An 82,739-nucleotide genomic window follows, 5' to 3' on the forward strand; every position below is an offset into this window, starting at 1 on the left:
GCTAAAACAGCGATCTACTTGTCCCGTCAGTACATCGCTTGATGTGCTGGGGGACAAATGGACTTTGCTCATTCTCCGGGATATGGTGTTTGGGGGGAAGTCTACTTACGGGCAATTTTTGCAATCAGCGGAAAAAATAGCAACGAATATTCTGGCCGACCGGCTGGCGATCTTGGAGTCGCACGGCCTCTTAACCAAAGCTGTAGCCTCCGATAAGAAATCGAAATTCACCTACCGCCTAACAGAGAAAGGCATTGATACCGTCCCCATTCTTGCAACACTCATTGTATGGGGAACCAAACATTGCCCGACCATCGTCGACCCTGCCTTGCTGGAAGAACTTCAGACTGGGCAAGATGCGGCCATTGAAAAGTACCAACGGCTCGCCCGCGAAAAGGCTCTTGCCTAAACAACAGCCGTTCGTCCTTACGCACGCAAAGCAATAGAATTGAAAGCGGTGCCATTTCAAACCCGTTTTCCTGAGGTTTTAAAATAGCCTAAGGATAACGCTTTCTTGAGATGACTGGATTAGGATTGAATTTCTAATTCGACACCTTCGCAGGCTGTAATTAATAGGGGAGTAGCTACGACACTCGTGAACCTACTACTGATCACTAGGTCTGTTTGCTGGTCATGCCCTGCTGCTGATTTTTTTGTTGCCCTACGGCCGGAACGCTTACGGGTATAGGCATGACTTGCAGCCTGTCATCTTCGTATCGTTCAGCTAGTAAGGTAAGCTCTTTCAACTCCTGATTTTCAATAGTGGTAAGCATGTGGAATCCCCCGCCTGGGTAGCTTTCTGAAGATAGCTCTCGATGAGAGCCATGACCTTTTCGTATTGAGCCTGGTTTCTCACTTTATCAATCAGGGTCATAAACGTTAAACAGTCGAATAGTTAATTTGATCATAGTCAGCGTACGTACCTACAAACCGGATGTAAAGGGTACGTATATCAAAATGGATCATGGCTACCAGCCGAAAACGATTACCCTTGCTATTAAATACATACCGATCATTGCCCACGGCATCTACGCTGTTAAAGGTTTGCCGCATCTCAGAAAAGTTCTTCCATCTGCCTGCTTGGTTGAGGGGTTCCAATGCACTGAGGTGACGCCAGGAGAAGTCAAGCACAATCGTTTTAGAAACAACACCCATAAAATTTCATCTTTTTAAAAATTCGAAAGATGAAACTTTCATGAGTCTATTAATTAATAACTGCACGACATTTCGCAGAAGAACATAGAGTCTCTATAAATTTTCCTTAGTATAAAAACGAGCCTCTACATTTTATAAACTTTCCATATATCATAAGTAAATTTTATGCAATACGAAAATAATAGCAAAACCCTATACAAGTAAGTCATATAACGTTTTATAAACGTACGTTCTTAGAATGTCACTTTTAGTCATTTCACCTATCTTTACCTGTAGAACATCCCGTTTTTATCCAATTTCCTGTTTTGTCACTTTGTCATGCTCCAGCCTTACGTTACCTACTTCCGGGTTTCCACCCAACGCCAGGGCCGGTCGGGTCTGGGAGTCGAAGCCCAGCAAGCGGCCGTTGATGCGTTCCTAAAAAATAGGGGAGAAGAGATCCGGCGGTTTACCGATATTGAGTCGGGTCGAAAGAATGATCGTCCCCAGCTTCATGCGGCCATCGCCTATTGCAAGGCTCACGGGGCCGTCCTGCTCATTGCCAAGCTTGATCGACTTACCCGTAATGTTTCTTTCGTGTTTACCCTTCGGGATGCGGGTGTGGAGTTTGTTTGCGTGGATATGCCCGAGGCCAATACGCTGACCATTGGCATGATGGCTACCATGGCACAGTACGAACGGGAGCTCATTGCCGAGCGGACCCGGCTCGCCCTGGCTGAGAAAAAAAAGCGAGGGGAAAGGTTGGGAAATCCTATGAACCTAACGCAGGAAAGTAGACGTAAAGGGCGAAGCATTCAGCAGGCTAATGCCCGGACGAATGAAAATAACCGCAAAGCCGGACTCTTAGCTGAGTCGCTTCGCAAGGGGGGGCACAGCTGGGCTGAGATCACCCGTATCTTTAATGCCAATGGCTTCTTAACTCGCCGAGGAAAAGCATTTTCCATCAAGCAGGTTCAACGGGTGGTTAAGCTATTAGAAAGTTGAGCGAGAAATCCGTTGAATTTTACTTTCTATAGGGAAACCTATCGCATGTCTTTGAATTCAAGTGGGAGTTAAATTTTTTAATTAAAATTTAAATAATTATTTTAATTTCATATATTATCAACTGTATATAAAGTAATGTAATAGGATTCATCTCGATCTATAAGATCAATAATTACATTTATTTCAGGAAATAATTTCGCAACATTTAACTTCCAGGCACTTTGCAATATTCCACCAAATTCTTTTATTTTTTCTTCACTTTCGTCTTCTGAGTTTATATGAAAAAAATCCTTTATTTCATATAAATTACACATCTTTTCCGTTAAAGAAACATTGCCATTAAATTCTTCGTACCATTCATCTAGGTTTTTAGATGAATATAAAAAATCTATTATTATACAGCCTTTATTTATTATAAAATCAGGAAAAAAAAGTTTTGAAAATGCTAATGCACTATTTAAATCATATTTATAATTTAAATATGACAAGATGGACCAATTTTCATTTACACTACTAAAAGCAGAGTAATCTTCTAAAAGGTCCTTATTTAAATTTATAAGACTTCTCATTGATTTAAAAATTTTAATATAAAAAATATATTAAATAAATATTGTCGAAAAATATTCGATATAGCTACTTAGGAATTTCGTCTTTATTAGCCTTGCGTACATTATAGCCATTTTTGAATTCTTTTCAATTTTTAGGGTCATTATTTACTTTAGGCTCTTTTACATTAGGCCCTGGTATATTACCATGATCTTTTCCGGACCTCTATATTTTTTTACAGGATTACCATTGTTATCATAAGTTGTATATTTATCTACTTTGCCATTAGGATTTCTTGATTGAATTTCACTTGAATTAGGTATTCCTTGTTGATTTGGTTTGTTTCTAGACTTAGAATAGGCACGTCCTTTATCATCCCTTAAATTGTATGCAGCATTTAGTGAAGCGTTGGCACTATATCCCATAAGTCCTAGACCTGCTGCCGCTGCCGGTAATGCAACTGGTGTGGCTACCCCAAGCGAAACAGCTTCTACTAATCCTGATGTGCCACCTATACCAGCTTCTAATAGACCTGCCACTGCAGAAATTTGGTGCCCTAGGCGTCTCCCATCGTTAAATGCATTCTTATTTCCCGGATTTGCCCTAAAAAGAGGAGTACCATTAATCAAGGGTCGTTTGTAAAATGTTATAAGTAACCAGGTTAGTATTTTAGAATGAATCAGTAAGCTTTATAAGAGCATGGTTTAATTCATCTTGCTCACATCGGTATTCCTCAATCTTACCTAAAATAGTATATGGAGAAATGTTAAACCCATCCTCGATGTCATTATACCAAATTACTTTTCTACCAATTAAGCCTACTACCCAGAACCCACATCCTTCTTTCCCGTATTCTGATTCTTCCCATTTTTGAGGCATAAGTCTCATCAGATTCCACCATTTTCTTAAATCTACTGACATATTCTTCTCTCCAGCTTCTATGTGATTGAGAAGTTCCTCCAAAGTAATAGGAGTCCAGGCTTCAGTAGTTAAGTTATCCATAGTGTTGTATAAGTGCTTATATGTTGAATCAAAATTTTATTTCTATTTAGTTTTAGGTATTCTCAGTCGACCTATATAGTAATTAGTTCTTAGGTTTAAACCTAGCGTTTGAGGTGCGTACTTAGCACCAATTCGCGTAAAGATCAAGCTTACGTGCGTATCATGCATCGCTTCCAGTGCTACACTTAACCGAGGCGTGGGATGATGAAGAACACCTGTTTGAAGCTTTTGCTGACTCAGCAAAGGTAGCTTAATTTCTGACGCCAGGAGTGTCAAATTTGGCGTAGGCGTCCAAAGAAATTAAAGCTTAAGTCTTGGCCTCCCTGCCTTACAGAAAAAATGAAAATCCCTCGGTGTCCATTGATGACCCTATAGAAGCTATTTCAGAATAAATTTCGAATGAATTTTTCATAAGGTGACGGCATTTCCCGCCAGTGAAACGTATCGGTGAAAGCAGCTACAATAAGAAAGGAAGTAATCAGCCCTAGAATCGAGATTCCAAAAGACATCGTGGTTGATTTTGTTTTCAGATAATGAATCGCTGAAACGTGGAGACTAATGGAAGCAACCGCTAAAAAATAATAGGGTATGAAGATGAAAGTCGCGGGATAGTAATTGAGGCCAGCGGCTGCGAAATAGAAATTAGTATCTAAATGATCAATGTATCGTCCAGAAAGGACAGCACCTACGTGAGCCAATAAGAAGAATGACAGATACAGTCCTGAATAGACTTGAATTTTTTCAGCAGCCGTTTTTGCATTTCTTCGGTAGATCAACCGAATGCCGGAACCTACCTGAAAGAAAACCACCAGTAACAGTAGCATTTCAACGACCGGGTGCCGATATACGAGGCGAAATTGTTCCATGACGGATATATGCTTCTCTGGCCCATCCAGTGCGAAGAGATGATTGAGCAAATGAAAAGCAATGAAAACGCATAAGGTAATCCCAGAGGTGTAATGCAGTGACTTAATCACTGCTCTTGAATGATTTAAACGGAACATAGAAAAGGCATTGAATTTGATAGGTAATCACAGATTCAGTAGCTTCTAAAGGCTACCAAACCTGTGATTGGAAAGCGGAAAGAATTCAGTCTGTTATGCCCAGCGGATGGAGACAGTTCATGAACGGAATTTCCCTAAACGGGCGTTTCATTCTGAAACCCATGCGGATTGGAAATTGTAGTAGTGATAGACATCGTCCTACCGTTGGCTACGAGCGTCTTGGTACGCCAGTCTTCTGGGAGCTAAAAACGAGAATAGAACTTAGTTTTTTGCCCAATCATCGAACCGGATTATGCCCGCGTAGAAGTCACCTTCCGGGACTAGACCTGATTTAGGCATCGTAAAAAACATATATTGGTTGTCATCGTTGACTGCCACCACTTTAGCCTCTCCTTTAATGGCTAAGTATTTGGTTACAAAATCATTCATGGGTGCCCGATCAGGTCCTGCGATTTCAACTGTACCATTTTTAGGAGCTTCCAAGGAGAGTTGAGTTATCAATGTGGCCACGTCTTCTGCGGCGATGGGTTGGTAATCAAGCGTGGAAACATGAACCTGATCGCCTTGAGATTGCACGGCGATGAGTGTAGTAATATGTTCATGAAATTGCGTCGCACGAATGATAGTAAAGGGGATGCCTGATTCCTTGATAATGTCCTCCTGATTTTTCTTAGCCTGCAGATAGCCAATGTGAGGTGCCCGGTCTGTGCCTACTATCGATAACACCAAATGGTGTTTGACACCAGCTGTTTTTTCCGCGGCTGCCAGGTTGCGGCCTGCCGTTTGAAAGAAATGAAGGGCCGTATCTGCTTCCGGAGAAGCGGAATTAGAAAGGTCAATGACTACTTCAGCCTTTTCCAATGCCTGAGAAAGCCCTTCGCCCGTAATCGCATCAATGCCGGTGGAAGGAGAAGCGGCAATTACGGTATGGCCAAGTTGACGAAGTTTACTAGCGACATTTGATCCAATCAGTCCAGTACCACCAATGATTACAATTTTCATGATTTTAAATAGTTATGTTGAAATATCGTATGAATGGTACTATACCTGCTATTTCAATGCCATGATAATAACCATTTAATTAACAGTTATTTATAAAAATAAGTCTTTCTTCATTTTCACTATATACAGTGAAAACACGAAGCCTATCATCCTATTCAGGGAAAAGTATGTTTTCCTGGTACTGGTTAGCTAGTTAATGGCCAAAGTAGTCGGCCTTCGTAATGCGGAGCTTTTTCATTTTTGAATGAACGGTATTGCCGGGTATACCGAGAATTTCAGCCGCTCCGCCAATGCCTGAGATTTTTCCCTGGCAGCGGCGTAAAACCTGGATGATGTACGTCCGTTCGACTTCTTCGAGCGAAAGGTCCGATCCTAAGGCCGGGGTTTCCGCCGTATTCTCGCTTATACTGGGCAGGAAAAACTGGCGTATCAGATGATCGGGGTTAAGTAATACACTTCGTTCCATAAGGTGTTCCAGCTCCCGCACGTTTCCCGGCCATAAATACGCTTGCAATTGCCGCAATGCATTTTCCGAAAGTTTAATGGGTTTCTTGCCCACATTTTTACTGTACTTAGAAAGAAAAAAATCGGCAAGGCTCTTCATGTCTTCGACCCGATCACGCAGAGCTGGAAGGTGAATAGGAAATACATTTAACCGGTAATATAAATCCGAGCGAAACCGGCCTGCTTTTACTTCGGCTTCCAGATTGCGGTTGGTGGCTGCAATGACCCGTACGTTGAGTTTAATCGTCGCTTTACCACCCACCCGTTCCATTTCTTTTTCCTGTAAAACGCGGAGTAACTTGACCTGGGTCTCCAGCGGCATTTCGCCGATTTCATCCAGGAAAATGGTACTGTTATGGGCTAATTCGAACTTCCCAATCCGTCGCTCGACGGCACCCGTGAAGGCTCCACGCTCATGGCCAAACAGCTCACTTTCAACTAGGTTTGGGGGTAGGGCAGCACAATTGACTTTAATCATCAATTTACCTTTACGACTTGATGCGTTGTGAATAGCTTTAGCAATCAGTTCTTTACCCGTGCCGGTTTCACCTAGCAACAGCACCGTCGTATTACTTGGAGCTACCAGGGAAATAAGCCGGTACACTTCCTGCATGGCCTGCCCACTTCCGACGATTTCGTCGAAATTTGTCCGTAATTGCTCTTTGAGGTAATCGTTTTCATCTTCTAGCTGTTTCTTCAAATGCAGAATCTGCTCGCCCGCTAGTACATTGGAAACTGCGGTGGAAATCTGTGCACAAATGGCCTCTAGAAGCGGTCCGTTGATTTGTTCACCAAGCATCCACAGCATGCCTAAGTCTTGTTCACCAAGCCGTAATGCTGCCGCATATACATTCTTATACTTACGTTGTTCGCGTTGTATGGATAGTTTAAGGCATTTTGCTTCGACATGCTCGTCGATCTCAAGCAACAGCGGCTGGGTGCTTTCAAACACTTGCTTAACGTGCGTTTCGCTGACCTTAAGGGAATAAAAATCAATCCGCTCCTGCATTTCCTGTTCGTCAAAAAACTGCTTATCAAACAGGAAGGGCCGGAGGGTAACTTGATCCTCAGCTAAGAGGTAAAGGACGGCGATCCGGGTATTAAACAGGCTTTGCAAGGTTTGAGAGGTAACATAATCCAAATCTGCTTTGGTTTTAACGCCGGTAAGCTCATTGGAGAAAGCAAGCATTAAGGCTTGTTCAGCCTGCCTGCGTAGAATGTCCTCATTAGCCATGATGTTACCCATGGCAATGGCGACCTGTGAGCAAAGACCCTGCAAAATGGGAATGTTAATTTCATCGATACTGAGCCATAGTAAGCCAATATTGGTATTCCCATTGCGTAGAGCCAGGCCTACCATGGTTTTAAATCCCATGTTTTTCCAAAGATCCAGGTACGAAAGCGAATATCCCCTGTCAAGTTCGCGTTCAACCGTAAAGAGCAGGGGAATAAAACTGTCGAGAACACGGTTTTGAAGTCCATCGTTGATGGGATATTTCTCGGCAAGAACCCGTTCTAATAAGGCTTTATCAAAGGTGGAAGACCCGGTATCGTGTAAGTACGCCGACATCGTGATTCCGTCTGGATTGATTTTGCGGATGACGTATCCTCCGTCAGGATTTAGCTTTCGTAATGCTGTTTTGACGACTACAGCCAGCTCTTCCTGCGTGCGGACAGCCGTGATTGCGTTGCTAAAATCCAGTAAGAACGATTTTTCACTTTCCTTTTTGAGTATTTCTTCATTCTTGATAATGTTGGCAACGGCACTCGATAACTGCGGGCTAATTCGCTCAATGACTGCTTGAAAGTCCTTGGAAAACGGTTGGTCGCAATCCGTATAAATATGGATGAAGCCTATCGGCCGGTCCTCAATCCGCAGCGTAGTCATGAGTACATGCCGGATGCCTTTCTCAAAGTTCACCCGCAAGAATGCCGGACTCTGCGGGGCCTGCATGACTTCGTCCAGACGAAAATCAACCGGCTCCTTCGCCGCAAGCACCGTTTGAATAAAGGGTTCGCTAAGGGTAAAGCGGGAGCCGACCATAGTTGCGTATGCAGGATGGTCTTTAATGGCTGAAGCCTGATGATCGAGCAGGAAAGGTATATAGGTTTCATCCTTTCGATCAATCAGCGTGATGATGGTGTGCGTAAAATAGAATAATGACTTAATCCGCTTGGAAAATAGTACAATAAGGTCATTCTTATCCCGTATCCGCGTGATATCGTTTCCCAGATCCAGCAGGAGTTGCCGCTCTGTTTCCAGGATAGACTGATCTTCTAGGTGCGTTGTTAAGCCGGAAAGTCGCTTCATTGGATAATAAGACGATTACGTGGTTGACCCATATCGACGGATGTGCGATTTGAGTTGATTGGTCCACCTTTTGCACGCAAGTGTAGAATAATTCGATGGTTAAGCTACCCTTGCTTTGCATCCAGAAAACAAACGCAAGTAAAGTATGAAAAAGCAAAGTATCGAACCCATGAAGACCACCCGGTCGAGCAGTGCCGAAAAATACCCGCTCGCTACCACCCCAGAAGGTATTGTCCCGGCTCTCTTATCTCTCTTTAATGCAACGGATGTGGAAGTTATGTTGGGTTTCTATGAACCAGATGCCGTACTGGTAAACGCTGCTGATGTGCCGTGAGCCAGGCGTGAGCGGATTAGAGCGGATCTCTATCAGATGATCAAACCTTGACGAAGGTCAAAATCGAATGGCGACTAGATAATGGTTTGTCTTATTACCAGCATTGTTCTGGTATCATGTCTAAGCGAATATTTTGATAGGGTTGGAAGAATTGTCGAACACTGGGACGTTACTACAAGTAAACACTGAGCAATCTCAAATTAAAAATGGTCTGTTTTAGCCTGCACTAATAGGATCAAAGTGATTAAAATATAAATGCTACACTTTGCTATCCTAAATCAGGTAGCTAGTTATGCTCTTGGGTTATCCTTCTAAAAGTTAATATAAGTAAGTTGAATAAACACTGGCTTTTGGATCAGATACTGCTTATACGTTAAAGATTTCTTTTATTAAAAATCATATATTCTTAGGCAACCTTGAATGATCTGAAAAGTAAAATAAGCATTAAGATCGTGGAAGACAATCACGTAATTGCCTGGATTTAGGTCCCGATATCGAATCGGGCAAGAAGAATGACCGCCTCCAGCTTCAAGCCGCCATTACTTCTTAAAAAACACATGGGGCGACTTTGCTCATTACGAAACTGGATCGGCTGACTCGGAATGTCGCCTTTGTCTTTACCCTTCGCCATTCCGGAGTAAACTTCCTCTGCTGTGATATGCTGGAAGCTAATTCGCTAACGATTGGCATCTTGGCTACAAGGTCTCAATACGAGCGAGATCTAATCGCGGATCGAAACCAGGAAAGTCCTCGCTGAGAAAAAGAAACGGGGGTTTACTCTGGGTACTCCCGCTAAGGTAACGGAGCAGGCTAAACGCAAAGGAACGCTGCATAGTCAGCTCAATGCCCAAGCTTTCGCCAAGAAACTTCAGGGCTTTGGCTACAGCTGGGCTGAAATTGCCCGTTATCTCAATGCCCATGGTTTTATTACCCGTAATGGCGGAAGCTTTCAAAGGGTGCAGACGCAACGAGTGGTTGAACTGCTTGAGTAGGTATATGAAAATAAAAGTTCTGTAATCAAGTTCAATTTTAGGAAAGTGACCTATTATTGATTTTAACATAGTAACTTATCGCGTTGCAAGGCATATTTGTCCTATGATTATCAGCGATTGTCCTAAAGGATTAGAACTTTACGCTATAAAAGCGGATCGTTCCAAGATAAATCACAGTCTTGTCTCTAAGTTCCGGCTTATGTAATGGACTCCTACTACTAGTAAGCCTGTTGTGATTCTCAATTTAAAAAAGTTATTCTGATGTTTTGGTAAATAGGATGTTTAACTCGCTACCTCGGTTGTATAAATGTCGTACTAACGTTGATAGGTGTAATGACTCTGTATGCTTGATCTCCCTTTAACTACTCTCGATTCAAGCTCTGAAAATCCTGACTGGCTAAACCAAAGTCAGCGTTACAATCACTCGATTATTCAGGTGCTCCGTTATGACAGCCGTCTATTTGCTCTTTCCTGTACTGGAAGAATGCCCCATGAAACCAGGCTATTTGAGCCCGCTACGGTCCTTTTACACGTGGTTCAGGGAGAAATGCAGCTTGACATACATAAGCAAATCCATGTAATCAGGGCGGGAGAATATGGTTTACTTCGAAAATTTACTCCCGCCCGCACGGTGGCAAGCGTTGGCCCATCCGAAGCTTATCCCGTAGTATATGGTTTCATCTTGCAGGATGAATTCATTCATCGATTTGCCAAGCCCTCTTCTAAAGTGGCCTCCGTTTCTTCCCCTTACGTGGATCTGCCAGCGACTGCTCTACTCGATGGATTTATGCAGTCTATCCAAACGTATGTAGACCAAAACCAATCCTTAAGTAGAACATTAATAGATTTGAAAACCCAGGAAGCTTTATTTGCCTTGATTCAAATGGAGCCCAACTTACAGTTTCTCCTCCATGAATATGCGGTTACTCAACGAACGGATTTAAGTGAGTTCATGCACCGGATGTTTCTGTATAACCTGCCTCTGGCTGAATTGGCCCGGCAGTCAGGCCGAAGTTTATCTACCTTCAATCGAGAGTTTCGCTTCTTGTTCGGACAATCCCCTCACCGCTGGCTCATGAAACAGCGTTTGGATCATGCCTACCATTTACTACAGACGGGACAAGTACGGCCAGCCGAGCTGTACTGGCAGGTCGGTTTTGAAGATTTGCCCCATTTTAGCAGAGCCTTTAAGAAACAATTTCACCAGTCTCCCTCGCAGGTCTTTTGTCCTTCCTGACATTTTTAGAAAAGTACATATGACTCGATCAGGCAAATAGCACTGGCGGGATAGAACTTATTTTTGTGCCGTTAATCTAATGGATTTAAATGTATGAAAGTGGTTCGCATCAACGCGTTCGGAGGGCCCGAACAATTAGTACTGACTGAGGTATTGCCCGCCGTTGCTCATCCAGGTCAGGTGGTTGTTAAAGTAGAAGCAAGTGGGGTTGGGCTGGTGGATAGTTTAGTACGACGCGGAATGTACCCAGGCCTAAGACAAGCGGATTTAGTGCCTGGCGGCGAGGTAGCAGGGCAGGTAATATCTTTGGGTGATGGTGTCGATGAAGCCTGGCTGGGGCAACGAGTGTATGCGTTAATACGAATGGGTGGATACGCTCAGGAAGTAGCCGTAGCTACTACAGATCTGATTCCATTACCCGACTCCATAACGGCCGTACAAGCCGTAGGCCTGGGGATCAATGCCCTGGTAGCCACTCTCGCTCTTCACAGGGCTAATCTTCAACCGGGACAACATCTACTGGTGCGTGGAGCTGGAGGTGGGATTGGCGTAATGGCGGTTCAATTAGCCTTGCAGGCCGGAGCTGTGGTAACCGCTGTTACTTCCTCGGAAGTACGCCGAACGCAATTACAAGCGTACGGTCCGATTAACGTACTGGATCGGTCAGAGGCCGTTGCCAGAACTGAATACTATGATGGGATTATTGATCCAGTGGCGGGGCCAGAGACCACTCTTTTCCTAAATAAACTTCGTCCGAATGGACATTACGTGCTGATAGGCATGGCTGCAGGGTTACCGCCCATGGATTGGGGCATGAGCCTATTGCAAATCTATTCCCAGTCTCCATCCGTATCATTTTTGAGTTTAGATTCCTACCCGACTCACGTGTTAGAGGAGGCCTTAACAGATGCCTTTACGCTGGTGATGCAGAATAAGCTTAAAGCCGTGGTACAGCAAACCTATGCATTAGCTGAAGCGGCAGAAGCTCATCGTCAGCTCGACTTAGGAGAGGTGTTTGGCAAACTGGTACTGACCAATCAATAAGCGGCGTTCCACAAAGATTTCTGACTAGCTTGATCAAAGATTCTTGTTACAAGTCCTAAGCTTAATGAATCTTTAATCAAACTAGTCATGTTCAGTTTAGAATCGTTTCTGCCATTGCTGGTGACACTTCGCTAAAAACCAACTATGGCAAAAGTATCGGAATATCAACTATTTTTCGATCGTATAGTGCAGGTCGTTAACGTCTACGAATCCTTTCTCCGCTTCATTGTTAAACGAATAAATACCAATTCAGTCTCAACGTATTACTGACTTGCGGAAGTGTACACCTGCAACGTAATAGACCCGTAATAAAAAGATGCTTACTTGCGACGGGCCAAATGAACGAGACTATTTATCAGAGGCTAACCTGAATGGTTTTGATCTGCAGTAACTGACCTAGCTTTTTGATTTTTGACGCGATATGGCCCACGCCGACCGCACAATGATGAGCAGGTCCGTAGCTATTCCAGTCTGTGACAAACTGCCTGGCACCCATTGGGAATCGATACCGGCTGTTCGTATTACCAATTTCCAGAATAGGACCCGGCACCGATTCACCTTCTGCTACCAGCAAAAACAGTTCCCCCTGCCCATTTTCAACCACGGACAACAATGTAACGGGGCCATTTTTGACGGACATCTCTACGGATAAACCAGAGCCCACTTTACCGTGGTACACCTGTAAGGGGCGTACTTTAGTCTTGCCTTCAGCGATGCCCACGTGGCCCGGTCCGTCATGACCCATCAGTACCACATCATCGGTATAGTCCATTGCGTAGTATTCGGTGAAGGAGCCCCCGGCTCCGAAGGTGTCCAGAATTTTCATGGCCTGAGCGTTTTTGATCTCGTATTCGCCCGCTACCGGCACCCCTCGCCCGGTCAGCAGCGAAGTACCCAAAATGATCGAACTCATCGTATCCGCGTTGGCGGGGTTACCCGTCCCTTTGTGGTAATAAGCTATCGATCCAAGTCCGTATTTGTCCACCAATTGATCCAGGGCTACCGACGTGCGGGCCGCCCGCTCAAGTTCCGTGATTGGACAGTCGGCCTGTATCGCAAACACCTGATTGAATAAGGCAATACGTTGCTGAATGGCTTCAGCCGTTACCTGATGCTTCAGCTCAGAAAGTTCATCAACTTCCAGAATGATCATTTGACCGCCGAAGGTAATGAGCTGGAGGGTTGGGTCTGAATAAATATCCAGCATCCCACTGTAATAATTACCAATCAAGCCCAGTCGATTGTGTGCCATGACTTTAGCCACATAGGCGGCTTCGATCCATTCAGTAATCTGATTCCAGCAGCTCGGGTCATTATGAAGCATGCCCGTGATCTGCTGAAATGAAATACCGGCCCGCCGGAATACGTTGGCAATTTCGGGAACGGGACAGGCCGAACAATACGCCAGCCATTCGCCCGTCATGCGTGCACGGTCTTTGAGCTGATTAAAAGACGTATAATCGATAGCGGCTTCAGGCGAAAGATTGAGCAAAATAACGGGCACTTTTGTGCGTTGAACCACGGGCAAAACGGTAGCCGATAGGGCATACGTGGTTACGTAAATAAAGAGGATATCAACGTCCTGCTGCCGAAACTGATGACCAGCCTGCGTAGCTTTATCAGGCGTATCGATCAACCCTAAATTAATTACCTCAGTGAAGGGACGCTGTAACTGATCGGCTACTACCTGCACGTAACTCAGTAAACGTGACTGCAGTCCGTCGAACTGAGGCCAGTACGTATCGAGCCCTACACCAAATAGCCCTATTTTTAGCGTATCATAGTTGGTAGTCAAGCGATGATGTGGTGAAGAAGCAACGAATGAATGGGTAGTCATAAGTAGTAAGGTAAGGTGACTTGCTCGTCCCAACAAGGGAACGTTCAGCTAAAAAAGTAAGCCCGGTTGATTTGCAGGTCTACTCACCCCTTCGCCAGGCTATTTCGTTTTCTGGATAGTCGTGCGAAAGCGGATCGACTGATTTTGAATGGACGTATTTATAGGTTTTCTCTGTCCACGCCTTACGGCTGGTCCCTCGGTATAGGCCAGGCCGTAGCAACCCTCCGATGTTGTTGAACTTATCTGTAGCGTATACGGCATGCCAGCCTGTACCCGTACATTCGGATGAACTACTCTGTTCTTGGGGGACCAGCTAAGCATAGTTGCCGACAAACTACTCTGGTACAACGGTGTAGCTGCTGTAGCAGAGTCTTCCGATGCATACAAGGTAAGCTGAAGCGGGGCGTTCGGATTGTCTTTCTTATAAGCCGTAATCGACACGCTTGTCAGTAAGCCCGTTTGCGATGCCCGGAACACCTGGCGTTCCGAATGCGTACCCGTTACGGAGCAACGAATTGAGTACAGGGGCTCGGAAGTAGATGACGGTTTAGAAGTGCGGCCTTTACGGATATTCATTACAGGGGTTTTTGAACAGTCAATCGGTTTAATTGACCCGTCCGTATTAAATTCCAACGGCGTCCAGTAATAATTGGCAAGTGCTTCATTACGGGCACCATTGTTCCATAAATCACTTCCGTACAGGAACAGCGAATCACTCGCCAGCTTAATAGTAGACACGAAGGAGGGTTGTCCACCGCAGGAGTTGTCACTGATCCGACGCCCTTCCGACCAGGGCCCAAGGGGGAATTGGGCAGTACGGTAGGCTGTACCAGTCCCCGAGCAATACCCGCAATTGGGGTCGGAATACGTAATGTAATACAGACCCTTTCGCTTAAAAAGACCCGGTGCTTCCGTCTTTTCTTTCGTTACGGCATTGACGTGCCGGCCCGTTCCCGATAAGTAGTCAGCCGTCAGCTGCTCGATGACGATGGCACCCTTAGCCCGCCAGTCGGTGTAGGCCAGATAAGCCGTGCCGTCTTCATCCACGAACGTGTCGTGGTCGCCGTTATTCAGCCCCGCCACAGGCGATGTGCTGTTAATAGCCAGCGTCGGTTCGGCTACTTCGGTAAAAGGGCCAGTGGGAGCCGAACTGGTGAACACCCGAAAGCCAACCCGGTTGTCGTATACATTAATCCACAACACGTATGTCTTGGTCTGCTGGTTGTAAATCACGTGGGGGCGAAAGCACCCGTACGTACTGCCGTTGCAGCGAGATTGCCATACCGGCGTTTGGGCATCGAATAAATACCCCCGGTCCGTCCAGTTCATCAGGTCAGGTGAGGTATATACCTTGAATCCGCAGAACGGTGCCTGCTTGTTCTGCCACTCAAAGCCGCAGTCGTAGCTCGTACCGTACAGGTAATATACCCCGTCGAAATACGCAATCTCACCATCATGAGCGTCAATAGCATCGCCTATAGCGTCGAAGCGGGTCACTTGTTTACCCGTTTCCGTAAAATTTTGAAGAGAAACGGGGGAGCCGGATTGAGCGGTTACACGTTGGCTAGTAAACTGTGCAAACACAAAGAGAAATAAAATTTGGCAGAGTACTCGTCGGGATGATTTCATGTTCCTTAAGCAAACGTACATTTTATAATTCTACTTCATTAGTACCCAGCATTTTGGGTCAATTTACTGTTGATAAGAATCTCAGAAGCTGGGATGGGTAGATAGTACTCATAATCGCTGTACACGTAATCCTGAGCGGTGAAGGAAATGCCCCCTCTAGAAACAGTCGGATTCGCCCTTTCTTTAGCCCCATAGGTATTCATGAACGCGGCTAGTTCCGCCGGGGTCATGGTTCGCTTCAGATCAAACCAGCGATGATTTTCGAAGGCCAGTTCGACACGTCGCTCCTTCAGGACTGACATTTTAAAGGCGGCTTTGTCAAGACCGGACACTTCCTTCAGGCCCGCCCGTGTCCGCACCTGATTCAGGTACCCGTACGCTTCCGGAGTAGGGCCGAATTGCTCGTTCAGGGCTTCAGCCAGCATCAGCAGTACGTCGGCGTACCGAAGCACCGGCCAGTTGTCGTCGGTTCGTCCGCTAATGGTATGAGGATGCGTGTATTTAATAATGTAGGGAATATTGACGACCGTACCGTTTAGGGTGTAACTCGTTTTTAGCGAGGCATCCTTCCGTAGATCGCCGGGTTCATACGCAGCAATCAGGTCGTTGGTCGGTATATTTCGCCCGCCAGGCGGGGTGCTGGCAAAGCCGGTGATCGCGGCAGCCGACGCTCGGGGGGCAAACACATACGCAAAACTGCTCCACTCACCCAGATCGTTGCCGCCCTGGTATTGAACTTCAAAGATGGATTCGGGTCCGTTCTTTTTAGCTGGGTTGAAATTATCCGCGTAAACAGGGTTCAGTGTGTATCCTGTCACCTGCTTCAGGGTTGATACGGCCTCACTGTATTTTTTCTGCGTCAGGTACACTTTACCCAGCAAAGCCAAAGCAGCACCCTTGGTGGCACTGCCCACCTGAGTCGCCGGATAGGTTGCTGGTAAGCTCGCAACCGCATCTGTGAGGTCTATTTCAATCTGCACCCAGACCTGCGCCTGCGGTGAGCGTACCAGATCAAAGGCTTGGTCAGGATTGCCTAACGTCGAGGTGACAAGGACAAGATCGCCAAAGTACTGAACCAGATGAAAATAAAAGTAGGCACGCAGGAACTTCAACTGCCCTTCGATTGGTGCTTTTGCAGTCGCATCGAGCCCACTGATGCTTAATTTCTCGAGCGTATAGTTGATGTTATACAAGGCAGAGTAGTACTGTCTCCAAAGACTGGAAATGTCTGTATTACCGGCATTTACGGTCGAGAATTCGAAGGCTTCCCAACGCACCGCATCCCCCCGATCCAGCGGATTGAGATCGACGGTTGTATTATCAGAAGGCAATTCCCCAAAGACGTAGGCTGAATTTGTGATGGTCTGTAATTGCCCATACACGCCGTTCACAGCCTGGCGAAATTGCGTTTCGTTTTTATAAAAGACCTCGGTACCAATCCGGGTTGGATCTGTTGTAACCAGAAAATCTTCCTTACACGAGAATTGACTCAGGCTCAGCAACAGGGCTATAAAAAAAAGGTTCTTTTTCATGGCGATTAAAAGTTTAGCTTGATGCCAGTAGCAATTGTTCTGGGGACGGGATAGGCCTCGTCATCAATACTCGGCTCGGTTGTACTGCGGGTACTTACGTCGGGATTACTGCCTGGATATTTTGTGAAGAGGAATAAGTTATTGCCGGTAACGAAAATCCGGGCACTACTCAAAATTGATTTGAACTTGGGTAAATTGTAGCCAATGGTAATGGTTTTGACCCAGACATAGCTGGCATCGTAGACGTATCGGTTGCTGCTCTCGCGTGACCATTTAAAGTAACTGGTGCCTCCCTGTGAATGCACATCCGATGGGTTGGGTCCTGGATTCTCGGGGGAACGCCACCGATCCTTTGCCTTCCTCTGCACGTTAAAGACGCCGTCCATATTCATGGTCGATGACTCAATGTTGCGGTAGATATCAAAATCCTGAGCACCCAGAAACAAGATATTAAAGTCGAATTTCTTATAATCACCCGCCAGAGTCCAGGCCCAGGTATAAGCCGGATTGGGATTGCCGATTTCGACCATGTCTTTGGTATCGTAGGTGATGACGCCGTCACCGTTCGTATCGGCAAACCTCATCGCCCCGGGAATGGCACCATCCTGTTTAGGAGCCGCATCAATTTCGGCCTGGGTATTGAAAATGCCTATTTTCTGGTACCCATAGATCATTCCAACCGGGCGTCCTACTTTCTGAACATTATAGCCACTGTAGAATTCGCCGTAATACAGTGCGTCGTTGGTCCCTTTAATGGCCAGAATCTTGTTTCGGTTGAAACTGATGTTGGCGTTAGTCCGAAAATTGAACGAACCAATGGTCGTGCGATATTCAGCTCCTACTTCAAAGCCATGGTTTTCTACTTTACCAATGTTAGCTAAACTAGTAGTAAAGCCAGAAACCGAAGGGATCGAAACTGGCAACAGCATATCATTAGTAATCTTTTTGTAGTACTCGACGTTGAAAATCATCTTGCTGTTGAACAGGGCCAGATCCATGCCTATATCGACCTGGTTCGATTTTTCCCATTTCAAATTCTGATTGGCAAACGAGCTGACATTTTTGCCAGCAGCAAAGGCATTGCCCAGGATATAGTTGTTAGCCCCTAAGAAGGCCAGACTTGGGTAATTGCCAATGGCATTATTGCCCGTTACCCCCCAGCTGGCCCGAAGTTTAAGGTCAGAAAGCCATGCCTTTTTCGGCATAAAGCCTTCTTCGGTCAGCCGCCAGCCGATGGAAGCTGCCGGGAAGTTCCCGTACTTGCTGTTGGCTCCGAAACGCGAGCTGCCTTCTCTGCGGAACGTCGCCGAAATCAGGTATTTATCTTTGTAGGAATAATTAACCCGGCCCAGAAAGGCCAGTAGCGACCATCCGAATTCATAGGAGTTAGCCGACCGAATCGAGGCCGATCCCAAAAACGGCACTAAATCATCGGGAAACGTATTGCCAGTGCCCGTAAAGCCACGTACTCGTTCCTGCTGTGCGGTGTAACCCACCAGTGCGTCAAGGGTATGGTTTATCGGCAACTGTGGTTTAAACGTAAGTAACTGATCGAGTGAATAATTGGTCAGCTCTTCCGTCTGGTCAGTTTCTGTGGCATTTTGGGGTGGTGCCCCCGATGAACCCGAGGCCAGATTCAAACCGATAGTAGAGGGGACGTATTCCTTGAAAGTATTATTGTTTAGCTTGATATTGGCGGACGTTTTGAACTTAAAATACTTTAAAAATGAAAGTTCAATGAACCCATTGGTCAATAGATCAGCAATGTTCCGTCGTCGCTGCACGTTCTCGAGAACGTAGAGTGGGTTAGGAAACCCAAAAACGCCATCTACTCCATTGATGTACGGAACCAGCGAGCCATCGGCATTATAAGGCGTTGCGCGGGGGTCCATCACTAAAGCACTACCAACAATGCCCAACCGCCCAACGGTGTTAGCCAGGGTCTGGCGAGTATAGGAGCCGTTAATGTTTAAACCAAAGTTGAGCCATTTATTGACCTGCCCGCTCAGGTTGGTCCGTAAAGAAAACCGATCATAATTGGTATTCTTGACAACCCCATCTTCTTTGTAATAGCCCCCTGATACTAGGGTTTTGATGGGGCCAGCTCCCGAAGAAATGGCCAGGTTCACATCAGAATACGGTGCGTTATCGTGCATGATCAAATCAAACCAGTTGGTCGAATATTTGGTCTGTTCGGGAAACCGATAGCCGATGGGCACTTCGCTCTGCGAGGGTTCACGCTTCTGAATGATGCGAATCTGATCCATGAAAACATCTTTTTTGAACTGGGCGAACTCAACTCCGTTCATCATCGCCGTTCGTCTTGACCTGGGGACGGTCTGAATGCCGTGGTCGAGGGCCAAATTGACGTTTACTTTTCCGTCTTTGGCCTGTTTGGTGGTAATGAGCACCACGCCGTTAGACCCTCGGGCCCCATAAATAGCCGTAGAAGCGGCATCTTTTAATACCGAGACGCTTTCAATATCGTTGGGATTTAAATTCTGTCCCACTGACGTGCCTACGACAAATCCGTCAACTACGTAGACTGGATCACTGCCGGCCCCTAGTGAGCCAATTCCTCTGACCCGCACCTGGAACTCCCCACCGGGCGTACCACTGGTCTGCTTAACAGCAACGCCCGGTGCCCTGCCCTGCAGAATTTGGTTCGGGTTGTTGGCAGGCTGCTCCCCCAGGTCACGCATATTAATGACTGATACGGCCGAGGTTATATCCTGTTTTCGCTGCGAGCCGTAGCCTACCACCACCACTTCATTCAGGATCTGATTCTCTGGTAATAGAGCAACGGTGAGTGAAGTCTGGTTGCCCACTACAATTTCCTGGCTGATGTAGCCGATGAAACTCAATACGAGCACCGCCGATGAGTTAGGTACGGTGATGCGAAATTGCCCGGTAGCATCAGTAGTGGTACCTTGGGTTGAACCCTTCAAGACCACGCTTACGCCAGTCAATTCGGCTCCTTTTTCATCGGTTATTTTTCCACTGACGACTATATCAGTAGCTGATACACCGGGTTGAGGCAGAGCAAGATCAACCCTTCGGGTTAAAGTTGGGCTACTTGCCAGGTAGGATGTTGTGACGAATCCTGTTGAACTTGATTGACCAAACGAATGGGTCATCATCAGGAATACATTCGTGGTAACGATCAGATAAACTTTACGCATGTTTGGTTAGAGATAAGTAGATGAATCCTTATTACCTATGCTCGATCTCTCGTCAGAGACTGATTCATTGAATAAAAATGGGTATCATAAAAGATAAATATGGACTGGTATTTATTAATAAATTCGGTGAGTCAATAGGCAGTAAAGTTCTATTAATTGAGTTTTTGTAATTTTTAATTGTATATTTTCGTACAAAAATAATACTCTGCCAAGGGGCGTTTCAATAGTAATTTTGATTGATTGTTTAACATTTTTGATATGGCTAGCTACCGGAAATACTTTGATGATGAGCAATTAGAAAGTCTATCGACGCAAACCCCCAGTTGGGGCGTCGATATTCTGACGGTGGGGCATAATGTGCATCAGGCTCAAAAGAATTATCCTGACCCCAATCACCCCAACCAATACTACTTCGACTGGGCGGAGGGCAGAACCCTAAATGAATTTCAACTGGTATACATTGCCAATGGGCAGGGGGTATTTGAGTCTCAACTCATTCCGCCTACATTGGTTGAGGGAGGGATGGCGCTTCTCTTGTATCCCGGCCTATGGCACCGATTCAGGCCCTCGCCAGATACGGGTTGGGAAGAGTTTTGGGTCGGTTACCGGGGGCACTACGCCGAATACCTGATGCGTCAAGAATGCTTCGACCCGCAGCAGCCTCTGATGCACATTAACTTTCGAGCGGAGATGATCAACGTATTCACCAGGCTCATTGATACGCTTAAATACGAAGGAATTGCTTACCAACAGATTGCTACCTGTCAGGTCATTCAACTGTTAGGGTTGGTTTACTCTTCCGCTCTTTTAAAGGATGTAAGTCGCAACCGGAAGGAGCAACTTGTGCATCAGGTGCGGTATCACATCCAGGGTGCTTGGAATCGACCCATTAATTTTGAGTCAATAGCGAAGGAGATGAGTGTCAGCTACGTATGGCTTAGAAAAGTCTTCAAGGAAGTGATGGACGTAGCACCCGGACAATATCAGCTGAATTTGAAGATGGAGAAAGCAAGCCAATTGCTTTTGGAGACGGATTTATCTATTTCGGAAGTGGCGTATCAATGTGGGTTTGAGTCACTCTTTCATTTTTCAAGACTATTTCGTAAAAAAACAAATCTGTCCCCTACTCAATATCGACTTAAAAACTTCTCTCAGCCGTAGTGCAAGGTGTACAGGCCCCAGCACAGTAGTAGTATAATACCTATGACCGCATAGCTCGTTAGGCAGACAGTCAACAATCAGGATTGCTTTTGGGCGAGCGAACTCCGGAATGAACTGGTTCTGAATAAAGGGAAGTATCCACGCTTATAAAAGCAAAGCGTCTGATTAATACTTGGGTGTAGAGGCTACTAAACGTCGGACATTGTACTTTCTAAAGGGTGAGGTTATGTGAGTTAACGAAGATGCGAGCACTTTCTAAATATGATCAGTTTCTTAGAAAAGTCAATAAATGAGTTGGAGTCGAGAGAACAACTTCACTCAACTGAATTTGAATCCTCTTTAATGGCAACCTGCTATAAATTGAGGGACAAGAAACTACAAAATTACTCGATTGAAGAGTTAAGGGTTATGATTGGCCAGAACATTAGTCTAACTTGGTTAATTCCCTTAGCTCTAGACTAGTTGAAAGTCGATATTCTTGCAGAAGGCGACTTTTACGAGGGGGATCTACTGGTAAGTGTATTAAAAACTAGTCCATCCTATTGGTAAAAGACGCTAATTATTTCTCCTATCTTATTCTTATTTGTTTGGCTTCTTGCGTAGGAACAAACGACAGTTTGCACGATGCTTCGGTCTGCCTTTTAATCCCAAAGAGCAGGCTGAAGAACCGTGCAAGCTAAAATGGCGACATAAGAATGGAGTCACTGGGTTCAACTGTATCCGTTAGTAGTCCCTTGTCTAGGGTCGTAGAGCTTCACTAATGGGGTGACCCGTCGTACCACTGGGCGGTAGCATCCGAAGCAGTACCGATAAAGTAGGGGCAATGTCAGACGGACTAGTGCTACGCCAGGTTTCGCCCCGGCGAATACCTCTTCCGTAGAAAATGCAGGGCACTTGTCGGTCATACGTATACGCCGAGCCGTGGGTAGTACCAATTGGTAGTCCAACAAACCAGCCAGGCTGATAAATTAGTTGCAAATCGCCGCTTCGCTGGGGGTGGTAGCTGTTTTTGTACAGGCTCAATTGACTATCCGGAAGGTTAGCCTGAGCCACAGTTCGCAGGTTAATGAGATCAGCTACACCGGATATCTTCGTCAAGCTCTCTTGGAGTACCTGCTGAACGGCTGAAACCGACACGTTTTTCTCTCGCAGCAAGGCATGATTGAAATAGAGCTGATCATTCATCTGGGCCATCTGAATATAGTTTCCTGGGCCAAAGGCATCAAGCAGAGACTGGTTAAGAGTCTGGCTTACTTGACGGGGATCAATCAACCCCGCCGGCAGGTGGTGAGCCTGCCAGTAAGCGGGTACATCCATCACGCCATGATCACCGGTTAAAAACACCGTATAATTATCCGGCCCTACCCAGCTGTCAAGGGACTTTAGTAAGTGGGCTAATTCTTGATCTAGTCTAAGGAAAATATCTTCCTGTTCGACCGAGGTGGGCCCAAAGGAATGACCGACCAAGTCGGGCGTGGAAAAACTGATGGCCAAAAAATCTGTGGTGGTTCCTTTTCCTAAATTCTCTCCTTTCAAAGCAGCTAAAGCCATTTCCTTGGTCAGGGTATTACCCCAGGGGGTGTAGGTTAAGAGTTCAAACACTGCACCGGCGGGACCCGCCATCTCGTAAGGAAAACTAGAGGTAGACTTGCCCGGCAGTTTATATTCATAAGGTTGGTCATCAGCCGTACTCTCTGTGTACTCGGCCACGGGTCGTAGCGTCTTCCAGCCCCGCTGGCTATACGCCGCCGGCAGCTTGCGGGCATTGAAGGCTTCTACCCATGCCGGCAGTTGAGACTGATAAAAAGAGCTGGTCACCCAGGTGCCGGTTCGGCTGTCAAACCAGTAGGCTCCCCGGGCTGCATGGCCCGCCGAGAGAATAGCACTGCGATCCTTCAGGGCAATACCGATTGCTTTGGAGCGAAAATTGGTGGCCAGAGCTAACTGGTCGGCAAGGGTGGTTACTAGCAAGTTACGAGGGGAAAAACGGACGGGTATGGCGTTGGGATGACCTACCAGTCGAGCACTAGAATCTTCTACGCAATACATGCCTTTGGCTTGGCTGGAATCATACCAATCATTGCCCACAATCCCATGAATGGCGGGCACGGAGCCTGAATGAATCGAAGCATGGCCCGCTGCGGTGGCCGTCATTGCATACTCAAACTGAGTATTGTAACAGGTAAAGCCTCCTTTCATGAGTCGTTTGAAACCGCTGGCTCCGTATTTTTTCTCGTAGCGGTAGAGGAAGTCGGCTCGCATCTGATCGACAACAATACCTACTACCAGTTTAGGGGCTAGAGGGGGAGAGGGGTTACGGGCAGGTTGAGCCCAAGCGTTAGCTACGAAACAAAAGCTAAGCAAAAAGATAGGCCGAAAAAGCATACGTGTTTTGAGTTAATATGTAAATAAAAGTTATATATAGTTTTTAGATATATTAAGGGTATGCTGAATCAGTTATCACCAATGCTATTAAGTGAAAAGGAATGACCAGAAACTTCGCCTTATTGAAGGATTATCCGTTAGTGAATAGCCGTTTACGACTAGCAGATTGATGCCCGTACTCTTTTCGACGAACTGGATTTTGGAATAAGCGTGGGTTATGAATGGCTTGAGTAGGGCTAAGACCTTGAAAAGATAGTAGTAGGAGTAAGGGGCATAGCAAGCTAGCACCTAGGCCAATGGGCATCGTGAATCCCCGGCTCGCCAGTAACCAGCCCGTCAAAAAGGTACTTAAAAATACGCCGATCAACAGCGCATTACGGACGGGTTGAATGAGGCCGAAGGCCGTCTTTTCTCGTTTTGTAAACCGGGCCGGATGCTGCCAAAAGCTGGTTCGAATTACAGCCCCTTGACGAACTAAGGTTTGCTGGAGATGGCGAACGGATAGCGACGTAGCTTCTAGTCGAATGAAGTCCAGGGCTTTCTCAAAGGAAAGCCCATGGCTCATATGTTCTTCCATCTGGCAGGCCAAATGATCCACTAATTCGTCGATTAACTGCTCCTGAGTACCTACCTGATGCAGATGCTGACGCAAACAATACGTTTGTTGTGGGGTTAACGAGCTCATAACGCGGAAGGGTCAGGCGTAGGTGGAGTAGCTAGTGAAAGCGGTAGCTGCATCAAACGATTCATCAAGTGGGTAAAGTGGGTAAAGTCCAGTAATTTTTGACGAGCAGTCTGACGACCAGTAGTCGTTAAAGCGTAATATTTACGCAGCCGACCTTCTACTTCTTCGGATTCGTTTTGCACCAATCCTTCTTGTTCGAGTTTGTACAAGAGGGGGTAGAGTGAGCCAAAGGTGAGTACGATTTCACCACTGGTACGTTCCTTAACCGCCTGCGTAATTTCATAGCCGTACATTCGCTCTTTTTCAGCGAGTAAGCCTAATACAATCGTTTTGAGCGTTCCCCGAAGGTATTCTGTATTAGAGGATTCCATCGCTTGTTGAGTTCAATAAAGAAATTACCCAAATATATATAGTTTTTCGATATATGTATAAAAAAGGAAATAACTCCATGAATGTTTTGTATGCTTGTATGTAATTCTTGATCCATCCAATGAAAACTTGGCAGTCGGTTTTGGATGAGTAGTTGACAAGACTTTATCTACGCATCACTTGTGTAAATTATAGGATACGATAAGTTTATGGCGTTTTGCAAATAAACCTTTAGGAGTGGTTACACTTCAAAATGCACCTTCCAATGAAGGGTATACTTTTGATTATGACTCTAGCTAGCTTTGAATCAAATAATTGAGCATATAGCCGTTTGAACACTATAGAAAAGCGATATAAAATATTCCTTCCCATGGCTCCCTGCATATAACTGTTAGTCATACAGGTTCTTTTCTTAAGTTTTGAACCCTCTATCTAAGTAGTAAAATAGATTACTCTGTACGGAAGAAATTCAGCCGCCCCATAGGCAAAGTGCTCTTGACGGGAAGAGTAGCATCTTCAAAGCTTGAGCCAGATGAATATAATAAGCGGCCTCCTCCATAAGTAATATCGACCTCCCAAAGAATAGATACGGGCACCTGAACCCGCAGAATTGCTTTACATCAACCATGTTGATTTTTATCACTTACTGGATACGATTCCGCAGTGGGAGAAATCTAAGCCCTATGCTCTAAGATTATAGTTGCTATAGTCTATATATTAAATAGATTATTACTTTTGCTATTCTAACAATCGAACTATTGGCAGCAATAAATACATACGAGCAAAATCTGCTGACCGCTTTAGCCAAAAGCGATGAGGGGGCTTTTACTGAGATTTACGACACGTATTGGAATTTATTACTCGAAACAGCCTTTCAGAAATTAGGCGATAAGAATCAAGCGATGGATGTCGTGCAGGATATCTTTGTGAAATTATGGGATAATCGCGAAAAACTGGACATTCAAAATCTCAGGGCTTACCTCCAAATGGCCGTTCGTTATCAGGTATACAACTTAATTGCCCTTCAAAAAGTAAACGATACCTATTTTCAATATTTATCGCTGCTTGATTATTCCTCCAGTACGACCGACCATTTTCTATTATATACGGAATTAGAGCACAAATTCAAAGTATTACTAGAACAAATGCCGAAGAAAAGGAAAGAGGTGTTTGACTTACGTCATGTCGAAGGTTTCTCAACCAAGGAAATTGCTGCACAGCTGAATATTACTCAAAAAACTGTTCAAAATCAGCTCATTAAGGCTCTGGATTCTATACGAGAGATCCTGTCTGTTTTACTTATATTACTCGTTAATGGTATCTTCTAACTCTTACCAGGAATAAACAGTCTTAGTTTTTTTTAGCAATAGAGTGGGAGATTTCATGGATTCATTTACTAGTTAGTATATAGACTAAAAGGTTAATGAATCGACAATCCTTTACTGCTCTGATTAAAAGGTATCTGGCGGGTCAATCTACTCCAGAAGAAAACCAATTTCTGGAAAAGTATGATGAGCTATTTAATGATCCTTCCCTCTCCCGACTTCCTTCTCCCATAAACGAAGAACTCGGTAAAGAACTATTCAGTCGCATTCATACTAGGATTCAGGGAGATCATCCGAATAAAATGATCCGGTTGCATCGACGAAGGAATTTTCTTCGGGTTGCCAGTGTGGTTATGGTGATAAGTGCTGGTTGGGTAGCCTATCTCAGCCGTGCTACGCTTTTAGATTCCATAAGCCCGATTGAGTATACGCAACTACGCGTTAAGCCTGGGCAAATCGCTTCCCTTACCCTTGCAGATGGAACCCAGGTTACGCTCAATGCGGGAAGTACGCTGCGTTACCCTAATCGATTCACAGGAACTATTCGCCAGGTTCAACTCGAAGGTGAAGGTCTTTTCAAAGTAGTCAAAAAGCCTGATCAACCCTTTCAGGTACAGACTTCCAAACTGAATGTAAAGGTACTAGGGACTGAGTTCAACGTTCGCTCTTACCCGCAGGAAGCTGAGCAGCAAATATCGGTAACCCGTGGAAAAGTACAGGTAAATGACCTCCAAAAATCGATAAATCAGGGCGTTTTGCTAAGGGCCCGACAAAAAGTAACCTACAGCCTATCTACGGGAGCCCTACAAAAAGGAGCCGTAGAAGGAAGCGACGAAACCGACTGGGTAAATGGGGTTTTGAATTTTAAAAACAGGCCCTTCCGGGAAGTAGCTGCCGCTTTGGAACGTCGCTTCGCCATTGAAATTAAGCTAGATCACAGGCTGGAAAACTGTACCATTTACGTAAAAATTGGTAATGAGCCGGCGGACAGTACGCTGAAAGCCCTTACCAACCTATTAGGGGCAGAACTTCACAAATCCGGTAATCTCTATGCCATTACGGGACCGGGATGTCATTCAGATTAATCTACAACTACCCATGCGAGCACCCCCTGAAAACTTCCCCGCTGAGCGAGCAGGGAAGTAAAAACTAAACGGACGATACCATGAACGGACAGGGCACAGCTGCCTTCACAAACACTCCTTTATTTTAACGAATAACAGTATGAAATCCCTATCGTTTACCCAACGATCTTACGGTTTGGCCTTTCAAATGACCTTGCTTTTACTGATGGTCATTGAAATGGCCAATGCCATTACGTTTACAAATCCTGTACTAGGACAGGGACTTCTGGATCAGAAGATTAGTATTACGGCTCGTAATCAGGCCCTGAATTCCCTTTTGGATCAGCTCTCTTCCCAGACTCAGGTGAAATTTATGTTTTCAGCGGAAGTGATCCGAAAGGCAGATAATGTTTCCCTGCAGGTGAAAAACCAGCCTCTGAAATTCGTCCTTCAAAGTATCCTTGAACCCAATAACCTGCTCTATAAGCTGGAAGGAAATTATGTATTAATTAAAGCCAAACCGCGGCCTTCGGTTCCGGCTTTAACCCCAACGGAAAAAAATCAGGTATTCGTTTCGAAAAGTCCCGAGGTAATTATTCGTGGAACCGTAACCGATGAAAAAGGCGAAGGCTTACCTGGCGTAAATGTGACGGTGAAAAATACGCAAACCGGCGTTAGTACGGATGCCACTGGTAACTTTCAGATCAATGCTTCCGAGCAGGGCATACTCGTTTTTTCTTTTGTTGGCTACAAAACCCAGGAGGTAGCCATCCGCAATCAGTCCAGTATACAGGTTAGCCTGCAGCCCGATCCGAGTGTGCTCGATGAAGTGGTAGTAGTAGGGTATGGCGTTCAAAAGCGGAACAGCCTGACTAATTCAGTGTCGCAAATTACTGGAGAAGAAGTAACCCGCAGGCCCGTTTCTAGTCTACAGCAGTCGTTTCAGGGACTTATGGCGGGAGTGACTGTAAATGATCTAGGAGGATCACCGGGTAAATCCAATGCTACCATTCGGGTACGGGGGATCACTACTTTCAATATCAACAGCAGCAGTACAAGTGGTTTTGACCTGGTTAAAAACGATGCCTTAATTATTGTAGATGGACTTGAGCAACAATTAAGTGATATCAACCCGGACGATATTGAAACGGTTTCTATACTCAAAGACGCGGCTTCAACGGCTATTTATGGTTCCAGAGCTACCAATGGTGTCGTATTAATTACTACCAAAAGAGCTAAAAGCAGTAAGGTACAGGTGGATTATCATGGATATTATGCCATTCAGAAATCCATTAATATTCCTCAAATGATGGGTTTGGAAGATTATATGCGTCTTCAGGTGGCGGCTTATACTAATGCTGGTTCATTACTTCCGGCTCGCTTTAACGAAGAATCTATTCAAGCTTATGTTAATGCAACGGATCGGGAAAAATATCCTTTGGCTAATGACTGGTTTAATATCCTGTTACGGGCCGCTCCTCAGCAAAACCATAGTTTATCGATAGCGGGTGGAAACGATGCTTTACGAACCAGGCTTAGTATCCGTTATCAGGATCAGCAGGGGGTTATTAAAAATTTCGACAATCAGATTGGTGAAATTCGTCTCAATTCTGATTATATGGTTTCGCCTAAAATTCGAATCAGTGCCGATGTCAATTATCGCTATAGTAGCAATCAGAGTCCTACCACGAACGCTAACGCACCACTGAATAACTTTTTTCATGGAACGCTATGGGCCGTTCCCAAGTACGCCGATGGCACCTATGGCTTGAGTTCACAAGGAAATAACCCTTTGATGTTTATTGAAATTGGAGGACAATCCCGACAAAAGACGGATTACCTGGCAGGGTACGTCAAAGGAGACTGGGATATTCTGGAAGGATTAACCTTCTCGACTCAAATTGCTGGAAGAGGACTCTTTACTCAGCAGAAAAACTTTACCAACGCTTATACGAATACCGATAAGCTTACCAACGTTACCCGGACCGTCGCTAATAACAGCCTGACGGAAGTACGTAATAACCTTCGGGAATATACGCTGAATAGTTTACTGACCTACGACAAAAACTTTGGTAATCAAAACATTAAAGCCCTGGTTGGCTATTCTCAGATTGGCAATACGCAAACATTTCTCTCCGCGTATCGCGAGCGTTTCTATAACAATGACATCGGTTCCATTGGGCAGGGAGCCAATGACGGTACTCGTACTAATGATGGCCGAGATGCGGTATATGGACTTCGTTCCTTTTTCGGTCGGTTGAATTACGATTACGATAATAAGTATCTCTTCGAAATAAACGGACGTTACGATGGTTCATCTAAATTCACTGGGGACAAACAGTATAGTTTCTTTCCTTCAATGTCAGGAGGATGGCGGATTTCAAAGGAAAATTTCTGGAATAATTTATCCCAGGTAGTGAATGATTTGAAAGTAAGAGGGTCGTGGGGAATTACGGGTAATCAGTCCGTTGATCTGTATAGTTACTATGCTGCCCTTACGGCTAGTGGGTATAACTTCGGCGGACTGCCCGTGCAGGGTTATCGACAAACGGTACTGGCTAATTTAGATTTGGGTTGGGAGTCTACTACGCAACTGGACTTAGGTCTGGACGCTGCCTTTTTCCAGCGAAGACTGAACATTACCGTTGACTATTATCGTAAACGTACCGACGACATTCTTCTTAATCTGGATATTCCGGCAACCATTGGTCTGACGGCTCCGGCTCAGAATGCGGGATCAGTTGAAAATAAAGGATGGGAGTTTAGTGCCACTTATCGCGGTGCTTCCAAAGCTTCGGGTTTCCGGTATAATCTTGGGGCTAACCTAAGCATTAACGATAATCGGGTAACGGATCTGAAGGGAACGGGCCCTTACATCACAGGTTCAGATATTGACCCCCGGTATATCATTAAAAAGGGGTTACCCATTAATACACTCTGGGGTTATAAAACGGACGGATTGTTTCAAAGTCAGCAGGAAATTACTGACTACAAGGCTACGTACGTAGCCAATACCAAACCTGGTGATGTCAAGTATGTGGATCTTAATGGCGATGGAATCATTAACGCCAATGATATGACCAACCTTGGAAATTCCTTTCCACGCTATACGTTTGGCTTCAATACCGACTTTTCATACCGCAATTTTGAGTTATCCATTCTTTTCCAAGGTGCCGCGAAAGTGGATACTCGCCTAGCTGGAGCTTTGGCAGAAATGGGTAATCAAGAGGGTTTTACGCACGAGATTTACGCAAATAATTACTGGACTCCCGAAAACCCCAACGCTCGCTTTCCTCGCCCGGTCAAGTTTGATTTACGCAACGTAGCCACGTCGGATCGATTGGTACTGGATGCCTCTTATTTACGGTTGAAGAACGTACAACTGGCTTACAATTTACCCGTAAAACTCATAGAAAAAATTTCCCTCAAAAAGGTTCGGGTATACGTTTCGGCGACGAACCTCTTCACGCTTTCCAAGCTGAACGAATGGAATCTTGATCCCGAAACGCCTTCGGGGCGAGCGGTTTATTATCCGCAAACGGCCCTTTATACGACGGGTTTAAACTTACAGTTTTAAACACTACTTTTTGATCTGGCTACAGCAATGATACAAACAGTTTATACAAAACGGATTCTGTTATACATGGCCACTCTTTTGAGTGTAACCTTGTCTTCCTGTGATCGGGATTTATTGGAGACGTTTCCTAATGATCGCCTCTCGGAAAGTTTATTCTGGCACAACGAAAATGACGCCAAACTGGCGGCCAACGCCCTTTATGCTGATTTGGATGGTGTCAACATTATTAGTTGGGATGCCTTGACGGATATTGCCCACACGAATCAGAACTTTGATGTACAGGCTTACATTGAGTTGGGTTCTTACGATGCTACCAGCTCTAAAATCTACACCGAATGGGCCAATGCCTACAAAGGAATTCGAGCAACATCCTACTTTCTGGCAAACGTCGATAAAGTAACTACGGCGAATACCGCACTGATTAATCAACTTAAAGGAGAGGCAAAAGTATTGCGGGCTTATCAATACATTAAACTGGCTGGTTTATTCGGCGATGTTCCCTTAATAACCACTCCCCTTAGTATTGAAGAGGGAAGAAGCCTAACTCGAACGCCCGTTTCACAAATCTGGGATTTTGTGGATCAGGAACTCAGCGAAGCCGCACCGCTATTACCCCTTACTTACGCCGCTGCCGATAAAGGTAGAGTAACCCGTGGAGCTGCTCTGGGACTTTTGGCAAGAGCCAATTTGTGGGCCGGACGTTACCAGAAAGCCGCCAATGCCGCCGATCAGGTCATCAAACTTGGGGTATATGGACTTTATGAATCTTACGAAAAGTTGTTCAGTTATGCCGCTGAAAACAACAGGGAAGTTTTGTTAGATAACCAGTTTATTAAAGATACGTATCCTAATACGGTGTTTCAGACGCTGGCTCCTTACAGTCAGAAAAATGGAGGAAGTAGCTACGTACCCACCAAAGTGCTAGCCGATTTGTACGAGACTTCAACGGGAAAACGTATTACGGATTCACAGAGTGGCTATAATCCGACTCAGCCTTATGTGAATCGGGATAATCGGCTGAAGTATTCCTTGTATTTGGAAGGAGACATTTTACCCAGTGGAGCCGTTTTCAAACCCCAGCCCACTAGTGGAACTTCCGACGCAATAGGAAGTACGTATATTGCTTCCACGACTGGATTTAACATCAAAAAATACATTAATACGGAAGATTATGCGAACCCTGCCAATTCCGGCATTAACATTATTTTGCTTCGGTATGCGGAGGTCTTATTGACTTACGCCGAGGCTAAAATTGAACTCAATCAGCTGGATGCGGAGGTATTAACGGCCATTAACACGGTTCGAAACGGAAGAGGTGACGTAAAACAACCGTCCATTACTAGCACCTCGCAAGCAGAATTGCGGGAAATTGTACGCCGGGAGAGGGCCGTTGAATTGGCCTTTGAAGGACAACGATTGTTTGATATTCGTCGCTGGAAAATTGCTGATAAAGTTGTCCCAGGCCCGGTGTATGGAATAACCTATGTCAGTGCAAACGGCTCATTAACCACTGTTCAGGTAGTGGCCGTAAATAAAGTTTTTGACGTAAATCGGCATTACCTGTGGCCCATTCCGCAAAAAGAAATTGATTTAAATAATTCATTAGTACAAAATCCAGGCTGGTAACATGAATACTATCAAACGATTCGCTTTTATTCCATCGATGGTTTGGGTACTATTAGTAGCTTTCACGGCAATGGGACAGAAATCAGCTTCGAAAAGCCCAAACATCGTTCTCTTTTTTATTGATGACCTAGGGTATGGGGATTTATCCGTTACGGGTGCTTTAGGGTATAAAACGCCCAATCTGGATCAGCTGGCGGCGGAAGGAACCCGCTTTACCAACTTCATGGCCGCTCAGGCCGTGTGTAGTGCGTCGAGAGCCGCCTTGCTTACGGGATGCTACCCGAATCGGGTTGGAATTTCCGGGGCTTTAGGACCCGAATCACTCGTGGGTTTGAATCCCAAAGAAGAAACTATTGCCGAATTACTGAAAGCAAAAGGATACGCCACCGGGATTTTTGGCAAATGGCATTTAGGGAGCAAACAGGAATTTCTGCCTCTGCAACAGGGCTTTGACGAGTATTACGGTGTTCCTTATTCGCACGACATGTGGCCGTTGCATCCCTGGCAGAAACAGGCCCAATATCCCCCTCTTTACTGGATCGAGAATAATACATCCGGTAAAGAAATTAGAAATCTGGATGAGGTGAGTGAACTCACGCCTACGATTACTGAAAAGGCCGTTGGGTTCATTAAGAAAAACAAAAATAAACCTTTCTTTTTATACGTGCCGCATCCTTTGCCACACGTGCCCCTGGCTGCTTCGAAACGATTTAAAGGCAAAAGTGAAAAGGGCATTTTTGGGGATGTCTTGATGGAGTTAGACTGGTCGGTGGGTGAGATATTGAAGGAGCTGAAAAGTCAGGGGCTGGATCAGAATACCTTGGTAGTCTTTACGAGTGATAATGGTCCCTGGCTGAATTACGGCGATCATGCCGGTTCGTCGGGAGGATTCAGAGAAGGAAAAGGCACTTCCTTTGAAGGCGGACAACGCGAGCCAACAATTATGCGTTGGCCTGGAGTTATTCCAGCGGGCCGTATTTCAAATAAATTGCTTTCGACGATTGATATTCTACCCACACTCGCCAAACTAACGGGAGCTAAACTTCCGGTAGAAAAAATTGATGGGATTGAATTCGTTGATTTATTGAAAGGGGATGATACGAAAACACCACGGCAGGAATTTCTTTATTATTACCGAAAAAACAGTTTGGAAGCGGTGCGGAAGGATAACTGGAAATTAATTTTTCCCCATCCCGGCCGGAGTTATGAAGTTTCTTTGCCCGGGAAAGATGGTCAGCCGGGCCCCACTTCCGAGAACCATGAATTTCCGAAAGCCCTTTATGATCTCACGCGTGATCCCGGCGAACGGTATAATGTGCTGGAACAACATCCAGAGATTGTAGCGGAGTTAGAGAAAATTGCTGATCGAGCCAGAGAAGATCTGGGAGATGATCTACAGAAAAAAGAAGGGAAAAATCGACGTTCAGTGGGTGTAGTGGAACGAAAATGATACGCAGTTCTTAGCTTTAATCGATTCAACTATAGTAAAGGCTTGTTCCTGGTAAGGAGCAGGCCTTTGAAAATTAATCGGCTCATATTTTGACTAATTGCTTGGCCAAGTATAAACGTATTTCTAGGAGCACGGGTTAGTATCAGACGCTGCTATCGTACATTTCTGTGAGGTTCATTACAAAAATGATTACTACAATCTGCTGACGACTAATGAGCACTACTGGCAACTGGTCCAGGCTTGATCGCTTAGCAGCACAACCCAAATTTTCCTGATTATCTTGTCGATCATTTCCTGTTACGAAGGTTTTGTTCTCTCACAGATACCACCTAGCAATTATAGAATTGGAGAAGATTGTAGGGGCATCCACTAGCCGTTATACTGTCGAAGAGCCTTGTCACTTCAGGGTGAGGGTACCTACAGCGACACGCTCGTCACGGGCCCAAGAAAAGGGATCAGCAGCGTGGTATCGATTCAATCACCAGCTACCTTCGCTGCCTTCGGCGTTTTCTGTCTACTTTTGGCTGCAACGTATCTCTATCCCTCTTCTAAACCGCTTATGTTAAAACGCTATTGCTTCGTCGCTATTCCGCTGCTGCTAATCCGCTTTGTTTTCTACTTTCAAGACGTTCAGGCCCAGATCGTCGAGTTGCCAACTCGCTGGACCAAAGCGGCCCAATCCGCTCCCATACCACTCTCTGAATACCCCCGACCCCAGTTGCAGCGGAGCCAGTGGCTTTGTCTGAACGGCACCTGGAATTACCAGGGCGGGCCAGCCGTCGCTTCAGCCTTGAATCCGGCTAAAGCAGTGAACTTCTCCCAAACGTCTGAAACGATTCGGGTGCCCTACTGTCCGGAATCGGCTCTATCCGGCATCAAACGAAAGCAGGAAATCAATATGTGGTACCAGCGGACGGTTACGCTTCCGGCCGCCTGGACCGGCAAACAGATTCTTCTTCATTTTGACGCCGTGGATCACCACGCAACCGTATTTGTGAACGGTCAGAAAGCGGGAAGCCACGCCGGTGGATACGATGCCTTTTCTTTCGACATCACCGCTCTGCTCAACAAAGGAGAAAACAGCATCGTTGTAGCCGCCTATGACCCCAACGACGGGCGTACGCCGTCGGGCAAGAATGGGCCACGGGGGGACTATACCTTTACTTCCGGGATTTGGCAGACCGTATGGCTGGAACCCGTCAGCAAAACCTACATCAAAAAGATTCGTCTTCTGCCGGACCTGGCTGGCCAGCGGGTGAAGATTGAGGTAGAGGCCAGTGCGGGAGCAAACGTAACCGCCACCGTTCTCGACGGGAAGAAAACGATGGTTAGTGCTGACGGCAAGACCGGAACGGCATTTTACGTGCCCATTACCAACCCAAAGCCCTGGTCGCCGGATTCGCCTTTTCTTTATGACGTAAAAATTACGCTAAAATCAGCCAGTGGCGACGCGTTGGATGAAGTAACGAGCTATTTCGGGATGCGGGACGTCGCCCTGGGCAAAGTGGATGGGGTCGTCCGGCCGCTGCTCAATGGTCAGTTTGTGATGCAACTGGGTTTACTTGATCAGGGCTATTGGCCCGACGGTATTCTGACCGCACCCACCGAGGAAGCGCTGAAATCGGATTTGGAGTTTACTAAAAAAGCGGGTTACAACCTGATTCGCAAGCACATGAAAACGGAGCCTCAGCGGTTCTATTACTGGGCGGATAAACTAGGATTGCTGGTTTGGCAGGATATGCCTGCGATCTGGTATCCCGATGAAGACACGCTGACTACGCGGGCTGCTTTCCGCAATGAACTGAAAGCAGTCATCGACGATCATTACAATTCCCCGTCGATTATTTGCTGGGTTCCCTTCAACGAAAACTGGGGGGCATTCGACGTAAAAAACATCACCAACTGGGTCAAAACGCTTGACCCTTCCCGATTGGTCAACGGCAATTCGGGCTTTAATAATAACCCTTCCTACCAAAAAGCGTATGGCGACCCTAAAAACGGTGACTTTGTGGATACCCACATTTATGTAGGGCCTTCTAAGGCATCGGTACCGGATAACCAGCGAGCGGCTTCTCTGGGTGAGTTTGGGGGCGTTGGTTTATTCGTGCGTGGACATATGTGGCCCGTTGAAAACAACGCCTATGCCTATGAGCCCACCCCATCGGCCTTGACGGACCGATACATTTTTCTACTGGATCAGGTGGAGCAACTGATGCGATATAAAGGTTTAAGCGTGGCCGTCTATACGCAAACGACGGACGTTGAACACGAAGTAAATGGACTACTGACGTACGATCGCTACGTGGAGAAGATGGACGTAGACCGCATTCGGGCAGTGAATCAGGCCGTCATTGAGGCCGGATCGACGCTGGCCGCTAAAAAAGAATAGTCTGTTCCGCCATCCCCTCGCATCCGCCAGAATTAAGCTGTACTGATCAGAGCAGGCTCAGTCCGAGCCTTTAGCCCCTTGGGATGGATTAGTTAGCCATTTTCTGAGGACTGTTGTGTAAGGTTTGTCAAGGCCATTTCTGAAATGCTCGTTTTATACAATAGTCGCTACATTTCAGCCGTTTACCTCAGCTCAATCTCCACTTGTTATTCACTCCGGCGACCCGGTTACAATTCAACGTCTGATTTTCAGTAGTACAGTTAAATTTATAAGACTATTTTTTAAACGAAGAATGGTCCCTTTTTGCGTAGGATTACTGAACCTTATTAAAAAGTGTAACGATTCATAGTAATGGCGGCTGAGTGAAACGTAGCACTTAGGCAAGAGATATTTTATAATAGTGCTATGCTTTGTCTATTTGTTAAAAGAACCCAATCGTATTGACATAGCCTTTTGCGAAATGAGCCCGCCTACCTTACCGCCCAAAGTAAAGCAGCTTCAAAGTGGGTTTCTGAGAATGTTGGTGACTATATTTCCTTGGCGGTTTTCTCCGCACTGTGTGGCAAGGGAATGGTTATCTTTTGGCGGATCGTGTCTGTCACTAAGTGGACTATGTGGGCACACCATATAATGCAGTCGCTGCCTGCCTGCTGCATTTGTATGGCAATGGTTTAAATGGGCCCCCAGTTGCCCCCTTCCTGAAGCAATCTTATTTCTTCAAAGTCTACCGAAAACAGAAGAAGTTTAGCGGACTGGGCGTTGACAAGCCGTTGATTGAGCGTCGTGTAATAAAGGGAGGTAGCAACCAGCTAAGCCCACCAATGAGTCCTATGGGCTTCCTACGTTGGTTAAATCGTGGTTTCAAGTTGTGTTTTACTTTGAATAACCACCAACGCCAATGCGTATCAAGGGCGAACCCACAGGGTAGTACGAATGAAGGTGCTTCAACTTGCACCCACTCGTTGGACTAGGTAGCTACGTGACCACTTTTTACAGACGCTAGCTAAAGGCTAATTGAATGAATGACGAAACGCTGCGGGCGAGGCATTGGTCTTTCTCTTAAATAACTTGCTGAGCGATTGGGGATGTTCAAAACCCAGTCTATACGCAATTTCACTAACCGACAAATTAGTAGTAGAGAGCATTTGTTTAGCTTGGTTAATGAGCTTATCATGAATATGCTGTTGGGTGTTTTGGCCCGTCAGCGTTTTGAGTAAGCTGCTCAGATAGGTGGGTGATAGATTGAGTTGTTCAGCCATGTAGCCGACTGTTGGCAGCCCCGTTTTCCCTAATTCATCACTGACAAAGTAAGCCTCCAGTACGGCCTCAAATCGGTCAAGAATGGTGTGATTGCTGATCTTTCGGGTAAGAAACTGCCGCTGGTAAAACCGCTCGGCATAGTTAAGTAGCACACCGAGTTGAGCAATGATGATGGGCTGACTGAACTGGTCGATGGGAGCTAGATATTCCTGCTGAATCTGTTGTATAATGCCTTCAATCACTGACTCTTCCTTTTCAGACAAAAAGAGGGCTTCATGAACCGAATAATCAAAATAGGCATATTGCCGAATCGTTTTAGATAGGGGAGTATGCCACAAAAAATCCGCGTGAATCATTAATAACCAGCCCGTATGCTCATGGGTCTCATCAGCTGCAACCGTTAGCACTTGACCGGGTGCTAAAAAGACCATTACCCCATTGTCGAAATCATAGGGCTGTTGACCGTATTTAAGTCGACCACTGAAATTTCTTTTTAGTGCAATCGAATAGAAGTTGTTAACAATGCTTTTGGGTTGATTACCTGCTCGGGGTCTGATGTCTTCAAATCGAACCACGCTAATGAGCGGGTGGCTTGGTTTAGGAAGGCCAGCCAATTGATGATAAGCGAATAGGCTATCCATTCTAAGGAGCGGTTCAGTTGCCATAAAACAATCAGCTCAATAGCTGGGTTTTTCCACGTAAAGCTAGACAATCCCTGTTACAGCTTATATAATAAGTTTAGCCCTTGGTTAAGTGCCGTCGGCTTTCGACCAAGCAGCCTTTCCAAGTCGGGACGGATGATGTCTTCTTGGCCATTGGCAATATCAGTTATAAACCCGGTGATTCGCCGGGCTACGACAGCAGCTAACCCGCGTCCGATAAGTTGCGTCTCAAACGGGGAAAGCTCCGCTGGCGTATACGTTACTGACTTGCCTGATAAGGCAGTCAAAGCAGTCGCTACATCATAAAACGAGTAGGATTTGCTGCCGGTGAGCTGATACGTTACGTTACCTTCTGTGGTACTCGTTAGGGCATTTGCTATCGCTTCGCCCATCTCGCTTCGTAGTGCCAGAGCAACCCTGCCCTGTCCAGCTGGCAGATAGATGCCCCGCTCGAAAACGGCATCCCCTCCTACAAACTGGGGGATCGCATCCATATACAGGCTATTCTGAAACAGGGTATAAGGCAGTCCACTGGCTTTAATGTAATCTTCGGTCTGAAAGTGGCCTTCCATCAATCGGTTGACCAGCGTTGACGGATCTTTCAATGCCCGGCTCGTGTAAGCAATTCGTTGAATACGGGCTTTCTTAGCTGCATCGATGACATGCTGGTGTTGGCGAACTCGGTTTTCTTCGTCTGTACCCGCAATCAACAGGACTGTTTCCATTGCCTGCATGGCACGTTCAAGACTTTGGGGGTCATCGTAGGTACCTATGTGTATAGTCACCCCCTGTTTAATCAGGTTGACGGCTTTCGTTTCATCCCGCACGAAGGCGGCAATCTGGCTGACTGGTACTTTTTGCAGTAACTGATTGATAACTGCGGTGCCCAGTTGGCCGGTAGCTCCGGTTACTAAAATCATAACGCTGTTGTGTTTTGATTAACAAAGGTCGGCCCTAGTCAAAACGCAGACGTATCCGAATTTGTGGTTGTTGTATCTGAATTAACTATTATTGGATGCATTTAAAAGAAAGTAGGGCCCGTACGGTCAACCGATGCTATCGCAAACGTTTTACCCTTTAAGTTTTGGCTGTAGTTATTCTTACCTATAGTCCTACAAGCAATTCTCAACGGCAATACTTTGTATGGGTAACAGGCTTATGAATAATCAAATAGATGGGGCATCCCTGGGCGTGTTCTCGGAAGATGAAAGACAACTGCTGCAAAGCCGTTTGCGGGTAAGGCAGCTTCAAAAAAATGAGCTCCTGCTTAAGGAAGGCACGCGTTGCCAATCGATGTATTTTATCCAGTCGGGTTGCCTGTATGCCTGTACGATGGGAGAGCTGGAAGAAAAAGTTACGGCCCTGCATGGGCCGGGTGAGTGGTGTACGAATTATTCCAGTTTTATCGCTCAGAACCCTTCGCAAACTTCCATTAAGGCCTACGCCGCTACTCAAGTGCTGGAGTTAACGCTCGTCGAGATTCATGCCCTCATTGCTTTATCTCCCGTGTATCTCCAGCTAGGGAAGCTATTGGAAGGAGCTTTACACCGAACGCGATATCTGGATACGACGATGAACCCTACCGAGAAATATCAACAGCTACTCAAAGACCAACCACAGCTCCTGCAGCTCTTTCCTTTAAAGATGATAGCCTCCTATCTTCAGATGACTCCAGAAACGCTAAGCCGGGTCAGGGCTCGTTTCTAGGCGGCTGATTTCTTGATTACAATCAAGGGCTTACCTGGGCTGGATCTGTCATCTTTGCCGGTAACTCTCATGCAGCCCATTCGGTGAATGGATAGGTCTGCCTTCTACCTTTTAAATCTCCTGCCATGCTACTTTTTGTTCACCCTAAGTTACCGATGCGTCATAAGCAACTCACGAAAGAATTCTACCTGAAGACCTTAGGCTTTGAGCAAGTAGGCTCTGATGCCTTTGATGATTACCTGATGGTTCGAAAAGATCAGATTGAGATTCATTTCTTTTTGTTTACGGATCTGGACCCCGCTCAAAACTATGGACAGGTCTATATTAGAACCAACCCCATTGAAACCTTCTATGAATCACTAATCGAGCAACAGGTAAGCATTCATCCGGCGGGGCATTTAGAGCGAAAGCCCTGGGGACCTAAAGAATTTTCCTTATTAGACCCTGACTCCAACTTACTTACGTTCGGTGAATAAGAATCAAATTAATCCATAAGTTTTCAATTAACACATCTGTGACCTTTACAGATGTGTTAATTGAAAACATTCGTCAGTACCTACCTAGAAGGCTTTCAGATCCCACTCTAGTTTTTGGGCCGCAGAGTCTTGATGTCTTGCCACATAATGAGCGGCTGTAAACTTTTCAATATCAGTAGCGACTAAGCTCCAGGCCTGTGAAAGAGCGTTTTTGCTTAGTCTGGACTTTCGGCTTCCATTTCGATGCCTTTGGCACAAAGTTGAATAACACCATTGGTAGGATCAAACGACATATTCTAATTAGCTTCTTTGTTATACAAGTATGGGTTGTTAAGAAACTAAAGCCAGAGCCTCTAATTTGCCCTAAGATTTGGCAGCTTAAAAAAGTAATAATGAAGATTCTTGCTGAGAATGACGAAATATTGGCTTTTCTAGTGGATGAGCATAGCTTGATTAGCTCTACTGTGAATAGTCTTTTGATAAAGGGAGCTAGCAACGGAATAACTATTGAGGTTACGTTTAGCTTGATGTACTCAAGCCAAATAGATAAGCTGGTGCTAGTATTTGAGAATGTCACAGCGTACGCGTTTAATCATGATTCTGATAACGCATTTTACAACGTTGAATCCTATAAGCTTTTAGCAGTCCAACAAGGTTATTATCTATCTCTAGATCCTTATGATGAATGTGAAAAAGTAGATGAGAGAGACAACGACTTTGTAATAGCGTCCAGAGTGAAAGCGTACAGTTTAACTGTTATATAACTTTAATTATGTTAACTATTGCCCTATTAGGTATGAGTAAAGATCAAGAAAGATATTTTAGTAAGTGTTTTATATAAGCATCCGTCACCGTTTCTCGCTCCGACTTAGCATAAATCGAAAGTAGATAGACTGATTCACTTGTGATGCGTACATAGGTAATCAGACGGCCACCCCCGCTTTTGCCTTTACTTTTGATGGCGAAACGAACCTTATGACCGTTCTTAAAGTTCCTCACTGCCTTGGGTAGGCTTTTCCTGTAAGGACTGGCCCAGAGCCCATAAGTCTTCCTTGATGGGAGGGACTTTACCGAGAAGCTTTTTAAATCCTTTCTCGAACTTCGGCGTCAGAATGATTTTTATAGTTCATCTAAGAAACTATCTAAGGTTCTAATGGGCACTAGGAAGATTACAAGGAAACGATCGTTTTTTTGTAATCTTCCAAATGTTACCTTTTTCTCGATTATAATCCTTATACTATGCATTAGGTTTGACCAATTGGTACTGGTAACGATTGTTTTTTAGGTCGGCGAGATGAGAGTTATCAACACCGTATACACTTAGCTGAGTGATTAGTCAACGCATGGAGCAATTAATCTTTATTGACTTTCAAGAACATCCGTTTCGCTAGATAGCCCACAAACATCAATCTGATTCGTAATTAGTCGGTTGTAACCGCTTCGTATTTTTCATTGCATTTGTTTTTCAAAATATAACAATGTTATTCTGCGATACAATGTTATAAAAATGAAACATACACTAATCGACGGTAAGACTATTGCTATTGTTGGGGGAGGACCGGTAGGATTACTGACCGCTAGGCTCTTACAAATGAATGGGGGAAATGTCCACGTTTTCGAGCGGGACCCTGATCCACCGGCTCGCATTAGTGGCGGAACGCTAGATATTCACCACGATACTGGTCAAATTGCCCTTCAGGAAGCAGGTCTCTTAGAGGCTTACTTTGAAAAAGCCCGTCCAGTCATGGAGCGACAGTTTGATAAGCTCGGTAATCTACTTTTTGAACAGGTTCCTACTAACGAAACGCAACGTTTGCGTCCCGAAATTGACCGTAAAGACTTTCGTAAGATTATTCTGGATGTACTACTACCGGGCACCGTGAGCTGGAATAAACAAGTGATGCGAGCAGAAAAAATAGATGGGAGCTACCTGCTTGCTTTTCAAGATGGATTAACGGCCACGGCGGATATACTGATCGGAGCAGAGGGAGGCCGCTCCAAGATTAGGCCACTGGTAACGAATACGCCGCGTGTTTATACGGGTAGCACTATTATCCAGGGCGACATTCCACATCCATCTATGGACTGCCCCGCTATTATGTCCCTGACCCAGGGAGCCAATATGGCAGCTACTGAAGACGGCAAAGTAGTGTTTCTACAATACCGGGCGGATGGCTCTCTCAACTATTACCTCTCGTTTAGACGGCCCGAAGACTGGTTCAATGCGAGCGGAGTATCGCTCAGCGATCGGACTGCAATGGCCGATTTCCTGAGTCGGGAGTTTACCGGCTGGGCTCCAGTCTATCATCAGTTATTTAGGGCCACTACTGAATTTCAAATGCTGCTCATGTACCAATTACCCATCGGATCTCCCTGGGAAACATTTGATCACATTACACTGGTAGGAGATGCCGCTCACGTGATGCCACCCTTTGCCGGAGTCGGAGTCAATATTGGCTTACTGGATGCCTTAAACCTAGCAAACAACTTGACTAAGGGCCACTTTAACAGCGTAACCGCTGCCATTGAAGACTATACCCGAAAAATGTTCGCCTATGCCTCTAAAGCCCAAGCTGATACCCAGCAAGCAGAACTCGATTTCCATGAAGAAGAACACAACGGACATTTTGGGGAGAAAAAGTAGGGCTTTCTGCTATTACTGAATTAGTCCTATTCTTATGACCCGTCATACTATCTTACTCAATGGAACCCGCTCACATAAAGCGAAAAAAAATCGCCCAGGAAACGCTACGCCACCAACTTCTAGATGCCGCCCTTCGCATTGCCAACGAGCAAAGCTGGGAAGCGGTCACCATCCGGCGGATTGCAGAATCGGTAGCCTATACCACCACTATAGTCTACAGCCACTTTGACAGCAAAGAAGCTTTGCTCCAAGCCCTTTCGGACCGGGGTTTTACCCAATTATACGAGCTGTTTGATGCGGCAGGTAGCAAAACAACCGATCCATCTGAGCAATTACTTAGCTTATCGCTAGCGAACTGGGATTTTGCGGTAGCTAATCCAACACTTTACCAACTCATGTTTACCCTCAAGCCACCCTCTCCGCAGACAGTCAGTCAGCCTATGATAGAGCTCAAAACTGTCTTCAGGAACCTGACCGGACAAGCTGACCATGAACTAGATAATCTGATACTTAACTGGATTTGTTTGAGACAGGGCTGTATCAATACGTTATTGGGTTTCACCAGAGGAATGAGTCAACGTCTGTCTGAGGAGGTAGCCAAAGATTTGTATATCAAGTTTATTCATCGGTTCATCGAGAGTATAGCAAGGTGAAAAATACCCTACCGGATTTGGGCTGACCTCCCAAATATTGTACAGACCCTGTTTTTACAAGCCCAAGAGCTGTTTCACTGCTTGTTGAGCATGCAACTGGGTGGTATCAAACACTGGTATTACTACATCGGATTGCTTGATAAGCAACGTGATTTCTGTGCAGCCTAAAATAACGCATTGAGCCCCTTGCTGATAAAGCTTATCAATGATCGCTACATAGGCCTGTCTCGATTTTTCTTGAACGATCCCTTGAACGAGTTCTTCGTAAATGATCCGATGGATGGTATCGATGTCTAAGGGGTCCGGAATGAGCACTTGCAACTTGTATTTGTCTTGGAGTCGCCCTTTGTAGAAGGATTCCGTCATTGTGAACCGGGTTCCCAATAATGCCACTCGGCTCAGACCCGCGGCGAGTATTGCTTCGGCGGTCGGGTCAGCAATGTGCAAGAAAGGGACTGGCGTAGCCGCTTGAAGTTGGTCGGCTACTTTGTGCATGGTGTTGGTACACAGGATTAGTAAATCAGCTCCCCCTTTCTCTAATCGTTGAGCGGCTTCCATCATGAGTTCGCTCAGCGATTGCCAATCGCCCTGATGCTGCAATCGCTCGATTGGGGCAAAATCAACGGAATACAGCAAACAGGAGCAAGAGTGAAGGTTGCCCAAGTGTTCTTTCACCGTTCGGTTGATGATTTGGTAATACAAGGCCGAGGATTCCCAACTCATGCCGCCAATCAATCCTAGTGTTTTCAAAATGGGATCAGGTTAAGTTCGTTTAAAGCGAAGAGCAACCTACAAATTGTTGTCTGTATCTTCACAAAGATGTGTTATCCTATAATCAATCCTGATGTTAAGTTATTCGGATTAATTAGACCTGATTGATTAATAAGCTTGGCCCACTCATTTTTTCATTGCTGAAGATTGATGAGCGGAGGCATACTCACTCGGGGTTTGACCAAAATACTTTTTGAACTCTTTGCTAAAGTACTTGCGGTCATCAAAACCTACGGCGTAGGCTACCTCATAAATGGTTAGGGACTGACTGGTCAGAAGCTGAGCTGCTTTCTTGAGCCGAATCGTTTTTATGAAATCATTAACCGATAAGTCCGTTAAGGCTTTTAATTTTCTGTAAAGGACGGGTGTACTCATGGCTACTGCTGAGGCCAGCATGTTTACGCCAAAATCGGGATGATCCAGATGGTCTTCAATAATGCCAATCAGCCTGTGGAGGAAAACTTCATCCTGCGTGTTAATAGGAATTTGCTGCGGCTCAAGGGTCATCATACGGCTGTATTTTTGCCGCAGGAGTTCCCGGGAGGCAAGCAGGTTACGGATCTTGAGCTGAAGAATTTCAACGCTAAAGGGCTTGGTCACATAATCGTCTACGCCCAGAGCCAGGCCACTGACTTGATGAACCTGACTGGCCCGTGCGGTCAGGAGCATAAGTGGAATATGGCTCGTACGATCGTCCTGCTTTAACTTCTCTGCAAGCATCAGCCCATCCATTTCTGGCATGGTCACATCACTCACAATCACATCGGGAATCTGAGTACTGGCTAGTTGCCATCCTTCCCACCCGTTTCTGGCCGTTAGGATTCGATAGGAGGGGAGTAGGGTTTCCTGGATAAACGTCAGTACTTCAGCGTTATCTTCTATCAGAAGTAAGACCGGTTTACTTAAATCACCGGACAAAGCCGCAGGTGCGATAAAAGGGGTAGGGAAAGGTACCTTATGCGTCTGCCAGGAGTCTACTTCCACGAGTTGTTTTGATGCGGAATGATCCGCGTGTTTGGGTAGAGCAATGGTGAAAGTCGTTAAGCCCGTTCGGGTAGCACTGGGAAGGACACTTTCGACGGTTAAAGTTCCCTGATGGAGTTCAACGATGCTTTTGGACAGCGCCAGGCCAATCCCATAGCCAGTAGTCTGGTGGGTAAGTTCCTGGACTTGAAAGTAATTAGTGAAGAGTTTCTTAATATTTTCGGGAGCAATGCCCTGACCTGTATTCGAAATCTGAATGAGTAGCTGGTTGGATTGCTCGAGGATAGAAATGTCAATGCGTCCCTGTGGGGGCGTGAATTTGAAGGCGTTAGTCAGCAAATTGAACAGCACTTTCTCCATCTGCTGCGGGTCAACGTACAATTCAAAAGCAGGCACCTGAGCCTTAAAAGAAGTTTGAATGGCATGGGATTGGGCCGCATCTTCAAAAGAGTCAAAAATCTCGCCAACAAAAGCTACGATATCCAAATGGGTAACCTTCAGATCCAGCTTTTTTGACTCGATTCTACGAAAATCCATTAGCTCACTGACTAATTTAAGCAGACGGTTCGAGTGATTTTTTACGTGTTGAAGTTGCCGGGAAGCGACGGGGTCTTCTCGCAGAGCATCGATGAGGGTATCAACGGGTCCGAGGATCAACGTCAAATGCGTACGAATCTCGTGGGAGATGTTGGTAAAAAAATTCAGTTTTAACTGGTGAAGTTCCTGGTTTCGCCGGAGCGAAGCCCGCAGCCAGAAAAAACGAATGAGCATGAAAAGTAATCCGCTAAAACTGCAGGCGTACAGCAGATAAGCCCACCCGGTAGCCCACCAGGGGGGAAGTACCCGAATGCGAAGCGAAAGAGGCTCGGGGGTCCAGATGCCATCGTTGTTGGCCGCCTTTATCTGCAGGGTGTACTCCCCCGGGGCGAGGTTGGTGTAGGTGGCCGAGGGAATCCTGACGTAGTTCCAGTTTTTTTCGAATCCCTGCAACTGATACGCATATTGATTTTTGCCCGGTTTGATGTAATTGAGCAGGGCGAAATCCAGTGAAAAAACATTTTGATCGTGCGTAAACGTAAGGCTTTGCGTGGAGCTAATGTCCTGGGTCAAAAGTCCCTGGGCATCTCCAACCTGAACGGGCTGGTTAAATAATTTAAGGGAAGTGAATGTCAGCGGTGGTAAAAACTGATTCAGAACGATGCGGCTGGGGTCAAAACTTACCAGGCCACTATTGGTGCCAAAATACAGTAAACCCTCCGGGCTTTGGTAGTAAGCCCGGGGACTGAATTCATTGCTGGGCAATCCGTCACTGGTCGTGTAGGTCTTAAACGTTTGTTGCGATGGGTTGAAGCGGCACAGGCCGTTTTCCGTACTTAACCATAGGTAGTGCTGGTGATCTTCAAGGATACCCAGTACGTTATCGTTGGGCAGCCCGTCTTTCTCGGTAAAGGTTGTGACGGATTTTTCATCCGGATTCAACCGACAAAGGCCCCCATAGTACGTACCTATCCAAATCTGACCCTGAGCGTCTTCCGATACGCAATTAATGTCGTGGGATTTTAAATTCAGGGTATTTCCTGAAGTAAACCAGGTCATCTTTTTTCCCGTGGAGTCAAGGCGATTGAGTCCCGCACCAGTAGCAATCCACAGGTTTTTTTTAGAATCCAGAAAGAAGCTACGGATGCCCTCTCCACTGATTTTGAGCGGAGTAGAATGCGTATGGATCGTTCGAAAGAGACCGGTGTGGGGATCGAATACGCTAATGCCGTTGCGATCGGTACCCACCCAAATGTTGCCTTTGGCATCTTCGGCTACGTCAATGACGTTATCAGAGGCCAGGGAATGGGGATTACTGGGATCGTGCCTGAAATGCTCGAATCGTTGACTTTGCGGATGATACGCGTTGAGACCACCCAAGTGCGTACACACCCACAGGATGCCTCTTTTGTCCCAGTGAATACTCTTGATTAAATTGGAGCTAATACTGTATGGATCAGAAGGTTGATGTTTAAACGCCTGAAAAGACCCTTTCGTAGTATTGAATGTATTAAGCCCTCCGCCTTCGGTGCCGATCCAGAGCTGAGCCCGGTTGTCGGCAGTAATGTAGCTCACGACATCGTTGCTTAGGCTACTGGCCGAAGGATGATTTTGATGGATTGTAAACGGCGTCAGGGACGAATAAATAATATCAACGCCGCGGTAATACGTGCCGACCCAAATCGACCCGTTCGTGTCTTCAAAAAGCGAATAGATGGAATTCTGACTCAGGCTTTTGCGATTTTCCGGATCATGTCGGTACGTTTGGAGCTGCTGAAGGTCTGGATCATACCTATATAAGCCTTCCAGAGAGGCAATCCAGAGTTTCCCCCTTTTATCCGGCATGATCTTACGAATATTCGGATCAATCTTTGCGGGCAGCAAGGCGGAGAAGTGTCGCTGTCGGTACAGATTTACGCCGCCATACTTGGTGCCAATCCACAGGTTTTGTTCTTTATCCTTGGCCAGACTCGTAATGAAGTCGTCCGTTAAGCCGTCTTTTTTGGTAAACCAGTGGAAAGTCCCGTTTTGTGGGTGAAGCCGAATCAGACCTTTAGACGTGCCCATCCAGACGTAGCCTTCCGGGTCTTCAACCAGGCTTCGTACTTCCAGGGGAGGCAGGGAAGCAACCGCCTTCAGCAAAGCCCGAGAACTGGGTTTGCGGGGATTGGTTAATACACGGACGCCGGCCGAAGTGCCAACCCAAATGCTTCCCTTTGAATCTTCAAAGAGACAATGAATAGCCAGGGTCGCAAGGCCCTGCTGTTTTTCAAGGGGGCTATTCAGGCGATGAAAGACATTGTTTCGGGAATCGTAGTAGTTAAGCCCCTGCGTGGTACCTACCCATAGCTTACCCCGGGAATCGGACAACAGGGAAAGAATGTAATTATCGGAAAGGGTAGTGGAGTCAGCAGGATCGTTTTTAAATACGCTAAAATTCCGGGTGTCATAGCGATTGAGTCCGTACCGGGTGCCCATCCAGATAAAGCCACGGCTATCTTGAGTAATCGCCAGGACCGAGTTCTGGGATAGTCCATTCTCCGAACCCAGATGATTAAAAGCAATGTTCTGGCCCTGGCAGAAGCTCCCCCATAACAGGCCCAGTAAGCCCAGAATTATTCGAAATAAAGAGGGGTTCATGCGTACCTCAGGCGATTAAATGCGACTACTTATACCTTACAAAGACGGTTCTTTCATAAGGTACCCCATAGTAGATCGAATATACCAGAATCGGGCAAATTTTAAAAGGAGGATTCAGCGGGGTTCCATAGATTATTTTATGTGAGTACATATTGGCCAAGTCTTATTCTTGGGCAAAAAACCTCTTTTTCTGCCGATTTAAGATTTCCCCCCCATTCTTTAAGGATTTTCCCCACCCTTGCTGATGCCCTTGCCTGAGCTTTGTCTGGTCAAATCATCAAGCCTCTTCTATTACCTAACACTACTTCAATGATTCATTCAAGGAAACGTAAAGCAGGGCCATGGTCGCTCCAGAATATTCCTTTTTCCCGGGCCTGGCTTCAATGGACGCTTACCTGGGTAGGCGTCCTATGGGTCGTTCTGCCGGGCTTTTCTCAGGCCTTAAGACTACGGGGGAAAATTACTGATGAAAAAGCCGAAGCGATTCCCGGTGTTAGTATCGTCCTCAAGGGTACATCCAAAGGAACCGTATCCGCTAACGATGGTACCTACGAACTACAGTTGAACCAAGCCGGAGGAACTCTGGTCTTTAGTTCCGTGGGCTATAAAACGCAGGAAATAACCTTAAGCAGTCAGACGGAGCTGAACGTGACATTAATGGGAGCGGATCAATCCCTGAACGAAGTAGTCGTGGTGGGTTATGGCACGCAGAAAAAAGTAAACATGACGGGTTCGGTAGCTACCATTTCGGCGGCCAGTATTGAAAACCGTCCCGTTACGAACCTTTCTTCCTCGCTGGCGGGCTTAGCCGCCGGCGTAAGCGTGCAGCAGGGATCAGGCAGACCGGGGTCAGATGGAGCCACCATTCGAATTCGTGGGAATGGAACGCTCAACAATAACAACCCCTTGGTCATCGTGGACGGAATCATCAGTTCGATGGATGCCGTTAACCCCAACGACGTGGAAAGTATGTCGATTTTGAAAGACGCGGCTTCGGCTTCGATCTATGGATCTTTGGCAGCAAACGGGGTGATTTTGATTACGACCAAGAAGGGGAACAAAAACAAAGTGAGCGTTACCTACACGGGTATGCTGTCGATTACCCAGCCCATGAATACGATCAAGTTCGTTACCGATTATCCCCGGCACATGAATCTGATCAATGAAGCCTACCGTAACCTGGGGCAAAACAATCTGTTTGCTCAAACCACCATTGATGCCTGGCAGGCGGCGGCTCAGGATCCCAACGGCGTAACGGCGAATGGCGTAGCGAATGCTCTGGCTTATCCCAATACAGACTGGACCAAAACCATTTTTGAAAATAACGTCTTACAAAACCACAACTTGTCCATCAGCGGAGGCAGTGAAAAGTCGAGTTACCTGCTTTCGGCCAATTATCTGGGTAACCCCGGAACCATGGCCAATACGGGTACGGAACGATACATTTTACGAGCCAATCTGGACAGTAAAATCACAAAATTTCTTACCCTGGGGACTCAGACCTACGCTTCCATCCAATCGTATGGATTAGGGAATACCAGCACGGCCTTTAACTTTTTAAGACAAACGACGCCGGGTGTGGTTCCCTTCTACGACGGCCGCTACGGCTTTGCCCAGGCCCCGGAAGAGTCAGCTACGGCTAATAATATCCTGTCGTATCTGTATGGAACGGGGGGAGCCGACAAACAAAGTCGGTTTAATACCACACTGTACGCCACACTACAGTTGCTGAAGGACTTGTCGTTTGAATCCCGCTTTAACTATCAGACCCGCCTGCGCGAAACCAATACGCATACCAATCCGATTGATCGCTGGGATTTTGCTACGAATACCCTCAAGCAGGCCGCCAGTGCTCCCGATCAGCTTTCCACCAATTACGCCTTTAACAAGGATTACGCGACCACGCTGGATTTGGTGTTACGGTACAACAAGCAGCTGGGGGATCACTCGCTGGGGGCGATTGCGGGCTTTAACCAGTATTACTTTAACTACTACAATCTGGCCGCCAGTAAAATGGGCCTGATTGATTATAACATCACCACGCCAGGATCAGCAAACTTGCCCACTACCACGACGGGAGGTGAATATGATTTTGCTCTGAAATCCTTCTTCGGTCGCCTGAACTACAACTTCAAAGATCGGTATCTGCTCGAAGCCAACGTTCGTTATGATGGTTCGTCCAAGTTTGCTCCCGGCAACCGCTGGGGTGTTTTCCCGTCTTTTTCAGCGGGCTGGCGGTTATCCGAAGAACCGTTCATGAATGGTATCAATAATCATGTACAGAACCTGAAAATCAGGGGTTCCTGGGGGATGCTGGGGAATAATGTTATGAATACCGATCAAAGCCTGGGTAACTATGATTATCAGTCGCTCTACAGCACGAACGCCTATTCGTTCAACGGATTAGCCGTAACCGGACTTTGGAAAGGCAAGATTGCGAACCCCTTACTGAAATGGGAGAGTACCGCCGTGACGGATATCGGCCTGGAAGGTTCTTTCCTGAAAGGAGCCGTCAACTTCGATATTGATCTCTACCGCAAATACACGGATGGCATTCTAACCACCCCGCCCATTCAGCTCATTCTGGGAACGGCCACGGCCCCGACGCAGAATACCGCTGCAGTGCTTAACAAAGGCGTAGAACTATCGCTGGGCTACCGGGGTAAATCCGGAGATTTCCAGTTTGGTCTGACAGGGAACTTTGCGTATAACTATAACCGTGTGGACCAGTACAAGGGCAAACTCGTGGAAGGTTATCAGGATGTCAATGGCGTTCGGACCTATACCTCGAACCTGGGAGATGTATCTTCCGGAGGCGACACCCGCATTCTGGAAGGCCGTCAGATCAATGAATATTACGTTCGTACGGTTTATCAGGGGAATGGGAACTACGTAAAAAGTGCCGATGGAAGCGTAGATATTCAGGCGGGCCCGAAGGATGGCATGATTCGGACACCTGGAGATTTACAGTGGTTGCAGGATATGACGGCGGCGGGGTATGTCTTTCAGCCCGCGGGGGGCGTTGGAAAATCCAGAATTTATTACGGCGATCTGATTTATGCGGATACCAACGGGGATGGCATCTACGGCAATACCTACGATCGGCAGTTTACGGGCACCAACACGACACCCAAGTACAACTTTGGCTTGAGGGGAGATCTTTCCTGGAAAGGCCTTGATTTTTCAATGATCTGGTCGGGAAGTACGGGCTTCCAGTACTACTGGAATGTGCAGGGCTATAATAACTCTACGCTTCAAAATGGCTTTGCCATCCCTTTATCCGTAGCCGACGATCACTATTACTATAACGATGCCGATCCTTCCGATCCGGCCAATAACATTCAGGGTAAAGCCCCGCGTCTAAAAAATACAACGGATGCCCAGAACGCGGCGGTCGCCAGTAATTTCTGGCTGTATAATGCCGGGTATATCAAGCTACGTAACGTTCAGTTCGGGTACAGCCTGCCGCAAAGCCTCACTAAAAAAGTAGCCTTAGAGCGAGCCAGAATCTATGTGTCGGGCGAGAACCTGCTCCTGATCACCCGTTATCCGGGCATGGACCCCGAAGTGGGAGCAAGCGTGGATTACCCCACCATGCGTCAATTTACGCTAGGCCTGAACCTGACCTTTTAAATCAAAGACCTTATGAAAAAGCTATTGATTTTTGCCACCCTTTTGCTGACGGGGTGCCGGGAAAATCTATTGGATACGTCTCCTTATGACTCGGTGAGCTCGGCTACCATGTGGACGACGGACAATTTAACCGATCTGGGCGTTACGGGTGTGTATAATGCCCTGCGTTTGAACATCAATACGAGTGCCGCTTCCGGAAACGAACTGTATCAGTTAGACCGCTTTTCTCCCGGCGGACAGGGCCGGGACGCGGATGCTCTGCTGATGGGGACGATTACCACCTCCAGTGCTCTTTTTAGTGATAACTACCGGCAGCTCTTCGAGGGTGTAAACCGGGCCAATGATGCCATTGTCAACATTCCGGCCAAATCTCCCTCAACGGCGGAAAAAAAGGCCCGTCTGGTAGCAGAATGCAAATTCTTACGGGCGTATTTCTACCTCCGGCTCAACCAGTTATACAAAGGCGTACCGCTTTTTTTAGAACCTATCACGCCCGAAAATGCCCAAAGGGCTCGTTCGACGGAAACCGAAATCTGGAACGCGGTGATTGCCGATTTAACCGATGCCATTAATGAACCTAACTTACCCGCTAAGTACGCCAAAGGCAATGGCTTGTATGGTCACATCACGAAAGGGGCCGCGTATGCCCTACGGGGAAAAGCGTATCTATACCTGCAAAAATGGGCGGAAGCTGCCGCTGATTTTAGCAAGGTAAAAGAAGCGGGTTATGCCTTGTTTTCGGATTATAAAACACTCTTCAAACTGGCCAACGAACAGAGCGATGAGATGATTTTCTCTCTTCAGCACATTGCCGTGAGCGGCTCGGGTTCAACAACGCAGTTCTTTTGCGGTACCCGCTCTTCGTTTGGTTCCTGCTGGAATACCTTTCTGGTCTCGCCTACGGTGGTTGATCTTTACGAAAATGCCGATGGATCACCCTTCAACTGGGATGCCGTTCTGCCGGGTTATAGCGGGATGACGCCTGCCCAGCGGGAAGTATTTTTCCTGCGTAATAATTTGACGACCAACGAAATGACGGCGGCTCGCAACCGGGGAGCGGACATGAGCCAGTACCTGCCAACGGGAAATGAAGAGCGGATTTTAAAAGCCTACGCTAACCGGGATCCAAGGCTTGCGGCCAATGTGATTACCCCTTATGCTACCTATCTGGGCGTGTTCAACAATGCCAATGCCACGGTGACGTCCCGCTGGCCTTACCGGGCCGAGGCGGCAACCAATGGCGATTTACGTACGGATACCCAGCCCTATTTTTATTACTTACACCGCAAGTTTGTCTACGAAGGAACCACCGAAACGCTCAACCGTTCGTATGGCCCCATTGACTTCCCCCTGATTCGCTACGCGGACGTGTTGCTGATGTGGGCCGAAGCCTTAAATGAACAGGGCAATACTACGGGAGCTATTGAACTGGTCAATCAGGTGAGAGGACGGGCAGGCGTAGGGCTGCTCAATGCCTCCGCTGCCACGACGGTTAGTTCCCAGTCGGATTTACGAGAGCGAATTCGCAATGAACGTCGCCGGGAGTTTGTCAATGAGGGCATTAGCTTCTTCGATGAAATGCGGTGGAAGACCTGGAAAGAAACCGTGTTCTACTCAGGAGCGGGGGTGAAACAGGTATGGGGAGCCAATGTACAGACCTACGCCTGGAAGGGCGATTATTTATACAACTGGCCCATTCCACAGACGGAAATTGAAATGAATCCGGCACTGACGCAGAATCCGGGTTGGGTCAATTAACGTTCGCCCGGGAAAATGGAGTCCTTTTCCCGGGCTGCTGCTTATTCCACTTAACCTCTTATTTCTTACCAGTGATCATTCATCCACTGAATAATGGATGAATGATCTTTCTAAAAGTTCGTATATATATATGCGTTATTTATTCCTGCTATGGGTTTTTCTTCCCGCCTTGACTTTTGCTCAGAACAAATCGCCCTATCAAACGCTGGTATGGTCCGATGAATTTAACTACCGGGGCTTACCCGATCCCAAGAAGTGGAATTACGAAGAAGGCTTCGTTCGCAACAAGGAACCTCAATATTACACCAAAGAACGCCTCGAAAACATCCGGGTCGAAAACGGAACCTTACGCATTGAGGCCCGTAAGGAGTCGTATCCGCTTCAAAAAATTGGCTCGGCTCATGCCCAATGGGCTGGTCAAAGCGTGGCAGGCTATACATCGGCCAGCATTATGACGCTGGGCAAACAAACCTGGAAGTATGGACGGTTTGAAATTCGGGCTAAAGTTCCCAAAGGCAAAGGCTCCTGGCCCGCGTTCTGGATGAAGGGGGCCAATAACCCTACCGTCAAGTGGCCGTTTTGCGGAGAAATTGACGTGATGGAATATGCCGGAAAAGATTCTACCCAGGTGTACGGAACGGTGCATTACGCGGATTCGACCGATCAGTATCGCTACGAAGGAAAGAAACCCTCCGTGGGAGCCCCTTACGAAGACTTTCATATTTACGCGGCAGAGTGGTACGAAGACCGCATCGAGTTTTATTATGACGATTTGAAATACTTTGTCTTTGATCTGGCGAAAGCTCAGAAAGGCCCTGAAAATCCTTTTCAGAAAGACTTTTACCTGATGTTAAATCTGGCGTTGGGCCGGCAGGGAACCATGGCCGGTCCGCTGAGCGACGAGATTCTACCCTTAACCTACGTGGTGGATTATGTACGCGTCTACCAATAAAACAATGTATGCGAAAGCTATTTCTTACGCTTTGGGGCTTGGGCTGCTGCCTGAGTCTTTGGGGGCAAAACAAACTACGTTTACAGCAGGGCTGGAATTTTCACTTTGCCTATGATGTACGCCAAAAATTGAATAACCCCGTCATTAATGTACCGCATACCTGGAATGCGGGGGAGGTAGCCGCCGGAAAAATGGATTATACCCGTACGGCGGCTATTTATACGAAAACTCTTCCACTGGATTCGGCCTGGAAAGATAAAAGACTGTTTCTCTATTTTGAGGGGGTAAACTCGGTGGCAGATGTGTTCATCGATCAGCAGTGGGTAGGTAACCATAAAGGTGGCTATACGGCTTTCTGTTTTGAAATTACTTCCTTTATAAAAGCGGGAAAAAATCCGCTTATCACCGTTCAGGTGAGCAATGAATATCGGCTGGATGTGCTGCCCTTAACGGGGGATTTCAACGTATACGGAGGTATTCATCGGCCCGTATGGTTACTTGTTAAAGAAAAAAACTGCATTTCTCCGCTGGACTTCGCTTCTTCGGGCGTTTATGTGACCCAGCAAAACGTGAGTGAGAAAACGGCTGATGTTTTCGTAAAGACCAAACTTTCCTTAACCGACCCGTCGCGGAAAACCGAGGTTCGCACGTCGATCTTGGATGCCCAGGGCCAAACAGTGGCCCAGCGAAAAGATCCCGCGGGAACTGATCAGAAATTTACCCTTGAAAAACCGCACCTCTGGAATGCCCGCCAGGACCCGTATCTCTACCGGGTGAAGACGGAGTTACTTGTTAACGGTCAGGCCATAGAAAGTCAAACGGAACCACTGGGAATTCGCTCAATCCGGGTCGATGCGAACGAAGGTTTTTTTCTGAATGGGAAAAAGTTGGACTTACACGGATTCGGCTATCATGAGGACGTCGCGGGGAAAGGCTCAGCCTATGAGCCGGTAGATTACTTAAAGGACATGGAGCTGGTGATGGAAAGTGGAGCTACGTCCGTGCGACTGACGCATTATCCGCACGGAAAATCCTGGTATGAGCTTAGTGATGAGAAGGGACTGATTCTCTGGTCGGAAATTCCCCTGGTGGGGCCGGGGGGCTATACCGGCATGGGCTATATCAAAAGCAAAGCTTTGGAAGACCACGCCCGGCAAGTCATGCAGGAGCTCATTCGTCAGCATTACAATCACCCATCCATTTGTTTCTGGGGCTTGTTTAATGAACTCAAGCTGGATTACGATGATCCGGTTCCGTTTCTAAAAGAGCTCAACCAGTGGGTTAAAACGGAAGATTCTACCCGAATAACCACTTGTGCCAGCTTCTTGGATCGGGATACTTTTAACGAAGTATCGGATGTGATTGCCTGGAATAAATACTACGGGTGGTATGGCGGTTCTTTCGAACAAATAGGAAGCTGGGCGGATCAGACCCACCGGGCTTATCCGGCTAAACCGATTGCCGTCAGCGAGTACGGAGCCGGAGCGAGTATTCGGCACCATCAGGAAAACCTTCAGCCCGTAGAACCTACCGGACGGTTTCACCCCGAAGAGTGGCAGACGGCCTATCACGAAAAAAACTGGGAAGAACTTTGCAAAAGACCTTTCATCTGGGGAAAATACGTCTGGGTATTGGCAGACTTTGGTTCCTCTATCCGCACTGAGGGCGATCAGGATGCCCTCAACGATAAAGGATTAATTACCTATGATCGGAACGTTCGAAAGGATGCCTTCTACTTTTACAAAGCGAACTGGAATACGACTCCGATGCTCTATCTGGCCGAACGTCGGAACGTGCTACGTCAGCAGTCGGTAACAATGGTTAAAGTATTTACCACCCTAAAGGAAGCGGAGTTATGGGTCAATGGAGTATCGCAGGGCCGACAAAAAGCGGATGACCTGCACCGCATGCGTTGGCCAGGTGTTCAACTGAAGCCCGGAAAAAATACGATTTTAGTGAAGTCAGGATCTCTGGAAGATACCGGGGTGTGGCACGTGGTATCGCCCGTTCCTTTACGCTAAGGTTAACCCCTAATGCCGTAGCTTATGAAAATTTTAACCTCTATTCTTTTACTGCTTTCGCTTTGGGGGTATAGTCAGCCCCCCATTATTCCTTTACCCGCTTCTTACCAACGAGCAAAAGGAACCTTTACGCTTAGTGAGCACACCAGGCTAGTTGTAGAAGATTCTGCATTCCAGCCCGCCGCTCGTTACCTGGAAAAAGAAATGCAAAGGCGATGGGGACTCAAACGATCTCAAAATTCCGCCACAAAAGGCCCGACCCTGGTTATTAAAGCGGGTCTGCCAGCCAAAGAAGGTTCCTATGCATTAGTAATGAACGAAGGTTCTGTGGTCCTGACGGCGTCGAGTCCAGCGGGAGCTTTTTATGGGGTAGTGTCCTTCCTGCAATTAGCGGCGGAAAGCCGGAAGGTCCCCTGCTGGAATCTGAAGGACTCGCCTTTATACGGGTATCGAGGCTTTATGCTGGAAGAATCCCGGCACTTTTTTGGGGTGTCTAAAGTCAAGGCCTTACTCGATGAGATGGCTTATTACAAGCTAAACCGTTTTCACTGGCATTTAACCGATGAACCCGGCTGGCGAATGGAAATTAAAGCCTATCCCCGACTGGCGTTGGTGGGAGGTGTAGGTACGGCAACCGACTCACTAAAACCAGCTCAGTATTACACCCAGCAGCAGATCAAAGAGATCGTAAGCTATGCCGCGGATCGTTACATTACCGTCATTCCCGAAGTAGACATGCCGGGTCATGCGACGGCGGCTAACAGAGCTTACCCGGCTTACAGTGGGGGAGGCTCCCCGGCACACCCGGAGTTTACTTTTAATCCTGGCAAAGAAGAGACGTATACGTATCTGTCTACCATCCTGAAAGAGGTGAGTTCGCTGTTTCCTGCACGCCTGATTCACATCGGGGGCGATGAAGTAAGCTTTGGGAATGAGAAATGGATGAAAGATGCGGCTATTATCCGGCTCATGAAACAGGAAAAATTATCAACTGCTTTAGAAGTAGAGCATTATTTTCTTCGCCGGATGGCCGATACGCTTCGCAGTTGTCAGGTGCAAGTGCTGGGCTGGGATGAAGTCATCGAGGCCGGACTACCCGTCGATCATACGTTGGTCTATTGGTGGCGGCACGATCATCCCGAGCAGTTAGAGGCAGCTTTACGAAAAAAGTACCGCGTGGTGCTTTGCCCCCGACTTCCCTTTTATTTCGACTTTGTTCAGGACAGTACGCACCGGGTGGGGCGGCGGTGGGCAGGAGCTTTTAACCCGCTAAAGGCTGTCTATGAATTCAACGCCGAGCATTATCCGGGGGTAAAGGATCATCCAGGTCAGGTGCTGGGTTTACAGGCCAACGTATGGACAGAAACCATGGCTACTGCGGAACGGCTGGATTTTATGGTTTTCCCCCGCCTGCTGGCTCTTGCGGAAGCCTGTTGGAGTCCCCGCAAAGACTTTAAAGCCTTTCAGCGGCGGCTGAGTGGACATCTGAGCCAATTGAGAAAACAGGATATTCATTACTTCGATCCGATTAACCCTCAGGCAAGCCCCGAATTAGTGCATTAAGATTACCCATGTCAGGAACCCTGATTCGCCGGAGTGATCTTAAAAAGATTTTGGTTAAATTAGTCTGTTCACCAGCCTGCATTCCGCTCTACAAGAGTCGAATGCAGCTTTTTTATGATTTTCTCCCCTTTTACTTCGGATTCTCCTCCCTTCAAAAAAGGCCTGCTCTGTAGTTTTGGTTGAGTGATAAACAATTGCTTTCTAAACTAAAACAATCTATGAAATACCTGTATGTACTCAGTTTTTTGCTGCTGGGTTTCTCCGGCTGGGGCCAGGCCACTGGCGATTTTAAAATCATTATGGACCGCATCTTTGCGGGACTTCAGGCGGGAACCAATGTAACCACGCTGGAGGCTTCTACCGCTAGCTTACTGTCGTCAATCCATGCGGATGGTTCCTGGTCAGACATTGACTATTCTAATGCCAGTACTCCTTCGGGTTGGGCTCCCGGTACGCACTTCACGCGAATGAATACCTTGGCTAAGGCGTATTCTAATACCAGCAGCAGTTATTACGGAAATACCCAGGTCCGTCAGGCTGTCATTCATACCATGCATTACTGGTTGAGCCTGGATCCGGCTCCGGTAAGTTCCAACTGGTTTTATTACGCCATTACCTTACCCAAAGACATTGGCAACGCCTTAATTTATATGCGATACGGTCCACAGCCGGGTCTTGATGCCAGTTTGGAAAGCCAAATGATTACCTGGATGACCAAAGGGGTGAACATTACGACTTCACCGGGCAATACAGGTTCCAACTTGACCGATATTGCTCAGCATTACAGTCTGACGCAAAATGCCACTCCTTTATCGCAGGCCGTTATCGAAACGGGCAAGACCCTGGTGGTAACTTCGGGCGAAGGCATCCAGGCTGATTATTCGTACACGGCTCACGGTCCGCAGTTATACATCTACGGATACGGGCGGGAGTTTGTCTCAGGGGTTTGCAACATCGGCACCTATGTAACCGGGACTTCCTACAATTTTACCGCCCAGCAGATCGCCGTTTTTTCGTCGTATGTACGAAAAGGCTTTATGCAGGTAGCCCGGGGACGGTACAATGACTTTAACGTCTATGGCCGAAGCATTACCCGTCCCAACACGGGAATGGCGGATGCGAATTTGATTGAAAGAGTCAAAGGGATAGATCTATCGACGTATGCTTCGGAATACGATGCTGCCCTGAGTCGTATGCGTGGGCAGGCGGCTCCTTCCTACCTGGTAAATGCTCAGCATCAGCACTATTGGCGAACCGATTACACGCTTCACCAGCGGCCAGGTTATCTTTTTGGACTGCGTAGCGTCTCTTCCCGAACGGCTAAATCCGAAAGTGGGAATAATGAAAACCTCAAAGGGTATTACTTAACCGAGGGCGTCAATTTCATTGGTGTGGAAGGAGATGAGTACTATAATATCTATCCGGTGTGGGATTGGAATAAGTTGCCGGGAATCACAGTTCCTGAAATCACCACCTATCCGGTTCGAACGAGCTGGGGCGTAAATCCCGGCATGACCTCTTTTGTGGGCGGCGTATCCGATGGAACTTACGGGGTGAGTTGCTACCGAATGAACGATTACAGTACCACGGCTCGGAAGGGCTGGTTTTTCTTTGACGACGAAGTGGTTTGTTTGGGAGCGGGCATTTCATCGTCGGCTACTCAGGCCATTAATACCACGCTGAATCAGTGTCTGTTAACGGGCCCCGTCACGGTTTCTGATGGCAATAATGCCGCTGTTGTTCCATCGGGAGATTATACCTATGCTGGTGGAACCGTCCAATGGATTCATCACGATCAGGTTGGGTACTACTTTCCGAGTGCCTCACCACTCCGATTGCGTCAGGCCGCTCAGACGGGTAGCTGGAGCAGCATTAACGCGGGTTACGCTTCCGATGTCATTAGTAAAGACGTATTTAAATTATGGATTCCTCACGGCACCTCTCCCGCGAATACTAGCTACGCCTACGTCGTTTTACCGGGTAAAAACGCTACCGAGATGGCCGCCTATTCAGGAAGTCACCTTTCGATTATCGCTAATACGCCAGCCGTACAAATCGTTGACAATCGGACCCTTGATCTATGGCAGGTCATTTTTTACGAAGCCGAAAGCTTTAGTGCGCAGGGTATTACCCTGAAGGTGGATAAACCCTGTACGCTACTGCTCAAGAACGTAAGTACTGCTGAGGTAGCGATTGTGGCCGCTGATCCCAATCAGACCGCGATGACCTTAAAAGTGGGACTTTCATCGGCGGCTTTACCCGTCATGAAAGAAGTGAAATTTACGCTTCCGCAAGCCAATGGTACCGCTGGGAGTAGTGTGGAAGGCCTAATCAACAGTTCATCGCCCAACTATACGGAACCCGTCGCCGATAGCCCCGTAACCCTGACCACTATTGCTGATACCTACGTACGGGACGGAGCGACCTATCAGCAGTCCAATTACGGCACTGCGTCCACGCTGGCTATTAAAAACGATGCCGAAGGGTATAAAAGGGAAGTCTACCTGAAATTTGATTTAAGCGGTTTTAATGCTCCGTTAGACAGTGCGGTTCTAAAGCTGCGAGTCAATAATGCCAATGCCACGGTACCCAACACCACCTGGGAATTTTACGACGTAGCGGACAATTCCTGGACAGAAACGGGGCTGACGTGGTCAAACCGGCCTCTGCCCGGCGGTAAGATTGGTGAAGTAAAAGGGGCCGTGGCGGGAACGTATGTAACGTTGAAAATTACCAACGCGGTTCGGGCCCGGCTGGCCAAGGACCAAATCCTGACCTTACGTGTTTCTTCTTCCGCCTACGGAAGTACCACCGATGCCCAGTTTACCGCCCGCGAAAGTGCCAATGCCAGTCAGCGACCGCAGCTTACGTTGTATCCCCGCGTAGAAGCGTATGACCAGGAGTTAGCCCGGGTTACTTCGGTAGCGGATGCCTACGTGCAGGGAGGGGCTAGTGCGGCTACTAATTACGGCTCGCAAACGATACTAACCCTTAAAAATGATGCGAGTGATCATATCAAGCGAGAAGTGTTTCTGAAATTTGATCTGGCAAGTTTGCCTTCAACTCCTGGTCAGGTGCTCTTACAACTCTACGTTCCCTACGCTGGCGTCAGTATTGCCCAGACTACCTGGGAATGCTACGAGGTGGCCAACCAAACCTGGACTGAAAGCGGAATCACTTGGAATACCAAGCCTTCGCCTTCCTTGAAACTGGGCGAGATTTTGGGCACATCGGCGGGAAACTTCGTGACGCTGGATGTAACGGAATGGGTTCATAATAAACAAAGACTTAGTGGGGGCGCTAACCCATTGCTGGGTAGTATCAAAATCATTTCTACTTACGCGGGTAGTACAACGGATGCCCAGTTTGCTTCTCGCGAGCAAAGTAATGCCGCCCTTCGGCCCCAGTTGATTGCGAAAGCCGCTGCCCAATCATTACCCGTGGTATTGACTCATTTTGAGGGCAAACGTATAGCCGAGGAATCTATTGAGTTGAATTGGTCGACCGCTCAGGAGAAAAACAATCGTTATTTCCAACTGGAAAGAAGCAGAGATGCTCAGAATTTCGAGAGCGTTTACCAGCTAAGCGGACAGGGTACTATTCAAAAGCGAACGTACTATCAATTCGTAGATGCCGCAAAAGCAGGGACCTTTTATTACCGGCTTCGGCAAACGCATGAGGACGGAAAGCAGACCCTATCGCGAATCATTGCCGTGACTAGCCCCGCCCCAGTCCTTACCCTGGGCCCTAATCCTACCAATGGATGGGTTCGATTGAACCTGAATCAGGAGCCTACCGAAACCGTAACGATCGATTTGTATTCACCTACGGGTCAGCATCTGGGACGGCAGAGCGAGCAAAAGGCAATCGTTGACTTCGACTTATCGAATCTGATGAAGGGGGTCTATCTTCTGAAAGTAAGGTATCGCGATCAAATCCAGACGTTTCGTTTGGTACGTTATTAAACGAACGGAAGCACTGATGCGATTACTCCTTCAATCGATCAAGCCTGGCAGTAGTCAGGCTTGATCGATTGAGGCTTTAACACGTTGCTACTAAAATGCTTTTAGTAAAGACAGTTGAAAAGTAGAACTATGCGTTTATGCGTGTTCAGCATTCATAATAGAATAGAAGCTATTTCACTAGGATGTATAGTTATCCACTATCTATTTGCACTATAGGGACAGACAAGCGCTTGCAAAAATTGATATAATGTACTCTATAGTTAGTTATTATGAAAATAACATCAACATAGATATGTACTATTTTGTAGTGCTTTTTACATTTCCTAAACGCAAAAAAAGGATATAGTTCAGCTCGTTCAGGTACTGGAGGTAGGTTACTCCGTCGTTGCGTAAGACGTGAGAAAGGCTCCAGAGTTTGTTGGCAATGTTTTCCGGGGTCACTTCTTTCTTCGTTTACGACATACGGTTTATCGTCTTCAGTGGGGTTGGGGTAGGAGAGGGTCGTCTTTTCGGGCTTACATTCCTTTGAGAAACGAAGTAGTTTCGTGCCTTCCTGGTGAAGTATACACCCGTTTTAATTTTCCAAAATACGGATTAAGTCTTCATTTACGTAAAACAGTTCCTTGCCATCCTTCGACGGATTTAGGATTCGGGCGGCTACCAGCTCTTTAAAATACTTGGTCAGCGTCGTTCGGGAAGTAATGCCTAGCTGCTCCCCAATCAGAGCGGGTTTAATGTACGGTTGGCTGAAAATTAGCTCGTTTACTTCTTTATTGTACCATTTCATCAGACTTTTCCCGTGAGCCAGGGTAGACTCCATCTGGGCCAGAATCTGATCGATCAACTGACTCGTCAGCTGGGCCGTTTTCTCGATGGCATCCAGTAGAAATAAAATCCACGGTTTCCAGCTTCCCCGCTGGGTGACTACGCCCAGATTATAGTAGTAATCATCTTTATGGACGATGATGTACTTGGATAAATATAGCACGGGCTGGTCCAGTAATCCTGCATTCACCAGATACAGTAAATTAAGAATTCGTCCGGTCCGACCATTTCCGTCCGTAAATGGGTGAATGGCCTCAAACTGGTAATGAGCGATACACATTTTCAGCAACGGATCGGTGGGATAGGTCTTTTCATCGTTGAGATACGCCAGTAGATTATCCATGAGTTTCTCAACGATGCCATTGCCCCGTGGCGGTGTGTAAATGACTTCTCCCGCTCTAAATTCACTTTGTCCGCGTTTAATGATCGTGAGTGATGCCGGAGAGCGTAGCCCCGCTGAAGAGCGTTTAATTTGTCTGAAGATACCGATTACGCCTTCCAGATCGATTCGCCGGGTTTGCTGGATTAGATGATAACCCGTCCATAAAGCCTCCCGGTAGCGGAGTACTTCCTTGGTAGACGCATTGGCTTTTTCTTCCTGGAGGGTATCCGAAACGGCCCGGTAAAGTTCATCTTCCGTGGTAAAGATATTTTCAATAGCCGTTGAAGCCTTGGCCTCCTGAAGAGCAATGGTGTTGATCAGCATCAAAGGATTGGGTAACCGCTGAATACTGCTATTGACCGATGCCAATGCCCGGGAGGCAACTACCAGTTTTTTTAAAATGTCTACGTCATTTTCACTACTGGCATCAGGCGGTAAAAGCGGGAGATCATTATAGGGTTGGTTGCGATCGTAAGCCATCTTTTTTGTTCATTTTTTCTGTTTTTTTGAACAGATGACAAATGTAGCTTAGTTTCTGAACTAATTGGCGCTATATGTTCATTTTTTACATATAAAATGAACATATAGCGCCAAACTCAGATCTAAGTGAACGTCATTTAACTATAGGTTCACTAAATATGCAAAAGTGAACCTATAGTCAAGCTTGATAGAGTTGCTCGTTAATGGTACGCACGATGCCGGAAGCTTATCATCTTAGAGGAAGTAGCGGATGTACCCATCAGTCGGTCAGACTGCTGACTTCCACCTGAGCCGCGGGAGCGGTACTCTCATAGACGGCTTTGCCCGTCGTAGACAAAATCTACACCCGGGCTACCTTACTGACTTTTTCGCTTACACACGTTTGAGATTCAATGGACTCCTCTGTGGCCTGTAATCGGGTCATTAGAAGTAACCTAAATGGGTTAGTATTCCACATTACTACCGCGTGAAGAAGGAGATGACTGACAAATCCGTGAATCGTCCACCTAAAACCTTACTTTGCTACCCTGTTTGATTTACGGGGTCCGATACATTTGCCTATCATTTGGTTACAGGCTACTACGGAAACAAATCAAACAAAAACAATGGAAGAAACCACCGTCGTTATCATCGGAGCTGGTGTATGCGGACTGACGCTGGCCGCATTTTTACAGAAGGCCAAAATACCTTTTGTGGTATTGGAAAGGCGTGATCGTGCCTATATTGAGACGCGGCAACGGGCTGGCGTAGTTGATTCCCGGGCCGTGCGGATGTTTGAAGAATGGGGGTTGGCGGATAAATTACTCAGCGGTCCGGCTGCGTACGCTATTGAGTATCGCCTCAACGGCTTACCACGGGTGTTTAGCGGCATCGGCGACAATGGGGCTCAAAGTCTGTTCTGTACCCAGCAAATGCTGGTTAATAATTTACTACGAGATCTAGTGGATGTAACGGCAGCAGACGTCCGGTTTGAGGTCGTTGACCTCACCATTCGGAACGAAAAAAAGGAACGTCCCCAGGTTTCGTATACGGATCAAAGCGGTCAGCATCAAATTGTTTGTGAGTATATGGCAGGGTGTGATGCCGATCGGGGAGTCAGCCGATCATCGATTCCTGAAGAATTATTGACTAAATATAGTTACGAGTATGGATATGCCTGGTTAGCTGCTCTGGTTGAAGCCCCAGTAACAGGCTATCCCATTATGGCAATCAGTGAACATGGATTTGCCGCTCAACTTCCACGTGGTCCGCAACGGAGCCGGTATTATTTGCAATGTGCTTTAAGTGATCATGCAGCAGATTGGCCGAATGAGCGTATTTGGGATGAAATTAGGCGTAGAGTAGGGGATGATTCCATTGAAAACGTTCCCATACACCATATTGAATTTGTTCCCTTTCGTTCTGTCGTTTACTCCCCTATGCAGTATAATAATCTTTTCCTGGCCGGTGATGCCGCCCACCTTGTTCCTCCCGTAAGTGCCAAAGGAATGAATCTAGGGCTTTACGATGTGGATATACTGGCCCATGCCCTAATCAGTGCGATTAAGGAGCACGATACAACCGCGTTGGAACATTATTCTACTACCTGTTTGCCTCATGTATGGAATTATCAGGATTTCGCCCTATGGATGGCTGACACCATGCATGATGCAGGTGATCCTTCGCAGTACGGAGCATTTCGTCAGATGGTTGCCCGTGCTCGTTTAGATAATCTGTTTCATTCGCCTACCGCAGCTCGCCTGCATATGGAATATCAGGGCGGGACGAACTAAGCCGGTCAACATCATCGTTTTTTTAGGAGCTTTGGCTGCCTATGATTAAAAGAACAAAAATACCAGTTCATCCGATGTATGATTGGTTTTCAGGGGTCTATGTACACACAATGGATGCCCTAAAGCTTCAGCATCCTCTATATGAGATGTCGCAACCACACCGGCATGACTTTTACTATTGTATCGTGCTTGATAAAGGGGAGATGGAGCTAGAAGTCGATTTTGAAAAAGTTCAGTTGAACGATCACCATATTTTTGTTTCTTATCCAGGCCAGATCCATCATATCGTATCCGCCCAGGTAAAGCGTGGTTGGTTTCTGGCATTTGATCCTGCCATACTTGACGTAAACCTGAGAAGCATCCTCGATCAATGTCTAGCCGAAATCATTTTGATACCGGTAGCGTCACAGCAATTTGCACACCTCTATTCTTTGATAGATCATCTCTATTTAATCTATAAGGAACCTGCACCGTTATTTCAAGAGCAAGTCATTCAGGGAATGCTCAGTTCACTCATTTATCGATTCGCTTCCATCTACTTACAGCAGGAAAAGTCGAGGCTACGCACGCATTCTACTCGTAGTATTGAGATGACGAAGATTTTCCGGCAGATGCTTCGAAACAACTTCCGCACCATGAAAAGCACCTCACAGTATGCGGCTGAAATGAACATTTCAGCCAGCCACTTGAATGATACGGTCAAGTCCGTTACCGGCTTCCCGATCACTTACCATATTCAGCAAGAATTAATGCGGGAAGCCCGACGCTTATTATATTACTCTGATCATACCATACTAGCAGTGGCAGATGAGCTGGGTTTCAATGATCTAAAGTATTTTACCCGTTTGTTCAGCAAAATTATCGGGGTCGCCCCGAGCACATTCAAAAAAATGAAGAGCGACCTAAATAAAGTTCGTTTCAAGTCGGTATAAAACGGTAGATTCGGATAGCTATACTAGTTGGGTCAGGCTACCTTACCATTTTCCTCCTTCGCAACAGTCATTCTCGGTAGCTGTGAACGTTTCTTGGCCAGTGCAACTGCTCATCAACATTCGTTTAATAGCTTTGATTAACAGAGGCATCGGTAAAACAAGCGTTTACTTTTCCTTTTTCCAGTCTACATCTTTTTTATTGCGATAGTAACTGGCCATGGAAGTAACCCCCTCTTTGGAATCCTTTTCAAAGCTAAAACTTAATGCAGCTTCCTTAATAAAGAAAAGACCATCGCTTTTGGGGTGCAATTGAACCTTTGGTAAACGAGATTTGGGATTGGTCGCTCGGATGTATAACTTATTTTCTTCCCGGGTGACCACCATTTGGTAGGATTTTTTGTACGTATACGTTCTTACGTACGCTTGTAACTGGGGAATCGTCAACGCATACGGTTTTCGCCCGAACACTTGATCGATGATATCGTTAGTAAGCACGACCCAGTCCATATCCAGCTCAAACCCATTAAATAGAGTTACTACGAAAAGATCCGCCTGGGGCAGATAAACGGCATTGGTTTAAAAGCCATCCGTAGAGCCAGCGTGCTCAATCGTAGGTTGCCCGTCGAGTTTTTTATTGTACCAACCATAGCCATACGGAGCATCCGTTCCGTTGGTAAGCTTGAAGGAAGTCCAGGCTTTTTTTAGTAATGAATCACTGATGAGTTTTCCTGCTAGCAAAGCCTGATGCCAGGTAAGTAGATCTGTTGCCGAAGAAAGCAAACCTCCGGCAGCATACAACGTGTAGATTTCCTGAAGGCTGGCTTTTCCCAGTTTTCTGTCTACTTTGGCGTAAGCCGCAGGCATTGGACTTACTGGACTTTCAGCATTATAATAAGAAGTATGGGTTAGGTTTGCTTTAGCCAGAACATGTTCGTGAAGGTACTGCTCATAGGGTTGCCCCGTAATGACTTCAATGAGGTACCCTAATAAATAGTAATTGGAATTGCTGTATTCAAATTGACTTCCTGGTGCAAAGCTTAGGGGCTCATCTTTAAAATAATCGACCCCCTGAGCGGGCGTATAGGTAGGTCGTTGCTGGGTAGGGTTATCGATTTCAAAGTAATTTTTAATGCCAGAAGTGTGCGTAAGCAGGTGTTCGATGGTAAGAGTGTGGCCTTTGCTGGGAAAATTTTTAAGGTAGGTTTGAATCGAGTCCTGAAGGGAAAGTTTGCCTGCTTCTGCGAGTTGAAGGATGGCAACGGCGGTAAACTGTTTGGTAATGGAGCCGATGCGAAAGATCATATCGGGCTGCATGGGCGTATTCTTTTCCAAATCCGCGTTTCCGAAAGCCTTGTGATAAAGGATATTTCCCTGTCTAGCAATCAATAACACGCCGCCGGGGGCAACGGCAGGCAGACGTTGGGAAAAAAGCGAATCAATCTCAAGGCTAAGGTTGTTATCAAATGTTCTCTGGGCGTAAGAATGAATGCTAAGAAAGAGAAAAAGGAAAGTACAAATCCAGCGAGGGAATGGCATCTTTCTGGTTTATTTAGTGGTATATGTGTCTTTAAGTTAAACTAAAGCGGATCATTGTACCGCCAAGGATAAGTAAATAAGTATATAAGTAACCTCAAGCTTATGGAGTAACAGATACCATCTAACTAAAAAGATGTCCTCTGTAGACTATGAACTGTCAATCTACTGCCATTGATCCATTGTTCTTTAGTTATACAGCTAGTACCAAGGAGGCCAATAGAATCCCTTGCATGAGCCGCTGAATAAATCCGCGAAGAGGTAAGCCCGGAATGGATAACCTTCTTACCCTTGGAGAGTAGCTATAAAAGCCCTGTAAGATTAAAAAAAGCGGACATAAATGATAAAAACGTAAATTCCTCTCTTGTCCGTAACGTCTCAGTGAAAACATGTACCAAGTGCGGAAGGTATAATGAATGCCATAAGAATGCTGGCCTATAGATGCCTTAGGTTCAATTGGTTTTTGTATGGGCTTGGATGTATTCTTTAGGCGTAAGATTCGTTGCTTTTTTAAAGGTGGTGTAAAAGGTAGTTTTGGAGTTGAAGCCAGCTTTAATGGCAACACCCAACAGATCCATATGCTTTAGGTCATCGGATAGGAGCAGGATCTTTGCTTCCTGCGTTCGCAGTTCATTAATAAACTGATAAAAGTTCTTCCCAAATCCATTGTTAAGCACGTAAGATAATTCATGGGTGGTAATGCCTATCTTTAATGCTAATGCCGAAAGGGTTAGGTTGGGATCGAGGTACAGTTTCTCATCCTGGGTCTTTCGCAGAATGATTCCTTTGAGTGCTTCAACCTGAGCAGGCGTAAGTCGTTCATTACTGGCTTTTTTAGCTGCTATCTCGTCTTTTTCTAAGGGAAGATAAGACTCCGTTAGATAAATTGATTTTTGAGTTAGGGTGGCATAAGCCAACGGGATGATCCCTACAAAATAGAGCACAGAGGAAAAAGCAGTGATGTCACTAATCAATACACTTAGCAGGCGAATGACGATCAACACCAACACGGAGGCCAGGAGATAACTAAGCCACTTCAGATCAATTTTGTCGGTAAACGAAGAGAGGAGTTGTATATTTTTTCGGTGACGGCGGAGTAGAGAAAAGCAGCTTATCCAATAATACATCATCTGGCCAAAGAAAAAATACCGGACCGTAAACCGTATCCAAGCTGGCAAGGAAGGTAAATAGGCCGGTTCGCTACTAAGCGTGGGCGTTAAGTAGACGAGAGAAAAGACAAGAAAAAGCAAGAAGGGTACGAAGTGCAGAAGCCAGTTCTTAATAGGCAAAGAAGGAGCTACGTAATGGTTTACGGCCAGATACAAACAGGGAAGCATAGCCCATCTGGGTAATTCTAGTACATGGTACAGACCACTGACATCCCGTTTAAATGCTTCCAGGAAAAGTTGGGTGAATGTGCAGGCAAGGATAAAATAGAAGGCTCCGAGCCATCGGTCGGCTGGCTTGTTTGCCTTCGTTAAACCCATCCAAAACAAGGCTCCTAACAGCCCCAATGCTCCCGCGGAAAAGGCAAAAAAAGTAGCTAAAACAGATAAGTCGGACATGAGATCATTGGCAAGGCTGCTGAATGTGCTAGAGTTCAAAACTTCTGATGGCCTTACCGCCAGATGGGAACGCCAATCCAACCGTGGATGGTCAGTAATACAACCAAGTAAAACAAAAAGATACTATTGAAAAGTAAGGCAAATTTTATCCAGATTTTAGTGAGCTTAGACCATTGATTATATAAACCATAGGCTCCAATAATGACACTAATGGCAAACAAGAGCATACCGGCGAAAATAGAGAAACTGGTCGCATTCAGAAAAGTAAACCGTTCTTTGTGAATCTCATCCGTTGCCCCCAAAAGTCGATACGATAGCCCGAAACAAACGATTCCTACAGCGGGGAAAAGCGGTAATGAAAGCTGCCTCAGGTTTATTTTCTTAACCAGTAAGAGAGGTATACCGATTAGCGTATAGAGTAGGGACAAAAAAGCGGCGATGAGTCCAAGGTAAATAGGAATCTTTTGCATGAGAATCGATGACTCGGATGTTTTCCCGTAAAACCGGTTGCCATACCCTTGAAAAAAGGCACGTCCTTCTTCATCTCGGCCTAACACTGCAGAAGGTACGATATCTCCCCTGAATCGAAATATACCCTTTCCCACGTGAATCAGAGAATCAATGGGACCCTTTCCTGCATCGATGATGAGCTTATCTTGATGAATAGACACGAGTCTAATGCCCGAGAATATTCTCTTGTAAAACTCCCACGTTTCATTTTTGGGATTCATGAATTGATAGTAGCCCAACAGAGGTTCTACAGTTGACGCATCGAGCAGGAGAGCGGGTAGCGTTGGAGCTTGAATGTCTTTCGTTAGAAAACCTTCAATAACCTGAGATACCGGCCATAGATTCGCATTGCAATTCGTAGAAACAGCATAGGCTAAGCCAGCTTCCCGGTTGAAGAATAACCAGGAGCTAAAGCCTTCCCCTTTGCCATTATGCCCCCTGAATGCTACTTTTTTGTTGTTCGGGAATAGTTCGTTACCCAGAGCATAGCCCGTGTGTAAGCCGTTTCGGCTAGCTAAGGTGCTGTGGATTCTTTCCATCTCTAACTGGTCACGCTCAGGCAGTAGCTCAGTAGCACTGTCTGTATGAACCTTTAACAGGTAACGCATAAACTTGGTCATATCCGTAGCCGTTGAAACCAGAGATCCAGCGGCTCCATTGCCGCTAGGTCCGTACAGGGGTAGAGCGGTAAATGCTTTAGTATCGAAGTTATAGCCTATAGCATAGAGTGGCAGTTTTTTACCGTCTCGATCAAAGAGGGTATGATCCATTTTTAAGGGTTGAAGGAGGACCTGGTCTAGGTAGTGATTCCAGGGCATACCCGATACTTTCTCTAGCAGGTAGCCTAATACCATATAACCCGGATTTGAATAGGACATGATCTGACCAGGTTTCCAGCGAGCATGCAAGGAATGCTCTACCGATTGTACGGCCTCAATGCCTTTGAGCGGTAGGCGGCTGGTGTGAACCATCCTGCTTAATTCAATGTCTTCGAATCCAGCCGTGTGCTCTAACAGGTGAACAAGCCTTACAGGGTGCGTAGATTCCCAGGGGTTGGTATAAGGAATTTCGGGGGCAAGTACGCGTAGCCGATCATTCAGATGCAGTTTACCGGCTGCAATCAGTTTTTGAATACCCATGGCCACAAAAAACTTGGTGATGGAAGCCAGGTGAAATTGCGTATGGGCATCAACTCTGCGTTGTTGTTCTACATCGGCATAGCCGAGTCCTGCTGAAAAGAAGAGGCTGTCCCTTTTTACAATGGAAACCATTAAACCCGGCAAATGCTCTTTCTGCATGACTTGCTTGAGTTCTGTCATCAATGGGGCTGTGGATGCATCAGGAAGGCTGGGGGCTTGGGCCTTACTGGTAGTACAGCAGGTCAGCAGCAAAAGCAGCGTAACGAATAAAGTGCGACTTTGGGTCATCGTTTTTTTTGCCAAAGTACACCAGCCCCTTTTTTGGGTAGTTCGGTTCTATCCAAGCGAACTAAAAAGAGGAAAGATTTTATGAAAACCAGCCGTATAAGAGGCAAGTGAGCTCGACACCCCATTCAATTCTAGATTGCTATAATCAATGAACTGCATGACATGAAAATCCAAACCCCGCTCTACTAAGTCTCGAGCATCACTTACTCTAATTATTTATGCACTTTTCAAAAAGACTTCGGGCATAAATGCTTATAACCTAAGGAATATCAAAAGTTAATGAATCTGCAGGTATGCTCATGGATTGGGACTGCTCAAGGCTTTATAAGAGGCTTGTAACGCTTCTTCGGTCTCAGGCAATTGAACTTTTAATCCAAAGGATACGCGAGCTTGTACCTGCTCGACAAAAGGCTTAAAGCGTTGGTTATATTCTGAAAAAGCAATTTGATAATCTTCATTCGCATGCAGCTGTTTAGCTAACAGGGTTGCCCCTTGTATAGCTAAACTCGTACCCATGCCGGTGAAGAAGCTTGGTGCGTAGGCGGCATCGCCTAGTAGAGCTACCCGCCCTATTGTCCAATCCGGCATATGGATTTGACAGGCTTCATCAAAATATAATTCATCAGCACTAAGCATTGACTCTAAAATTTCCGGAAGTTTCCAATTCGTATTCGTACCGAAATGTTCCCTTAAAATCTGCTTCGGTTGTTGGTGATCTCGGTAGTTCCAAGCCAATTTAGGCGATCGGAATAAAAGGATAGCATTGGCACCATTTTTAAATTGATACACTACGGCCTGTTTTCCTACTTCACGATACACAATACCCGTAGACTTGGGTCTACCGGTCTGCACCTGATCTGCTTTAGCAAAGGCAAAGTAGACCCCAAGAAACTTTTTAAATTGATCTTCGGGTCCGAAAGCAAGTTTTCGAACGCTGGAGTGAGTGCCATCAGCTCCAAAAACAAAGTCATAAGACTTGGTCTGCCCTTTTTCGAACGTTACCTCTACCCGATCTTCCTGCTGAGTCAATGAGGATATGCTCGTGCCAAAAATTAGTTCAATCTCATCTTTTGCAATCGCTTCGTAGATAATTTTTAATAAATCCCCACGGTGTATTTCTATATCCCCTAAATACTGCGGCAGTGTATTGATAGCAAAGGTAGCTATGGTTTGATCTTGGGCATTCACGACCTCATCGGTATGAACAAATTCATTCGCTTTAATCTGATCCAATATACCCATGTCCTTGGCGATATTCAAGGCTTCACCACGCACATCAATAGGTGAGCCATTGGTTCTAAGATCCTTACCCAATTCCACGACAGTAACACCATAACCAAATTTATTCAGCCAGTAGGCCAATGTTAATCCAGCAAAGCTGGCACCCGATATCAGCACTTGTTTTTTCATCCGTATGAATTTTTTTACGGTAATACATTTAATTACACCGCAAAAGTATCTGTAGCTTTACGAGTAAAATATTCGAAAAGCAACTAATTTTGATCGAAAAAATGAATAATGCTGGGGGTCAATATTTTGACGACAGTGTGGAGCAGTTTACCAATAAGGTGGGGGTGACCTTTGAAGAGTTCTTGCAGTATTTTCAGGTTAACTTCTTTAAAGGATTTATTTTTTTGCCCGACATGGCCATGCACTTCGGCTCATTTGTCACCAATCAGGACTTCACCCGCGTAACGGGCCAATCTGATATTAAAGACGGTATTGGTTTTATCTTTTACAATATCTTTGAAGATAAAGCACCAGATGGAACGGATAATCCTACATCAACTGAACCCTTGGAGCCGCCTTATGTGCGTATTTTTCCGTATTCGATCAGGCAAACCTTGCATTTCAAAAAAGGGACTCGCGTAACCCATGTTTCCATCAGTATTAGTGCAGAATATCTGAAGGAGTTTCTAAGGGAGGAAGCTGACCATTTCGGGTATCTTTTTGATAGTGCTAATAATTTTTGGATAGAGGAATTGATGACCGATGACATTTTACGTACCGTAAATGACATCGTTAAAAAGGAAGAGCCCCTTACTATGAAAGGTTTTTATTACAAACTGAAGGCGATGGAATTGCTTTTCTATATGTTTGAAAGTTTGAAGAAACGGGAGAGCTCTGTTGGTTTGAAGCTGAATGGAAAGGAAATTCAGGCTGTCTATCGAGTTAGGGACAAAATCGTTTCCTCATTAGACCAGCCCAGTACCATAGCTACCCTGAAAGAAATTGCTGGTATGAATGAATTGAAACTCCGTAAAGTTTTTACGCAGGTATTTGGCATGGGTATCTATGATTACTATCAGCGTCTGCGTATGAAAGAAGCCGCACGGCTTTTACGCGAAGAAAAGGTATCGGTATCCGAAGCTGGATTTCGAATGGGCTTTGAGAATCTGGGTCATTTCACGAAAGTATTTGAAAAGCACATAGGGAAGAAGCCAAAAAAATACGTTCAAAGTTTGAACCTAACCAACCTGTGAAGCAATTCAAAGGGATGGTCAGACCCTTGAATCAACTCGTACCAGGCAAACTTCACTAGGTACGATTCCCCCAAAAGGTATTGCGTAAAGTACTCGTCGATCGGGTTCAATAAGCACACGAGATGAAGCCTCAGGCGATAATTAGGGGGTGAATAATGACTACATTAGGGCTGTTTGTCGTATATCAATAACCGTTACATTTGTATCGTCTTGTTTGGCAGGGGTCCACAAGGCAACCTCTGTTCATCTTGCAGGATTAGGCTCTTAACGTAGAGTCTCCCCGTTAGTCAGGCTGGTTAAGGGGATTATCAAAATGACTAACGGGGCTTCTGCAGGAAGATACGTATTCTTAAGCAAGTAGTGTGTTTGTTTCCATATCAGTTTATCCACCCACCTAGATGTATCCTAGTAAGGCTTCCTTGGCATTGTCCGAGAAAGCCTTATTTTTTTTTAACACACCGACGCTATGAAAGCAAAGATTAAGTTTACCAAGGGCCTGTTCGGCGAATTCGAGCCAGAGATACAGGCGTACTTAGAGACCGCATCGCCCTTCGATTTACCAGGCATGCCTCAGGCAGGCATCTATATCAATTTGTTCGCTTTTATCGATAAGTCTTTGCCTGCGAATATTTTAGAGTGGATTCAAAACGGCGATTACTTCGAAATCGAACGAGTCACAATCTTGGGACCCGATTTAGTGGAAGTGCTGCTTTAAAACCCGAAGAACAGCGTGATGATGAGTCGGGTCTCTTTTATTTGATAACCTTTTCCTCTACTACTAGAAGATTAGATGAACGATTCGCCTTCGTGGATCTAACCCTTTAACTTTCAACGCTTCAACGTTAACTATGGAGATAATCACCAACACATTAGACTTAGCTAGCCAGTAAAACCACAGGCCTATTAAAGCGGTATTTCTCGTAAGATAAGGCGAAGGTGGACCTTTTAAGTTAACAAAAAAACGACCGCCAATGTCTTATTTTAAAGACACATGTCTTATGTTTGCGACATGGAAGATACTCGTCAACGTATTATCGATTGTGCTATTGCCACCTTTGCTACCCATTCGTCCGCTACGTTAGATACCGTAGCGGATGCTGCCAGCATTACTCGCCGTACGCTTAATCGCTATTTTAGCGATAAAAAAGATCTGCTGGAGGCTTGTACGCGTGAAATGCTTACGACTTGCGAAGCAGCCATGACCCAGGCCTATCAAAGCAGTGACCATCCTGTAACGCAACTCGAACGTATGCTCTATGCCGGTATCGATTGCAATTACAAATTTCTTTTTCTTACCAAGCTACAGGTTCAGACGCCGCCCCCTTCCTCTCCGCCCCTTACGCAAGGCTACGATACAATTAAGGATAAATGGTTTACGCTGATTACCCAGCTTCAAGGCCAGGGACTTATTAGTCAGCAGCTTTCCATTGCCTGGATTTTTCATCTGTTTGGGGGTATGATCCATACAACCGTTCACGCCCTGGATTCAGGAACCGTGGCTCGTCAGGATCTGAAGACGTACGCCTGGTATTCCTTCAGTCGTAGTATTGGACTGCAGGGTTAAACAAAGCTCATTCATTCTTACTTTTTTTATGATGACTCAAATTTCTTCAACCAACGAAGAGCTTCTTAACGCTTTACCCGGTTTTCAGGAGCGGTATGCTTCGGTTAATGGCGTGCACTTGCACTATGTGAGCGGTGGAAAAGGCAATCCTTTAATTCTTCTCCCCGGCTGGCCCGAAACCTGGTGGGCTTACCATAAAGTGATGCCCTTGCTGGCCCAGCACTATGAGGTAATTGCTGTTGATATTCGGGGAATGGGTCATTCGGACATGCCCCTTATGGGCTATGATAAGAAAAACATGGCTCAGGACCTTGCCGAGTTAATCACTCACTTAGGTTACTCTAACGCCTATGTAGCGGGGCACGACATTGGAGCCCATGTGGCCTTTAGTTTGGCCGCCAATCACCCAAAACTGGTAAGCAAGCTGATCCTTCTCGATACGCCGCATCCGACACCTGATATGTTTCGGCTACCGATGCTTCCTACGGGCTCCATGGCGGAAGGAAGTGGCTATACCTATCCCTGGTGGGTGGCCTTCAATCAACTCAAGCAATTACCCGAGCAGGTTTTAGCAGGCCGCATACGTATCATCTTGGACTGGGTCTTTGATCATCTTCTGCTTAATAAAAACAGCATTGATACCAGCGATCGAGCCGTTTATGCAGCAGCGTATGACACCGAGGCAGGGATTCGAGCCTCCAATGCCTGGTATCAGGCTTTCTTGCAGGATATTGAAGATAGTAAAACGTATGCGGCTTTGCCTATGCCGGTTTTAGGAATTGGAGCCAGTGGCTATGAGTTACTAAACTATACCTTACCCGAACAGGCTACGCAATGGCAGGTCGTTCAAATCGAAGAAAGTGGCCATTTCCTGCTAGCGGAACAACCTCAGAAGACCGCGGCAGCAATGATGGCGTTTTTAGGCTAAAGAAGCAGGTTATCGGGAGAAAAGCTATTGGATCTTTTCTCCCGATAACCTTTTACAAACCTTGTGTATATAATTTTTACTAGGTATCTATAACCATAATAGATCATTTTACTTACAATTGATTATACAACAGGAAAAGTGGCAGAGAGCCTATCTAGCTTCAAGCCCCCTCATTAGTTGGTTGAACCGTTAAGGTTTACTGGCGAGTTGAGTTAAGAGTAAACCAATGTCCTTGCTTTCTACCCGTGGGGCATTAGGGTACATCAACCGACCGGATTTATCGAAAATCATATATCTGGGAATGGCATCCAGTTTCGCTTTTTTGAGAAAGGCGGATGTCCGATGATTCACAATGAGATAGTTTTGACTGTAGTCACTCAACTCTTCCTTAACGCTCGCTTTCTGCCAGGAAGTTTTGTTATCATCAATGGAAAGGTAGACAAATACCACCTTCGCCTTTGAGAGCGACTGACGTAGCTCATGGGAAGCTTTCATGGCCGCCCGGCACGGAACACACCAACTCGCCCAAAAATCCACGTAGACGATCTTACCCGCATGTTGCTTGAGTACCTGCTCAAGCAGGATCTTGGCACCCGACTCTTGGAGTAAAGCAACGGAGTTAACGTCATGTCTGCTGCTATCAAACTCCAGGGAAAAGTCGTTGTAACTTCGAGCGAGTAGGTCCTTATCCTTGACTTCTTTCTCGTAAATCTGGTAATACTTCTTGAAATCCTCGGCTGAGAACGTTGAATAGATCTGGTGGATTTGCTTGGTCAACAAATACTCTTTAGCCTGAACAGAAAACAGTTCCGCGTTTCTAGTTTGATCGAAGATTTCTCGGTAATCCGGCGTGTCTCCCTGACCGCTCTGAACCAAGCGAGCCTGATTGACGATCAAGTGTTCTTCGACGGCATCAACCAACTTCTGGTAGTAGAAATGATCTACCGTTTCGTCGGCCTGCATTTCTTTCGAATGAAATAGCGTTGCGATGGCTTGTTTGGATAACTGGTTCGCTTCTACGACAACCTTATAAACTAACAAACGGGTTCTTACGGAATAGTAGGAATAACAGACCGGCGAGAGTTCACCTGCCGCGTACAGCGAATCCAGTAACTGCTTTTGCCTAGCCAGTGAAAACAAAACCGAGGACATCAGCTGGTTTCTATGTTCCGCAGTAAGTTTGAGCCGGCGTTCCGTTTTTTGCCGTCCATTCAGGAGATTACTCTCTTTTCGCATCTTTTCATCAGTAAGGATGCGTTTGACATTGAGATGAGCAACATTTAAATAACTACCGATCGATGTATACGTTTGAATTACATTCGAGTCGGTAGGGATCTTTTCAAAAAGCAGATCATAGGGTTTGACCGCTCGGTTAAGAATCGTAATCGCTACGCTTGAAGGCTGATAGGTGATCTGAATCGAATCTCCTTGCTGAACTACATACTCTTCAAAATCAAAGAAATTCTTTCTCACCCGAAGCAGGGCATGGGCACGAGCTATGGGTTGGATCAGGGAACGGATCTGCTCGCCTTTGGTGTAATCCAAAGTGGTTACGTGGTCTTTATCGCATAACTCTACTACGTTTGTACTCCCGATCCATATATTCTTGGTATGGTAAAAGATCTGTTCGATCGTTGGGTTATTGCTAAACAGGATGGTAATGGGCTTAAGGGGCGTGGGATGACCTAAACACCCAAAGCTAGCGAAGACCATTAGTACAAATGCAGTGAGAATGTATTTCATTGGAAGGAGGTTTAGATGAGATGAATAGTGATTTAGATTTGGGCATAGGTTTATCTATGCACTAGCGAATGCCTGCACCAGGTAGTTGACCTATTTTAAACTAGCTTTACATAAACGACCTACAGGTCATTCTGAGTCACGTATTGCTACGCACAGACAGACTCGCCTGCAAGTCAACAGATCGAGCAGACGGTAAAAGGATCCGGTTACCAATTCTGTAGTCATTCAGAGCGGATAAGGCAAGCACATTTTAGATAAGGTTGAGAGGTTCGAGATTTCTAAAAGCAAGAATAGAAAAAAAATCAATATATAACTAATAATTTAGTTATATATTGATAAGTGGTGAAGTGAAGTGAACTTTGTGGCCAGTTGCCTTACTCTTTTTCCTACGTCAACTTAACGGGCAGACACTTATGCCACAGAAGTCAGTAATCATTACTCCCTTGAAGATTATAGAGCTTGTAGTAGCAAGTTTTCTTCTATTGATGCTACTTCTATTTTTATTTGAGTACTACCAGGTAGCTATCAAAAAAGATATGGTAACGTACCCTTTCGGCTCAGAGCTTGCCATGGAATCAGGTTGGCCTAGTTATGAATCTGCTGAAGCTTATCGAAGAGATTCGGCTATCAACCTCCTAGCTTACGGATTGATTTTTACAGTGCTTCTGAGAGGGGTGTTTTCGAATAGAAAGATATACACGCTTATTAGCCTCTTACTATTTCTCTTACATCTTCTACTAGCCCATATAGGTTATAAAATATCATCTTAATTCTACATACTGACTGGGTTTGACTACCTTTCCAGGTAGTCAGTCTTAACTTCCTTCGTATCATCTGAAGTGCTGAGAATCAACCCAGGTCAGTTTCATAAAACCTCACCAAATGGTGCAGCTTATCAGGGATAAAGGATAGCTCCTAAAAGTTAATCCCAAACTGGAAACCGGGTGTGAAGGCTGCCCCGTGACTGTTTCCAAAACGTAGGGCTAAGGGCAAGGCTACGAAGTAACCGTGATGTTCTTTCTTGATAACCGTTTTGGAGAGAACAGGGGTGAAGCCATACCGGCCCGACGTTTCAAAGGCCGCTCGAAGGGCCATTACATATCCTTTAGGGAAACGCAACAAAGCTCCCGGATGAAAAAGAAAATTAGACATTCGGCTCCCACCGGATTCAGCCCGAATGAAGGGCACAAACTCCGCTGAAAAGCCTACTTTTTCACTCTTCCACAGATTAAGGCCAATCGGGAATCCAACCTGGTAATAGGTTTTAAAATTAGGCGTTACCTGACCTTCGCTGAAGCTTACAATCGGGTGCAGCACGCCCACGTACCCGGTAACTTTAGGAGGCTCGGTAGATTGGCCCAGAGCGACCCCTTCTAAAAGTAAGATAAGTTTCACTAGTAAGAGCAATCGCAAAATCGAAGTCAGGCTTCGCTTGAAGGCGTAAGTAGATAGCATGAGTAGGCAACGGGTTTTGATAGCGTTACCCTGCAAGATTAAAGCTCCTTCTGAAGCTAAAATAGAACGCGTATTTCCTTTGGAACCAGCTTTACTTTTTAGCCTGCTTTTTTCTGAATTGGTTAGGCGTTAGGTCCATGTACTTTTTAAAAACCCGGGTAAAGTGACTCTGGTCGGAAAATCCGGTTAGATACGCAATTTCGGAAAGTGAATAGGCACTAGAGCGAAGCAGGTGCAGGGCTTTATCAATGCGTTGTTGTTGCAAATACTCGGTAAAGGAGGTGTTTTCAAAATACCGGGAAAATTCACGGGAGAGGTAACTCGGATTGACGTTCACGTTTTCGGCTAATTCCTGAAGCGTAAGCGTAGAATCGAGATTAGTGTCAATCAACTGCCGTAACTCATGCACCCAATCGGGGACTTTGGTTTTCTTCTGATGATCCAGATAGGTATGATAAATCTCTAGTAAGAGCTTTTCAGCGGGAGTCTGGATGTGTTTTTGCTGATAGAGCTGGCTAGCCCAGGTATATAACGCATCGTAAAGAATGAAGCCCTGAGCGAGTAACGCTTGATCGTCGGTGATATTGAAAGCCAGACCAGCGGAGATGGCCCATAGCCCCGGAGATTGACTGGCGAGGGAATGATCATCCGTATCAGCACCGCGAATAATGGGAGCCATGCGGTACAGAGCGGGGTCCGTGAGCTGATGTTTCTTAAGGATGTAGTCAAACGTACAAAATCGTTCATAATGCGTATACTCCGCACCGGGAACATCAAAAGGTATGGCATCTAACGTTGAAGCCATGGGGAGTACCTCAGATTCAGCGACAAAGAGAAATTCAGCTTCTGGGTCAATGAATCGGCGAATAAGCCAAGGGCAGGCTAAACGGTCAATTTTGGGCCGTTCACGGGTAATCCATTTCATGAGGGATGTTTTTCAGGCAAACCTATGACAAATGTTTAATCTCACTACTAACTTTCTTTAACTACTTGCGATACTACATTTTACAATTTTTGAGTGGTTGTATGTAAAAGGATATAGAGTAGATATGGCATCGATCTTCCAGAGAAGTCTATCTTTTGAATTTTCCTCTGCAAGACAAACAGTTTTCTGGTGAGATCGCTTCGATGCCTTGACTAGTGAATAATCAGATAGGGGTCTTCTAGAACCCTTTCGACCCTAACCCAATCAATAAATACCTACAGTGCTTGACCCAACTAGCACACCCGTTCAAACGCAGTTGCCCAGTCAGTGGTACCCTAGTTTTTTAACCGCGGTCCGACAATACTGACGCCATGCTTCTGGTGAACTTGTTTGATCTCTTCCAGCGTAGCCGTAGCTGGCAATTGAGACAGGCGTTTGAAAAGTGCTTCGGTTTGGCCACTTGGACTGGTCTGAAAAAACATTTTCCCCGTTTCACTGAGTACTAAAAAGGCATGGGGCACCTCCCTGGGTAAAAAGATAGTATCGCCCCCGTGCAGGGTGTAAGTCTGTTCACCCACCTGCACGAGAAAGTCGCCTTCGACGATGTAGAACTGCTCATCCTGTCCATGATGAACATGGACGGGTGGGCCGTCGTTTTTATGATACTTGCCATAAAACATGGTCAACTGCTGGTGGGTATCCTGACCGGCTATTTTTAAGGAGAGTTCCATGCCCAGAACCTGATAAAGCTGGCCAAAGCGCGCTTCACTCTCCTGAATCACAAAGGGTTTGGTTGCTGAACTAGCCATAGAAGTAGTCGCTAATGTAGGCGAAAGCAAGCGATGAGCGGCGAGTGCGGATAAACGCAGTATAAAAGAACGGCGTGTCGGAGGATACATAGCGTTGATCGACTGGATGTGAGGGTCACAAAGCTAGCCTTGCCGGTAGAAAGGGTGGTGGTCAAAAAACGACATCTTTACCGAAGACCGAGTAATTTTTCGGGGGCACGGGCTTGGGCTTCCAGCAGGTCAGGGGGCGTCAGTCCGGCAAATTGTTTGAAGTCTTTGACCATATGCTGATAATCCCCGTAGCCACAACTCAGGGCAACCGCGAGCCAATCCAAGGTCGTCTTTCGCTGCTTGAGGGCAAAGGCCCGGTTGAAGCGGGCAATCCGTAAAAATAATTTAGGGCTCACCCCGTTACGCTGCTTAAATTTTCGTTCAAACTGCCGAACGCTAAGACAGGACTGATGCACGAGATCGTCCAGGGATAGAGGCCCAGAGAGCTTCTCCCCGAAGACACTGAGCCGATCGATCGGCTCGATCCGTAAACGCAGTTTTTGAAACCTCGTGAGCAGAAAGGTCTCGGTGGTCCGGATCATATGGTCGTATTGCTGGGTATCCATCAATTGCTGAAGGATCTGGTAGGTTTCCCGGCCCAGTACATCTTCCGCATCAACTACGGCGTTAGAAAAATAGGTGGTGGGTAGCTGACCCAGCAAATGAAAGAGTCCTCCGGGCTGAAAAACAATCTTGACTAGCTTAAAATTTTCCGGATAGTGATGAAACCAGCTACTCAGTAACTGGCCTTGAATCACACTGGCTGGGATGACGAGTCGTTGCTGCTGGTCCGGACTTATTTTGGTGAACTGACCAGAGGGATA

The 82,739-nt window shown here is 46.2% G+C and carries 61 protein-coding genes and 1 pseudogene (1 of these 62 only partly in view); 31 read left to right on the forward strand and 31 right to left on the reverse strand.

Annotated elements, in window-relative coordinates; genetic code table 11:
• Window positions 1–409: the 3' portion of a winged helix-turn-helix transcriptional regulator gene (locus C5O19_RS24560; RefSeq protein ID WP_104716016.1), read on the forward strand. The gene continues 8 nt to the left of window position 1, outside the view; the window shows 409 of its 417 coding nt (coding positions 9–417); the start codon falls outside the window, past its left edge; the stop codon is at window positions 407–409.
• A 205-nt stretch (window positions 410–614) separates the two neighbouring features.
• Here the strand turns inward: C5O19_RS24560 and C5O19_RS26120 are convergent, their stop codons facing one another.
• Both C5O19_RS26120 and C5O19_RS24565 read right to left on the reverse strand, forming a co-directional pair.
• The gene (locus C5O19_RS26120; protein WP_165796117.1) at window positions 615–773 is read right to left on the reverse strand and encodes a hypothetical protein; all 159 of its coding nucleotides are present in this window, start codon (window positions 771–773) and stop codon (window positions 615–617) included.
• A 106-nt stretch (window positions 774–879) separates the two neighbouring features.
• Window positions 880–1,155 carry a type II toxin-antitoxin system HigB family toxin gene (locus C5O19_RS24565; RefSeq protein WP_104716017.1) on the reverse strand — a complete coding sequence of 92 codons (276 nt, stop codon included), beginning with the start codon at window positions 1,153–1,155 and terminating at the stop codon, window positions 880–882.
• 318 nt (window positions 1,156–1,473) lie between these two features.
• Here C5O19_RS24565 and C5O19_RS24570 point away from each other — a divergent pair, with 318 nt between their 5' ends.
• Entirely contained in the window at window positions 1,474–2,139 is a 666-nt protein-coding gene (locus C5O19_RS24570) for a recombinase family protein (RefSeq protein WP_104716018.1), read from the forward strand.
• A gap of 107 nt (window positions 2,140–2,246) precedes the next feature.
• Here C5O19_RS24570 and C5O19_RS24575 read toward each other — a convergent pair whose 3' ends face one another.
• From C5O19_RS24575 to C5O19_RS24600, 6 genes are all read right to left on the reverse strand, one after another.
• Window positions 2,247–2,708, reverse strand: a complete 462-nt coding sequence (locus C5O19_RS24575) for a hypothetical protein (RefSeq protein WP_104716019.1) — start codon at window positions 2,706–2,708, stop codon at window positions 2,247–2,249.
• Window positions 2,709–2,867: 159 nt separating this feature from the next.
• Entirely contained in the window at window positions 2,868–3,314 is a 447-nt protein-coding gene (locus C5O19_RS24580) for a hypothetical protein (protein WP_104716020.1), read from the reverse strand.
• Window positions 3,315–3,354: 40 nt separating this feature from the next.
• A complete protein-coding gene (locus C5O19_RS24585) occupies window positions 3,355–3,687 on the reverse strand; it encodes a hypothetical protein (protein WP_207766544.1) in 333 nt (110 codons plus the stop codon).
• 383 nt (window positions 3,688–4,070) lie between these two features.
• Window positions 4,071–4,553 carry a hypothetical protein gene (locus C5O19_RS24590; RefSeq protein ID WP_243406505.1) on the reverse strand — a complete coding sequence of 161 codons (483 nt, stop codon included), beginning with the start codon at window positions 4,551–4,553 and terminating at the stop codon, window positions 4,071–4,073.
• Between the two features lie 399 nt (window positions 4,554–4,952).
• Window positions 4,953–5,693, reverse strand: coding sequence for an SDR family oxidoreductase (locus tag C5O19_RS24595; RefSeq protein ID WP_104716022.1), 741 nt, complete (start codon window positions 5,691–5,693; stop codon window positions 4,953–4,955).
• A 193-nt stretch (window positions 5,694–5,886) separates the two neighbouring features.
• Window positions 5,887–8,508: a sigma-54-dependent Fis family transcriptional regulator gene (locus C5O19_RS24600; protein WP_104716023.1), complete on the reverse strand. Its 2,622-nt coding sequence runs from the start codon at window positions 8,506–8,508 to the stop codon at window positions 5,887–5,889.
• A gap of 145 nt (window positions 8,509–8,653) precedes the next feature.
• On the opposite strand from C5O19_RS24600, the gene C5O19_RS24605 reads away from it, so the two are divergent.
• Window positions 8,654–8,842 (forward strand): hypothetical protein, encoded by a 189-nt coding sequence (locus C5O19_RS24605; protein WP_104716024.1) that lies wholly within the window; start codon window positions 8,654–8,656, stop codon window positions 8,840–8,842.
• A gap of 568 nt (window positions 8,843–9,410) precedes the next feature.
• Window positions 9,411–9,599: a recombinase family protein gene (locus C5O19_RS26325; protein ID WP_243406506.1), complete on the forward strand. Its 189-nt coding sequence runs from the start codon at window positions 9,411–9,413 to the stop codon at window positions 9,597–9,599.
• Here the strand turns inward: C5O19_RS26325 and C5O19_RS26330 are convergent.
• Window positions 9,538–9,903, reverse strand: coding sequence for a hypothetical protein (locus tag C5O19_RS26330; RefSeq protein ID WP_243406508.1), 366 nt, complete (start codon window positions 9,901–9,903; stop codon window positions 9,538–9,540). The two genes, C5O19_RS26325 and C5O19_RS26330, sit on opposite strands and share 62 nt — an antisense overlap.
• 274 nt (window positions 9,904–10,177) lie before the next feature.
• Between C5O19_RS26330 and C5O19_RS24615 the strand changes: the two genes are divergently transcribed.
• On the forward strand, window positions 10,178–11,071 hold the full coding sequence (locus C5O19_RS24615; RefSeq protein ID WP_104716025.1) for a helix-turn-helix domain-containing protein: 894 nt from the start codon (window positions 10,178–10,180) through the stop codon (window positions 11,069–11,071).
• 93 nt (window positions 11,072–11,164) lie between these two features.
• The gene (locus C5O19_RS24620) at window positions 11,165–12,115 is read left to right on the forward strand and encodes a quinone oxidoreductase family protein (RefSeq protein WP_104716026.1); all 951 of its coding nucleotides are present in this window, start codon (window positions 11,165–11,167) and stop codon (window positions 12,113–12,115) included.
• Between the two features lie 355 nt (window positions 12,116–12,470).
• Here C5O19_RS24620 and C5O19_RS24625 read toward each other — a convergent pair whose 3' ends face one another.
• The 4 genes from C5O19_RS24625 to C5O19_RS24640 all read right to left on the reverse strand — a co-directional run bounded on the left by C5O19_RS24625 (window position 12,471) and on the right by C5O19_RS24640 (window position 20,295).
• Window positions 12,471–13,952 carry an arabinose isomerase gene (locus C5O19_RS24625; RefSeq protein ID WP_104716027.1) on the reverse strand — a complete coding sequence of 494 codons (1,482 nt, stop codon included), beginning with the start codon at window positions 13,950–13,952 and terminating at the stop codon, window positions 12,471–12,473.
• A gap of 99 nt (window positions 13,953–14,051) precedes the next feature.
• The gene (locus C5O19_RS24630) at window positions 14,052–15,581 is read right to left on the reverse strand and encodes a family 43 glycosylhydrolase (protein ID WP_207766545.1); all 1,530 of its coding nucleotides are present in this window, start codon (window positions 15,579–15,581) and stop codon (window positions 14,052–14,054) included.
• A gap of 38 nt (window positions 15,582–15,619) precedes the next feature.
• On the reverse strand, window positions 15,620–17,113 hold the full coding sequence (locus tag C5O19_RS24635; RefSeq protein WP_104716029.1) for a RagB/SusD family nutrient uptake outer membrane protein: 1,494 nt from the start codon (window positions 17,111–17,113) through the stop codon (window positions 15,620–15,622).
• A 5-nt stretch (window positions 17,114–17,118) separates the two neighbouring features.
• Window positions 17,119–20,295 (reverse strand): SusC/RagA family TonB-linked outer membrane protein, encoded by a 3,177-nt coding sequence (locus tag C5O19_RS24640; RefSeq protein ID WP_104716030.1) that lies wholly within the window; start codon window positions 20,293–20,295, stop codon window positions 17,119–17,121.
• Window positions 20,296–20,553: 258 nt separating this feature from the next.
• Here C5O19_RS24640 and C5O19_RS24645 point away from each other — a divergent pair, with 258 nt between their 5' ends.
• Both C5O19_RS24645 and C5O19_RS26575 read left to right on the forward strand, forming a co-directional pair.
• A complete protein-coding gene (locus C5O19_RS24645) occupies window positions 20,554–21,456 on the forward strand; it encodes a helix-turn-helix transcriptional regulator (RefSeq protein ID WP_104716031.1) in 903 nt (300 codons plus the stop codon).
• Window positions 21,457–21,717: 261 nt separating this feature from the next.
• A pseudogene (locus C5O19_RS26575) lies at window positions 21,718–22,005 on the forward strand (contact-dependent growth inhibition system immunity protein).
• Window positions 22,006–22,194: 189 nt separating this feature from the next.
• Here the strand turns inward: C5O19_RS26575 and pafA are convergent.
• From pafA to C5O19_RS24665, 3 genes are all read right to left on the reverse strand, one after another.
• On the reverse strand, window positions 22,195–23,841 hold the full coding sequence (gene pafA, locus C5O19_RS24655; RefSeq protein WP_104716033.1) for an alkaline phosphatase PafA: 1,647 nt from the start codon (window positions 23,839–23,841) through the stop codon (window positions 22,195–22,197).
• Window positions 23,842–23,971: 130 nt separating this feature from the next.
• Window positions 23,972–24,526 carry a hypothetical protein gene (locus C5O19_RS24660; protein ID WP_133163451.1) on the reverse strand — a complete coding sequence of 185 codons (555 nt, stop codon included), beginning with the start codon at window positions 24,524–24,526 and terminating at the stop codon, window positions 23,972–23,974.
• The gene (locus tag C5O19_RS24665; protein WP_104716035.1) at window positions 24,523–24,897 is read right to left on the reverse strand and encodes a PadR family transcriptional regulator; all 375 of its coding nucleotides are present in this window, start codon (window positions 24,895–24,897) and stop codon (window positions 24,523–24,525) included. Before C5O19_RS24665 ends, C5O19_RS24660 begins: the two co-directional genes overlap by 4 nt.
• A 756-nt stretch (window positions 24,898–25,653) precedes the next feature.
• Here C5O19_RS24665 and C5O19_RS24675 point away from each other — a divergent pair.
• The 6 genes from C5O19_RS24675 to C5O19_RS24700 all read left to right on the forward strand — a co-directional run bounded on the left by C5O19_RS24675 (window position 25,654) and on the right by C5O19_RS24700 (window position 36,326).
• Window positions 25,654–26,223, forward strand: a complete 570-nt coding sequence (locus tag C5O19_RS24675) for an RNA polymerase sigma factor (RefSeq protein WP_165796118.1) — start codon at window positions 25,654–25,656, stop codon at window positions 26,221–26,223.
• Window positions 26,224–26,318: 95 nt separating this feature from the next.
• Window positions 26,319–27,305 (forward strand): FecR family protein, encoded by a 987-nt coding sequence (locus tag C5O19_RS24680; RefSeq protein ID WP_104716037.1) that lies wholly within the window; start codon window positions 26,319–26,321, stop codon window positions 27,303–27,305.
• Between the two features lie 139 nt (window positions 27,306–27,444).
• Complete coding sequence (locus tag C5O19_RS24685) at window positions 27,445–30,861, forward strand: TonB-dependent receptor (RefSeq protein ID WP_243406507.1); 3,417 nt, start codon at window positions 27,445–27,447, stop codon at window positions 30,859–30,861.
• Between the two features lie 66 nt (window positions 30,862–30,927).
• On the forward strand, window positions 30,928–32,487 hold the full coding sequence (locus tag C5O19_RS24690) for a RagB/SusD family nutrient uptake outer membrane protein (protein WP_104716038.1): 1,560 nt from the start codon (window positions 30,928–30,930) through the stop codon (window positions 32,485–32,487).
• 1 nt (window position 32,488) lies between these two features.
• Window positions 32,489–33,937 carry a sulfatase family protein gene (locus C5O19_RS24695; RefSeq protein WP_449441379.1) on the forward strand — a complete coding sequence of 483 codons (1,449 nt, stop codon included), beginning with the start codon at window positions 32,489–32,491 and terminating at the stop codon, window positions 33,935–33,937.
• Between the two features lie 559 nt (window positions 33,938–34,496).
• On the forward strand, window positions 34,497–36,326 hold the full coding sequence (locus C5O19_RS24700) for a glycoside hydrolase family 2 protein (RefSeq protein ID WP_104716040.1): 1,830 nt from the start codon (window positions 34,497–34,499) through the stop codon (window positions 36,324–36,326).
• Between the two features lie 1,010 nt (window positions 36,327–37,336).
• On the opposite strand, the gene C5O19_RS24705 is transcribed toward C5O19_RS24700, so the two are convergent.
• Together C5O19_RS24705 and C5O19_RS24710 are read right to left on the reverse strand one after the other, a co-directional pair.
• Window positions 37,337–38,251, reverse strand: coding sequence for a helix-turn-helix domain-containing protein (locus tag C5O19_RS24705; protein ID WP_104716041.1), 915 nt, complete (start codon window positions 38,249–38,251; stop codon window positions 37,337–37,339).
• A 53-nt stretch (window positions 38,252–38,304) separates the two neighbouring features.
• On the reverse strand, window positions 38,305–39,168 hold the full coding sequence (locus C5O19_RS24710) for an SDR family oxidoreductase (protein WP_104716042.1): 864 nt from the start codon (window positions 39,166–39,168) through the stop codon (window positions 38,305–38,307).
• 238 nt (window positions 39,169–39,406) lie between these two features.
• Between C5O19_RS24710 and C5O19_RS24715 the strand changes: the two genes are divergently transcribed.
• The 5 genes from C5O19_RS24715 to C5O19_RS24740 all read left to right on the forward strand — a co-directional run bounded on the left by C5O19_RS24715 (window position 39,407) and on the right by C5O19_RS24740 (window position 43,728).
• Window positions 39,407–39,955, forward strand: a complete 549-nt coding sequence (locus tag C5O19_RS24715) for a Crp/Fnr family transcriptional regulator (RefSeq protein WP_165796119.1) — start codon at window positions 39,407–39,409, stop codon at window positions 39,953–39,955.
• 125 nt (window positions 39,956–40,080) lie between these two features.
• Entirely contained in the window at window positions 40,081–40,431 is a 351-nt protein-coding gene (locus tag C5O19_RS24720; protein WP_104716044.1) for a bleomycin resistance protein, read from the forward strand.
• Window positions 40,432–40,628: 197 nt separating this feature from the next.
• Window positions 40,629–41,195 carry a hypothetical protein gene (locus C5O19_RS24730; protein ID WP_165796120.1) on the forward strand — a complete coding sequence of 189 codons (567 nt, stop codon included), beginning with the start codon at window positions 40,629–40,631 and terminating at the stop codon, window positions 41,193–41,195.
• 743 nt (window positions 41,196–41,938) lie between these two features.
• On the forward strand, window positions 41,939–43,075 hold the full coding sequence (locus C5O19_RS24735) for an FAD-dependent oxidoreductase (protein WP_104716046.1): 1,137 nt from the start codon (window positions 41,939–41,941) through the stop codon (window positions 43,073–43,075).
• A gap of 59 nt (window positions 43,076–43,134) precedes the next feature.
• A complete protein-coding gene (locus C5O19_RS24740; RefSeq protein WP_104716047.1) occupies window positions 43,135–43,728 on the forward strand; it encodes a TetR/AcrR family transcriptional regulator in 594 nt (197 codons plus the stop codon).
• Between the two features lie 54 nt (window positions 43,729–43,782).
• Here C5O19_RS24740 and C5O19_RS24745 read toward each other — a convergent pair whose 3' ends face one another.
• Window positions 43,783–44,478 carry an aspartate/glutamate racemase family protein gene (locus C5O19_RS24745; RefSeq protein WP_104716048.1) on the reverse strand — a complete coding sequence of 232 codons (696 nt, stop codon included), beginning with the start codon at window positions 44,476–44,478 and terminating at the stop codon, window positions 43,783–43,785.
• A gap of 147 nt (window positions 44,479–44,625) precedes the next feature.
• Window positions 44,626–48,660: a hybrid sensor histidine kinase/response regulator transcription factor gene (locus C5O19_RS24750; RefSeq protein ID WP_104716049.1), complete on the reverse strand. Its 4,035-nt coding sequence runs from the start codon at window positions 48,658–48,660 to the stop codon at window positions 44,626–44,628.
• Between the two features lie 309 nt (window positions 48,661–48,969).
• On the opposite strand from C5O19_RS24750, the gene C5O19_RS24755 reads away from it, so the two are divergent.
• The 6 genes from C5O19_RS24755 to C5O19_RS24780 all read left to right on the forward strand — a co-directional run bounded on the left by C5O19_RS24755 (window position 48,970) and on the right by C5O19_RS24780 (window position 62,552).
• Window positions 48,970–52,293, forward strand: coding sequence for a SusC/RagA family TonB-linked outer membrane protein (locus C5O19_RS24755; RefSeq protein ID WP_104716050.1), 3,324 nt, complete (start codon window positions 48,970–48,972; stop codon window positions 52,291–52,293).
• Between the two features lie 12 nt (window positions 52,294–52,305).
• Window positions 52,306–54,051 carry a RagB/SusD family nutrient uptake outer membrane protein gene (locus C5O19_RS24760; RefSeq protein WP_104716051.1) on the forward strand — a complete coding sequence of 582 codons (1,746 nt, stop codon included), beginning with the start codon at window positions 52,306–52,308 and terminating at the stop codon, window positions 54,049–54,051.
• 130 nt (window positions 54,052–54,181) lie between these two features.
• Window positions 54,182–55,003, forward strand: a complete 822-nt coding sequence (locus C5O19_RS24765; RefSeq protein WP_165796121.1) for a glycoside hydrolase family 16 protein — start codon at window positions 54,182–54,184, stop codon at window positions 55,001–55,003.
• A gap of 8 nt (window positions 55,004–55,011) precedes the next feature.
• Complete coding sequence (locus C5O19_RS24770; protein ID WP_104716053.1) at window positions 55,012–57,024, forward strand: glycoside hydrolase family 2 protein; 2,013 nt, start codon at window positions 55,012–55,014, stop codon at window positions 57,022–57,024.
• A gap of 24 nt (window positions 57,025–57,048) precedes the next feature.
• The gene (locus C5O19_RS24775) at window positions 57,049–58,587 is read left to right on the forward strand and encodes a beta-N-acetylhexosaminidase (protein ID WP_104716054.1); all 1,539 of its coding nucleotides are present in this window, start codon (window positions 57,049–57,051) and stop codon (window positions 58,585–58,587) included.
• A 218-nt stretch (window positions 58,588–58,805) separates the two neighbouring features.
• Window positions 58,806–62,552, forward strand: a complete 3,747-nt coding sequence (locus tag C5O19_RS24780; RefSeq protein ID WP_104716055.1) for a polysaccharide lyase family 8 super-sandwich domain-containing protein — start codon at window positions 58,806–58,808, stop codon at window positions 62,550–62,552.
• Between the two features lie 574 nt (window positions 62,553–63,126).
• Here the strand turns inward: C5O19_RS24780 and C5O19_RS24785 are convergent.
• Window positions 63,127–64,239 (reverse strand): Fic family protein, encoded by a 1,113-nt coding sequence (locus C5O19_RS24785; protein ID WP_104716056.1) that lies wholly within the window; start codon window positions 64,237–64,239, stop codon window positions 63,127–63,129.
• A 605-nt stretch (window positions 64,240–64,844) separates the two neighbouring features.
• Here C5O19_RS24785 and C5O19_RS24790 point away from each other — a divergent pair.
• Both C5O19_RS24790 and C5O19_RS24795 read left to right on the forward strand, forming a co-directional pair.
• Window positions 64,845–66,011: a 4-hydroxybenzoate 3-monooxygenase gene (locus tag C5O19_RS24790; protein ID WP_104716057.1), complete on the forward strand. Its 1,167-nt coding sequence runs from the start codon at window positions 64,845–64,847 to the stop codon at window positions 66,009–66,011.
• Between the two features lie 74 nt (window positions 66,012–66,085).
• Window positions 66,086–66,943: a helix-turn-helix domain-containing protein gene (locus C5O19_RS24795; RefSeq protein ID WP_207766547.1), complete on the forward strand. Its 858-nt coding sequence runs from the start codon at window positions 66,086–66,088 to the stop codon at window positions 66,941–66,943.
• A gap of 165 nt (window positions 66,944–67,108) precedes the next feature.
• On the opposite strand, the gene C5O19_RS24800 is transcribed toward C5O19_RS24795, so the two are convergent.
• From C5O19_RS24800 to C5O19_RS24820, 5 genes are all read right to left on the reverse strand, one after another.
• Window positions 67,109–67,438 (reverse strand): hypothetical protein, encoded by a 330-nt coding sequence (locus tag C5O19_RS24800; protein ID WP_165796122.1) that lies wholly within the window; start codon window positions 67,436–67,438, stop codon window positions 67,109–67,111.
• 81 nt (window positions 67,439–67,519) lie between these two features.
• Window positions 67,520–68,479 carry a serine hydrolase domain-containing protein gene (locus C5O19_RS24805; RefSeq protein ID WP_104716060.1) on the reverse strand — a complete coding sequence of 320 codons (960 nt, stop codon included), beginning with the start codon at window positions 68,477–68,479 and terminating at the stop codon, window positions 67,520–67,522.
• A 449-nt stretch (window positions 68,480–68,928) separates the two neighbouring features.
• Window positions 68,929–70,041: a helix-turn-helix domain-containing protein gene (locus C5O19_RS24810; RefSeq protein WP_104716061.1), complete on the reverse strand. Its 1,113-nt coding sequence runs from the start codon at window positions 70,039–70,041 to the stop codon at window positions 68,929–68,931.
• 53 nt (window positions 70,042–70,094) lie between these two features.
• A complete protein-coding gene (locus C5O19_RS24815; protein WP_104716062.1) occupies window positions 70,095–71,978 on the reverse strand; it encodes a serine hydrolase domain-containing protein in 1,884 nt (627 codons plus the stop codon).
• Window positions 71,979–72,275: 297 nt separating this feature from the next.
• Window positions 72,276–73,388 carry an FAD-dependent monooxygenase gene (locus tag C5O19_RS24820; RefSeq protein WP_104716063.1) on the reverse strand — a complete coding sequence of 371 codons (1,113 nt, stop codon included), beginning with the start codon at window positions 73,386–73,388 and terminating at the stop codon, window positions 72,276–72,278.
• Window positions 73,389–73,489: 101 nt separating this feature from the next.
• Here C5O19_RS24820 and C5O19_RS24825 point away from each other — a divergent pair, with 101 nt between their 5' ends.
• The 4 genes from C5O19_RS24825 (at window position 73,490) to C5O19_RS24840 (ending at window position 76,953) form a co-directional block, all read left to right on the forward strand.
• Window positions 73,490–74,461 carry a helix-turn-helix domain-containing protein gene (locus tag C5O19_RS24825; RefSeq protein ID WP_207766549.1) on the forward strand — a complete coding sequence of 324 codons (972 nt, stop codon included), beginning with the start codon at window positions 73,490–73,492 and terminating at the stop codon, window positions 74,459–74,461.
• 466 nt (window positions 74,462–74,927) lie between these two features.
• Window positions 74,928–75,176, forward strand: a complete 249-nt coding sequence (locus C5O19_RS24830; RefSeq protein ID WP_104716064.1) for a hypothetical protein — start codon at window positions 74,928–74,930, stop codon at window positions 75,174–75,176.
• A gap of 294 nt (window positions 75,177–75,470) precedes the next feature.
• Window positions 75,471–76,025 (forward strand): TetR/AcrR family transcriptional regulator, encoded by a 555-nt coding sequence (locus C5O19_RS24835; protein ID WP_165796123.1) that lies wholly within the window; start codon window positions 75,471–75,473, stop codon window positions 76,023–76,025.
• Window positions 76,026–76,053: 28 nt separating this feature from the next.
• Window positions 76,054–76,953, forward strand: a complete 900-nt coding sequence (locus C5O19_RS24840) for an alpha/beta fold hydrolase (protein ID WP_207766551.1) — start codon at window positions 76,054–76,056, stop codon at window positions 76,951–76,953.
• 189 nt (window positions 76,954–77,142) lie between these two features.
• On the opposite strand, the gene C5O19_RS24845 is transcribed toward C5O19_RS24840, so the two are convergent.
• The 5 genes from C5O19_RS24845 to C5O19_RS24870 form a co-directional block, all read right to left on the reverse strand.
• On the reverse strand, window positions 77,143–78,696 hold the full coding sequence (locus tag C5O19_RS24845; protein WP_104716066.1) for a TlpA family protein disulfide reductase: 1,554 nt from the start codon (window positions 78,694–78,696) through the stop codon (window positions 77,143–77,145).
• A 915-nt stretch (window positions 78,697–79,611) separates the two neighbouring features.
• Window positions 79,612–80,151, reverse strand: a complete 540-nt coding sequence (locus C5O19_RS24855) for a hypothetical protein (protein ID WP_104716068.1) — start codon at window positions 80,149–80,151, stop codon at window positions 79,612–79,614.
• Window positions 80,152–80,242: 91 nt separating this feature from the next.
• Window positions 80,243–81,076 (reverse strand): chromate resistance protein ChrB domain-containing protein, encoded by an 834-nt coding sequence (locus tag C5O19_RS24860; protein ID WP_104716069.1) that lies wholly within the window; start codon window positions 81,074–81,076, stop codon window positions 80,243–80,245.
• Window positions 81,077–81,411: 335 nt separating this feature from the next.
• Window positions 81,412–81,975: a cupin domain-containing protein gene (locus C5O19_RS24865; RefSeq protein ID WP_104716070.1), complete on the reverse strand. Its 564-nt coding sequence runs from the start codon at window positions 81,973–81,975 to the stop codon at window positions 81,412–81,414.
• A gap of 77 nt (window positions 81,976–82,052) precedes the next feature.
• Window positions 82,053–82,739 (reverse strand): helix-turn-helix domain-containing protein (locus C5O19_RS24870; RefSeq protein WP_104716071.1); only part of this gene is annotated, 687 nt, incomplete at its 5' end.

The sequence above is a fragment of the Siphonobacter curvatus genome, from assembly GCF_002943425.1.
Taxonomy (GTDB): domain Bacteria; phylum Bacteroidota; class Bacteroidia; order Cytophagales; family Spirosomataceae; genus Siphonobacter; species Siphonobacter curvatus.

Coding starts and splice junctions, on each gene's coding strand:
- C5O19_RS26120 (WP_165796117.1), bottom strand. CDS start 773: ATGCTTACCACTATTGAAAATCAGGAGTTGAAAGAGCTTACCTTACTA.
- C5O19_RS24565 (WP_104716017.1), bottom strand. CDS start 1,155: ATGGGTGTTGTTTCTAAAACGATTGTGCTTGACTTCTCCTGGCGTCAC.
- C5O19_RS24570 (WP_104716018.1), top strand. CDS start 1,474: ATGCTCCAGCCTTACGTTACCTACTTCCGGGTTTCCACCCAACGCCAG.
- C5O19_RS24575 (WP_104716019.1), bottom strand. CDS start 2,708: ATGAGAAGTCTTATAAATTTAAATAAGGACCTTTTAGAAGATTACTCT.
- C5O19_RS24585 (WP_207766544.1), bottom strand. CDS start 3,687: ATGGATAACTTAACTACTGAAGCCTGGACTCCTATTACTTTGGAGGAA.
- C5O19_RS24590 (WP_243406505.1), bottom strand. CDS start 4,553: ATGGAACAATTTCGCCTCGTATATCGGCACCCGGTCGTTGAAATGCTA.
- C5O19_RS24595 (WP_104716022.1), bottom strand. CDS start 5,693: ATGAAAATTGTAATCATTGGTGGTACTGGACTGATTGGATCAAATGTC.
- C5O19_RS24600 (WP_104716023.1), bottom strand. CDS start 8,508: ATGAAGCGACTTTCCGGCTTAACAACGCACCTAGAAGATCAGTCTATC.
- C5O19_RS24605 (WP_104716024.1), top strand. CDS start 8,654: ATGAAAAAGCAAAGTATCGAACCCATGAAGACCACCCGGTCGAGCAGT.
- C5O19_RS26330 (WP_243406508.1), bottom strand. CDS start 9,903: ATGTTAAAATCAATAATAGGTCACTTTCCTAAAATTGAACTTGATTAC.
- C5O19_RS24615 (WP_104716025.1), top strand. CDS start 10,178: ATGCTTGATCTCCCTTTAACTACTCTCGATTCAAGCTCTGAAAATCCT.
- C5O19_RS24620 (WP_104716026.1), top strand. CDS start 11,165: ATGAAAGTGGTTCGCATCAACGCGTTCGGAGGGCCCGAACAATTAGTA.
- C5O19_RS24625 (WP_104716027.1), bottom strand. CDS start 13,952: ATGACTACCCATTCATTCGTTGCTTCTTCACCACATCATCGCTTGACT.
- C5O19_RS24630 (WP_207766545.1), bottom strand. CDS start 15,581: ATGAAATCATCCCGACGAGTACTCTGCCAAATTTTATTTCTCTTTGTG.
- C5O19_RS24635 (WP_104716029.1), bottom strand. CDS start 17,113: ATGAAAAAGAACCTTTTTTTTATAGCCCTGTTGCTGAGCCTGAGTCAA.
- C5O19_RS24640 (WP_104716030.1), bottom strand. CDS start 20,295: ATGCGTAAAGTTTATCTGATCGTTACCACGAATGTATTCCTGATGATG.
- C5O19_RS24645 (WP_104716031.1), top strand. CDS start 20,554: ATGGCTAGCTACCGGAAATACTTTGATGATGAGCAATTAGAAAGTCTA.
- pafA (WP_104716033.1), bottom strand. CDS start 23,841: ATGCTTTTTCGGCCTATCTTTTTGCTTAGCTTTTGTTTCGTAGCTAAC.
- C5O19_RS24660 (WP_133163451.1), bottom strand. CDS start 24,526: ATGAGCTCGTTAACCCCACAACAAACGTATTGTTTGCGTCAGCATCTG.
- C5O19_RS24665 (WP_104716035.1), bottom strand. CDS start 24,897: ATGGAATCCTCTAATACAGAATACCTTCGGGGAACGCTCAAAACGATT.
- C5O19_RS24680 (WP_104716037.1), top strand. CDS start 26,319: ATGAATCGACAATCCTTTACTGCTCTGATTAAAAGGTATCTGGCGGGT.
- C5O19_RS24685 (WP_243406507.1), top strand. CDS start 27,445: ATGAAATCCCTATCGTTTACCCAACGATCTTACGGTTTGGCCTTTCAA.
- C5O19_RS24690 (WP_104716038.1), top strand. CDS start 30,928: ATGGCCACTCTTTTGAGTGTAACCTTGTCTTCCTGTGATCGGGATTTA.
- C5O19_RS24695 (WP_449441379.1), top strand. CDS start 32,489: ATGAATACTATCAAACGATTCGCTTTTATTCCATCGATGGTTTGGGTA.
- C5O19_RS24700 (WP_104716040.1), top strand. CDS start 34,497: ATGTTAAAACGCTATTGCTTCGTCGCTATTCCGCTGCTGCTAATCCGC.
- C5O19_RS24705 (WP_104716041.1), bottom strand. CDS start 38,251: ATGGCAACTGAACCGCTCCTTAGAATGGATAGCCTATTCGCTTATCAT.
- C5O19_RS24710 (WP_104716042.1), bottom strand. CDS start 39,168: ATGATTTTAGTAACCGGAGCTACCGGCCAACTGGGCACCGCAGTTATC.
- C5O19_RS24715 (WP_165796119.1), top strand. CDS start 39,407: ATGAATAATCAAATAGATGGGGCATCCCTGGGCGTGTTCTCGGAAGAT.
- C5O19_RS24720 (WP_104716044.1), top strand. CDS start 40,081: ATGCTACTTTTTGTTCACCCTAAGTTACCGATGCGTCATAAGCAACTC.
- C5O19_RS24735 (WP_104716046.1), top strand. CDS start 41,939: ATGAAACATACACTAATCGACGGTAAGACTATTGCTATTGTTGGGGGA.
- C5O19_RS24740 (WP_104716047.1), top strand. CDS start 43,135: ATGGAACCCGCTCACATAAAGCGAAAAAAAATCGCCCAGGAAACGCTA.
- C5O19_RS24750 (WP_104716049.1), bottom strand. CDS start 48,660: ATGAACCCCTCTTTATTTCGAATAATTCTGGGCTTACTGGGCCTGTTA.
- C5O19_RS24755 (WP_104716050.1), top strand. CDS start 48,970: ATGATTCATTCAAGGAAACGTAAAGCAGGGCCATGGTCGCTCCAGAAT.
- C5O19_RS24760 (WP_104716051.1), top strand. CDS start 52,306: ATGAAAAAGCTATTGATTTTTGCCACCCTTTTGCTGACGGGGTGCCGG.
- C5O19_RS24765 (WP_165796121.1), top strand. CDS start 54,182: ATGCGTTATTTATTCCTGCTATGGGTTTTTCTTCCCGCCTTGACTTTT.
- C5O19_RS24770 (WP_104716053.1), top strand. CDS start 55,012: ATGCGAAAGCTATTTCTTACGCTTTGGGGCTTGGGCTGCTGCCTGAGT.
- C5O19_RS24775 (WP_104716054.1), top strand. CDS start 57,049: ATGAAAATTTTAACCTCTATTCTTTTACTGCTTTCGCTTTGGGGGTAT.
- C5O19_RS24780 (WP_104716055.1), top strand. CDS start 58,806: ATGAAATACCTGTATGTACTCAGTTTTTTGCTGCTGGGTTTCTCCGGC.
- C5O19_RS24785 (WP_104716056.1), bottom strand. CDS start 64,239: ATGGCTTACGATCGCAACCAACCCTATAATGATCTCCCGCTTTTACCG.
- C5O19_RS24790 (WP_104716057.1), top strand. CDS start 64,845: ATGGAAGAAACCACCGTCGTTATCATCGGAGCTGGTGTATGCGGACTG.
- C5O19_RS24795 (WP_207766547.1), top strand. CDS start 66,086: ATGTATGATTGGTTTTCAGGGGTCTATGTACACACAATGGATGCCCTA.
- C5O19_RS24805 (WP_104716060.1), bottom strand. CDS start 68,479: ATGCCATTCCCTCGCTGGATTTGTACTTTCCTTTTTCTCTTTCTTAGC.
- C5O19_RS24810 (WP_104716061.1), bottom strand. CDS start 70,041: ATGTCCGACTTATCTGTTTTAGCTACTTTTTTTGCCTTTTCCGCGGGA.
- C5O19_RS24815 (WP_104716062.1), bottom strand. CDS start 71,978: ATGACCCAAAGTCGCACTTTATTCGTTACGCTGCTTTTGCTGCTGACC.
- C5O19_RS24820 (WP_104716063.1), bottom strand. CDS start 73,388: ATGAAAAAACAAGTGCTGATATCGGGTGCCAGCTTTGCTGGATTAACA.
- C5O19_RS24825 (WP_207766549.1), top strand. CDS start 73,490: ATGAATAATGCTGGGGGTCAATATTTTGACGACAGTGTGGAGCAGTTT.
- C5O19_RS24830 (WP_104716064.1), top strand. CDS start 74,928: ATGAAAGCAAAGATTAAGTTTACCAAGGGCCTGTTCGGCGAATTCGAG.
- C5O19_RS24835 (WP_165796123.1), top strand. CDS start 75,471: ATGGAAGATACTCGTCAACGTATTATCGATTGTGCTATTGCCACCTTT.
- C5O19_RS24840 (WP_207766551.1), top strand. CDS start 76,054: ATGATGACTCAAATTTCTTCAACCAACGAAGAGCTTCTTAACGCTTTA.
- C5O19_RS24845 (WP_104716066.1), bottom strand. CDS start 78,696: ATGAAATACATTCTCACTGCATTTGTACTAATGGTCTTCGCTAGCTTT.
- C5O19_RS24855 (WP_104716068.1), bottom strand. CDS start 80,151: ATGCTATCTACTTACGCCTTCAAGCGAAGCCTGACTTCGATTTTGCGA.
- C5O19_RS24860 (WP_104716069.1), bottom strand. CDS start 81,076: ATGAAATGGATTACCCGTGAACGGCCCAAAATTGACCGTTTAGCCTGC.
- C5O19_RS24865 (WP_104716070.1), bottom strand. CDS start 81,975: ATGTATCCTCCGACACGCCGTTCTTTTATACTGCGTTTATCCGCACTC.